This window comes from Trinickia violacea, assembly GCF_005280735.1.
Classification (GTDB): Bacteria; Pseudomonadota; Gammaproteobacteria; order Burkholderiales; family Burkholderiaceae; genus Trinickia_A; species Trinickia_A violacea.
Genome location: NZ_CP040077.1, coordinates 1657324 through 1772666 on the forward strand (window position 1 = coordinate 1657324; position 115343 = coordinate 1772666).

Sequence of the window (115343 nt, forward strand, 5' to 3'; positions counted from 1 at the left end):
ACCAGGCCTAGAATCGAAATCATGAACCATTCGTCTGGAAGAAGTTGGCCGATTTACCGAAACAGCAGTGGCTGGAACGCGATGCTGCCTCGCCGCGAACCCAAAACGTTACTGCCGGCGGTTCGCCGATACGATGTCGTCGTCATTGGCGCCGGCTATACGGGTGTTGCAGCTGCTCGACGTATCGCAGAAGAAAGGCCGGGCAGTTCCATCCTGCTTCTTGAATCCTCGGTCGTCGGAGAGGGTTCGGCCGGACGTAACTCCGGATTTGTCATCAACCTCCCACATAACACCGGTATGGCTGGGCATCGCAGCCCGTTGCAGTGGGCATTGACACAGATCCGCATCTACGCTTCCGGCTTAGATTGGCTGCGTCAACTAATGCATCGCTATCGAATAGACTGCTCGTGGAATGCCATCGGCAAATACCACGCTGCCGCTACTTCAGCCGGGGAAGCCAGACTGCGTGCGACCATCCAGCAGTATGCCGACTGGGGAATCCCCTACACCGAATTTGATCGAGGCGAACTAAAACAGCGTATTGGCACTGACTACTACCGCTACGGATTTCATTCCGAAAACAACGTTTTTGTTCAGCCTGCTGCGCTCATAAGAGGCCTGGTTGACAACCTGCCGAGCAATGTCACCGTTCTGGAGGGAACCCCTGTCACCGGTCTGTCGGAGCAATCGCCGTTCCACGTCACAACGACGCGCTGCGAGTTCACCAGCGACAAGGTGGTAGTCGCCAATAACGGTTTCGCAAAGTCACTCGGACTCTTGGGCGACAGGCTTGTCACGATTTTTACCTATGCAGCGATGACGGAGCAACTCTGTTCGAGTCAATTGGATCTGCTGGGAAATTCGTCCGAATGGGGTATTGTGCCGGCAAATCGGCTGGGCTCTACGCTTCGCCGAACCCAAGATGGTAGGTTGCTGGTCCGCTCCGCATTTTCGTATGAGCGCGAGGTCGCTGATGACTCCATCTTGCATTTGTTGACGGACAACTTTGCTCGCAGGTATCCACAACTTGAATCTCACAAATTTGAATACTTCTGGGGTGGGGTAACAGCCTTGACGCGCAATGGAGCCGCCTACTTTGGCGAGCTTCGGCCAAACATGTTCGTGTCCGTGGGCTGCAACGGGGCCGGAGTTCTCAAAGGCACAGTCTTTGGGAAGCTGCTGGGAGAACTTGTCGCCGGCAAAGAGTCGCAAGACCTCCTCGACGTGTTGACGATGGACAAACCTAGCTGGCTACCTCCCGAGCCATTTCGAAAGATAGCGGTCGCCTCGAGCATCATGTATCAGAAGGCGCTCGCGGGCTCAGAATGTTGAGCCGAACTGGAACATGTGAGCTCGTCGCCGCACAGTCCGCAAGCATTTTTGAGAATGTAAGCAATCTCAAGAGTCAAGGGCGGTCTCAATTGTCAAGTGCAGCGCTTTGCCAATCGGGTATTTTCCAATAACTTGCTTCGTCGCCTCATTCACCGTCAATTCGTAGGTGCAACGGCAGGCGGGTTACTTCGACGGGTACGGCACACTCCAACATGGTCGTAAGCGCTGGTCTAAACCGGCGATGCAGCCACCATCTTCATCTCGGAGCGACGAACTGCTGGCGCTGCGCGCTGAGCTCGCTGCAATGAAGAGCGGGCTGTGTGTGGTGGCAGTCGAGCGTGACTTGCTGCGCGAGACGCTCGAGACCTATCAGAGACGGTTGGATGCTGCCAAGAGCGAAATGCGTGGTGCCGAGCAGCGCGACTTATTTCTCAACGACGCAGAGGCATACGAAAGTAGGAGCTGACCGGCTCAGGCGAGCACCTCGAAACCTCGCGTTGGCCATAGCACTCCCGATCACACAAAGTTGTCCGTGACCGGGTCGATGCAGGTCTTACTGGGTGTTGTCGCCGGATTCGGCATCGGGACGGTCGCTGCGCTGACGGGGGGGGGCGGTGAGTTGCTGATCCGGCGATGGTGCGGCTCTTCGATGTCGACGTAAAGCTGGCCGGCAGTCTAAGTCTCGTTGTGAGCCTGCCGACCGTTCTGATCGGATTTGCGCGCTTTAGATAAAGCGTCAACAAATCACCGCTTATACATAACACGCTCTGCGGATCCAGTTGTAGAGTTGTCGCGCGCCGCTGCGGGTCGGTATCTGCGAACGATGCTCGTCGCAGAGGTCCCAGTTATCGCCATATTCAATCAAGGCTCACTGTGCCCTTAACGAGTTCCGCTTCCCTGTTACCTGAACGTTGGCGACCTGCTTCCAGCATCGCGATACTTCCGAGGATCAGGATCATGGCCAAAATTTCCAGTAGCCCGATGTGCTCACCGGCAGTCCAACCTATGAGAAGCGCAACAACAGGGGTGATATAGACTGCTCCCGCTGCAGCAACGGCGCCTAACTCCTGCAGGAGGAAGTAGTAAAGGAGAAATGATGCGCCTGTACCAAGCAATCCCAGTCCGATCACCATCCCTGCTGCGGCGCGCCAGTTCTGGAGTATCTGCCCGGTGCCTGCGACGTTGGTTAGGACAATGAGCAACAGCAATGCGAGGCCCATCTGCCACGTCACGATTGCAAGGGGAGCCAGGTTAATCGGAGAAACAAAGCGTCGGACATAGATATAGGACAGTCCAAAAACTATCGTTCCCGCTAGCATCCATGCGACGCCCACAAGGCTGATTGCGTTGTTGTCACTCATGCTAGTCCATGGGCGGGCGATCAGCGTGATGCCGGCCATTCCCAACGCGACACCGCATACCATCAACCGGTTCATCTTTTCATCGCGCAGAAACAGACCCGATGCCATCGAGGTGAAGATCGCCGAAGACCCTCCCAGCACGCCGGCGATGCCCGACGGGAGCAGCGAGGTACCCTTTGCCGTCGCGAAGTAGCAGAAAGCCGTTGTCAGGGCCGCCATCACTAAGAAATGATGCAGATAGCGCAACTGGCGAAGCCTCATGACATCTTTGCGCCACGCGAGCACAGCCAACGGCACGAAACCAAAGAGCACCCGCAAAAGCGATATCTGACCCGGGCTGATGAGTGCAGCCGCCCACTTCATGTAGATGAAATTTGATCCCCAGAATACTCCGAGAAGAACAAAGGCGATGTAGGTCCGTATCAAGTTGCGATCCAAGTAGATTTGTCTGTCGTCGCCGTCCCCGAGCCGGCGAGGGTGCAACATCTACGCGAAGCATAATCAGTGAAGATGCCGATAGGCGGCTTGTTGATCAGGCTTATAGATAGTACAAGCGACATTTGATTAATCGCGCCTTGGCATTCTGAATGTTAGTGTCCTCAGCTGCTTGCTCTATCAGGGTCTCGACGTTCTCGCGTTTCCGACCTAAGGAATATTTTGCAAATGGACAACCCAGGGTGCGAATTGCTGGTCCAGGGTGATTCTCCGATACTCGTCATTACACCGCATACGGGCACCTATATCCCATCCGAGCTGCTTCAGCATGCTGGATTGGTACCGGTGCAGGGCCGGGTTGCAGATCCCGCGGGCCTGGTCCTCCAGAGCGCCGCCCGGGACTCGGGCGCTTCGCTGATCGCTGCGCGTTACCACCCGTGCGAAATCGACTTCATGGTCGGCGTAGACAGCTTGCCGTTGTCGTCTGGCTTGATCCGTGGCCGGCTGTGTCGGACACATACTTCGCACGGTGAGGATTTATATGCACTCCGAACTGAATTAAGCGCCGAGGAGGTCGAAATGCGCGTCGAGAAGTATTGGCGCCCGTTTCATCGACGCATCGCGGAAGAACTTGAGCGTTTGCGCTCTAAGCATAGTCATGTGCTGCTGTTTGTATCGCATGCGAGCGGGTGGCTTTCGCTTTATCGAGGCCGGTCGACTGGACGCGATTGCAATATCGGTACAAATCAGGGTAAAGCCTGTAGCCGCCAACTCGTCGCGGCACTCACGGAGACGATTCAGGCACAAGGACGGTCCTGGGTTGTCAACGGCAATTCTGTCGAACTTTTCACGTCCCAGCACTACGGGAATCCCGTTGGCGGTGTCCATGTGATAGAAGCGGAAATTTCGGGTCGGTGGCGCAGTGATTGCGCTGCGCAGGTCGATGAAGCCTTGGTTGGTTCGAATAGGCAGGCTGCGGTTCTGGCCACCCTAAGCGACGACCAGGTCAATTGCGGGAGAGCGATGACGTTACTCTTGACTGCCCTTGAAGGCGGCTTGCGAAGCCTACCTGCGATTCCCCGTCCTCATGAGAGCTGGCGTGCGGATGCGTCGTCCCCATGAGAGGGCGCGCCGTGAAAGCTCCAAGGCATAACATGACGGAGCGGGAAGGTTAGTCCATGGCAGCGTCGATGGATCACTTCACAAGTACAGCAAATCCTGAATATAAGAGTGGGTGGATCAAACACCTGCCACGGTGGATGGGGCTACTCTTCAAATAGAAATCTACCGGCCGGAATTCCTCAGTTCAGGCTTTAGGTGCGCGAACAAGCGTCGGCCGGTTTATCCGTCCCACCGTTATCAAGGAGTAGGGGTGAATTCCAGTCCAAATTTTCCGTTGCCGGTCAACGAGCCCGAAGTCAGCTTCGACACAGGAACCAATGCCGCAGCGCAACTCGTGAAAGCGCTTGGCGATCGGGAGGTCGTCGAGATTCCTACCGTGATTGGCGGGAAGCGCTATTTCTCTAACGATACCGTCGAGGTGCGCGCGCCCCATGACCATCAGCGTCTGCTTGCGCGCATCCATCGTCCGACCGAAGCGCAGATCGGTGAAGCTATCGAGAACGCCCGATCCGTATCGCGCGACTGGGCGGCGCTGTCGCATGCGAGCCGCGCGACCATCCTGCATCGCGCAGCAGACATCATCGGCTCGCGCCTGCGCATGCGTATCAACGCCGCGACGATGCTCGGTCAGAGCAAGACCATCGACCAGGCCGAACCCGATTCGGCTTGCGAGTTGATCGACTTCCTGCGCTTCAACGCCTATAACGCACAACGCGTGTATGCCGAGCAGCCGACGTCGGTGGCAACCGCCGTTAATCGCACGGACTGGCGTCCTCTAGAAGGTTTCGTGTATGCCGTATCGCCGTTCAACTTCACGGCGATCGGCGGGAACCTGACTACTGCGCCGGCGATCATGGGCAACACCGTGCTGTGGAAGCCGTCGGAGAAGTCGGCGCTCGCGAACTGGATCTTCTACGAGGCGCTCGAAGAAGCGGGCTTACCCGCAGGCGTCATCAATTTCGTGCCGGGGGAAGCTGAACTAACGACGCGCGTGGTGCTCGGGTCGCCGGATCTCGCCGGTATCCACTTTACCGGTTCGTCGGCGGTGTTCCAGTCGCTGTGGAAGGGCGTCGCGTCGAAAGTCGACGCGTTCCGCACAATCCCGCGTCTTGTCGGTGAAACGGGTGGCAAGGACTTCGTGCTCGCGCATCCGTCCGCGCATCCTGACGAGCTCGCGATCGCACTGATCCGCGGCGCGTTCGAGTATCAGGGACAGAAGTGCAGCGCCGCGTCGCGCGCGTATATTCCGCAGAGCTTGTGGCCAGCAGTACGTGAACAGCTCGTCGAGCGTCTCGCGAAACTGAAGGTGGGCGATGTTGCCGACTTGAACAATACGTTCATGGGCGCGGTGATTTCTCAAGCATCGCACGCGAAGCTGAGCGCCGTGCTGAACGCCGCGAAGGACGACAGCAAGGTGACGGTCGTTTCCGGCGGCAAGACTTGGTCGGAGCCGGGCTGGTTCGTCGAGCCGACGGTGCTCGAAGTATCGGATCCGAAGCACGCGCTGATGACGACCGAGTTTTTCGGGCCGGTCCTATCGGTGTTTGTATATGCGGACAACGCGTGGTCGGAGACGCTGGCGCTGATCGATGCGACGAGCCCGTACGCGCTGACCGGCTCGATCTTCTGCACCGACCGGTTCGCGCTGCATGAAGCGGAAGACGCGCTCGTCAATGCAGCGGGCAATTTGTACCTGAACGACAAGCCAACCGGCGCGATGATCGGCCAGCAACCGTTTGGGGGCGGTCGTGCAAGCGGCACCAACGACAAGGCGGGCTCGTATCTGAACCTGCTGCGTTGGGTTTCGCCGCGGGTGGTCAAAGAGACCTACCTGCCTCCGCGCGAGTGGTCCTTCGGCGGTTAAGCCCAAGCTGACCCGACAGCCGCACGGTTTGCAGAATCGTGCGGCTTTTGTCCACATGCTTCCCCCGCAATCGGTTGAAGTGACGTGTCGCCGATTGCGAGCGCAGTAACGAGCTCGAAGCATTCGAGCCGCGAGCATTTTCGTCGCCTGCGACGCGCTTCCGCCGTCAGTTCAAGTCACCTTCCTTATCGCGGCGGATCGGCCATGCGCATTCGACACGATGACATGTCGCCGTGCGACTGACTCACTATCCCATCTCGCTGGAGTTCCCGTCGTGAACCACTTCCCGGTATTCGAATTCAAGGCCGGCGCATTGCCGTTGCTCGTGTCCATCCCGCATCTGGGGCGGATCATTCCGGATGAGCTGCTCGGCTCATACACCAGTGCGGCGAAAACGGTTGCTGACACGGACTGGCACCTCGATCAGCTATACGACTTTGCCGCACGGGCGGGCGCATCGGTGCTGAGCGCCCGTGTTTCGCGATATGTGATTGATCTCAACCGTCCGCCTTCGGGTGAAAGCCTCTATCCAGGACAAACGACGACGGGCCTTTGCCCGACCGAAACGTTTCGCGGCGAGCCGCTCTACCTTGACGGTAAGACACCGTCGGCCGAGGAGACGCAGGCGCGCGTGCGTGACTACCACGCTCCATATCATGCAAAGTTGCGCGAGACGCTCGACGCGATGCGCAAGGAACACGGCACGGTGCTGCTGTGGGAAGCGCACTCGATTGCAAGCGTGTTGCCGCGTCTCTTCGATGGCAAGCTGCCGGACCTGAACCTGGGGACGAATTCCGGCGATTCGTGTGACCCTCGCATCCTGGACGCGGTCACCGGAACGATCGATGCCCAACCGTATTCCTACGTCGCCAACGGCCGGTTCAAGGGCGGTTACATTACGCGCGAATATGGATGTCCGGAACTGGGCATTCATGCGATCCAGTTGGAGATGTGCCAGTCCACCTACATGAATGAGGAAGCGCCTTTCGACTACCGCCCAGATCTCGCGGCCAAGATCAAACCTGTCGTCGAACGTATGGTGCTGACTGCGCTGGAGGCGGTGCGCGCGCTGCCGCGCTGAGCGGTGTGCACACGAAAAGGCCGACACCGTGGGCCCCACGGTGCCGGCCAAAAACGGACATTGCGGACGCTGATACTGCCCGCTAAACGGAGATCAGAGCGCCTGCGTGATCTGCGGGACTGCTTCGAACAGATCGGCTACGAGACCGTAGTCAGCCACACTGAAGATCGGCGCTTCGGCATCCTTGTTGATCGCGACGATCACTTTCGAATCCTTCATGCCAGCCAAATGCTGGATCGCGCCAGAAATGCCGACCGCGATGTATAGCTGCGGCGCAACGATCTTGCCGGTCTGCCCGACCTGCCAGTCGTTTGGCGCGAAACCGGAGTCCACCGCCGCGCGCGATGCACCGACGGCGGCGCCGAGCTTCTGGGCGAGCGGATCGAGCAGCGCGAAGTTTTCCGCGCTGCCCATGCCGCGGCCGCCCGACACGACGATGCGCGCCGACGTCAGCTCGGGCCTCTCGCTGACGGCCACTTCACGTCGCACGAAGCGAACGCGAGTGTTTTCTGCGGCGGCGTCCTTCGTTTCGACCGGCGCGTTGCCGCCCGCCGCGGATGCCGCTTCGAAAGCGGTCGTGCGGATCGTTGCGACCTTCGCGGCATCAGCACATTGCACGGTCGCGATGGCGTTGCCTGCGTAAATCGGCCGATCGAAAGTGTCGGCCGAATGAATGGCAGTCACGTCCGAAATCTGTGATGCGTCGAGCTTTGCAGCAACGCGCGGCGCGACATTCTTGCCTGCTGCTGTCGCGGGGAAAAAGAGATGCGTGTAGCCGGATGCGAGCGCTAGGACCTGCGCCGCTACGTTTTCCGCGAGACCGTCGGCAAGGTGCGGTGCGTCGATCAGAATAACCTTGTCGACGCCTTCGATTGCACTGGCGGCCTGAGCAGCGGCCAGCGCGTCATGCCCGGCAACAAGCACGTGTACGTTGCCGTTCAACTGGCGCGCGGCCGTCACTGTATGCAGCGTGGCGGCCTTGAGCTGCGCATTGTCGTGTTCCGCAATGACAAGAGTGTTCATCAGATTACCTTCGCTTCGTTCCTGAGTTTTTCGATCAGCGTGGCGACGTCCGGCACTCGCGTGCCGGCCTTGCGCGCAGCAGGCTCAACTACCTTCAGCGTCTTCAGGCGCGGTGACGGATCGACGCCGAGCTCCGCGGGGCTGAGCGTATCGAGCGGCTTCTTCTTCGCTTTCATGATGTTCGGCAGGGTGACATAGCGCGGCTCGTTCAGCCGCAGATCGGTCGTGACGATTGCCGGCAACTGCAACTCGAGGACCTCGAGGCCACCGTCCACTTCGCGTGTCACGGTGGCGGTTTCGCCGTTGATTTCGATGCGGTTCGCAAAGGTCGCCTGCGGCCAGTCGAGCAGTGCCGCGAGCATCTGTCCGGTCTGGCCGGCGTCGTCGTCGATGGCCTGCTTGCCAAGGATGACGAGTTGCGGCTGTTCGCGTTCGACGGCAGCCTTGATCAGCTTGGCGACCGCAAGCGGCTGCAGTTCGGCATCGGTCTGGATGTGCAGCGCACGATCCGCGCCGATGGCCAGCGCCGTCCGCAAGGTTTCCACGCTTTGCGCCGTACCGCAAGTCACTGCGACGACTTCGCTTGCCTGGCCGGCTTCCTTAAGGCGCGTTGCCGCCTCGACGGCGATTTCATCGAACGGGTTCATCGACATCTTCACGTTGCCGATATCGACACCACTTTGGTCCGATTTGACGCGGACCTTCACGTTGTAGTCGACAACACGCTTGACTGCTGCAAACACTTTCATACGTTGTTTCCTCGCTTCTGTATGTCGGATGGGCCCACCGGTTCGATGGTGACCAGTGCCGCGGTGAATCCGGATATGCGTCGTCTGCCTGTCTGTACGACAAACGGCAACGGCGTGAGCACGAGGCTGCCGGCTTCCGGCCCGCACGTCATGACGGACGCTTCGTCAGGTGTCGTGGCAGAGTTGCCGTCTTCGGTATGCCACGCGCAACGGCCGTTCAGAGTAAGCACCAGCGTGAAAAATCCGGATGGCACCAGCGTCGCATGGCGCAGCGGCGTCATGCGTGCCCGAAAGCGACCATGAGCGGCCATTGCATTGAGCGCGATCACTGGACCTTCACACAGCGTTGCTTGCCACGCGCGTTCGCCGTCGTACCCGACCGGGATGCCGCGCTGCAGCCAGACTTCATCGGCTGCGTCGCGCAATGTGACGCCCGAGCCCTCCATGACGAGCGACAGACGGGTCATGCCGGCAAAACGCGAGTACGGGCCGTCGCGCTCGACGTCAGCCAGGCTCACGCGCCAGCCGCCGTCCGGTGCTTCGGCGAGCGCACGCGTTGTGCCGCCGCCGTTGCGCCAGCGCTGTGTCGGGAAGGACGCGAGCGGCTGAACTGCAACGCCAGCCGGCAACTGCGCGTCAGGAAACTGCGCCGAGGCCATATTTCCCTGTGAGAAGATCGCCCGTTGCGAAGCGTTCGATCGAATACGGCTTGAGCGAAACATCAGTCGGCAGGCCGAGCGCGCTTTGCGCGAGAACGCGGCCGACCGTCGGCGAGAGTTTGAAACCGTGCCCGGAGAAGCCGTAGCCAACTGTCAGTCCTTCAATTCCGGGGAGCGGGCCGAGCACGGGGTTCCAGTCGGGTGTTACGTCATACACTCCCGTCCACGACGACGCGATGCCTGCCGCCTCGTAGGCCGGGAAGCGCTCCGCGACCTGTGCACCAACGTCCACGATGTAGTCCATCGGGATATCGCCTTGTTCGGTGTCGGCCGCGTTGAGCTTTTCCCCCACCACGCCCTCGCTGACCAGCATCTGGTTGCCGCCATAGCAGCGGTAGTAGAGCATGCCTTCGGACGCGAGATCCTTGAACACCGGCATCTTGAAGGTGTAGGGCGCGCCTTCGCATTCGAGAGCGAGCACGGCGTGGCGCTCGGGCACGATCGGCAACGATCTGCCCGTCCAGCCGGCAAGCTCGGGTGTCCAGATGTTCTGCGTGCTAATCACGTTGGAGGTGGAGAAGTCACCGACGCTGGTCGAGACGCCAACGACCTTGTTATTCTCGAGCAGCAGGCGGTGCACCGTTACGTTCTCGCGGATAGTCACGCCGCCACGGCGTGCGGCGCGCGCAAAACTGGTAGCGGTCAGGTAGGCATCCGCAAAGCCGGCTTCCGGCTCGTAGCCGATCAACGCGGCGTCGTCGAATCGGGCTATTGGGAGCAGCTCCTTTGCCTGTCGTGCGTCGAGCAGCTCAAGCGGAATGCCTTGCTGTTTCTGCTGATCGAGCGATGCGCGCAAGGGTTCAAGCTTGTCGCCGTCGGCGGCCACAATCATGTAGCCGGATTTCACCAGGCCGCAGGAAGCTTCGTCGTCGCCGAGATAGGCCGCGAAATCGTTGAACACGGACCATGACTTGCGTGCCAGTTCGACGTTTTCCTTCACCGAATAGTGTGTACGAAGGATGCCTGACGACTGCGAGGTCGTGCCTGCACCAATCGTCGCGCGATCCAGTACCAGGACGTTCTTCGCTCCAAGCTTAGACAGCTGAAACGCGACGGAGCTTCCGATCACGCCAGCACCGATTACCACGACATCATATGTATTCACGATTCTGCTTCCTTGTTTGAGTCCGACCGTGGACAGCAGTGTGCGGTCCTTTTTGGGAAGCGCCGTCAATATAAATAGGCGCGATGTTTAGCAGAAGCCGTTCTCGTGCAGCGGTGGATACAAAACTCGTACGACGTCCGCTAGACGGTCGCGAGCCCGCTGTTTTGCGAGTGGCGGGGGGCAGTCAACGCGGGAAAATTCCTGGGGCGCAGCCTGTCCGCATGAGCGGGCGGAATTCAAGGGACGCTTGTATGCAGCATAACCGTCGCTAATAACGTTCTACGTCCCGCCGGGCGACCTCTAGGATGGTCGACAGGTCATCCTGGTAGATAGACATGCGAGACGTGCGGATATGAACACACACACCCTCACTGACGAGGCGGTCGAACGCGAATCGATGGAGTACGACGTGGTGATCGTCGGCGGCGGCCCTGCGGGGCTTTCTGCGGCGATACGGTTGAAGCAGTTGGCGGCGCAAAGAGGCGTCGAATTCGGCGTCTGCGTGCTCGAAAAAGGCTCGGAGATCGGCGCGCACATTCTGTCGGGCGCGGTCATGGACCCACGCGCGCTCAACGAACTGATTCCCGACTGGAAGGAAAAGGGCGCTCCACTCAATGTCGAGGTGACCGAAGACCGGTTCCTGTTCTTGACCGAGAAAGGCGCCGTCAAGACTCCTAATTGGGCGCTGCCGGACAACTTCAAGAATCACGGCAACTACGTGATCAGCCTCGCGAACGTCACGCGCTGGCTCGGCCAGCAGGCCGAAGCGCTGGGCGTCGATATCTTCCCGGGCTTCCCAGCTGCTGAAGTCTTGTATAACGACGATGGTTCGGTCAAAGGCGTCGTGACCGGCAACATGGGCGTCGGCAAGGATGGCGAGCCCACCGAGAACTTCCAACTCGGCATGGAGTTGCACGCGAAATACACGCTCTTCTGCGAAGGTGCGCGCGGCCACCTGGGCCGTCAGTTGAACGAGCGGTTCAAGCTCAACAAGGATTCGGACCCGCAGGTCTATGGCATCGGCATCAAGGAACTGTGGGAGATCGATCCGGCCAAGCACCAGCCGGGGCTAGTGATCCATACGGCCGGCTGGCCGCTCGATACCGACACCTACGGCGGCTCGTTCCTCTATCACATCGACAACAACCAGGTGATGGTGGGCTTCGTGGTCGGCCTGGGCTATACGAATCCGTATCTCTCGCCGTTCGAGGAGTTCCAGCGCTACAAGACGCATCCGTCGATCCGTGCCTTCCTCGAAGGCGGCAAGCGTGTCTCGTACGGCGCGCGTGCGATCACCGCGGGCGGCTTGATGTCGCTGCCGAAGCTGGTGTTTCCGGGCGGCGCGCTGGTCGGCGACGACGCGGGCTTCCTGAATGTATCGCGCATCAAGGGTTCGCACGCGGCAATCAAAACCGGGATGCTAGCCGCCGAGGCTGCGTTCAACGCGGTGCAATCACATCGCCATGGAGATGAGCTGACCTCCTACCCGCAGGCGTTCAGGCGATCGTGGCTGGCTGACGAGCTACACAGGGCGCGCAACTTCAAGCAATGGATGAGTAAGGGCCTGTATCTCGGCACGCTGATGGTCGGGCTCGAGCAAAAGCTGTTGGGTGGCAACGTGCCGTGGACGCTGCACCATAAGCACTGGGATCACGAGACGCTTAAGCCCGCCTCGCAGTGCAAGCCGATTGACTACCCGAAGCCGGACGGCAAGCTGACATTCGACCGGCTCTCGTCGGTGTTCATCTCGAACACGAATCACGAGGAAAACCAGCCGGCGCATTTGACGCTCAAGGATGCTTCGGTGCCGGTGAACGTGAACCTGCGCACGTATGCCGGTCCCGAGGGCCGTTTCTGCCCGGCGGCGGTCTATGAGTTCGTGAAGAACGACGATGGCAGCGACCGGCTCGTCATCAACGCGCAGAACTGTGTGCACTGCAAGACCTGCGACATCAAAGACCCGACGCAGAACATCGTGTGGGTTGCACCAGAGGGTGGGGGCGGTCCGAATTATTCAAACATGTAGATCCGGGACGGATGTGAAGGCAGTGAACGCTACTCAATGCGCCGAAGCCGATCGCCTCATGTTGGATTTCCAGACCCAATGCGTCGCGTTGTCGATCATCCCGTGGAAGATCCCAATGACTTCGTCCATCGAAATGCTGCCCGCGACCTTGTGCTCGATCCACAAACCATGCACGAGTGCCATGGCTTGGACTGCGTGTATGCGCGCCATGGCCGGGTCGCATCCAGCTTGCTTCAAATCAAACAGGAAGTTGGACCGCAGACGGCGCGAGAACGCCGCGCACAGCCTCTGGACCTCCGCATCGTGCGCAGATGAACTCCACATGTGCGGCCATACGTTTGCGGCGCCCGGGCTCATGACTTCTTGGTTGAAGCACATATCAGCCGTGAATTTCATGCGCTCGACAGGGTCGGCGATGCCCCGGCGGCCGCTGGTCAACTGGTCGCGCATCCGTCGGATGAGGTGCACGAAGGTCTTATACACAAGATTGCTCTTGTTTTCGAAGTGGTGGTGCGCGAGGCCGACTGACACGCCGGCATAGTCGCTTACCTTTCTAATTGTAAGTTTTTCGAGTCCGACATCGCCAACTACGGCCAACGTGGCATCCAACAGTCTCGTTCGCATCCCTTCATAGTGCGACCCGTCTTCCTTCCGAGAGTCGATGATCTCTGATGCCGTTTGCATTAAAGGATCCCAATTGTTGTTGACGAATGTTGCGGAGAACGACTCAGGCTGAAGCCATCCCCTGTCCTCCGGGACATCTTACCCGCAGCTTGGGAGCTGAACAACTGTTCATCGTGCGATGGAACGCATCCTTATCGAAGTTGAACAAGTGTTCACTTGTTGTGAGGATGATTTGGACCGATGAAGCGTTTTATTAACCAAAAACCGCAAAAACTGCGCGGTAAAATTATTTTTGACACGGCTTGAGCTTCGCTATAGTAGGGAAAACGCCAAATGAGTTGAACGGACGTTCAGTATACGATGCGTTAAATCGAACGGGAAATCCGCTTTGAACTGAGCAAGGGTTCAGTGTTGCGAATTCCGGGGGGGGCGAGCGAAAGCGTCGCGCGGCTCTCGGCGTCGTAAGCGCAACTCGTCGAGCGTGACAGAGGGAGGTAGCGACCCAGTGTCAGAGCGCTACGCATGGAGAAAATAAGGACAACCAATGGTCAAGGCAACAAGGGTAGTAAAAGCGGCAATCAACTGGTGGCGTAAGGAGACTTCAGAACCGGAACGCGTCGAACGTAACGCTCAGCTGGTTCTGGAGCTACTGCGCGTGGCACCGCAATGACGGGACGCGCGGAGCGCGCGCTTCAGGCGCGGAAGTCCTGACCCGGGCAATGGCAAGATTCTCTTGAGGAATAGTGATGTCAACAATTGTTTCTTTCAAAAACGTCCAGAAGACGTACGACGGCGAAACGTTGGTGGTGAAAAACCTGAACCTTGATATCAAGGAAGGCGAATTTCTCACCATGCTGGGGCCGTCCGGTTCGGGAAAGACCACTTGCCTGATGATGCTGGCGGGATTCGAGACGGCCACGCACGGAGAAATCCTGCTACAGGGCCGGCCGATCAACCGCATTCCGCCTGAGCGCCGCAACATCGGGATGGTGTTTCAGAGCTATGCGCTCTTTCCGCACAAGTCCGTCGCCGAGAACCTCGCCTTTCCTCTCAAGGTGAGGAAGGTCGGAAAGGCGGAGATCGAGAAGAAAGTTCAGGGTGCGTTGCGGATGGTGAACATGGAGAAGTTCGCCAACCGGATGCCAGCCCAACTGTCCGGTGGTCAGCAGCAACGTGTCGCGGTCGCAAGAGCGCTCGTGTTCGAGCCGGCGCTGGTGCTGATGGATGAACCGCTCGGCGCGCTCGACAAGCAGCTTCGCGAGCAGATGCAGTACGAAATCAAGCAGATCCATGCGCAAAGTGGGCTGACCGTCGTCTATGTCACGCATGACCAAAGTGAAGCAATGACGATGTCCGATCGCATTGCAGTCTTCAACAACGGAATCATTCAGCAACTGGCGACACCGTCGAGGCTATACGAGCAGCCTGAGAACGCGTTCGTCGCGCGCTTCATCGGCGAGAGTAACGAGCTTAAGGGAACCATTGCAGACGTAAGTAGCGAGCGTTGCACAGTCAAGCTTGATGGTGGGCACACCATCAAGGCCAGCACTGGGGCCGTGCTCAGGGCTTCGAGTAACGCCTGCGTATCGCTTCGACCGGAGCGCATTGCAATTGGAGAGCACGCGAAGACATGTGACAACGTGTTTAGCGGTGGTGTAAAGGACTTGATCTATTACGGGGACCATTTGCGGCTCGTGATGCAGATCTGCGGCAGGGACGACTTCATCGTCAAGCTGCCGAACGATGGCGCTGCGCGAACGCTGCGAGTGGGTGATTCCGTACACGTTGGCTGGATGGCGGAAGCGTGCCGCGCGCTGCAGTAGAGGCGTCGCCGATAGCTGTTCGCTCCCTCGGATAAGTTCGCAGGCTGGAAGTCCCCACGAATCTGGGTGATTGACAAGGCCGAACATAAAGCGGGCGAATCCGGCAGGCAGCAACGGGGCCCCGGTTGCGTGCACTCGATCCGAGGCGCGTCTTCCTGAAGCTTGGCTTAACACGGATGTGGCCGAAAGGCCGCCGCTAGGAAAATGATTCTTCCCACTGATATGACGGTTCCATCGAGTGACGTTCAGACCGTGAACGTAGAAAACTCACAGGGACTGAAAGCCCGACTCCGCAGGGCGGAGCGAAACCATCGCGTGAAGGCGATGTTGCTGGTTCTCCCGCTGCTTGCGTTCCTGCTCGTCACCTTCCTCGTTCCAATTGGCAGTCTGCTGCTAAAGAGCTTCCGGGACCCGACCATCTCGAACGAGTTGCCGCACGCCGCCGTCTTGCTGCGCAGCTGGGATCCGGCAGTGGGACATCTGCCGGACGAGAAGCTGTACGAGGCATTTGGGACCGACCTTCTGGCAGCGAAGGCAAACGATGGGGTGAGCCGCGTTGCCTCGCGACTGAACTTCGACGAGGTGGGATTGCGCAGTCTGATGATGAAGACAGCGCGGCATCTGGGCGAACCGCAGACCGGCTCTTGGCATACGCGTCTCTCGGCGATCGATTCACGCTGGGACGATATCTCGACGTGGTCGACGCTCAAGTATGCCGCTTATCCTTGGACCTTCGATTACTACCTGAAGGCCTTCGACTTCAAGCGCGATGCGGATGGCGCGATCGTTCGACAAAAGGAGAGCCAGCGCCTGTACGTAGATGTGTTCGTCCGTACCGCATGGGTCAGCGTGCTTGTGAGCTTTCTGTGCCTGCTGTTTGGCTATCCCGTCGCTTACTTCCTTGCCAACATTCCTGCACGCTACAGCAACCTGTTCATGATCATGGTACTGCTGCCGTTCTGGACTTCTATCCTCGTGCGAACGACGGCGTGGGTCGTCGTGCTTCAGACGCATGGTGTGGTGAACGACTTGCTCGTGCACCTTGGGTTCAGCCGGATGTCTCTGATATACAACCGCTTCGGTGTGCTGGTAGCCATGACGCACATTCTTTTGCCGTACGCGATTCTCTCGCTCTATAGCGTGATGAAGGGTGTCCCGTCCGTGTACGTGAAGGCTGCCCGCTCGCTTGGCGCGGGTCCGATTCGTTCGTTCTTCCAAGCCTACTTTCCGCAGACACTGCCTGGTGTAGGCGCGGCGGGAATGCTGACCTTCATTTTGGCGGTGGGGTACTACATCACCCCGGCTATCGTGGGTGGACCCGACGACCAGCTGGCGAGCTACTACATCGCCAACCACGTCAACACCACCCTGAACTGGGGCCTCGCGAGCGCACTGGCATCGGTGCTATTGGTCGGTGTCCTGCTCATTTACGGCATCTTCGTACGGATCACCGGCGGCGCTGGTGTGAAACTGGGGTAAAGGCATGTTCCAATTTCCTGCTTACGCGACTGTCTGGGGACGGGTAGGGCGCGTCTCCTATGTCGTGCTCTCACTGTCGGTACTGCTGTTTCTGGTGTCGCCCATCCTGGTCGTGATGCCACTGTCGTTCAACTCGCAACCGTACTTCACGTATCCGTTGCCCGGGGTGAGCCTGCGCTGGTACCACGAGTTCTTCGACAGCCCGGACTGGATGCTGGCGCTGAAAAACACCCTGATTACGGGCGTTTCAGCTACCGCAATCGCAACGGTTCTTGGCGTGACGGCGTCGTTGGGTTTAACGAGCAGCCGCATCCGCGGCAAAGCGATCATAACGGGCATCCTGATTTCGCCGATGATCGTGCCGCTGATCATTACGGCTGTTGGCGTCTATTTTGCTTTCAGCCCGCTCGGACTCACAAGCAGTCTGCTCGGCCTGATTCTGGCCCACGCTGCACTGGGTGCTCCGTTCGTCGTCGTGACGGTTACCGCGACGCTCGCCGGCTTTAACGAAACGCTTTCCAGAGCAGGACGCAGCTTGGGTGCATCTCCGTTGCGTGTGTTCCTGCAAATCAAGCTTCCGATCATTGCGCCTGGAGTCGTGTCGGGCGCGCTGTTCGCATTCGCAACGTCGTTTGACGAGATTGTCGTCGCGCTTTTCCTGACGGGTCCAGACCAACGCACGATCCCGCGGCAAATGTGGGCGGGAATCCGGGAGCAGTTGAGTCCGACGATTCTCGCGGTCGCAAGCCTGCTGGTTGTGATTTCAACGCTGCTGCTGCTTACGCTCGAGCTTTTGCGCCGTCGAACCGAACGGCTTCGCGGGATCAACCATGCTGCCTGAGATCGAAGCCACTCCATCGCCCACTACCGTTCACTCCATCATGCTGTCGAAAATTCAGGAAATGCAGGCGGAAACCACCGATCTCTCGGTTCTGCGGCAACGTATCAAGGACGCTTCGAATCTGCCGGAAGATGTCGTCGTCGGCGAGCTGATCAATGCGGCTCGCATGGATGCAGACACGCTGTCTCGTGTGCAGGCGCTGGCGTCGCGCCTTGCCCAAGGCGTTCGGGATACGCGGATCAACGCAGGCGGCGTCGACCTTCTAACCCAGGAGTTTTCTCTCGACAGCCGCGAGGGTATCGCGCTGATGTGCCTTGCCGAGGCGATGCTCCGCATTCCCGATACGCCGACCCGCAATCAGCTGATCCGCGACAAGATCGTCGATGCTGACTGGCGTGCGCATATCGGCAAATCGCCGTCGCTGTTCGTGAATGCGACGGCGTGGGGACTTCTGGTCACCGGCAAGCTGCTGAAGCAGCCGGATGAAAGTTCGCTTGCGGAAGCACTGACGAGCGTCATCCGCAAAGGCGGGGAGTCGGTTGTACGCTCCGGCGTCGCCTATGCGATGCGGCTCCTTGGCAAGCAGTTCGTGACGGGCCAGACCATTGAAGAGGCGATTCGCGTTGCGAAATCGCGAGAGGGACAGGGATACCGGTACTCGTACGACATGCTGGGCGAAGCGGCACTCACGGAGGAAGACGCACGGGCGTACTTCGAGTCGTATCGGCATGCGATCGAGGCGATCGGCAAGGATGCGGCCGCTCGCGGCCCGATCGAAGGTCCTGGCGTGTCCGTGAAGATATCTGGCCTTCACCCCCGATACGAACTCTCGCAGCGCGAGCGGGTCATCGAGGAGCTCTATCCCCGCCTACTCAGCCTCGCGGAGCTCGCGAAGAAGTACGGGATCGGGTTTCACCTTGATCAGGAGGAGTCCGCCCGCTTCGACCTGACACTCGAGATGCTAGAACGGCTTTGCCTTGAGCCGTCGCTGAGAGGCTGGAATGGAATCGGGATTTCCCTTCAGTCCTATCAGAAGCGCGGGCGGTTCGTGGCCGAGTGGCTGATTGCGCTGGCCCGGTCCACGGGGCGGCGCATCAATACGCGTCTCGTCAAGGGGGCGTACTGGGATACCGAAATCAAGCTCGCACAGGATTCGGGTAGCGAAGGCTACCCGGTATTCACCCGCAAGGTGCACTCGGACGTTAGCTATATCGCCTGCGCGAAGGCGCTGATTGCCGCCCCGGATGCGATTTTCCCGCAGTTCGCGACGCACAACGCATTCACGATCGCTGCAGTCCATACGTTGGCGGGTGACGGTGAATACGAGTTTCAGTGTCTTCACGGGATGGGCGAAAGCGTGTACGACCAGATCGTCGGCGCTTCGAAGCTGGGCCGGGCCTGCCGTGTCTACGCCCCCGTCGGTCCACACGCGACTTTGCTCGCGTATCTCGTTCGCCGACTGCTGGAGAACGGTGCTAACTCGTCATTCGTCAATCAGGTGGTTGATCCGTCGGTGAGCATCGCCGAGATCGTCGCGAACCCGATGGAGAAAGCCGCGCGTACGCAAGGTCGCATGCACGAAGGTATCCCCAGCCCGAGAAACGTGCTGCCTGGGCGCATCAACGCCGCATCGCTCGACTTCGCGAGTTCGCCACAGTTCAGGAAAGCGGTCGATGAGCTTCATGGTGGCCGGATCAACGTAGTGAAGTCGATCGTTGCCGGGGAGGTTGTGCCCGATTCGGAGACCACCAGCCTGATCTATAGCGCTGCGGATTCGACCCAGGTCATTGGTAGCATCGACACCTGCCTGCCCGGTGCGATTGATCTTGCGCTTCAGAGGGCGAACGAAGGCTGTACTTCGTGGGGCGGTACAAGCGCTGAGTCGCGTGCCTCCATCCTCGACGCCGTAGCCGCGAAATTCGAGGAGGGGGCGGCGGCGCTGGGGGCGCTGCTCGTAACGGAAACCGGCGCTACGTTGGCCGAAGCGGCGGACGAAGTACGAAGTGCAGTCAATTTGTGTCGCCTCTACGCGTACGAGCTGACAACCGAAAGGCGGCTGCAGACCACAAATCCGCTGGGTGTCGTTGCCTGCATTACATCGGCAGCCACGCCGCTGATGTCGCTTGTCGGACAGGTCGCTGCCGCCCTGGCTGTCGGCAATGCGGTGATTGCCAAACCGGCTAGGTGCGGATCGCTGATTGCCTATGAAGTCGTGTCGACATTCCTGCGTGCGGGTACGCCGCCGACGGCTATCCAGCTTCTGTTAGGCAGTGGGGAGACGGTTGGGCGCGCCCTGATCGTAGACCGGCGCATTCAGGCTGTGCTGTACGCGGGCTGCAATGCGACCGCTGTAAAGCTCTCGTCGCAGATCGCGGCGCTCGGACGCGCACCGAAGCTTCTGTTCGCGGTTCGAAGCGTCAATGCAATGATCGTGGACAGCTCCGCGTTGCCGGAACAGGTCATCTTCGATGCGACGGTTTCGGCTTTCAGATCGGCTGGGCAGGCCGCGTCGTCTCTGCGCATCCTTTGCCTGCAGGATTCCACCGCCGAGAAGACGCTAAAGATGCTCAAAGGCATTCTCAGTGAAAGGAGGACCGGGAATCCGCTCGATGTCGCGACCGACATTGGCCCCGTCGCAACTCAGGAGATGAAAGTAGTCGCCGAAGAGTATCTGGAGCGGATGCGACGCGCGGGCTTTGCGGTCACGCGAGGCAGGAGTACCGAGGAAAGCGAGAACGGCAACTATGTGGCGCCTGCCATCATCGACATGGGAGGGGTGGAAAATCTGGTCTCGGTCGCGCAGAACGCGACTGGCCCGATCCTGCATGTCGTGCGCTACCGTACGGGCGAGTTCGACAACCTGCTCGAGCGACTCAACGCGACCGGCTGCGGTGTCCTTGGTCTCCATACGCGGATAAACGAGGTCGCGGGCAAGCTCCTCTCAAAGTCGACCGCAAGCAGCGTGTGCGTGAACCGGGCGATGCACTCGGCTTTTGTCGGTATGCAGCCATCGGGAGGCGTGGGCGCGGCCGGTACCGGGCCCATGATGGCGGGGCCTCTCACGTTGCCTGCGCTGACGAAACAGGGGAGCGGTGAGCTTGCACCGAGCGAAGGACCGTTTGCAGTGGACCATGGGATTAGCAGTGCAAAGTACTTCGAGTTTGCTGTCGAGCGCGACGGCGGACGGTGGGAGGGGCGCCGCGAGGCATTGGCTAGTGAAAAAGGATTCCGCCGGAAGTGTGTCGACGAACTTTTTGCTTTGTTGGTGACGGCTCCCAACGGCCGCACGAACGGCGTGAAGATATCCGGAATGCGCGACGCGTTGATACAGCAGATCTCGACATTGGATCCGGTCAGCCTGCCAGCGCTCACCGGCGAGGAAAATACGATCGAGTTCCTGCCCCGCGGTCGGGTCCTGTGTGCGGCCAGGCAGTTCGATGCGGTGGTGTTTCAAGCCATGATCGCGAGTGCCTTTGGCAATCAGATCGTGCTGATGCCGTCAGAGGCAGCCGGAAAGATCAAGCGCGTCCTGGGCGATCGATGCCACATCGCGGATAGCACCAGCATCCAGGAATTGATCGAGCGCGAATCCGGTTCGGGGCCGGCAGTGATGCTTCTCGCAGCGGGCGAGGGCGCGCCGGCGGATCTGACGAGCGCCTGCCTCGAACGGCGGATTCCCGTGATCGAGTCGGGCTTCGAAGAAGGATGCGACTTTGCCGCTCTTGTTCGCGAGCGGATCACGACCGTCAACGCCAGCGCGGCCGGCGGAAACACTCAACTAATGGTGATGAGCGAAGGCGGTTTGTGATGGCACGGAACATCATTCCGTTCGGCGGCGATGCGGTGTGTTCACCCATAGTCCGGCGCGCCAGGTACTTCGGCACCGCAGGCGGTAGGCGCACAAGTCGGGTTCGGGCACCACCATGACCGCATGCGCTGTGTCAGTGTCGGAGTATGTGGGCGCAAGGCCAGATATTTCGACGATGCTGTTAGCAGTCGAGGTTTTCCCTTAACCAGAATGATGGGCGACATTGCGCCATCAGACGACGAGAAGGAATATAGAGCATGAAACTGCACATGAAACTGGCCGCGCACTTTGCAGCGCTGGCTGCAATTGGCATGGTGAGCGCTTCGGCTATGGCGGGAGACATCGTGTTTGCAACGTGGGGCGGCTCATACCAGGATTCGCAGGTATCCACGGCCGCCAAGCCGTTCTCTGTGAAGGACGGTACGAACGTCAAGACCGACACCTACAACGGCGGCATCGCACAGATCCGCAGCCAGGTCCAGACGAACAATGTCACCTGGGACGTCGTGGACATGCAACTGGCTGACGCCACAAGGGCCTGCGACGAAGGGCTCCTCGAGAAGATCGATCCCGCGTCGTTGCCCCCGGGCAAATCGGGTGCGCCGGCCAAGGCGGACTTCCTGCCGGGCGGGGTGACGGACTGCATGGTCGGCAACGTGGCGTGGTCGACCATGATTACCTACAACAAGGATGCCTTCAAGAACGGCGAACCCACCAAGATCGCAGACTTCTTCGACCTGAAGCGGTTTCCGGGCAAGCGCGGCCTGAAGAAATCACCGGAAGGTGCACTCGAATGGGCGTTGCTCGCGGACGGCGTAAAGTCGGCGGATGTGTACAAGGTGCTGTCGACGCCGGAAGGCGTCAACCGGGCGTTCAAGAAGCTGGACACGATCAAGTCGTCGATCGTGTGGTGGGAAGCCGGCGCGCAACCGCCTCAGCTCCTGGCGGACCGCGAGGTCACCATGACCAGCGCGTATCCTAACCGGATCTGGGTCGCGGTCAAGCAGGACAAGAAGCCGTTTGGCTTCCTGTGGGACGGCGAGGTGAAAAATATTGAAGGCCTCGCGATCGTCAAGGGAACCAAGAACCTGAAAGCCGCGGAGGACTTCGTCAAGTTCTCAACGCAAACCGAGCAGCTCGCGAAGCTCGCCACGGCGACGGCCTTGGGCCCGATGCGGAAATCTTCGATTGCACTAGTTGATCCTGCCGTTACCCCATATCTCCCCACAAACCCGGCGAATCAGAAGGATGCAGTCGACGTAGACGTGAATTTCTGGGCTGACCATTCCGACGATCTTAACCAGAAATTTGCGGTGTGGCTCGGACAAAACTGACAGGCTGGGTGCACTGTGTTGTCTGCCCGTGATTCACTTCACGGGCAGCAGAGAGACCAGGTGGACCCTCTTCCTGCCCGTGCGCTATAAGGACGCATCGTCTTTTGGCTCCGGGATAGGGGGAGGGTGTCGCCTGAGGCGTTGGAACATCTATGGGTATCAGGCTGGTCGTTCTCGAATTCAATTCACAGATCTTTCATCCGTGAGCGATGCTTTGAACTCCGGCGAGGTGAATGCCGGTGAGTGAAGTTACAACGAAATAAGATCGTGAACCAATCACGCTTTAAATCATTCGTTTTGCAAAATAAATAACAACGACGCGTGTCGTCTACGGGTTTGCCGCTTTCACACCTGCAAGGTACAGAATCTGGCAGGCGGTGGGTCTGATGGTCGACTCATTTCGGGAGTTGCGAAGATGTTACGGACCATCAAGACAAAAATGCTGTGCGCGATAGTGAGTATCGTGCTGGCCTCGGTTGCAGTGACCACATTGCTTTCGTATTTTCTGATGAAGAATTTCAACGACGAGGGTACGCAGCGCAATCTCGCGAGCTTGGTCGACGGGCAGACTATCAGCATTGGGGAGTGGGTCGAGACTCGAGAGCGAATGGTTACGTCATTGAAGACCGCGGCACTCGAGCCTGACCCGCTAGGTGCCTTTCGTCAGGTGGCGATTGCTGGCAAGCTGACAAACGTGTATGCCGGCTACGCTGACAAGACGTCGAAACTGCTCAATAGCGAGGGCTTGCCGGCAGGCTACGATCCCACTGCGTCTCCGTGGTACAAGACGGCCGAAGCTACTGGCAAGCCGACAGTGACGGCGCCATACCGGGATCCAGTCACAAAGCAACTTGTCGTGTCGTTTCCCGTGCCCATCTTTCAAAACGGGGACCTTCGGGCGGTGGTCTCAGGCGACATCCGCATGAACACGATCGTCGACACGATCCGAACGATGAAGCCCACGCCATCGAGTTTTGCCTTCATCGTCGATAGTGCCGGCGAGATTGTTGCCCATCCAGAAGCTGGTTTGATACTCAATCGGGCCGAGAACCTTTCCGACTGGCTGACGCCTGAAAATATCAAAGACCTCGTGGGCAAGGCGGAACTGAGGGAAGTGACGATTGGCGGCAAGCGTTTCCTGTTGCGCGGCGCGGCGGTGCCCAATACAAACTGGATGCTGATTGTCGCGCTCGACGTTGCCGAAGGGAATGCCGGGCTTCATGCGCTTGTTCTCTGGAGCACCGTCGTAGCCGCGCTCATCACGATATTGTCGCTAGTTGTCGCGGGAGCAGTGGTCAGCCGTAGCTTCGTGCGGCTTTCCCGGGTGCAGGACGCAATGCAGGCTATCGCCTCGGGCAGTGGGGATCTGACCCAGAGGTTAGCAGAAGACGGTACGGACGAGGTGGGGAAAATTGCAGCATCGTTCAACGTATTCGTCGAAAAAATCCATGCAATCCTTTCTCAGGTACGAGACGTCAGTCGCTCGGTAGACACGGCGGCGTCCGAGATTGCCTCCGGAAATCGGGATCTTTCGTCGCGAACCGAAATGGCCTCGGCAAATCTTCAGGAAACCGCGGCGGCGATGGAAGAGGTCGATGCGACGGGCAGGAATGCTGCGGCCTCGGTAGTACAGGCGACGGATGAGGCGAGCGGGGCCTCCCAGGCGGCCAGAACCGGTCACGACAAGGTCACGATTGCCACTGATACCATGGCCCGGGTCGAGCAATCATCGGAAAGGGTAGGCAATATCACGAGCATTATCGAGGGAATCGCCTTTCAGACCAATATCCTCGCGTTGAATGCTGCGGTTGAAGCGGCGCGCGCGGGTGAGCAGGGGCGAGGTTTTGCAGTGGTTGCGACGGAGGTACGCGGTCTTGCGCAGCGAAGCGCGAGCGCCGCGAAAGAAATCAAGGCTCTGATCGAAGCGACGGTGGAACAGGTCCGGGAGGGAAGCAGACTCGTGAGGCAGGCGGGCGAATCCATCAATCTCAGCGTGGAGCGCATCGACAGGGTGGCTGCGATCATGAGTGACGTGGCTCGGTCGGCGCGCGAGCAGTCACACGGTATCGAGGAGATTACCCGCTCCGTGAGCGACCTAGACGAAATGACCCAAAGGAATGCGGCGCTGGTTGAACAGGCCGCGGCTGCGTCGGCATCGCTGAAGGAACACGCAGCAATCCTGTCTCAGGAGTTGTCAGTCTTTGTGCTCTGAAGAGCACTGCGGTCGGAGATGTTCAATGGAGGGGGCGTTTGGTGTCCCGCATTGGCTCTATGTTATGAGCACGTGGGCAGAAGGCTGTGAGATGTCTGAATGGCGCACGGGCAGTCCCGGGGGACTGCCCGTCATGCTGGCCGGGGGCCTAGATACCTTGTTCTTTCAGGCGAGCCGAGTACCAACGGGTGAACTGATCGAGCGCGGCTTCCGTATATTGCGAGAACGGACCCGGGATATAGCCCGGATCTTGGGTCCCGCTATGCGTGTTCTGAACCAGTTCGGCGTCCTGCTGCGTCGTCGCGACCCAGACCTCCGTCAGGGTCTTGAGATCGTAGTCGACACCCTCGACGGCGTCCTCATGGACAAGCCACTTGGTGCGGACGAGAGTTTTGTCGGGCGCGATCGGAAGGATAAACGCGATCACGGCATGATCGCTCATGACGTGGGTCCATGCATTGTGCCCCCACATATGAACATCTCCGAGGTCACGTCGCGTGATCGTGCCCAGAAGTTTGGTGGAGGCGACTTTTGTGCTCATCGTCTGCGATTCGTTGGCGCCGGCGATCACGAGGCGCTGCGTACGGAAATTCGTGTACACGCTCTCGTCCAGCGACTCGAAAACCGAGCAGATATAGCCGTCCTTCTCCCAGTTATCCTTGTTCGCGGCATTGCGAGCAACATAGGTGTCATAGGCTGCGAGCGCCTCTTCCCCGAGCCCGTCCGGACAGAAGCCGAAATCTTCCGGCAGGAACGAGTTCGTCAGTTCGGGATGCGTGCCTTCGCAGTGATAGCACTCCCGGTTGTTTTCCATCACGAGCTTCCAGTTGCCGTTTTCGACGACCTCGAACTCATAGGCAATCTTGGTCCGCTGCAACTCGTACGGAGCGAAGCGGGGCGCCATGACTTCCTCGAGTTTCGCAATGTCGGCGGGGGGTTCGTCAGCCAGACACACGAAGATATGCGTGCCGACGACCTTTGTGTGGACAGGAATGAGGCTGCGGCAGGAAGGGTCGAAGTCCTTACCCATGTGCGATGCATGCAGAAGGCTGCCATCAAGGTCGTATGTCCATTGGTGGTACGGGCAAACCAGCCTGCCGACGGTTGCCTTCCCGGGCTGCTTCATGATCCGCGAGCCGCGGTGCCGGCACAGATTGCGGTACGCGCGGATGTTCTCGTCGTCGTCGCGCACAATCATGATGGAAGACTTGCCGATGTCCACCGTGGACACATCGCCCGGCTCGGGTACGTCCGCAGTCACGCCGACCAGAATCCACAGTTTGTTGAAGAAGACATCGAAGTCATTTTCGAAGACGTCTTGACGACCGAAAAGCTCGCCCGGCAGTCCGCAGCCGGGCTTCCGGCTATCGATCAGTTCGCGGTGGGTCTTGATGGGGATGACAGACACGGTATGTGCTCCAAATGGCGTTGTTTTCGACAGGCGGGCTTCTCATTCGAAGCCGTATTTACAGTATTGAAGTGCAATTTTGAAGCGTCAACGGCCTTTATTCTCCATGTCCTATTACTTGAAGTTATGCAAGCAATCGCGCACCGGGCGTCCGCGGAGCGGGGCGGCCGGCGATGAACCTGGCGACGGAACGGAAACACGGACAGTCAGGTCGCTGGAGTTGCGGCGACTCTGCCTCAATGCCAGCACGGAACAGCGGCGTACGTAGCGTCCGAGGGCCGGGCAGGCGAGATGCAAAACGGCCGGAACCGGGCGCACGCTTCCGGGACCTACCATTCAGGGTATATAGATGAAAATTACAAGAGGCACGAAGGGCTATCGGCGGATCATTCCCTCTATGACGGCACTTGTCGAGTTCGAAGCGGTGGCGCGGCTTGGCAGTTTCACGAACGCTGCAGGCGAGCTGGGCGTCAGCCAGGCGGCGGTGAGCCGACAGGTCAGGTTCCTCGAGGATACGCTCGGGATCAAGCTTTTCCACCGACTACATCGTTCAGTGGCGTTGACGAACGAAGGCGAGTCGCTGTATCTCGTGATCGCCGAGTCTATGCAGAAGATTGCGGGAATCTTTGACCGCCTATCAACGGGTATGGAGCAGCACGAACTCGTGTTGGCCTCCACTGCCGCGTTTTCGCAACTGCGGCTGCTTCCACGTCTCGCGAACTTGAAAAGGCTGCAACCCGGGTTGCAGTTGCGGTTGACGACGCAGATGTTCACGGCCGACCTGCGCCACAACGAGGTGGATGTCGCGATCAGGTTTGGTGACGGATCCTGGAGGGATGGCAGTTCAACCCTCCTGTTCGACGAAGAAGTTTTTCCCGTCTGTTCACCGCGCTGGCTGCGAGAGAACGCCGCACCCGAATCCCTGGAGGAGCTTGCGCGCTTCCCGCTGATTGAGTCCGATTCGACGTCTGAAGGCTGGATGGGCTGGGAGGAGTGGTTCAACTTGGTCGGCTATCGCCGGGCAAAAGTCAACTATGCGCTGCGATGCAGCATCTATACTGATGCCGTTCAGGCCGCGCGGTATGGTCAGGGCGTTGCAATGGGCTGGTCGCGGCTCGTGCACGATCTGCTCGCGTCCGGTGAGTTAGTGCGACTGGGGACGGCATCATGCAAGCCGTCCGACTCCTATTTCATAATTGTTCCTCATGGCAGGTCCATCTCGTTCTCGATAGCCGGACTCATCGACTGGTTACGCGACGATCCATCGCCGATCTAGAAGCAACTGGGCCACTGGGAGCAGAAGAAAGTGTCGGATAACTTAAGATTATGCGAGTGGAAAAATAATGAAGTTGACGACCGCATTGGACCTTCCAATACTGGCCGCTTCCGGGTTTCTCTGCGACCGATCCGCTGATCGCAGAACGCCCATGAGGACACCATGTTTGGGAGAAAGAATGTCGACCGTTAGAACTGTGCATGCGATGACCGAACCGATCGAGACAAGTTGCAATGGTGGAGATCAGGTTCTCGAGAATGTGCGAACGTACCGGCTAGGTCGCCTGCGCGGGGAACTGCTCAAGAATGACTGTCCTGCGATGATCCTTTATGACCCGGTGAATATCCGGTACGCGACGGACTCGTCTAATATGCAGGTCTGGACTGGCCGCAATCCGACTCGATACGTCATTGTGTTTGCCTCGGGGCCGGTCGTCGCGTTCGAATTCCACAACTGCGAGCATGTATGGCGTGGCATCGACTGCGTGTCAGAGATTCGCGGTGCGACCTGCTGGAACTATTTCAATGCCGGGCCAGAATCGGCGCAACGCGCGCAGCAATGGGCTGCGGAGATCGTGGAGCTCCTGCGTGACCAGTCCGCCGACATGTGCGTTGCAGCGGACCGCCTGGACCCGGAAGGGGTGTATGCCTTGCAGAAGCTTGGCGTGCGCGTAATTGACGGGCAGTCAATCGTCGAGCAGGCCAGGTGCGTGAAGTCGGGAGATGAGATTTCCGTCATGCGCAGAGCAATCTCTGTTTGCGAGCGTGGTATCGAGCGGATGCACGAAGCGCTCGTTCCTGGGATTAGCGAGCAGGAACTGTGGGCACATCTGCACTTTGAGAACGTCCGATACGGCGGTGAGTGGATCGAGACGCGGCTGCTGGCATCAGGTGAGCGGACGAATCCGTGGATGCAGGAGTGCAGCTCAAAGTTGTTGCGTGCAGGCGAGTTGTTGGCGTTCGACACGGACCTTGTCGGTCCGTACGGTTACTGCGCGGACATTTCCCGTACGTGGACAGTCGGTCATGTCCCCCCGACTGACGATCAGAGGCGGCTGTATGCGGCTGCTCACGAGCAACTCCATTTCAACATGGATTTGTTGCGCGTTGGCATGACCTTTCGCGAGTTTTCGCAGCGCAGCTGGAAGATACCGACGCAGTACGCGCGCAATCGTTACAGTTGTGTGGCGCACGGCATTGGCCTGGTCGACGAGTACCCGTCGATCGCTCACTATTCGGACTGGGAGAGTGGGGGATATGACGGGCACTTCCAGAGCGGAATGGCCCTGTGCATTGAAAGCTATATTGGTGCCGAGAATGGTGGTGAAGGGGTAAAACTGGAGCAGCAGGTGTTGCTGACCGAAGCTGGTTGTGAACCGCTGTCCAGTTTTCCTTTCGAAAGCACGTGGCTTTGACGAGACAGGGAGGTGCCGTGACCAGCATCCATGAAGCGTTTGCACTTTGCAAAAATGCAGCCCTGGCGAGTGGTGCATCGGACGACGTTGCGACTTCGCTCGCGACCGCGACGATTGCGGCAGAGTGTCGGGGTCAAACCTCCGTTGGCATCAGCCATTTTCTCGACTACCTCGACGCAATGAAGGATGGCCGGCTTGATGGACGTGCGATTCCATTAATCGAACGGCCAAAGGCAGCGATGTTCCGCTCGGACGCTCGAGGGGGCATCGCTCATCTTGGGTTCGACCACGTCTTCGACGAGTTTGTGGAGGCGGTTCGCAGTTGCGGAGTCGCCGTTTTCTCGCAGAAGAACGCCTATACATGCGGTGCCCTCGGCTACTATGTTGAACGACTGGCGGAAGCGGGCCTCGTCGCTCTGGCTGCGGCAAACGCGACGGCATTGATGGCTGCAGTTGGGGCGAAGCGTGCCATTTATGGCACGAATCCGCTGGCGTTCGCCGCGCCACAGGAAGGCGGCCCGGTGTTGCTGATCGACCAGGCCTCGAGCGCGACCGCGTACGTCAATATCAGGCAGGCCGCAGAGGAGGGCAAGACGTTGCCGGACGGCTGGGCTATCGACAGCGAAGGGATGCCGACGCGCGATCCTGTTGCCGCACTCGCCGGCGCCCTTCTGCCTTTTGGTGGGATCCGGGGCGGCAATATTGCACTGATGGTCGAAGTGCTGGCTGCGATGTCCGGGGGCAACTGGTCACTGGAAGCGCCATCGTTTTTGCACGGAAGTCAAAGCCCGGGCGTGGGCCTTAGTGTCATCGCACTTGATCCCGCGTTGCTAGATCCGGAATTCGCAGCGCGGCTAGCCAGGCAACTTGAGACGCTGCACGTAGTCCACGGGGTTTTTATTCCCGGATCGGAAAAGGCGGAGGCGCTGAAGGCGTCGGGTGCGGATGGTCTCTCGATCGACCCGATGATCCTGCAGAAGCTGCAGGTCATCGCGGCCTGACAACGCGGCGTCCGCGCGCGCCAATCGAAGGGTGGCCGCGCTTTCTATCGAGGACGGGCCGCCCTTTCTACAGAGCGGCCCATTCGACACTGGTACTCCCCGTTACTTTACTGCCCAGATATCCCCAATGGTGTAGCCGTTCACGAACGGGTCGGTGGGGTCGAGAACGTACGTGCTGTAGCCAGTGATCCAGGACTGGCCGCCGATTGTGGGCACAACCGCCGTGTAGTCGCCGATCCGGGTTTCTCCGACAAGCCGGCCGTTCCATGGAATCCCAAGCGGGCTTTCGTTGCGGAAGAGTTCGCCGACTTTAAGTTGGCCTTTCGCGTGAAGCGTTGCCATCTTCGCGCACATGCCGGTCCCGCAGGGGCACCGGTCCAACGTACCGGTCCATGTTGCGGGATTGTCGAAATCGACAGGACCACTCGCCACTGTCACGGCATTCTTCCAGTTGTACGGAGAATTGTCGATCTGTCCAGATAACTGCGAGATAGTGATGCCAATCCCGGGGTAATCGGGATGCGCTACCGGGAGCTGTTCCTGTGCCGCCTTCAGGATCAGCGACGAAACGCGGGTGATCTCGCGTCCCATCTCCGGAACCAGTCTGAGGGATTCGAACTGCCGAACGTCCGCGATAACGTAGAACATGCCGCCCCAACCCACGTCCACCGTGACCTTGCCGAGATGCGGCACGTCTATCACGGCGTCGAGATGCGCCGCGAAAGCCGGCACGTTCCGGAAGGTCACCTGGGTTACCTTGCCGTTGCTGCATTCGGCGCGAATGCCGATGAGCCCTGCAGGGGACTCCAACTGAAACTCGGTCACCGGCTCCTGCATCGGGATCATTCCGGTTTCCAGCAAAACAGTGGCGACGGAGATCGTATTTCCTCCGCTCATGAGCGGGTATTCCACCTGCTCCATGATGATGTAGCCGGCAGCCGCATCAGGATGCTTCGGCGGAACGATCAGGTTGCAGCACAGAGGGGGATAGCCGCGGGGCTCCCGGAGCATGAACAGACGAAGCTGATCATCGTTCTGTTCAAGCCATCTCATTTGCTCATAGACCGAATTTCCCGGGATATGAGGCACACCGCCTGTAATCACCCGCATGGGTTCGCCTGAATGCGTGTCCACTGCGTTAATGGTTCTCTTGAAAGCCATGCCAATTCCAGAAGTGAGTTGTTGACCGCGACACTGAGCTACTGGCACCACGACATCGAATGCCTACCCTGAAGTTTCAGGGAGTAATTGACCGTTAGAAAGTAGCATCAATGCGCTTTAACCTTTACTTGCAGGTGCGTGAAACTGTATGTGGCCAAGCGCAAGTGTATCGGCCTACACGAATGACATAGGGGACAACAGGCGGGCTACCTGAAAAAAACGCCGGCGCAAGGCCGGCGCAAATTCCACATTCCCCTTGGAGATCGGTTTGACCGAGCCACCCCAACGCTGCTCAGTCCAAACATTGGCTCGCCGGAACGAGATTGCGTCCAGAAGACGGCTCGAATCAGGCCGCCGCCTTCAGGCTACCGTGCGGATCAATGACGAATTTCTTGGGAACGCCGGAATCGAATTCAGCGTACCCCTCTGGCGCCTGGTCGAGTGAGATGACCGTCACGTTGACGACGTCTGCTACGTTGATCCGGTCCCAGAGGATCGCCTGCATCAGGTTTCGGTTGTACTTCATCACGGGCGTCTGTCCCGTGAAGAAGGAATGTGACTTCGCCCAACCGAGGCCGAGGCGAACCGAAAGGCTGCCTTTCTGGGCTGCCGGATCTGCCGCGCCCGGATCATCCGTGACATACAGGCCTGGAATACCGATCTTGCCTGCGACTCGGGTCACCTCCATCAAGGAGTTGAGCACTGTTGCCGGGGCCTCGATCTGTGAGCCGGAATGGCCGTGCCCACGGGCCTCGAAGCCGACGCAATCAATGGCACAGTCCACCTCGGGCTCACCGAGCAGACTCGCGATCTGTTCGGCAAGGGACGCGTCCTCTGAAAGGTCGACCGTTTCAAACCCGACGCGGCGGGCGTGCTCCAGCCGCTTCGGGTTCACATCGCCGATGATGGTGACCGCCGCGCCCAGGAGCCGTGCCGCTGCAGCAGCGGCGAGGCCAACTGGTCCCGCCCCCGCGACATACACGGTGGTTCCCGGCGCCACGCCGGCCGTCACAGCACCGTGGTACCCGGTGGGAAGAATGTCAGAGAGGCAGGTGAGGTCGCGGATCTTGGACATCGCCGCGTCGCGATCAGGGAATTTGAGCAGGTTAAAGTCCGCATAGGGAACCATGACGTATTCCGCCTGACCGCCGATCCATCCACCCATATCTACATAGCCATACGCCCCACCGGGGCGCGCCGGATTCACATTCAGGCAGACACCGGTATTCTGGGACTTACACATCGGGCAACGACCACAGGCGACGTTGAACGGGACCGAGACCAGATCGCCCTTCTTGAGGGTCAGCACGTCGGAGCCGACCTCGATCACCTCACCCGTTATCTCGTGGCCGAGGACCAGTCCTGCCTGAGCTGTCGTCCGGCCGCGAACCATGTGCTGGTCGGATCCGCAAATGTTGGTGGTCACGACGCGCAGAATGACGCCATGGTTAGCCTTCCGGCCTGCGGGATCAGACAGTTGCGGAAGCGCGATGCTCTGCACCTCCACTTTGCCGGGACCTATGTAAACGACTCCGCGATTTCCTGACATCATGTCTCCTGATTGCGTCTCGTTGACGTGAGGCAAAATTCAGAGGTGGTAGCCCAGGCCTGACGGCCGGGTCGGGTCTCGGTCCTGCCTCCTTTCTCCCTGCGGTATCAAAGATCCAGCAGCAGATCGGATGTTGGTCGACTACAGCACAGCAGACGGAATCCCTTCTGGACTTCCCTGTCGCGAATACCGCCCTGGTGATTCATGTCGACCGTGCCCTCAAGTACCCTGGTCTTGCATGTACCGCAGATTCCTTGACTGCAGGAGGAGGGAATTGGGACACCGGCCTTCTTTGCGGCAGCAAGAACCGTTTCTGACGCGCTCATCGTGAATGACCGCGACGAGCGCGAGAGTTTGACGGTATAGGTCGCCTGGGCGGCATCGCTAGCAGGCTCGACTGCCTGCGAGGCAACTTCTTCCGCGAAGTTGAAGCTTTCCTGGTGATAGCGGTCTGGGTTGTGACCGCCCTCGTGCAGCAGTTGCCGGACTGCGCTCATATAGCCGCCGGGGCCGCATGTGAAAATCTCACGCTCCGCAAAATCTGGGACGCATTCCTGTAGAAACTTAAGGCTTAGGCGACCGGTCGGGCCGGTCCAGTCTGGTTCGTCGCCTAGGCCTTCGCAGACGGACAAAACGCGCAGGCGAGGGGACAGCGTCGCGAGGTGTGCGAGTTCGTTGCGAAAAATGATGTCCGACGGAGTTCGCGCGCTGTGCACGAAGACAATGTCGCGGTCCAGTCCGAGGTCGATGCTGGCGCGCGTCATCGACATCAGCGGAGTAACGCCTGATCCAGCCGACAGAAACAGAAACTTCGGAGCAACCGCGTCGATCGGCGTGAACCGACCGGACGGCCCATAAGCTCGCAAACGGGTCCCCGGCTTCATGTTGTCGTGAAGCCAGTTCGACATCACGCCATCCGGTGCTCGCTTCACCGTGATCGATAGGAGGTAAGGGCGGGTTGGAGGGGACGAGATCGTGTAACAGCGCTCAACCGCCCGCTCGCCCACCCGCGCCGAGACGGTCATGAATTGACCCGGTTCGAAGCGCACCGGCAAACCATCCTCAGTGCAAAACTGGAAAGTCTTGACGTCGTGAGTCTCGTCGATGACACGACAGCACGTTAGCGTCAGCTGCTCATTGCTCGGCCAGAGCCGACCGCCATGTTCCCATGTGCTTGCGCTCACGAGTCTATCAGTCGTCCTGATAGGACGGTCAAGAAGTCTGTCTGGTGAATTCATGTCTCGATTTGGAGCGCCGCCTTGGAACCAATACTCAGACGACCGGTGCGAAAAGGCCGCCTTTGCCGCGAGGGGAGCGAACGACAGGCCGAAGCTTCGTTGGCGTTGCTGGCCAGGGTGTGATTCGCTTTACGCTGAGTATCGGATCGCAAGAAATTAGCGTCAACCCGCTTTATTTTCGCTTTGGCATTACTTCAAGTTATCCGAGCAGGCCGCACCTTTTGCCGCTGGCGAAAACCGGGTCGGGATCCTGGCGTTCACCAGTTTTCGGGGCCAACATGCCACAGCCGTCGTCTTTCGCTCGCGTGCCGCTCGTGCTACATTCAGCGGCCACGTATTCGTCAACCATGAAAGAAAGCACACCTGAACTGTATCCCGACTGGGACCTGCTTGCCAGCTGGGTGGCTGTCGTAGAGGCCGGCTCGATCTCCGACGCCGCGAACCGCTTGGCCATATCTCAAGCGGGCGTTTCGCATCGGATCAAGGTGCTGGAGACGATTCTCGATACCACGCTCCTTGATCGCACGACGCGCCCAGCGCGACCGACTGCAGCTGGGCAGCGACTGTTCGAGCATGCAACGGTATTGCTCCAGGGCGCAGACCAGATGATAGAGAGCGTGCGGAATGTGACGAGAGCCAAGAGGGTGGTCGTGCGGCTGGGCTGCGTGGATTCGTTCGCCGCGACCATTGGCCCAGTCATCTACCGGGCGCTCTCCGGCACGTCTCACCAGATCCGTCTTTGGTCGGGTATTACTCCCACGCTTGATACGCAACTCGAGGCTCGCCAACTCGATATGGCGGTCACGACCACGAGCTTTTCTCAAACCCCAGGAATTCGCAGGCAGAAGCTGTTTGCCGAGCCGTACGTTGTCGTGCTACCCAAAAACTTCGAAGTCGACCGGTTTACGACGCTTGCCGCGCTCAGCCGAAACCTGCAATTCATCCGCTACAGTGCGCGTTCGGTCATCGGGCAGCACATTGATGCCTATCTGGCGTCCAATGGGGAGCACATCGAGCGGTCATGTGAATTCGACGCGACGGATCCGGTACTCAGTCTCGTTGCCGCAGGGTTGGGATTCGCGGTGACGACGCCGCTGTGCGTTTGGCAATCCCGGCACTACGTGCCGGACATTCGAGTCATCCAGTTGTCGTCGTTCTCTCGAAATGGTAGACCGTATGACAATCCAAGCCGCTCGTTCTACCTGGGCTTCCGCGAAAACGAGCTTGGACATTTGCCCGCCGATATGTTCGAGCTGCTTCGCCGGACCTTCGAGCGGCAGGTTTCGCGTGACATCGCGCAGGCATTGTCATTAAGACACGAAGATGTATGTCTTTCAGCGAGCGAATAGTCTCGGGGTGAGTGGGCCGTCTCTCTGGTCATGCTCTGATTCGGTCACGATTCGGTACCGGGTTGTCAGCGATCGTTGCTACCGTTCTTTACCACGTCCGCCAGGGTGGTTTGACGCCTGCTGCTCCTGAAAGCCGACGCCGAAGGGGCGCCCCCAGTCTCGCTGTGGCTTGTACGCGGTCCGACAACTCGATTAAACCGGTCTCGCGTGGGTCCTGCACGCTCTCAATCTTTTAGGGAATAACAGGCAGTCGGCTTACAGCCTATGTCCACTGCGAGCGGCTAGGGGAGGCTCGCGGGACTGGTTTGGCTGCCCGCGGAGGTCCGCGATGATCTGTTCCGCGAGAAAGTCGCAAGGCGGGCGGCTGGATTTCGCGCTTCTCGCCAGCACAAGCTCGAGCGACGGCAACTCAGGTAGCCCATGCAAGCGTCCGAGCACGGCGAGCTGTGCCGGTATAGCGCAACGCGCGAGCGGGGCGACCGCCAGACCGGCTTCGACCATGCTGAGGAGTCCGAGCAGACTAGGACTCTCGTACGATGTTCGGTAGGGCACCTTGGCCTTCTGCAGGCTGCGGATCGCATTTTCGCGGGCCACGCTGCCGGGCAGGAACACAGCGATCGGCAGCGGTCGTTCCTCCCATACTCGCGGACCATTCACGTCGGCGGCCCAGGCCATCGGCTCAAGCCGCACGAACTCTCCCGACAGGCCTTTGACTTTCGTTCCACAGACAAGATCGACCGCGCCTTCCTTGATCAGCGGCGCGAGGGCGCTGCTCGGCAGGCCGATAACCTGGATCTCCACCTTCGGATACGTCGCTGAAAACTTCTTCAGCACCGACGGCAGCAGCGACGAAGCATAGTCGTCCGGCACGCCGATTACGACCTTGCCGGTCACGTCCGGCCTGACTACGGCAGCCCATGCCTCGTCGCGCAACGCCAGCATCCGTCTGGCGAAGCCGAGCAGCACCTCTCCCTCACGAGTCGGCAAGACACTGCGCGCGCGGCGCACGAACAGCTGCCGCCCCAGCGCTTCCTCGAGACTCTTGATCTGCATGCTCACCGCCGACTGCGAACGGTTCACTGTCTCGGCCGCGCGCGACATGTTGCCAGTCTCCACAATGGCGACGATCGTGGCCATCACGTCGTGATCGAGCATCTTCATATCTATCAAGAAAACTGAGAGCAACGATCAATATTATGCGATTTTGTTGTCAATGCATATCTGTCATAGTTCGACGTATTGAATTTAGATGCGGTCGCTGCCAGCTCTCATGTCCTTGTCGACTGTGTTGCACGATGACCGGCGAACCAGCCGGCGCGAACCCGAATGAACGGTGTATTGACCATGGATCATCCGCTACGCGCGACGCTCGCCGGAGAATTGCATGCGCGTCCGTTTCTGCGGCTCTCGGGCTCGGCGTCGATGACGCACTACGCGGTCTACAACGACGGCAACCCGGCCATTCATGAGACGCTGGTTCACGTGCTATGCCGCGAGACCGGCATCGAGCCGCCCGCTGAAGGGGCCACGCACTGCTCGGTGCAGTCGCCATGCGGTTGGCATCTGAAGTGGGAGCGTCACACCGAATTCTCGACGTTTACATTTGTTGCACCGCGAAACGATCAAGGCTGGTTCGACGACCTCGCCATTCGCGGCATTCCCGCAGGTTGGTTCCGCCAGCTCGATGGCATGCTGCTGGTCGCGGCGCGGCTTGAACTTGTGAGCGGGGACTCGGCGCGCGCGACCTGCGGCGCGCCGCGCGACTGGATAGGCGGCCCGATTCTCGCCGGCAGCAAGGTGCTGGGCGGCGGAAAGGTATTCTGCGACTGGAGCGTACCGCCAGATGGTCTGATGCGTTTTCTCGTGATCGACGAGGACTTTCGTGAAGAGCAGGGCGGCCGTCTACTGCAGCGCCTGTATGAAATCGAAACCTACCGGATGATGGCGCTGCTTGCGCTGCCGGTCGCGCGTAGGATGGCCCGCGATCTGGACGACATCCATGCGGCGCTGCAAACGCTGATGCGTCGCATGGATGCGGCGGATGCAAATCACAACGACGCGGAACTGCTCGTCAGTCTCACGCATCTCGCGGTACGCGTCGAGGCGTTGTCGGGTTCCGTCGGACGCTTTAGCGCATCGCGCGCCTACGAAAAACTGGTGCTCGCACGCATTCAGGAATTGCGCGAGGAACGTATCGAGGGCATGCCTACGATGGCTGAGTTCATGGAACGACGCTTCGCACCTGCTATGGAGACGTGCAGGACCGTATGGGCACGCCACGATCAGATTGCGGATCGCATCGCGCGTGCGGTCGATCTGCTGCGCACTCGCGTCAACCTCGCCCAGGAGAAGGACGTCACGCGTCTGCTCGCCGGCATGGAGCGTACCGCGCGCAACCAACTGCATCTGCAGCACGCGGTCGAAGGGTTGTCGGTGGCGGCAATTTCCTACTACGTGCTGTCGCTCACTGCGGCCGCATTCAAGGCGTTGCATGTGCTGTGGCTGCCGGTCGAGCCGGAATTGGCCGAAGGCCTGCTGATCCTGCCTGTGGTGGCCGCTGTGATCGGCATCACCAGGCGAACCAGAAGGCGCTTGCAGCGCGCGGACGAACCGGCCGACGTCACGCTGCGCCGAGCGGTCGAACTGAATTCATGAGCCTGATCAAGGAGCAAAGATGACCTTCTCGATGTCCGACAAATACACGGTTGCCGACGACGTAATGGCCGATGGTCCACGCACCGACCTGCGCGAACGGTTTGCTGCGTCCGTCACGCCCTACTCGACCGCAATGAAAGCGCCAACGTCTCGGCTGATCGGCTCCGTTAGCGATCGGCCCGATGTCGCAACCGTCGCGATCCTCGGCTACAACTGATGCAGCGTGAGCCGCAGTCCCATGAAGAATACCGAGACGGATTCGAGTACATGTCCGCCGATGACATTCAGGTTCGTTGCCGTGCGAAGACGCGCTTCAGTTCGATCGTGGATGGCTTGTTACGACGGCCTACTCCTCGTACGCCGCGCAACCCCTATAGCGCATACGAGCGTTTCGGGTCCAACACGACCTCGGTAACAACGAGGTGCCGAGATCAATCTTGCGTCTTGCGGGCAGGGCGGACCTGATGTGCTTTATGCCCATCGTGCGCATGGAGATACTCAGACAAAGAAATCGATAGTAAATGGACTTCGACATCAAGCCTTCCTCTTCTGACCAACATTGGGCTGCCGGCGTCGGGAGGCACTCTCTCGATTCTCCAGGGACGGAAGCGCGCATCACAATGTCGGTCGTGAATCAAATGGCGTGCTGGCGACAAGCATTATCTTCATTCGCCTTAAGGCTGAGGGATTCGCGTAAGGCATCTGCGAATCGCTGAAGCGCCTGCAGCGACCCAGACACGCTGTGATATTCCTCACGGCCGATTCGCCCGTCCAGCATCACGAGCATGCCGGAATTTCGCGCCATTTCAAGGATGTCCATCTCATCCACTCCTTTCAATTATTGGCGAAGGTGATTTATGCTGCCATCAAGCAGGCACGCATGGTCGGATGCGTGGGGCGAGGTGGAAATACTCGCCATTCACCATCAGGATGTCTAAAGAAAAAGATTACTTTCTGCTGCGTTGTTGAAATCAGCTCCGCCCGGACGCATTGAAGGTTCGGATTGTCGTGTCGAGTCAATTTCACCGGCGTGTTAATGGCTGGCGCAAACCATTTTTTGACCTGGCCTCGGAGCGATTGACTGATCCTCGGTAGGTCTTCGCCGTTGTGCAGCGAAAGGGGATTTGCCTGGGACTCGCTTTGGCGATCGAGCAACGCGTAGGACGGCAACATCTCAATGCCTCCGACTGCACAGACGAACTATCGACACAAAAGCGGTGCGACCTAATTGTCTGTGCAATGTGACCAAAAATATCCGGTTCTTTGACCTAAGATTAGTGTGACAGTGACCTAAAATCAAGGTTGAAAAGAGAGTGAAAACACCTACCTGTATGACATTACGCGATGGGTCGCGTCGCAGACCAGAAATGGCACAGGAGCCTAGCCGGCATGGCTTCGCGTGACTGAATAGGTAGCCGGAATTCCATGTTCGCGTTTGATATGGCGCTAAAAACGTGTCGGTGCGGCACAGAGCGTCGTTACGCGGAGCATGTCCCTCAATACCACCGAAGGATATTTCCGTTCCCTGGTGTCGTGACCTACAATGAATTCAAAGCATTTTCTTTGTTGGAGGGCCTAGCGTGTCGAGCAAGACGATGTTGCCAGTGGTGCCGACGCCAGCAGACGTCAATCCCGCCGCGCCCGATATCACGCGAGTGCAGCGAAGCAAAGGTGAGGTTCGTCTTGCCGAGATTGTGCAGGCCGCCCGAGAGGTCTTCGAAGAGGATGGGTACGCGACTTTTTCGGCACGTCGTGTGGCTGCGCGAGCTGGGATTACGCTAGGAAATCTGCAGTATTATTTTCGAACCAAGGAAGAGTTGCTGCGAGTGACTCTCGAATTGGGCATGCGCGAGACGCTGGAGCGCTACGCGGAACTGATCAATAGGCAAGGGGAAAATGCTTCGAGTCGCTACTCAGCATTAGCGGAGCGTATCTTCCTTGATATCTACGATACCAAACTGACGAATTTCCTCATTGAAGCGTGGGCGTTCGGGCATCGCGAACCTTACGCCGCCGAGTTGATGGGTGGCATTTATTCGCAGTATCTCGATGGTATCGCCGGCCTCATCAAGCAAATCAATCAGACATTCACAATGGATGAATGCGATGTCCGCGCGTTTGCACTTGCTGCTCTGGCGGGCGGCATGATGCTTTTCGAACGCGAAAGCGGGGAACTCGAGAAGGATAACGCGGCGTTCGCGCGCACCGCCAAGCGCTACATGCAGAAGATCGCCGGACTCTCGGGGAAGCAGCGTCTCGAAGGAAATCATGCTGAGCTTGACTCCCTCGACGCAGGCAAAAAAGTGCGATCCGACAGTGCGGGGACAGGACCGTCGCACACCGCAGTATTCGGCTCCGATATCTACGTGCTGCAAGGTCGCCTCGATTTGGCTGTGCAACGCAAGAGCAGAGATGTCCTTTATAGCAGACCAACGATGCAAGCGAAGCGCCGAGAGGCGAAGATCAATGAGATCGTGACGGCGGCTGCTAATGTATTCGCGGCAGAGGGTCATGCGAACTTTACTCAGGCGCGTATCGCCCGAGAGTTGGGGCTGTTGCCGTCAGCACTGCAGCACTATTTCCCGACACGTGAGGATCTTTTCAACTTCACGGTAGCCGCACTCATGAACACGTATCTCGATCGATACGCAGACATGGTGAGGCCAAGTGACAAGCCGGCATTACAACGGCTTTGTGTGTTGATCGAGGATGTATTCGAGGAAAATTGCGATCCACGCGTTTGCCGTTTTTGGCTTGAGATGTTATCGGTTACAGGACGTTCTGAAATTGCCCAGGAGCTGCTAAAGAGGGCGTATTTCGCGTATCGTGCGATCTACGTGGATTTGGTGCGCGAAATTGATCGAACGGCCACGGCTCGCGAATGTCTGTCGCGTGCGACGCTCATCGTGACGCAACTCGAAGGCTTGTTGATTTTCATCGGGCGTGGCACTCTCAGGTTGCCTGACCTTGATGACGTTCTCGAACTGATGAAGGTGACCGCGATCGAAATCGCGCAAGGCAGTCGTCGCTTGAAGGAGGCGAGCTAGCCTTGAGCGGCAACGCCAAAGTACGGGACGCCAAGGCTGAGAAAGTTCTCCTTTCTTGTGCCCGGTCGGCGATAGCGTAGCCGCCACGTTTTGCTACCGTCCGGCTAGCCCTGCAAGGCGAGCCCGCTGTTATCGGCGAGAGGTGGCGCTCGCTCGGTTTGACGACGCGAAACACCACTGCGAATTGGGTGCGCCGCGTTTGGGGGCGGCCAGGTACCGCGGGCTGCGAGATTCTGTGCGGCGAGGTCGCCCGTTTCTTTGTGAAACTAATCGTCCCGGCCGCGACACGATATGCTGCGCCACTTGCGCAGCATGCTGCCCATCCCATCGATCCGAGATCCGTCCGCTACTGAGAAAATATTCTTCAAGCGGACTACAGACCTCTTCAGCTTCCGCTGTCACCACTATGCTCTGCAGCCTATGCAGCAGATCTCTTCCTTCAGTCGGTGGCAGGCTGACCTTCGCCGGTTCAAGTTCGGGATTCGAGCGTTCAAACTGGCAACTTTCGAAGGTGTCCGTTGCCTCCCAATCAGTGGCGATCTCAACGCGAACTGTAACGTTCATTCTCGCCGCGAGGTTCTTCGATGCGGCTGAGTACAGCATTTTTAAAAAATGTATTGCACGCGACGCGGTTTAGTGGCATTTCGCCAACGAGGTGTTCCGTTCGCGGCCATGTTTGACCGCGCGCGGTTGGCGCTCGACGAGCTTGCCGCTTCGCGTGCCGCGCAGGACAGTGATCCGCTCATCGAATCAAGAGGGCTCTCATGCGGCGCCTAGAAAGCGTCGCGTACGACGCTCAGCGCCGCCGCGTCTTCGCCCCCTTTTTTGAACCGCGAATTTGGCGAGGCGATGGGACTGGTCAACGCGCGCCATCAGACCGTCGCGCAGGAGGACGTTTACCGATTCGAGTCCCTGGCAATGGATGGTTATGCGTGGATCGACGGGGAGAATGGTGAGTCTATGCCGAACACAAACGCCAGTTGAGTAAAGCATAACAGCGCGCGATTTTGAGCGTTGCCCGGAATTACCAGCTTAGGATGCGCGTAGCCGCGTGTTGCAGACCGGCCGACCCTTAGCAACGGGATTTCAATCTAACGCCAAAGAAAGGAGATGGCGATGCCAGTCGTTAGAGTGAGTTGGTTTGAAGGAAAAACTGAGACAGCGAAGGCGGAGATCGCAGCTGAGATTACGGAAAGCCTCTTCCGGAATGCTCGGGTTGACCCGAAGTATACGTACGTCATCTTCGAAGATTGCTCGCCGGCGAACTGGGCAATTGGCGGGGAGTTGTTCCAACGTGGCGACGCGGACGACTGAACCGGTGGCAAGAATGCGCCGAACTTGAGTTGACGCAGTTGACGCAGATCGCTTGTCGCCGGGAATCTCTGATTCTGAACCAGCTTACGTCGTGCACCTTTGAAGCTGACTGGACGGTAGGTCTGCAGAACACCGAGCGAGTAGATCGCGCGACTGCGACCTAAGGAACGGGAATTCCGGCACATCTCCCTCTATCGGGGATCAAACCCATGCGCCTTTGTGTCGACCGAACTGTTCAAATTTTGCATTCCCATGGCCGACTCCTTAACGAAGCGTCATGGCTACGGGGAAATACCGATCGGAGTTCTACTAGGTTGCGGCTGCGCCCCAGTTTGCCCAAGTTTTTTTAGGTCATTTGGCTTTTTTTTCCTCGTTTGCGAAGACCGTCGTCGGTGCATACATTCAGCATCAAAGCACATATCTCTGGAATGAATGTTTCTATTCCTATCTTTAGGAGCGTGTAATGAGCGAATGTTTTGCGCAACGAGACATTGAGATCGCCGGCCTCGGATTCAACAAGGAAGACGTCGCGGCGTCGTCGACACTCAATGCCAAGTGCTATACAGAGCAAAAATATTTCGATGCGGAAATAAAAGCCATATTTCATCGCACTTGGCAGTGGGTCTGTCACGCTGAAAAGGTACGGGAACCTGGTGCGTACTATGTAGCCGAAGTAGCCGGCCGCAGTATCGCGCTTGTGCGTGACCGGAGCGGCAATTTGCGTGCGTTCTATAACGTCTGCAAGCACCGCGCACATCACCTGCTCACCGGTGAGGGCAAAGCAAGGGTCATCACGTGTCCCTATCACGCGTGGAGTTACGACCTCGATGGAGGACTGAGGCAGGCGCCCATGACGGAGACGCTCATCGACTTCAGGAAGGACGAGATCTGTCTGTCCCAGGTGCAAGTTGAGGAGTTCTGCGGCTTCGTTTATGTGAATATGGATCCCAATGCTGCGTCGCTCGCAACGCAGAGCGGAGATTTGCAAAACGAAATCAACCGGTTCGCGCCAGATATCGGTGAGCTGACGTTTTCTCGCAGACTTCAGTTCGAGATCAACTCGAACTGGAAGAACGTCGTCGACAATTTTCTCGAGTGTTATCACTGCCCCACCGCGCACAAGGACTTCGTTAGTCTGCTGAAGTTCGAAACCTACAAGGTAACGACGCACGGAATTTATTCCAGCCACATGGCCAAGGGTGGCAATGCCGGAAATACCGCATACAGCGTTGAAGGCGCAACGTGCGATGACCATGCCGTCTGGTGGCTTTGGCCGAATACGTGTCTGCTGCGTTATCCGGGCCGCGCCAATTTTCTCGTGCTGAATATTATCCCGGTCGCGCCAGATCGAACGATTGAAACCTACGATTTTTACTTCGCATCCGCGGAACCGACGCAGCAAGAAATCGAGGCGATCAATTACATCCGCGATGTTCTCCAACAAGAGGACATCAATCTTGTCGAAAGTGTGCAACGCGGGATGGGGACCCCCGCCTTCGAATGCGGCCGGATTGTAAACGATCCGAAGCACTCGGGAATGAGCGAACACGCGCTTCACCATTTCCAAGGTCTACTGCTGCAGGCTTATCAGGACGCGCTGAAGTGATCGCCTCTTACAGATGTGATTGGCTTCCGACGAATCGCCCGGCCGCCTTTCTTCCGGCGTGGCGGCGTCCTAAACAGCAATACCGTCGTCAGGGTAGTGATGCACGGAGACTGCCACTCCGTGCGTCAGGATCTTAACGGCCGCCAATCGAAACGACGTTACCAACCAGCATCGTCAAGGTTTCTCACATGTCGAAATCCATCATCATCACCTGCGCGGTAACCGGTGGCATTCATACACCCACCATGTCGCCTCATCTTCCGATCACGCCCGCCCAGATCGCAGCGGAATCGATCGCGGCGGCCGAAGCAGGCGCCTCGATTATCCATCTGCATGCACGTGATCCGGAAACAGGGCGGCCGACGCCGGACCCGAAAGTATTCATGCAGTTTCTGCCGGTCATTAAGGCGAACTGCGACGCGATCATCAACGTCTCAACCGGCGGCGGCCTCGGTATGACGCTTGAGCAGCGTCTCGAAGCAGCACTCGTCGCGAAACCCGAGATGGCGTCGCTCAACTGTGGCTCGCTCAATTTCGGCATTTTCCCGATGCTTCAGAAACATGCCTCATGGAACCACGACTGGGAGCCCGCGTTCCTCGAGATGACGCGTGACTTTGTGTTCAAGAATACCTTCAAGGACATCGAATACACGCTGCGAGAGCTCGGCGACACACATGGGACGCGCTTCGAGTTCGAGTGCTATGACCTTGGCCACCTATATAACCTCGCCTACTTCGCCGACAAAGGTTTGCTGAAGCCGCCGTTCTTCATCCAGATGATTTTCGGAATTCTCGGCGGGATGGGGGCAGATACGGACAACCTGAGTCATCTCCACAGCATTGCGCAGCGGCTTTTCGGGGACAACTTCGAATGGTCCGTGCTGGCGGCTGGCCGCAATCAGATGAAGTTCGCAACCCAATCTGCCGTCATGGGCGGAAATGTTCGGGTGGGGCTCGAGGACAATCTATACATCGACCGCGGACAACTGGCTGTGTCGAATGCCGACCAAGTAAGAAAAATCCGACGCATCGTCGAGGAGCTCGGCTTCACTGTCGCGACGCCAGCGGAGGCGCGCAGGCGCTTGGGCCTGAAGGGCTCGGATCAGGTTGGGTTCTGACGCCGCAACGAAAACATTCACCGAAAACCCACGAGGTCGAGTCGTGCAAACTATGAACCTGATAAATGGCGAACTGGTAGTGGGTGACGGTGAGTCGCTCTCCGTCGTCAACCCGGCGACAGGTGAATCCATCGTCAACGTGTCGGAGGCGTCTACCGAGCAAGTGAACGCGGCCGCCGCGGCAGCCGCTGCGGCATTCCCGAGATGGTCCGCGACGCCCCCGAGCACCCGCGCCGGATACCTGTTGGCGCTGGCGGCGGCGATCGAAGAGCACTCAGAGGAACTGGCCGCACTCGAATCATTAAATTGCGGCAAACCTTTGCACTCGACGAGGTCCGATGAGCTTCCGCTGATCGTCGATGTAATCCGGTTCATGGCCGGCGCAGCGCGTTGCGTTTCCGGCTCGAACGCCGGCGAGTATGTTAGCGGATTCACGTCTATGATCCGACGCGACCCGGTGGGCGTAGTCGGGTCAATCGCGCCATGGAACTATCCGTTGATGATGGCGGCGTGGAAGTTGGCTCCAGCACTCGCGGCCGGTTGCCCGGTGGTCCTTAAGCCGTCCGAGCTTACGCCTCTGACAACACTGCGCGTCGCCGGACTGGCGGCAGGACTATTTCCAAAAGGCGTTGTCAATGTCGTCGTCGGACGTGGCGCCACAACCGGCAATGCGCTGATCAGCAATCGCCTGCTCGACATGGTTTCACTTACTGGGGGGCCGGCGACGGCGAGCCGGATTCTTCAGGCATCGTCGCAGCACCTGGTGCATACGCACATGGAGCTAGGCGGGAAAGCACCGGTCATCGTCTTCAGCGATGCAGATATGACCGCCGTCGTTGAAGGGATTCGCGGTGTGTCGTTTTTTAACGCCGGACAGGATTGTGCCCAACCGTGCCGGCTCTACGTTGAAGAAAAGGTCTACGACAACTTCGTCGCGGACTTGGCGAGTCGCGTCGCGTCGATCGCCCTGGGTAGTCCGAAGGATCCCCGTACGGAAATGGGCCCCTTGATTTCTGAGCGACATCGCCAACACGTTGCCGGCTTTGTCGACCGGGCGCGCGCGCTGGGTCATACGGAGATCCTGACGGGAGGGCGCGAAGTCTGGGGTGACGGCTACTTCTACGAACCAACCATCGTTGCGAATGCCCGACAGGGTGACGAAATCGTTCAGCGCGAGGTGTTCGGTCCGGTCATTTCCGTCACGCGATTCAGCGGCGCTGAGCAGGCAATCCAGTATGCGAACGATAGCGCCTACGGCTTGGCGTCCTCGATTTGGACGCGTGACGTAGGGAACGCGATGAAAATCGCATCTCGATTGCGTTGCGGTATGACTTGGGTGAACGCACATGGCATCGCCACGGCAGAAATGCCGCACGGAGGCATGAAAGCCTCTGGTTATGGAAGTGACATGTCGGTCTATGCCTTGGAAAACTACACGACCGTACGACACGTGCAGATTTCACATGCATAGGCGGAAGCCTTCGGGAGAACGGGTTTCGACATTCGAGCGCACCCGCTTACCTGGCACCCCCGATCCAGAGGTAATGACGATGCAACATCAGACCGGAACATTGGACAAACAAACGCTCATCGTGCGAGCTGTGACCGACGAGGCGAACGGAATTCGAAGCTACGAACTGACACGAGAGGACTATACCGATCTTCCCGCGTACGCTCCCGGTGCGCATGTCGCGGTCCATCTGGGTAATGGAATTACCCGTCAATATTCGCTTTATGACGAGCCCGGCGTTCGGAATGCCTACAGGATCGCCGTGCTGAAGGATCCGGCAAGCCGCGGAGGTTCCCGATTTCTACATGACGAAGTTGCGGTTGGAGAACAATTGCAAGTCAGTGGACCGTTCAACAATTTTCCGATGGCCGCGAGCGCGACTTCCGCATTGCTGATCGCAGGCGGAATCGGAATCACGCCGATCATGTCGATGGCGTACCGTCTACATCGGGACGGAAAGCCGTTTGCCTTGCACTACTGCGCGCGTTACGAAAAGGACGCCGCGTTCGTCGAATTCTTGCAGAGGGCCGCCCCATTCAAGGACTGTGTGCATATGCATTTCGATGGCGGCGATCCCCGAAAGGGTCTCGACGTGAAAGCGCTGCTAGTTGATGTCGTGCAAGGGCGCCACGTCTATTGTTGCGGACCTGGCGGGCTGATGCGCGCCGTTGAGACAGCAGCATCGCATTGGCCGAGCGGCTCGGTTCATTTCGAGCGGTTCTCTGCCGACAAGCGAGAGGTGACGAAGAGCATACCCTTTCGGATCTACCTGCGCAGATCCGGCGTGGAGCTCGAGGTGCCTGCCGACAAAAGCATTCTTGACGTGTTGAAGCAGGCTGGCTTCAACGTCAACACCGTGTGCGAGCAAGGTGTCTGTGGAGCATGCTTAACGGATGTGGTTGAGGGCGTGCCTGAGCATCGAGATCACGTGCTGACAGAGGAAGAGAAGCGCTTGAATGACGTGATGGCCGTTTGCTGTTCCCGATCGAAAACGGCTCGACTCGTTTTGGACGTATGACAGCCCCGGATTGGCGGGCATAACCCGCCTGTTCCCCGGTATTTAAATACAGGATGGTAGAAAGCAATGAGCGATATACGCAAACTTCCCCAAGGCATCGAAGTCGTGGGCGTTCTGGGAGCCGGCACGATCGGAGCAAGCTGGGCTGCACTGTTTCTTGCGGCGGGGCTAGAGGTCGACGTTTACGATTCCTCTCCAGAGGCGGAAGCGTTTGTTCGGAACTACATCCGCCATGCATGGCCGAGTCTTGAGCGTCTGGGGCTGACCGCATCGGGTAACCCTGAGCGCGTGCGCTTCATGCAGACGCCGGAGGAAGCCGTGGCCCGTGCCCAGTTCGTCCAGGAAAGCGTGCCGGAGAAGATTGAGATTAAGCACGAACTGTACAGGCGCATTGAGGATCGTCTCGATCCTCGTGCTGTGGTCTGTTCCAGCGCCTCGGGCCTTTTGGTGAGAGAAATGCAGTCAGGATGGAAGAATCCGGGTCGCTTCATCCTCGGCCACCCGTTCAATCCACCTCATCTGATTCCTCTGGTCGAACTGCTCGGAAACGAGAAAACCGAACCGGGCGTGCTGGAGTTGGCTGAACAGTTTTACGCGGCGTGCGGGAAAACTACGATTCGCGTCAACAAGGAAGTGCCCGGGCATGTCGCCAATCGGCTACAGGCCGCGCTCTGGCGCGAAGCAATCCATCTGGTGGTCGAAGGTGTGGCCACGGTTGAGGACGTCGACAAGGCGGTGTATGCGGGGCCTGGTCTCCGTTGGTCGGTCATGGGGCCGCACATGCTGTTCAATCTCGGCAGCGGCGGTCATGGTCTCGGCGTCTTCTGTGAGCGCTTTGCTCCTTCGTTCCATCGCTGGTGGGCGGATCTTGGCAATCCGCAGCTCGACGGGAAGACTATCCAGACACTAGTTGACGGCGTCAAGGCGGAAGAAGACGACAGGAGCTTCCACGAATTGGCAGCGGAGCGCGACCGCAAGATCGTCGAAGCGAGCCGTGCAATCAAGGAGTCGGAATCCCGGATGTCTGCGGTCGACATCGTAGGCGAACGGAAGATTGGAGCCCGGTGACCGCGAACGGAGATGTTGGAAAAGTCGATCGATATGCTGCTGCGCCGAGTATGCCACGGGCGCAATCCGATGGCGATCGGGGCGCAGCGGTCGACGCCCGGCATATACCGGTGCGACAAAGCGCGGGATAAGACGAGATGAACGACGAACCAGTTGTCTATGCAGGAAAAGTCCTCGAGAAATGGATCGACTACAACGAGCATATGAACGACGCTTGCTATGTCAGCGTGTTCAGCGAGTCGATCGACAACCTGATGGACTACATTGGAATCGATGAGAAGTTCAGGGCATTTGAGGGTGTATCGATCTATACGCTGCAGACGTCCGTGCACTATCTGAAGGAACTCGGCCTGGGCGGTTCGCTTGCAGTCTCGGCACGTTTGCTCGAATACGACAGTAAGAAATTGCGGGTGTTTCTGACCATGGGAGATCCATCATTCGCTGAGCACTTTGCAACGATGGAAGCCTTGCTCTTGCACGTGGACATGACCGTGCGGCGAAGTTCGCCGTTTCGGACGAAAACCCTGGAGAAGATCGGGGCGCTCTTTGCCGCTCAGCGGGAAAAGCCGTGGCCGGCGCGCGCGGGCGAGGGAATATCGTTGCAGAAAGGACGCTGATTCGTGTTCAATCGCGTCCCGGAAAAGGCACCGGTTGCGGGTAAGCTGAGAGCCCGCGACGGATGGACGATTGGTGAATATGGGCATTTCACCTGTACGACTGATTTCAGTCACAAGAGATACATCCGATATGATTAGTCGAACGAGACATCTTCCGCCGCTATCGTATCTAGCCGCATTTGAGGCGGCGGCTCGGCACGAGAGTTTCACGAGTGCTGCCGATGAGCTGTGCGTGACGCAAAGCGCGGTTAGCCGACAAATCCGCCTGCTCGAGGAGACGCTCGGCTGCGCGCTGTTTGTCCGTTTGCACAAGTCGGTAACGCTCACTGAAGCGGGACGAAAATTCCAGCGGACCGTTAATGCGGCGCTGGAACTGCTGGCCGCTGCCGCATACGCGCTGAGAGTCGAGGCGTCATCTTCGACGGTCACGGTGTCGACCGACTTGGCGTTTGCGTCGCACTGGCTGATTCCTCGCCTGCCGCAGTTTCGCTCCGAGCATCCCGAAATTGTCATTCACGTCGACGCCTCCGACGAGGACACGAAGCAAATCAGGAAAGGGGCAGATCTCGCGATTCAATTTGGCGATGGCTACTGGCCAGCGTGTAACGCGCGATTCTTGCTCGAGGAAGAAATATTTCCGGTGTGTGCCCCCGCGTATCTGTCTCGAGTCGCACCGATGGAGCGAACGCAAGATCTTTTGCGGGCGACGCTGATCCATCTGGAGACGCGCCATTGGGACTGGATGGATTGGACGACCTGGTTTGCGCACAACGACATTATTCTGACCGAACAACGGCAAGACCTCTACATCAACAACTATCCGGCTGTTTTGCAGGCCGCCATAAGCGGGCAAGGTATCGCAATGGGGTGGCGATACCTTGCCGATGACATGTTGTCAACCGGGGTGCTCGTCCGACCCATCGAGACTTCGGTTCGTACCGGACAGGGCTTTTATCTCTTGCACCCGAGCGACAGCTTATTGACCCCTGAGGCGAAAGTGTTTTGCGATTGGATAGTCCAACAATGCACGAAATAGCACCGACTACGGCCGACCGTTGAAGACGAATCAAAGCTGACCCCGGCACCATAACATTTCGATGCGTCCAGGATTGTTTGATGAATACGCTATTTGAGCATTACGGATTCCTCATCTTGCAAAAGTATTCGATGATTGCGCTGACCAGCGCGATCGAGGCACTTCGCATGGCAAATCAACTTCTCCAGTCGAATCACTACCGGTGGTCCATCTATTCGGTTGACGACCGGACGACGTACGCCAGCAATGGCCTCGCTGCGGGACCGGCTCGGCCGATGGATTTGGCGCGGCCATTGCCGGACATCGTATTCGTCTGTGGGGGTTGGGACGTGCGTGACGCGGTGGATGGTGGCGCAACTCAACTGCTTCGGTTGTTGGCCGAACGTGGCGTCGCGCTGGGTGGTCTGTGCACGGGCGCCTACGCACTGATGGCGTGCGGTCTCTTGAAAGAATACCGATGCGCGGTTCACTGGGAAGTGCTTTCGGAATTGCATGCTGAGTTTCCCGACGTTCGTTTCGTCGACGAACTCTTTGCCATTGATCGCGACCGGATTACATGTACTGGCGGTACGGCACCTTTGGACTTGATGCTTCATCTGATCACCGAAGACCTAGGGCAAGGCATCGCCCGAAATATCTCGGAGCAGTTCTCGATCGAGTGTCTCAGAACAGTCTCGGATCCGCAGCCGATACCCGTCGCCTCGCGCGTAGGTTTTTCCCGCGGCGAGTTAATCGAATCGGTCCGTTTGATGGAGGCAAATATCGATGAACCCCTTAGTGTTCCCGAGTTGGCCAGTCTGGCGGGCGTATCGGAGCGCAAACTGCAGCGAGTTTTTAAGGAGTCTTTAAGTGCGACTCCGCATGAATACTATGTCGGCATTCGATTGAGGCACGCGCGGAAATTGATCCGGTACTCGAATATGTCGATCGAAAGAGTCAGCCAGGAGTGCGGCTTTCGCAACGGGCCGAATTTCAGCCGTGCCTTTCGGTCTTTCTTTGGTTATGCGCCAAGCGACGAGCGGCGAGCCAAGGAATCCTGCTAGTTGACGGCGGCCGGATCTTTTTCAATTCAATGACACAAGATGAGGTAACACCATGAATCGAGTTGGTATGGCAGCCTTAGCGGCCACCCTATGGGTCTCGGCGATGACCATTCCTGCACGTGCCGCTGAACCCGCGACTTGCAAGAACGTCCACATGGCGGATGTCGGTTGGACCGACATCGCCGCGACTACCGGGCTCGCATCCACCATGCTGTCAGCACTGGGGTATACGCCATCGAAGACCATCGCATCGGTACCGATTACGTTTGCGGGGATAAAGAGTAAGCAGATCGATCTCTTTCTGGGTTACTGGTCACCTTCGATGGATCCGATCATCGAACCGTTCGTAAAGAGCGGGTCAGTCAAAGTTCTCCAGACACCCAACCTGACGGGTGCCAAGTTCACATTGGCGGTTCCTGACTATGTCTATCAAGGCGGGCTGAAGACCTTCGCTGACCTAGCCAAATATGCGGATAAATTGCAGTACCGAATTTACGGAATCGAGCCCGGAAACGATGGCAATCAGTTGATCGACAAGATGATCAAGACTAACAAGGACGGCATCGGGAAGTTCAAGCTGGTCGAGTCGAGTGAGGCGGGCATGCTTGTACAGGTAAACCGCGCTTTGCGGGACAAGCAGTGGATCGTTTTCCTGGCATGGGAACCTCATCCGATGAACGCACAGATGAAAATCAATTATCTCGCTGGCGGCGATGACGTTTTCGGTCCCAACTACGGCGAGGCCAAGGTTTATACGGTAGAGCCGCCTGACTACGCCGAACGCTGTCCGAACGTCGCGAAGTTTGCCTCAAACCTGCAGTTTACGACCACGATGGAGAACCATCTGATGATCCCGATCATGAACCGAGAGGATCCCAATACGGCTGCGGCTGAGTGGATCAAGGCCAATCCTCAGGTGTTGGATAAGTGGCTCGCAGGTGTGACAACCATTGATGGCAAGCCGGGCCTTCCTGCCGTGAAAGCGTATCTGTCATCGCACTAGCGAGGTGAAAAACAATGGATTCAACGTTGCCTGGGGGCTGGTCTTGAATCATGTAAGAGCGGCTCGTCTCAGGCTATCTCTTCCATCACGTCTTTTCGATTGTTTTCGATGGAACGGGTAACGCGGTAGCGAATTTAGCGAATCTCACATTCCGGCATTGTAGGAATCTGCCCGAGAGGCACGTGCGGCGTGACGTTCTTGCGGTAGCGCTTTTCAAATCGAGGAGTGCAGTATGAGTTCGAATCTGACAAACAAGGTTGCTTTGGTGACCGGTGGTCTCGGTGGTATTGGTCGAGCTATCTGTGCTCGGTTTGTGAAGGAAGGAGCGACCGTATTCGCGGCGGACCTCGCCGATGCCGAGAGCGCTCCGGGCACGACGTTCGTCAAGCTCGATGTGAGTGTCGAGGAAGATGTGCGAAAGGTGATGCGCGTCATTCACGAGCGCTGTGGGAAGCTCGACATTCTGGTCAATGCTGCGGGCATCGAGATTGAAAAGACCATTGAGGAGACCAGCCTGTCGGAGTGGAACCGAATCTTTTCGATCAATGTTACTGGCACTTTTCTTGTCTCTAAGTATGCCCTCGCGCTGATGCGCAAAGGTGGGGCAGCAAGCATCATCAACTTCGGTTCATACGATGGATTTATCGCAGACCCGGGTTTGGCGGCCTATTGCGCCACCAAGGGTGCGGTGCATGCGCTGACACGGGCAGTGGCTTGCGACCATGGTCCGGAAGGTATTCGTGTCAATGCGATCTGTCCTGGCTATATCGATACACCGATGTTGCGGGGCTTTTTTCGTGATTACGGTGATATCGAAAGCCTCGAAACCGCAGTACGTAACGTCCACCCGATACGCCGGTACGGTACGCCGGATGATGTCGCAAACCTCGTTAACTGGCTAACTTCCGACGAAGCGAAGTATGCATCGGGGCAGCTTTGGATACTCGATGGTGGACTGTCCGCACAGGTTCAGCAAATGAGGCTGTAGGTGACGCTAAGCGCGATGAAGGAGCGCTTGGCACTTTAACGATGGCTGGGGAGGCTGCGCAATTCGTCAATGTAAAGTCGCAAAACAGCAGTACCTGAGATTTTTTCGAGACGATTATCTGAGTACAGGTGCCCCACTTAGACGCGCCTTATCTTCCGAAATTTTCGATGTGATGGCCGCCGCGGACGGGCAGCTAGCACTTGTATTGTCTATAAAAACCGAGGCAGGTGACTGGAAGGAGCAATTCATGAAACTTCGTCAATTAGTTGTCGCCTTTGCGGCAATGGGTTTGATGTCGAATGCGGCGTGGCCAGTATCTCAGCAGGACGTTGCCCGATTGGGACAGGACCTGACGCCGACCGGTGCAGAAAAGACAGGCAGCAAGGACGGCTCGATCCCCGCATTCGAAGGCGAATCGAAGCCGCTGCCGGGATGGACATACGGAAAGGTGCGCGCAGACTACTGGAAATATAAGGACGAGAAACCGCTTTTCGTCATCGATGCGACGAACGTCGACAAATATGCGGACAAGCTCACTCCCGGGCAGATCCAGATGCTAAAGCAGGTCAAGGGATACACGATGCCCGTATATCCGACGCATCGCGAGTGCGGTTTGCCGACTTCAGTTGAGGACAACACGAAGGCAGGGGCAATCAAATCGGCTATCGCGAAGGATGGCTGGTCGCTTGAGAGTGCGACGCTCCCGGGTGTGCCATTCCCGATTCCGCAAAATGGTGTCGAGGTCATGTGGAACTGGTTGATGCGTTACCAAGGGGTGGCGGCGGAGTGGCCGGACGCCTATACCATCGTTTCGCCGCGTCCGGGTTCGAGTCAGTCGATCGTCACGCGATGGAATCAGCTGATCTACTACCCGTGGGCGAAAAGCGGGCAGCACTCTCCGCAGGACAACGGCGGACTGCAGAACGGGTTCTATTACCTATATACCGAGCCTGCCGCACTAGCCGGCCAGGGTACGATGCAGCGGTACTACTTCAGCAAGGACACCGATACCTACTACTACTTTACGGGTCAGCGCCGTGTCCGCCGCCTGCCGGCGTATTCGTACGACGCGCCACTGATCGGCTTCGAGAATCAATATCCGGCCGACATCTCGTTCGTGTTCTATGGCAACCCCGACCGGTTCGACTGGAAGCTTGTCGGCAAGAAGGAGATCTACGTCCCCTATGACGGGTTCGCAATGCAGCGCTTCAACACCAAGCTCGACGACGCGATGGGTCCAAACTTCCTCAACCCGAATATGCGTCGCTACGAATTGCATCGGGTCTGGGAAATTGAAGGTACGGTCAAGGCCGGCATGCGTCACTCGACGCCAAAGAAAACGCTCTTTGTCGACGAGGACAGCTGGCTCGTAGCGGTGGGTGACGACTACGACGCGCAAGGCAAGATCTGGAAGGCGAAAGAGAACTACATCACGCCGGAATGGGAGATCGGTGCCTGCGCGTCGGCCGCATCTGTCTACAACGATCTCGTCAGCGGTCGTTACGTGTTCGATGAAACGGTCGTCGGCACGGGGAAGGACATCAAGTTCTATCCGCCCGGCTCGAGCGACCCGCGCCTGACTGATCAGTATTTTACCGGGGAAAACCTGAGCGCGATCAGCGACCGCTGAACTCCGCTTAGGCACCGTCACTGCTGGCATCGCGCCATAGAGGAGGTGCGATGCCCGATCTCAATTCATAACGATAAGTATAACGAAGTAATTACTTAACAGCGGCAGGGATTGGCGAAATGAGTACAAAAGTAGGTCGTGTGTTATGGCCCACCGTGTGCGGCGCGATTATCTCGTCGCCTGCGGCGGCGTATACGTTCGATACGGGGATTGGAGACCTGCAGGGATCGTGGGTATCGAACATCACGGGTGGCATGGCGATACGGACGCAGAACCCGAGCTGTGCGCTGACCGGCGATCCAAATGCCTACGGCTGCGGGAGCGGCGCAAACGTCGCGCAGTGGTCGAACGGCGACAACGGCGACCTCAACTACCGCAAGGGCCAACCGTACAGCGGCTACTTGAGCGCGACGAGCGAGCTGCTGCTGACGATGCCGAGCGAAGGCTATAAGTTCCTCGTTCGCGCGACCGCGATGTACGACTTCGCGGCGTCGAACACGGACCGCACGGAGCTTTCGCCAGGCGCTTACGATCAGGTCGTGAAACAGGCGCAGCTGCTGGACCTGTGGGTCGAAAAGGATTTCAACATCGGCAATGAACGCGCTCACGTTCGCGTCGGCAATCAGGTGATCAACTGGGGGGAGAGCTACTTCGCGTCCGGCGGGATCAACGCGACGAACGCGCTCGACATCCAGAAGCTCTACATTCCCGGCACCCAGCTCAAGCAGGCGCTGCTGCCTGCGCCGATGGTCAGTGTCGCGAGCGGTTTGCCCTACGGCTTTTCCACTGAGGGCTATGTGCAGGTGCAGTGGAACGGCAACAAGTATCCGCCGGTGGGCAGCTATTGGTCGACGTCGAACGTGTTCGGCCGAGGCTCATTGCCGGGTTCGTTCAACTCGAACAACTTCAACGTCGGCGGCATCGACGCCGGTACGATTGCGGGTATGACGCCCGGCAACAACAGCAGCAATAACAATGGGCTCATCAACACGATCAGTTCGAATCTCGTGAACGGCCAGTACACCGGTCTGCAGACGAGCCCGATCGGCGTGCCGTACAGCACCGTGTTGCCGAGCAGCAGTCCGCAGTTCGGCGTGAAGCTCGGCTACAAGCCGCCGAATGCCGACATCAACTTCGGGTTCTATTACGAGAACTACATCGACAAAGCGCCGGTGCTGTCATACCTCGCGAACGGCTCGTCGCAATGGTCGTATCTGAAGAACCGGCAGCTGTTCGGCGTCAGCTCGAACTTTTCGCTCGGCGACTGGGCGATCGGCTCGGAGCTTTCATACCGGCCGCACGACGCGGTGGCGATGTCCGCATGTTTTGCGCCGGGTGGTCCGGCCGATGCGCAATCGAACGGCGTGTCCGGCGTCGATTGCGCGGCTTACAAGGATATGAAGAAGTTTCAGCTCGACGTGAACGCACAGCTGAACCTGACGAAGTCCTCCTATCCGATGCTGAAGCTGATCGGTGCCGACATGGCGGTATTCACGGCGGAAATCACGGCGATCGACTATCCCGGGCTCAGCACGAGCGCGCAGTACCAAAGCACCATCAATGGCAAGACTGTCTACCAGGTGGTGGACGCGGGCTACGGCACGTGGCTGAACTACAACTCGGGTCTCGGCTATCCGATCGCGGCGGCTCAGGGCACCGCACGCTCGGTCGGACTGACTATGGACTTCAACTGGACCTATGACGGCACGGTGATCCCAGGCTGGCAAATGACGCCGGGCATCACGTTCTACGACGCGGTCTCGGGCTACACGCCGACTTTCTCGGCCAACTACGAGCAAGGCGCGAAATCGATCAACTTCTATCTGCTGTTCAACCAAAACCCGCAGGTGTGGCAAGCGGGCCTCAATTTCACGATGTACTTCGGCGGCAATGCGGTATCGCAGCCTTTTGCCGACCGCAACTTCGTCGGCCTGTTTGTGACGCGCAATTTTTAACCATGGATGAGCAAGGAGGCGGCACGTGATACTCAACAGCATCCGTCATCTCGAGGAATGGCTTTTCTCGCGCCGCTTCCTCGTATTGGGCGCCTTCGTCGCCTTTACGGCGGTCATGGCATTTTTCGGCGTACAACTGCGCATGGACGCGGGCTTCGAGAAGCAGATTCCGATCGGTCACGAATATGTGAAGACGTTCAAGCAGTACCGGGCAGACTTGTTCGGCGCGAACAGGCTGACAGTCGTCGTCAAGTCGAAACACGGCACGATCTGGACGAAGGAGGGGCTGTCCCGGCTGGCGGCCGTCACACAGGCCGTCGCTTATCTGCCCAACGTCGACCGGTTGGGTGTCCAGTCGCTATGGACACCGAATAGTTTTGTTAACGAGATTACGGAGGACGGCTTTCGCTCGCAGCCGATCATTCCCGGCACCGTGACACCGGACGGATTGACGCCTCAGATCATCGCGCACATTCAGCGCTCTGCCGTGGAAGGCAACTTCATCGGCTCGCTTGTCTCACGCGACGAAACGGCTGCCATGATCACGGCGGACATCGGCGAGGTGGGCGCAAACGGCCAGAAGATCGATTATATCCAGTACAACCACCTGCTGGAACAGAAACTGCGCAAGCCCTATGAAGACGGGAACTACGATGTGGAAATTATCGGCTTCGCGAAGCAGATCGGGGATATCGCCGACGGCGCGAAGTCGGTGCTGCTCTTCTGCGCGATCGCGCTGCTGCTGACTGCGCTTGCCGTCTACTGGTATTGCCATTCGATCCGCTTCACTGTGCTGCCGATCGCATGTTCCTTGACTTCGCTCGTTTGGCAGTTCGGCACTTTACGGCTGCTCGGATTCGGCCTCGATCCGCTCGGCGTGCTTGTGCCGTTTCTCGTCTTTGCGATCGGCGTATCGCATGGCGTGCAACAGATCAACTTCATCACGCGGGAACTCGCTCACGGCAAGTCTTCGCTGGAGGCGGCACGTCACAGCTTCACGGGCCTCTTGATTCCCGGCACGCTCGCCCTCGTCACCGCACTCGTCTCGTTCGTGACGCTCTTGATGATCCCGATCCCGATGATTCGCGAGCTCGCGATCACGGCATCGCTTGGCGTCGGATACAAGATCCTGACGAATCTCGTCATGCTGCCGCTTGCCGCATCGTGCTTCCATTTCACAAAGGCGTACGCCGACAAGGCAATGAAAAAACGCGAGCAGCGCGCGGGGTGGCTGCGCAAGTTGGCTCGCGTGGCCGAACCGCGTAATGCCGGCGTTGTGCTTGTTGTTGTTGCCGCCGTGTTCGCGACAGCCGTTTGGCAAAGCCGCGATCGGGTGGTCGGCACCTTGCAACCCGGCGCGCCCGAGCTGCGACCCGACGCACGATTCAATCGCGACGCGATGGTGATCGCGAGCGGCTTCGACGTCGGGCTCGACTGGCTGTCGGTCGTGGTCGAGGCCCCGCCAAATTCTTGCGAAAACCCCGCCGTCGGCGCATTCGACGACAAGCTGACGTACGCGCTTAAGGACGTACCTGGCGTCGTATCGATCAGCTCTTATTCAGACATGCTGCGTGCCTACAATGAAGGCTACAACGAAGGCAATCCGAAGATGAGCGTGGTGCCGATCGATTCCGGCAACTATGCGGGTTTGAGCACGGAGATCGGGCGCGTACGTGGTTACCTGAACAAGGATTGCAGCATGACGGCGATTCATCTCTATTTGTCGGACCACAAAGCGACCACAATCAATGGTGCGATCGACGCCGTCAAGCGCTTTCGCGACACGCATCCGACACCGGGCATTCACGTCCGGCTTGCAGCCGGAAACGCGGGCGTGCTCGCGGCGATCAACGACGAGGTCGCGAGGAGCGAACTGCCGATGATGCTTTACGTCTATGCGGCGATCGTGCTGCTCGTCTTCATCGTTTACCGCGATTTGCGCGCCGTGCTTGCCTGCTGCTTGCCGCTCACGGTCGGCACCTTTATCGGCTACTGGTTCATGAAGGCGTTCGAAATTGGGCTCACGGTCGCCACGTTGCCCGTCATGGTGCTCGCGGTCGGCATCGGCGTTGATTATGCGTTTTACATCTACAACCGGCTGCAAATTCATCTCGCTGCAGGCGAGCCTATCGTGAAGGCGCTAGAGCATTCGATCCTCGAGGTAGGCATGGCGACGATCTTCACGGCGATCACGCTCGCCATCGGTGTCGCGACATGGAGTTTCTCTGCCCTGAAGTTCCAGGCCGACATGGGCAAGCTTCTCGCATTCATGTTCATCGTGAATCTCGTGATGGCGATGACGGCACTGCCGGCGCTCGCTGTGCTGCTCGAGCGCGTATTCCCTCGACGTAAGCCCGTTCGCGCGCCGGGCGTGCTGAGCCACTGACCGGAGGACTTACCATGAAAGCAATCGTTCGAGGCGAGCGTGGCATTCGGAAACGGCTCATGGTTGCGCTGACGGCTGCTTTGCCGTTCGCCTGCTTTGCGCAAACTCAGCCACAGCCGGATATCAAGCCGGTACTGCAGCTCCATACGGCAGAGAAGGCTAGTGCGGCGACTGAAGTGCAGCTCTTGGGCGCAACGCATGCGGGCAAACGCCTTGTCGTGGTCGGCGATCACGGCGTCGTGTTGTTGTCCGACGACGATGGCAAGCACTATCGTCAGGCGAGATCGGTGCCCGTCGACTCGACGCTGACCTCGGTGTCGTTTGCGGACGAGCACAACGGCTGGGCGGTTGGACACTGGGGCGTCATCATCCGCACGGCGGATGGTGGCGAGACGTGGACTCAGCAACGCAGCGACATCAGTGTCGACCAGCCGCTCTTCACCGTCTATTTTCGCAATGCGCGCGAAGGGTGGGCTGTCGGCTTATGGTCTCTGATGCTGCACACTGCCGACGGTGGTGTCACCTGGGATACCGTGAAGCTGCCGCCCCCGCCAGGCTCAAAAAGGGCGGATCGGAATCTTTATGCGATCTTCGCCGATGCGAGAGGGAACCTCTACGTAGCGTGCGAGCAAGGGCGCGTGATGCGCTCGACCGATAACGGCGCGAACTGGACCTACTCGGACACGGGTTACGCTGGCTCGTTCTGGACCGGCCTCGCGCTGGCGGATGGCACGCTGCTTGTGGGGGGGCTGCGAGGCACGATCTACCGCAGCGCTGACGGCGGAACGACGTGGCAGCCCGCGAAGACGCCGTATAGGAGCTCGGTGACCGATCTCGTGCAGTTGCCGGACGAGCGCGTCGTGGCGTCCTCGCTCGACGGCGTCGTGATTGCGAGCGCCGACGACGGGCGGAGCTTCACCGGCGAGCAGCGAGCAGATCGAGCGGCTTTGACCGCGGTGGCCGCGTCCTCGAGCGGCGCGCCGATCTTCTTCTCGACAAACGGTATGACCAAACCGTAGGTGGCACCGCAGCGACCTGCGACTTAAGTAATTCTGCGGTGAAAGGCGTATTTTTCTCACAACCATGTATAGCAATTCCGCAGGCTTCCCGCCTGCCGTGGAGACGGACGTGACGCATTCCCCCAAGGTTGTGGTCGATGGACTCTGCAAGGTATTTGGCAGCAATCCGACACAAGCCCTCGACATGCTCGCCCTCGGTGCGACGAAAGACGAGATTTTGGCGCGGACTGGACAGGTGGTCGGAGTACACAACGTGTCGTTTGACGTTCAGGAAGGCGAGATCTTCGTGCTGATGGGCCTTTCGGGTTCCGGTAAATCGACGCTGATCCGCCTCATCAACCGGCTCGTCGAGCCGAGCGCGGGCAAGGTGCTGATCGATGGCCGAGATGTCGCCGCCGCGCGGCGCGCGGAGCTGACTGCGCTGCGCCGCAAGGACATGAGCATGGTGTTTCAGTCTTTCGCGCTCATGCCCCAACGCACTGTGCTTTCGAACGCGGCATTCGGTCTCGAGGTGGCAGGGGTCGGCAAGAAGGAGCGGGAGACGCGCGCAATGGCTGTACTCGAGCAGGTCGGACTTGCTCCTTTCTGTCAGAAGCTGCCATCGGAGCTCTCTGGTGGCATGCAGCAGCGCGTGGGACTGGCGCGCGCGCTCGCGGTCAATCCGTCAATGATGATCATGGACGAAGCGTTCTCTGCGCTCGATCCGCTCAAGCGCAAGGAAATGCAGAACGTTCTGCTGCAACTGCAAAAGGAACATCGCCGGACGATCATCTTCGTCTCGCATGATCTCGAGGAAGCGCTGCGCATCGGCAGTCGCATCGCAATCATGGAGGGTGGACGCCTCGTTCAGGTGGGCGCGCCGCACGAAATCATCAGCAATCCCGCGGATAACTATGTGCGCGCATTCTTCGAGGGCGTGGACACAAGCCGCTATTTGACTGCCGCTGACCTGATGCGAGTCGACGCGGTCCCGCTCGTGCGGAATCTCGATACGGCGAACGTTGCGCAGGCCTTGAACGGCAGCGCCGATTACGCTTTCGTGCTCGACGCCGAGCACAAGATTCGAGGCTTTGTCGCGCGTGAGGCGCTCGGCAGTGCGACATCGAAGGTCGCGCAAATCGAATGCATTTCGCGCGCGGCGTTGCTCGACCACGTTGTGTCGCGGGTCATGGCGACTACGCGCGCGCTGCCTGTCGTCGACGAGGACGGCCGTTATTGCGGCGCCGTCGATCGCGCGGTGGTCCTTGAAGCTCTTACGCGTACACGAGGCTCTCATGTCTGTTGAACTCATTCCGCTCAGTCAATGGGTTGATCAATCGATCCGTTATGTGCTCGATCACGACGCCCGAGCGTTCGACGCGATCGGAAGGACGATCGAAGCGCTTGCCGCCTTCGTCGAACATGGCTTGCAGGCGATCCCAATGTGGGCGCTCATGGCGCTCTTTATCGGTGTCGGCTTGTGGCGCGTCGGCCTGCGCTTCGCGATATTCACAACCCTCTCCCTAATGCTGATCTATGCGACGGGCTTTTGGGACCAGACGGTCATTACCCTTGCATTGACGTTGTCCTCGACGATCATTAGTCTCGTGATCGGCATACCACTCGGTATCTGGACGGCGAAGAGTAAGTATGTCGCGCTCGTCGTGCGGCCGGTGCTCGACTTAATGCAGACGATGCCGGCCTTCGTCTACCTGATTCCGGCCGCGATGCTATTTGGGCTCGGGCGTGTACCGGGCATCCTGTCGACGGTCATTTTTGCGATGCCTCCCGCCGTGCGTCTGACAAGCCTCGGCATTCGTCACGTGAATCGCGAGATTGTCGAGGCGGGCCAAGCGTTCGGCTGCACGCCCTGGCAACTGCTCTACAAGGTGCAGTTCCCGAACGCGTTGCCTTCGATTATGCAAGGCGTCAACCAGACGATCATGATGGCGCTGTCGATGGTGATCATCGCCTCGATGGTCGGCGCGGGCGGTCTCGGTAATGACGTGCTCGAAAGTATCCAGCGTCTCGACATCGGACTCGGCTTCGAGAGCGGTTTGTCGGTCGTGCTGATTGCGATCATCCTCGATCGCATCACGGAGAGCTTCGGCCGCGTGCCCGGTACGACGTCTGCAGCGCGACTGAGCGGACTGGGCAGCGTGCTGCGTCTTCGCGGCGCCGCGCAGAAGCGGGCAGCGCAGAACTGATCGATACGATAGCTCGTCAAGGAGTGCGAGTGGAACTCCGCGCCGCATCAGTCGACATGACCCTGCATCTGATTGATTGTCGGATCGACGGCGATTGTGCAGCCTATGTGTCCGTGGAGTTCATCCTCGCGCGCATCCGATCGTCGACTGGTTCCCGTCCGTGCACTGATCGGCCTCTCGCGTGCAGAGTTGATTGAGGTCGTGTGCCCTATGAAAGCCATCCGGTTTTTGCTGGGCCGCGACGATCTCTGCGATGCCCAACTTTTTTAAAGCCATATGTCATTCGTTTTGTTTGCGCAACCGAGTCGATGCAGATGTCAACTATATGAATGAAGATATCGTAATTGTCACAGGTGGCAGCAGAGGGATCGGCCAAGCGGTGGTCGAAAGATTCCTTGCAGAGGGCGCCCGGGTGGTGGCGTGCGGGCGTGGGACTCGTCCAGATGACTTGGACGCTGCCGTGATATGGGTGCAAGGAGACGTATCGAGGGCTACGGATGCTCGGCGGATTGTGGAATGTACCCTTGACCGTCTTGGACCGCCCTCGGTACTTGTCAACAACGCGGGTATCCAAATCGAAAAAAGCTTGATCCAGACTTCAGACGAAGACTGGGACCTTCTTATGGGCGTCAATGCCAGAGGTACGTTCAATATGTGCCGCGCTATCCTGCCCTCCATGCTGGAGACAGGCGGAAGCATCGTCAACATAGGTTCGATATCTGGCATCAACGCCGATCCTTCGATGGCTGTGTACAACGCGTCCAAAGCATTCGTGCATGGCCTGACCCGGTCAATTGCTGTGGATCATGGGCCCAAGGTGCGCTGCAATGCCGTTTGTCCTGGATGGATCATGACGGCCATGGCTGATTCCGCTTTTGCGTTGGCGAGGGACCCGTTGCAATCCAAGGCAGATGCGTTGGCACGCCACGCCGTTGGACGATTCGGGAGGCCAGCGGATGTGTCCAACATCGTGGCGTGGCTCTCGTCTGAGCAGGCCAGCTTTGTCACGGGCCAGTGCTTCGTAGTTGACGGAGGCTTGACGTCTGCTTCGCCACTTCAGCCGCGACTCTTCTGAGCAGTTTCTGTTGTCTGGTCTGCTCGACCGTGGCATTCAGGCATTAAGGAGAACTTGATGGCGAGCGCAGGAAGATCACTTAGAACGATGGTTGAGGATTGGATGGCACCGGATACAGCAAAAGGCGTTAAAGTCAGAAAGTTCGGGCGATCGAAAAACGGACGCTACGTTTGCATCGAGGCAGTCAACGCGGCGGGTCCAATTGCAATCTTCTTTTTTCGCCACCGTGACGGCACATGGTGCATTTTCCCGCCAAGTGCTGAAAGACCGGCTATGCGCGTCGCGGAGGTTTCGTTGATCCAAACCTAACGATGTAAGGACTCGAGCGCATCGGCGATGTTTGCGGTGCTAACAGTCCCGATATATCGCGTTCTGTCGCGGTAAGGAAGGATTCTCCGCGGCCAGTCGCTCGATCACTTGCAGTGTGAGTTGCTGCCTCGTTGCCCACCGACCAATGCACGGCGGTGCAAGCGCTCTCGCGCTTCAACTGCACGCGGACAACCGGTATACGATGGCGGCGTCCATATCGAGCGGCTATTCCGCACGATTTACCTGATCGATCACTTCGTCAATGCTGCATTTCGCGCCGAATTGCAGCACGTGCTCAATGGTGGGGAGGCGGTCCATCCGGTGTAGCGGGCGATCCGCATCGACAAGATTCCACCGGAACTGACCAGGCACAATAACTCATTTGCGGCTGTATCCTAAGCAATGGCGCTGCTCTCCAATGCCGTGATGGTGTGGAACACGAGCCACATGCAGCGCGCGGTCGACCAGATAGAGGCGCTGAGCGGAGAGTCCGTTCGGGGGGGCTGCTCCACGAGCGGCTATACATGCGGAGATTTGGTCACGATAGGACCCGCGTGGGGCGCGCTGGGTACCGGAGGCGATAGCCGCGATAACCTCCGCCTTGTCGCGGCTAATGGAAGCGCGCTAGGCCTTCGTGCATAGGGGAAGTGACCGGAGAGGGCAAGTGTTCGGCGAGGCCGTATGAAAACGCAAAACTACCTGATTTTTGGGTGTCGTTTTACCCTTCCCGAACTGTAACCAAGCCAATACAGCGCGATCTGAAAGGAGAAGTTTTTCGACCGGAACGTCAGACGTGCGTTTTCACATAGCCTCCGGCCATTGCCATTATTGAACTATCGGCGATTGTCAGGCGGCTACGGGTCGGCTTAGCGATTCCGCTCTTTCCTATTCACGCGTTATTCGAGAAATCTTCCGGCTTCAGGATCGGCTGCGCCAACGCGGCCCGCATCCGATCGAGAATCTCCAGTGCGGCCTGATCCCCCTCTTCGACAGTCCACGAGAGAATCGCACCTGTCGATGAATAGGCGCAAGGGCGGTCATGGCTATAGTAGACCTCTCGGATTTCACGCCAAATCCCCCCGTGGTTACAGAACTCCATCACCCGATAATTCAGGTGCGGTCGCTTGCTCGGTTGGTGAGGAAGATGGGCCAACAAGATCTGGCGTAATTCGCGGTCATTCTCGGGCAACAGCAGCCACGATGCCATCACACGATCTGAATACGTTGCCCATGCGAGAACGACGTCTGCATCCGAGGCGTCGACTTGAACTTCCTTTAGACAGTTCTTCATTCTGGCCATCTGGTCCGGGTGTTCGGTGATAATGCCTCGGCGTTCGTTTTCGTCCAGCATATGAGACACCTCCTGTTCGAGAGAGCATGAATAGCCAGTCGACTTTCGTCATGCCATGCACTTTGCTGATGACATGAACCGACCGTTGTTGCCATTCCGACCACGACACGTCTGAAGTCGATGCCTCTGTGAGTTGAAGGTTCGGGGCAGTAACAGGATGTATGCGCTCCGGGAATCAGCATGTTCGACCTTGGTGCACGACCGCTCGACGGCGCGTCGCAGCGCGGACCGACTCGGCCAACTCTGCATCACGACTACCGTCACCATATCGAATCGCGATCGCCCGCGAACTCCTGTTGGGCTGCTTTGAACACGCGTTCTGGATCGCTGACGAAGAGCTCCGCTGGCGGCAGGCCACCTAGAAGCGCATGCGGCGAATACAACCAAAACGCTCGCCGCCATCCTGCGTCGTCACCATCTTTAGGCAACGCAGAAAGCAGTTGGGAGACCTCTGGACGTAGCCTTCCGAACCGGTCAAACTGAAACTCCGGGTAGACGAACCCGCGCTGCAACTCAGACCACACACCGAGGAGCAGACCTGCAGCGCGCGCATCTGCCAAGAATACCTCAGTGTCCGCTCCGAACGGCGCTTTGAGATATTTGGCTACTCGGCGATCGTCTGGCCAGTGATGTCTCAATAGTTCGTCGCGGAAATCGATTGCCGCGCGGTGCGGCGAAGTGAGCGCACTCATTGACCAACTCCTCGTTCCTTGCTGCCCGCACAGTGGCTGCGCCTGCTCCAATAGTGACGTCCGCGACCCGATATCAGTTGAGGGCCTGAGGAAAGCAGAGTTTCCCTTGGATCACATTTTAGGCCCCTCCACGGGACCGCGTGCGGTTATCCCTATCACAGGCACGCGTAATACTACGGACGCATATTTCGGAGGGCCCAATGTACGGACTAGAGAGGCAGGAACCACGGACGCCGTGTTTGCAGTCGCATATGATTGACGTCAGGACGACTGCTCGACAACCGCGCTATCCTTCGCAGACCTAGTCAAAAGTAGTTCAACGATATCCAGTCGAGCCTGTTGGCGAACATCGAATTGTGTTTGCGCTTTGACGAACGCATCGGGCTTAAGCGTACCGGCACGGCAAGTCAGGGCGCGTGAACCGACGGCACCAATTTCGAAGCGCCTGTCGCCCGGCCAAATTTGCCGACGTCGTGAGAGCATTCGGTGCGAATGGGAGACGGTCTAGACATCTTCGACATTTGCTTGCGGCATCTATTTTTTGGATGCACTACTCCGGCCTTTTCGCTACCACTTGTAGGTGGTGTCATGGCGTTCACTCGACCGCGCGCGTCAGGCAGAGCTGGGTAGCGTGCAATGTTCAGAGAATTTCCTAAAATATGAGGACGTCTTGCGCACAACTTCTCATGTCGATCGTTGAATTCCGCCCGACTGGTCGCTTTAATCCCCGCAACACTGAACTTTCGTTGCTTGGAGACCTACTTCAGACACCGATTCGGTCGAGCCTCAATCTCGCCGTATTAGCCCAGGAGCGTGTCGACGCGGACGTGGTGGACCGCTTCCGTGCGCACGGGCTAAAGGCTGAGGAGCTACTGTTCATTATTCATCGTCGGACGCTATCTCGGCGTCGGCGCAACGGGGAGCGCCTATCCAAGGACGAATCCGACAAGGCCATCCGTCTAGCGAGGGTGGTCGCCCAGGCAGAGGTCGTATTCGGCAGTCGCGAAAAGGCACTGACCTGGCTGCGCGGCCGAAAAACCAAGTTTGCCGGCAAGACCGCGCTCGAAATGGTCACCATGGAGCATGGCGCCCGACTTGTCGAGGAGGCTCTGACGCTAATCGACGAAGGATACTTCGCCTGATACAACTTCGGAAGATCCCCGGCTTTCCGATTGCATCGGATGTCGCTCACAGGCAGGATGGGCCGGTCCAACTGCCACAGGACTCCTTGTGGCGCGTCATGCCGATGCGTATCGCACCTGATTTCTCCGTGGTCGGACTCGGTGTTGTCGCTAAACGTGCCCGTATGACACTACAGGGCGTTTCTATCCGAAAGCATCCTTCGCACGCGATTCATAATCCAGTCTATTTCTGCGCTGGAGAGAGTCCACGTCCCTAACCGAACTTTCTTCCTTACACCAGCCTTGACACGGTCAAGAACTTCGTCCGCCGGCGACGAGGGATTGTCCGCAAGCTTCTGCGCAGCATACCGTGCGAGTTGCTGTACCAGATCTTCACACGCCACATATCTTTCCCGGAGCTCTTCGTCCGTCAGTCCGGTGATAAATTTGCCGTCGATCAACCGAGCAAGGAATTTAGTCTGGGCACCAGATACCGCTCCCGATCGCCCCGCTCTAGGGAAATCGTCTGGAACGCTGATTTCACTCATCGTGTCCCTCCTCGATGTGTTGACTGGGCGAAGTCGATGGTTCAGCTTGCAGGTGTGCGGACAAAGTACTAGCGTTCACCGTCAACTGCCCGTCCAGTTACCGGTTCGAAACCGTGACTAACTGCTCAGCCCGGTGCCTGGCGCCGCGCATTGCCTTGTCTCCGCGCCACGCGTGACAGGGGGTGATATCAACGCAAGCTGCGGTATTGGCCAACGGCGAAGCATCCAAGCTCCAAAGTGAACCGCATCTGATGGCGCTACGCAGCTATCGCACTCGGGCACGACAGTGTGCTATTCGATCCAATATTCCACGAGGCAAGCGACCACTTGCTCGCGACAAGGCCAGGTTATCGCCGCAACGCAAACGCTGCAATGTGAAGGCCAGCACGGGTTGCGCGTGTTGTGAACAGTAGCGCCGATACAAAACCGCCGGAAAGATTCTTCATTGCTTTTCTCGTCTTCGCTTTTTCCCGCATTTCCTCTCGATTTCCTATCCGAGAAGCACTTCGGTGGGAATCTTCAATTCGCGGTTGAGACGGCGAATCATCGAGAGGCTGAGCCTGCGCTTTCGATTGAGCACTTCGTAAACCCGATTCAGGTTACCGATATACGGCTGCATGTCGCTCGCCGAGAGTCCGGCCTTCTCCATGCGAAATTTGATGGCGTCATTGGGATCGGGAAGATCGAGCGGGAAGTGCTCGGCCTCGTAGCGCTCAACCAGGATGGCCAGAATTTCGAGGAGATCCCCATCCGGCGTGCCGGGTCTGCGTCAACCAGGCTGGAAGCACCCTGCAACGCCACCCTGTAATCGTGTTCATTGTGGAGTGGACGGATTCCCATCTTGGTTAATCCTGTTAAACGGTTGGCGAGCGTGAATTCTACTCGCGATCCAAAACTTTAAGACGCGCGTTCGCTACATTCGGGCATCACCATCTGGGCGCGGATCAAGCGATTGAAGAAAGTTGCCGATGAACTCAACTTGGGCGCGGTGCTCGGGCACCAAGCAACACAAAAGCCCGGTGCCAGACGACTTTTGCAAGGCGATGCCGGGTCGCTTCGAAGTCAAAACCCTGTTCACGCGTCTTAGCATCAATGCACCCGGCATCAGCCGCACAGGACATCCATGTCCCCGTTCTTGGCGTCGCAAATGCCGCAAGACGGACCTTATTCCTCAGTAGGATCGTCGAACCGCGGTCTCCGCGCGTCGTGACGGACTTTGCGCTTGAGCGCGGCCCAAAGCCGAGATTCTTTCGATTCAAAGATTCACGATCGGACCCTTAGACGGACTTTATTCTCCCGGATCAAAGCGCCCCATGATCTGATTATCGCCAAGATCTGAGTTTTTACAATACTTTTGCATTTTATTGAGCGCGCGGCGCAATGAAATTCTAATTTGAAGGCAATAATTTCCTGAATAACGGATAAATCCAGTTATCTGCTGAGCCTGGGCCTCGATTGCTTCGGATCGGCCGGCTTCAAACCGTTTGGTATCGGGAACGTCGGATCTGCGCAGACTGTGCATCGCGCTGCTTGGAACCGCCGGCGGACACACCGTACACAGCGTTGACCGAGCTGCAACAATGCGCTACGGGCTCCAATGAAATAACAAATCATTTCATCAGTAGGGGTGTCGGCGCCCACGTGGTTACCAATCCAATCGTTGCAAAAATTGTAAAAATCGAGCCAAAACTCCGTCGTGTGAGACGGATATTAATAACTTCCGCAGAATTAATTTTATACAAAATGAATGGCGAGAACAATTTCCTACTGTTTCGTGACTTGATGTCCCATGTAATTTGGAATGCGAAGTAAAATGTGTTGCATTTATAAGGACCTGTTATTTTGACATCATGCCAGGCGCCGATCGCGAGGTCATACCTCGATTAGCTGCCGGCGTCGAAACAGTTGCTGATGTCAACACGCCTTGCGATGGGATTTGCGATTTGACAGACGGACGATATTGCCTATTTTGTTCATACCTCGTCAGAGGTCTTTCAAGGTCGACGGTATTTCGCCCATGGGCGAGGATCGCCAGTGTTGGGGATCGACGGTCCCCGTCCCGAGCATCCGATGCTGGGCAGAGGTCATCATGTTTGCTTCCCTCGAGTTGGCTCGATACTTTGATCAGCGCCGCTTGCCGGATGGGGCGCTCCAATTGATCGATTCGATCCGCTCGGACATCCCGTGTGCGGCGGCATTGGAGTGCCGGGGTATCCGCTCAGTCGTCTCACGTAACTCCGCGAAGATGCAGCGCACCTTTTGGCTTACGGCCCGGACGTTGCGAGGCAGCGCAGCGATATGCTTAAAGACTGGGCGCTTCGTGGGAGACGAAGCGCACCATTGGCACGACAAAAGCTGCGAGGACAATCGGACGCAGTTTGGCATTGAGCATCGGGTACGAAACAACCGTGAATTGCCGCGGATCTTTCTCGAGAACTTGCGATATTTACAGGACTTCATTGCAGAGCAGATACCTGTGCTCGCCTCGAACACTGTCGAAGGGCTCAGACGTTGCTTGCATGACAGGCCACTCAGCTATAGTGACATGACGGTGCGCCACGGTGACGAGGCCGATATCCTGCTGACTGCGTTGGCTCAGGGCAATCTACGCGCCGATCTGTGCCGGGACCGCACCGGCGATATGGCGTCGTTCCTGCTCTACCGTGATGCGGTATCTGTCAAAGCCGGCCAGATGCTGCGGTCCCCTCCCTGGGAGCACAAGACTTTGCCGTTGCCGAGGTTTGGGGACTGTCCGCCGAGGACGACCCTGCACAACGAGGGAAAGGAGTGGAGGGTTATATTGGGTACCGGAGACGACCATCCTGAAAGATTGTTCGTGACGGAAGATGGCCGCAACATGTGCGTGCCTCTCTGCAACGTCATGGAGTTATTGGCCGAAAAGGTGGAGCTGTCCGTTCGCATCGCGTCGCTGGATCCCCCAAAAGTGCGCCGTTTCTCCGACCTCAGTCATGAGGCACGACAGGATGCACTTGACGAGTACGCCTCCGTGCAAGACGAGTACTCAATTCCATCCCTAAAAGGCGGTAGACCGAACTGCTAATGCAACCGATTTCTGGTCACGCCAGCATGCTTGTATTTCCGTAAGGTACAAGGGTCGGATGAAAACGAGGCACTAGTGAGATCTCCGGAGCGACTCGGTTTATGGTGACAGTGAGTCGGCCAGGTTGTGAATCCGTTTTCCGGGTGACTTTGATGCCGATTAGTAGATAAATTCAGAATGTTAATTTAGTAAATATAGGTATCCTATTTAAATCAATTCGTGCTTTATCGACGAGATCGATCGAATATGAGTTGACTGGAGGTTCATTGTGACTACGCGAACTGTAAGGATGCGAAAGAAAACGCTTGCGCGAAAGCTTGCAGAGCAAGAATCGGCGAAGAAGGCTGGTGAATATATTCGCTGGTATCACACAAGAGATATGCCAGGCTCGGGAATTAAGACCAGGCTGGCATGTGAGAAAGGCGCTGCAGACGAACTGCATTTTATGTCTGAGGCAGAGCATGCTGTATTTTTGGAAGCATGGTGGCGTTCCTGCGTCGTCACGATATTTGACCAGCACGCCCTCGACAGGGAAAAGACGCAACGAGCCGCGGCGTCGGTCAATCTTGACCATCCGACATACAGTGGAACTCGTGAGCCCGCAGTGCTCAGTACCGATCTGGTTCTTGTCATCCGAAATCGTAATTCGTACAGTCGCGAGGCATGGTCCGTCAAATCGGCATCGGGCAACGGAACGACTCCATTGACGCGTGCACAACAAATTGAGCGCAAAACCTGGCAAGACGAGGGGGCATCTTATCGGGCCGTGACGGCTCGTGGCATGCACGCTAATCGGTCAAAGAATTTGGCATGGATATTCCGCGCGGCCAATGAAACGGTGGGGAGAGACCTGACGGAGGAAGAAGTTGCGGCCCGGCGTGCGATCCAAATACTCATTCGAACGCGTCGATCGATGTCCGTGATAGAGGCGTGTCGCTATGTCGACCGATGGCTTGGTCTGTCAGTTGGTTCGGGGATACGGGCGTTTCGTCAACTGGCAGGAGAGAAGCGCATCCGATTCGACCTGGAAACTGTGGACCCGCTCCAGCTTCGCCTTGAGGAACTCTGGTGGTGCTCAGCGCATAAGGCACGGTGAGGCAACCTATCGACAGGGATATCGGAGTTTGTTATGCCAGTGAAAGCGAACTCGGTGACGGACCTTGCGGTCGGGGACGTGGTTAAAGAGCGCAACGGCACCCGCATATACATCGTCTTGAAAACCGGCGCTGGGCAGCGTTGGACTCACCTTATCGATATTGAGCATGAGGCGAAATCGGCCGCAAGCCGTCACGCTCAGCCTTTCAAGCTCAAAACCGATGAGGTGCTGCTCAGACTGTCATCAAACGTAGAGGCAGAACTTGCGCTCGAGAAACTCGAACAGTTGCCAGTAGTCGTTTCCCAACGAAGGAATCTCCCCCCCTTCGTCTACACAAGACGCGCCGAAAAATACCGGGGAATAGCTCAAGACCCCACCCAGTCGGATGGATGGAAACTTATCGCCGCGTTACTAACGTTTGACCAACCGGTCCGTGAAGACGGTTCACCTGCGTTGCCTTCCATTCATGGCGATGCCTTTGAGGAAATGCTTCACCGTGAAACACGGGCCAAGCGTATCGCACGCTTCCGCGAAGTCGTCAAAGTCTCAGCATCCAAGGTCTACCGGACCTTCCGACGTTTTTGCCAGCAGGGGATGACACCCGATGCGGCAGCGGACGACTATGACCGCTGCGGGGGGCGCGGTAAGCAACGCAAATGGAAGAACCATCCAGGAAGAAAGGCCACCAGAAGGACGTATAGTGCATCTGCGAGGAGCAAAGAGGTCAATCGACTGCTTCAGTTGGCCGCCGACTATTACCATTCGTTCGAGTATGCAAAAGGTAAGAGATCTCAGAAAACGATGGATATCGCATTGGAGTGGGTAAGAGCCAAATTCTTATGCGACAGGGTGGTCTACAACGAGAAGAAAGAAATGGTCGAGCTCGAGCTCGATAGACGCATTGTTCTTACACGTCGACAGCTCCAGTATTACATCTACCAAAACTATACCTATGAGGAGCGACGCATCCACCAGATCGGGCTAAAGAACTATCTTCTTCGCGAGCGTCCTCTGACTGGAAAGCTCAGAAATTCCCGCGGCCCCGGTGAACAGTACCACATCGACGCAACGATCCTCGATATCTATCTTGTCGGCCGAATTCTAAGAACCAGAGTTATCGGGAGGCCGGTACTCTATCTAGTCATCGATGACTGGTCGGCAATGGTTGTCGGGTTTTATGTAACTTTTGACCCACCCAGTTGGAATGGGGCGATGATGGCGCTTGTTAATGCGATATCGCCGAAAGTGGAGTTCTGTCGCTCACTGGGAGTTGAAATTACCGAGAACCAGTGGTCAGCACATCGGCTCTGTGAGGTTCTTTACGCAGACCAGGGCGAGGTGAGCAGCGTTCATCAAGCTCATCCGCTCATCGGAGTCTTTCGGGTTGAGGTCAAGAATGCACCTGCGTACCGGCCAGACCTGCGCAGTGTGATGGAACTGCGCTTTCGCATCATCCCCGCAATCTGGAATTCACTATTGCCGGGAATTGTCGAGAAAGAATCCTTCGCTCGTGGTTGCGAACACCCTGCCTATCATGCGGCGCTCAACATACAGGAGATCCGGCGTGTTGTTCTCTTTGCTGTATTGAGCTACAACCGACATGTAATCGCTGGCTACCCTACGCCCCCTGAGATGGTGGATGCGGGACATGCACCCACGCCACTGAATCTATGGTCGTACGGCATCGGTGTGAACGGCTACGGAAGGCATATAGGTGTCGCGGATTTTCGCTCAAAGGTAATACCATCCGCGACGGTGCCGATCGATGGATACGGCATTCTTCACAACGGCCTGCATTACGAGTGCCCGACTTTGTCGCTTGTTGAAAGGCAGGCCATGCATCGCAGCAAGAATAAGCGCGATTCATCCGTTGAAATCTGCTACGACTCTGCCGATAACAGCAGCATCGAACTACTCGGGCTAGGTACACCAATCTCGTGCCCTCTGATCGAGGGCGAGCGGGACGACTTCACTGGCTTGACGCACCAGGAGTTAGCAATATACAGGGATCTCAATGCAACGAACGTTGGGATGGCTCTTGAAGCGGGAGAGGCGCACCGAGCGATGACCACCTACAACATTGCAAAGATTGGTCGAGACGCCGTAGCAGAGACGAAATCAGCGTTGATTGCTTCCGGGATGACTCGGCCCGATATCGACTGCATGGATGAAACGCGTCAAATGGAGAGGTGTGTCGACGGTAACCCACGAAGCGTGTCCGGTTCGAGGGGAAAGAGATCTAAGAGGGAGTGCAACCCCTTGAAGAGCTTTTGTGGAAGGAGTTCGGACGTGTCGGCAACGTCTGTGGATGGACGCAGGGAGACTTACGACGAAGAAGGGGACGTGAACCAGAAGCCGGTCCGTGAAAGCGACGCGCCAATCGGCGGAGGCGCTCAGTTGTCCACGAAGGAGCTTCGGGAGCAGCGTGCACGTGAGTTGATTGATAGTTCAGATGATTAGGAGGTCAAAGTGACTAATGAGACTGCGAAGAAAAGGGAGGCGACGAGTGGGCGGCGAATTCAACAAGCCCCTGTCAGACAGTGCCGGCAGGCTGTGGAGGCGGAATACTACCAGGGTGATCTGCCGCAAGAGTACAAGGAAAATCCTCTCATTTCTGCATTAGGACCGTTGTGGGATAGCAAATCGATTTTGCGATCCCTATCCGTTCCCGTGGCCTATTCTGATGACGAGCGCTCTCGGCCAGAAGAATATCGGCTGAACACAATTGGCCGCCTGTCGCGTCTGTTTGTTCCTTTGCCAGCCCATCTGGAAATCGTCAACATCGTGCAGATGATCATACGCCAGCACTATGTTGACCAAACAGTGTCCGATGTCGGTTCCCGGGGAGCTTGCGAAAGATACACATGTGCGCAGGACAATAAGCTTATCCCAATATACCCCCATAAGCGGTCTCACGCGTATTGCGCCGGGATTTTTGGACTGTCTGGAGCGGGAAAAACGACGGCGCTAGAGGGTGCACTGCGATTTCTGCCGAAAGTCATCCACCACAGCAGGTATGGAATCAATCAGGTTGTGTGGATCAAAATCGACTGCCCTCGCAGCGCGAGCCTGAAGGACACTATCAAATTGCTGTTGCTCACGTTCGATGAATTGCTCGGCACGGAGTGCCTGGACGAGATCGGAACGCGGGCCACATTGGCGGATTACGCAAACAAGCTGCACCGTGTGGCGCGACGCCACTACACTGGACTCATCATCCTCGATGAGATGCAGAATGCGCTGCAAGCTGTGGTAAGGAACGATCCGCTCTTTGACTTTTTCGTCAATTTCACCAACGTAGTTGGAATACCAGTTATCGTAAGTGGGACGCCGAAGGCTGCTGGGCTCTTCCGTAAGACGCTGCGGTCGGCGCGACGCATCAGCAGCCAGGGTGTGATCACGTGGAATGGCATGAAAGATATGCGGGACTGGAATCGGTTCTGTGATCAGTTGGAGAAATACCAGTGGCTGGCGAATGCGGCACCACTCTCCCGGAGCATTCGGCAGTATCTGTATGCGCTGACGCAAGGCCTCCCTGGTATCGCGATTCCCCTTTACCAGCTTGCTCAATACAACGCAATCTATACCGGTGTTGAGACACTCTCTCGACAGATTCTTCGCGACACCTTTGATGAGAGGATGGATTGTTTGAGACCGCTTCTGGCCGCTATTCGGTCGGGAAATAAGGCCAGGATGGCTCAGTATGAAGACCTGCTGGGGGACACGTTGAAAGACATCGTGGCATCCACGGAATCGGAAGCGAGGCGCCACATGTACCAGCAGGCGGCTATGGAGCATGACAAGGCGGAGTCGGCCATCGATGCTACCTCCCGACTACTACTGTTGGGTGTCGCCGAGGACATCGCATCCTCACTCATCGATGAGGTACAGAAGGAGTTTCCTTCAGCATCTACGGAGGATTTGAGCGCTGAGGCAGCGAGACGGTACTTCCGGAAGCATTCGCAGCGAGAGTCGCTAAAGCGGTGCGAAAAGAAGCCGAAAGCAGTGCTCATATAGCACGTGTCGGTTGTGGCCGTCTGGTGGCTGAAAGTACCAATCCTGGTCCAGAACCGGAGGGAACGATGGCAATTGCATTGAGACGCCCATATATTGATGAATTATTAGGTAACCTAATTGTGGAGTATCTTTCCGAGGAAAAGGTTGCGAAACGGTACGAATTTCTGAGGTCATTGCTTGGGTGCCAGGCAACGTCGCTAGTGGCAATGCCGAGTGGTCTGGAAAGACTCTGCGAACAGACATCTGACTACTGGGGCATGGCAGCGACGGAAATTGCTGAGAAACTGACGCTGATGCCGTATTACGTCGCTAGCAGCTCGCCTCGCGTCTCGATGAATGTTCTTGCGGCCATGACACGGAGTTCTGGTCGGATTCGTAACCGGTGTGGCCTTGGGTTCGGGCGCTATACAAATTTGGAGACGCTTCGATATTGCCGACAATGCATTCGGGAAGATCGCGACAGCTGGCGACATCCGTATTTCAGACGGGTTCATCAACTGCCGGGTGTCGCGGTGTGCCCGAAGCACGAGAGCCTGCTGACCTGCTCGGAGCTTCGCGCTTCCACGCTCCACGTTGACGGTGCAAGCGCGTTTCCCACTGCTTTTGAGGGAGGGCGGCAGATTGAATTCGGGCATACAAGGCCGATTGAGATCGAAACCATTGTTCGGGTGGCGAAGAAGTCAGAAGAGATACTGACGCACGCTGCACCATCAAGCTATTTCGATCTGCGCCTTCATTACAAGCGCTGCCTGGAGGGTACGGGCTACACGTACCGGGGCGGAAATTGTCGATTAGACGAGCTGTCGACCGATATTGTCGAATACTTTGGTGAGCCTTTTCTTTATTGGGTAGGTCTGTTTCGAACTGGGCAGGAAGCGCGTGACTGGCTTGTGCCGTTACTCTGTCTGGGCCAAGCGGTCGCGCCGACCGTTTCGCACGTGCTGCTGCAGCAGTTTATCGCATCAGGGGTGCGAAACAGACGTCGTCCTATGGAGAACGTCGTAGTTCAGTGTCCGTGCGACGCACCCGAGCATGAGGCTGGCGTGTTTAAGGGGAACCTTGTGTGGCAAGGCGAGACAGGCGGGACCGCCAAATGCGTCTGCGGGTCCAGCTTTCGATTTCACCTGGACGGGCATGCGTCGGTCGTTGATCAGATTTGGCGGTATGCCCACTGTTACCACGGCATGGCCACAAATCTCACGGGGAAGGGGCTCTCGGTTCAGGAGATAGCCCTCGAGCTGCGCGTTAGCGTGATGACCGCACGAAGGCTCTGTCGCGGTAGTTCCCCGACGTGGTCTCAGCAGAAGCACGTGCGTACTTCTTTCGACGTTGAGCGAGGCCGTCAAGCGTGGCTCGAAGCGATCGAACGCTTCGGTTCGGTTGCGTCGGCTCGGCGTATGGCGAGGCCGACCTATCGAGCGCTTCTCAGGCATGACCGAGAATGGCTAGCTGAGCATCGCACGAACGCGACTCGGTCAATTGTGCAAAGGGTCGATTGGGCACGCCGTGACAGTGCATACGTGGGTGTACTGCGAGCGGCTGCCGACGCGATCAGTTGTGAAATACCACCCAGGTGGGTCAGCGCGATTAGTATTTTGATGGTATCTCGAGTGCCGAGAGGTACACGGAACCAACTAGTGAAGCTTCCCAAATGCAGGGAGCTGCTGAAGGAGGTCGTGGAGACTCGCCAGCAATTTCGTGAGCGAAAAGAGCTTGCGGAGATCCGGGTAGTAAATACCGACGATAAGGCCGCGCCAGATCTGAGCTTGGTCGACGAGGAGCGATGCGATGGCAATTGCGCTTTTTCCGCTTAGCGAAGGTGAGACTCTTGGAAGCAATTTTGGACGCTATGCGGAGTACATGGGTCTTGCATCTACTGTGACCTTGAGGCGACGGCTTTTTGGATATTTTTGTGACCCTGGTACACGACTGCCAAGCGGGGTTGCTCACCTTGCAGAGCAGGTGCGTGATTACTGGAACATGCAGGCGGAAACGATAATTGAAAGCCACACGGAGTTCCGTTACGCAACTATGATGGCCTCGCCCTCAATGAGAGAGAAATTACTCCGGAAGATGCTTAGTCTACCCACGAGTCAGGTCGCTAGGCTGAGAATTTCTGGGTTGAAAGGGGAGCTTGTCACGGCGTTACGATACTGTGAAGAATGTCTGGCGGAGTGGGGTGAGAAAAAGGTCGCGCCATATTGGAAGCTTGATCATCAGTTGGCCGGCGTGTACTGCTGCGTTACGCATTCGTGCATGTTGAAAGCAGTGCGGCATGCATTTGCTAAAAGCTATGTCGATCCGACGTTCGTACGATTGACGCATCCTTCTGATGAGGTGATCCTGCCTCGAATCTCATCGTCGGAAAAAGACGCTATTGAGGATGTTGCTAAGAGAAGTGCTCGACAGAGAGCGTCAGGTAATACATATCAGCCGATGCAGACATATCGTGATTTGTTTCGAGATGCAGGATTTGCACGTCGGGATTCTGCGTTGAAACGTGATGTTGTGATTTCGGAGTGGTTGAATTATTTTGGCCCCGAATATTGTCAGCTGACCAACATGAATGAGCGGAAAATTTCCACATGGTTGGACGGCCTATCAGAACGCGCAAGCGCTCGCGAAGCTCCTCACCCTTTCATGTTTATCGCGGCAGAGTCGTTTCTTGAACACCACGTCGCCTTGCCAGGATCGTTCGCGCCAGCGACGCGATGCAGATCATCAGCCTCCTCACGTGAATGGGGAATGGTCGTTCCGGTTTTCGAAGCGCCAGTATGCGGAGGTGCTTTGCATCGAGATACTGATGTTCTTAGATTTGCTGGGCCTTTGAGGAGGTCGGGTGGGTGGAAGCTGGTTTGTTCTTGTGGAATATCGTATCGGATGCTAGAAGTATCTCAATGTGGTGCTAGGCGAGTGATCCCGTTCTTGTACGGAGCTCGATACCATAAGCGGTTTGCTCTATTGATGGAAAAAGGGATTAGCATCAGACGCGCAGCACGAGAGTTGCGTCTGTGTCGTCAGACGGCTCTTAATTGGGCACGTAGGGAGGGATACACGAGTGTTGAGACGCTGTCTCCCGCGGAGATCCGGAAGTCACGCTCGAAGTGGCGCCACTCGGTCGAAAATGCTCCATCGGAAAGTCGCATTACCTCGGCCGCTAGAGCCGATCCAGCTGTATACAAGGCGCTGTCTAGGTGTGACCATGCGTGGTTGCTAACGTTTAATCGGAAGCACCGGTCATGGCGTCCAAGGAGTTCGTACAGGGTCATTGAACCGACACTTGACCAGATTCGCGAAGCTAGGCTTGAACTAATGCAGATCGAGCCTCCGGTTCGGGCGACACGAGTCGCTATGCTAGAAAAAGCAGGGGTTCAGAGGCGCTTGAATAATGCGAGCAAGTCTTTTTTGGTCGTGTTGGCGGAATTGGTGGAGACGCGAGAGACCTACCTCGAACGGGTTATTTCTTGGCTTGCCTCTCTGGCGGCGGAGCAACGTTTGGGCGATTACGCTGAAGCTATCCGGCAAGCTGGGTTGCAGCCACGTAGTTTTACAATGGAACAGCGGAATCGAATTAAGGAAATCCGGTTGACGAACGTTCGCGATAGCTAGTCCACGCTTGGAGGCTGACGACTATTCTCAATTGATCCGCTTGCGCCTGCAGCCTCTGTTCCAGCGGGCGGAACAGAATTGACCGATCGTTGCGGGAGTAGAGCTGGATGAGATACTCGTTGCCGGGGCGGGTGTGCGATGCACCAGTCGTTTGTTTGCGCACTTTTATTTTCTTCGGACGACGCTCTAGCGCGACGGGGACGCTGAGAGGATCAACGTAAGGTTTCTCGTAAATGATCTTTCGCAAAGCCTTATAGCACCGATGTCGAAACGGATTCGGAGGGGAGATTTACGTGGTGAGTCTCGCCTTATCAGGCGTCACGACACGGACTCATCACGGAAGACTCGATGAAATTGATGCGAAATGGAAAGACGCGACGCAACGTACTGTGAATTGGACAGCATACTAGCGTAACCAGTACTCGGACTCGATCGAACCTCTAAACCGTCTATTGGGATATCTTGCGATGGGGGCTTCGATGAGCGAGAAAGTGACACTCGAGCGAGTTAAGTTATAGGGAGGTATGGACCGAACCTATAGAGGAGGTTGCCCGGAAATACAAAATGTCAGGCGTTGGACTTAAAAAGATATGCATCAAGCTGGACGTCCCGACGGCGGGACGAGCGCACTGGGCAAGAGTGAGGGGTGGCAATACACATTGTCTCCGGTGCACATTTGCGAAGCATGGAGGAATCCATGTTCAGATTTCGCCGCTGTTCACGGCGCGTCAACAGCGTGGATTTTTGAACCGGGTCTCCGCGCGAGGGTCCCTTCGGCCGCGAGAAGCCGGGTGCTTGTGACCACATAATTGAGCGTGGAAATGATTGAGAGTTTGTTTTCGCCACCTAAGGCGTCACGTATTGAACTCGATTCGCGGAATTTGTCTATTTAAAGAGAGCTTTGCGTGAGTTTGAGCCAAATTCGGGGGCAACTTTCGGTGAATCCTCTCGCTGTGGAGCCAGTTTCACCATACGGGCCGCTGGTGCCTCGTTCTCGTGGTTCTGATCGGCCGCCGTCAGCACGGCACCGCTGCGTCCGCAGCCGCGTGCCGAGCGGCACGATTTACTAGAAGGAATTCGAGAGGTGCGACTAGTGCCGCACGTCGATGGCGACGGCGTGATTGCGCTCCACGACGCCGACCGGATCCTTCGGGCGCCGCGCGCCGAGCGCGCATGCCGGGCCGAGCGAAACCTGGCGGAGGATCTGACCGCGGGCACACTCGTACGCCTTGCTTAGGTTCCTGCAGATTTTGCTGCGTTTCCCGAGCATAAGCGCGCACCGTGATCGTCGTAGCACCGCGGCGCACTTCAACCTCGGTTCCGCCTGACGCCGGCGCACCGCGCGGTGCTTCTGGCTGCAACGGAGCAAACTTCTTCGTCCTCGAGGTCCGGACCGACCATTTCGTTGGCCGCGCGAAGAGCTCCGAGTAGAGTTACCAACAGGGAAGTTCGCCGTCCTTGTTCTGAGAGCTAATTTGATGGCTCGCTGCGCTTTGGTAGTCTGTTACTTGCTGCGACGCAGCATCACTGTGACTTGCCCCTTTTTTGGTGCGTTGCCGCCGGCCTTGCCGGCTATGGCTCCAGCAAACTTTGTGGACTTGAAATCAAGGTTTAGCTTACAACAGACGGGCATTGCCGCAGACTTTGTGGATTTCTTCAGAATATTGGCGCAACGGTCGCTCCGGCGTTTCGAATGCTTTTAGCCGCAGACTTTGATGTCCCTCGATATTTGCTTGTAATGGGACACAACAAGGTTGGTGCCAGTCCGTTTCCGACGCTGGAATAACGGTAAAGTTGGTGCAAACGGCAATAGTACGTATTGCGTCGCAGCATAATGGAACACTGTGCGTGGGTCTCGAGAATCCTCGGTTTGCGCGAAGTCAACCCCCTTCAGCTCCCCTCAAAGCGTCCTGAACAATTCACCAACATCCGGCCGGCACTTTGTTTCGCGCAATGCAACGAGCAACGCAACGAGCAACGCCCTAACAACACTCATTCTGTCTCGCCGCGGCGCAAGCGGAGGTATATGTCACAGCGACGACGCTCGGAGTTGAAATGGACGCTGAGAAAAATTCCGTTCTAAGGCGGCCTTGTCATCAGCATTGGTGCAGAGATTCGGACCTAGCACTCCGTCGAGTTGACACCCCCCACCCTTAGCCACATCGAAGACGAGGTGAGTCTTTCGTTCAGAATACGTCGCGGCTAAACCGCGACACCAAGTCGCGCAGGCGTCTCCATAGCGCGGTAACGACAGCCAGGACAGAATTGACGAGGGAGATTCCCCATCACGACGACTTGGCCTTGCTCGTGGTCCTCGTGCATCCCCGCGACTCGCGCAACATCGCGATCGACCTCGACCCGAAGCGCGACGTCTATCGAGTCACCATTGAGCCGATACCCGAGGGTAAGCCGGTGGGGACGTTGGTCCTACATCTATGAACCCGATATGTTTTAATCTGCAGCTGGCCGTGCGATTGTTTGGCTACAGTATGTTTAGAACCGACGGGAATGGTTCATCCGTAGGCGCGACGCCGATATCACCGTGTCGGACCGTCTTGGAAATGCCGGACCGCCAGTAAGTGGGGAGAACCGTTTAATCTTATCGTTTCGCTCGCGAACCCAGGGCGCTCTTTGTGCGCCAGGTTACGCCATGCTGTTCAAGGTATTCCCGAATCAGTTGCCGTACCACCTGAGAAGGCGTCAGGTCCTGGGCTGCACAGAGCTTCTCGAACGCTTCTTTCTTTACTGGGTCGATCAGGACGGTCAATCGGGCACTTTTCGTTTCCATAGCGGGAGAGAATCTATAGTATGTTAATCAAATTATAATAAATAGTCCGCTTCCGTTACATCAGAAAGCATTGTTGCGGCTGGGAGCCGCACGGCTAGCCAAACCGGCAAGCCGTCGACCGTGACGGGGGGATTCAGGATTGCGCCCGTTGAAGCAGATAATTGCGACCAGCCTGCGTGACTGACGTGACGCCCCGACTGTTTGCAGAGGTGGTAACAAAACCTGCGCGTCTCAGCTCCTGTGTAACGGACCAACTGAGAGCGGGTGTGTCCCGACCGTAACGCGGCTGCGAAAGACGCTCGAGTGCCCAGATTGCGGCATGACTCAATGCGCCAGGTTGATGGTCAGTCACGTCGCTCATAGATTCTCCTCGTAGAAGTTCGCCCCCCGAGCGGAGGCGCGGAAATGATGAGGGCTGGCGGACCGAAATCACCAGGCTTGTCCGCCATGAAATGGGCGTTCGGCCCAGTTAATCCGCTTGCCGTAGTCAATGCGTATTGCGGTTTCCTGCAGGGTCAAAGGGTGCACAGCCTCAAGTACGTGCGCCCGCAAAAGAAGCTCGTCCAGCGTAGGACAGGAGGCGTCGTCTTTCCATGCAAAGACTGTGACGTTGTCCGGGCTGCCGTCCGCTGGCGCCAGCGCGACGGCGTCGCCAAATACATCCCCGATCGAACGCGCGCAGCGGAAGAAATCCGAATCGTCACTGATCATCAGGACCCGTCACAAGAGTGTGGACGGGCGTGTCCCGCCTGGCCCGAAGTGACATGACCGACATGGCGTCCTTGCCATTGACATAGCGACCATTTGCAGCACAGACGACGTTGCTGGAAAACGTGGCTGCTGCCACAGCGAATTCCGCTGCCCCATCCGCATCTAGTCCCCATCGGGCCGCCACCCGAATCAGCGCATCTACCACCGCACATCTCCCTCCATGCGCATCGGTCATCAGAGGCGACCCGAATGAACCGGCCTAGTGCAGGCGCCGTCCGACAACATCAGCAAAAAACCGCGTAACTGTTCATCCCACGTTTCGCTGTCCAGTGTCACTTCAAGGATTCCTACCTGCCGCATATCGGCATCTAGATACACTGCGTGCAACGCTCGAGGCTTAACCGGATTGCGAAAGAGCCGGCCATCGCCGTCAAGAAACAGGCATGTCTTGCCCCGATATCGAACGCCACGTACCGACGTCGCGTCGAAAACATGGCGTGCCGATGCCTTTGGGTAAACAAAGATGACGTTGATGCCGTGCGCTTCGAGGCGGTCGCAGACCCCCGAGAACCGGTACAACATCTGGAATCCGCGCTCCCCGGCGGTGCCTACGCCGACCACGATCACTCCGTGTTCACCCTTCACATCCCGAACGAGTTGGCATGCGTGGTCGTAAGACAGCAGGGCAGCGCCAGGGTCAATCACAGTGTTTCCTTGCCGGTCCTTCGGGCGCGCTTCGCTCGTCTGAGCGCGGCGCTGCTTCGCGGCTTGCCGCGGGAAAGCACCTGTCAGCGAAGTGCAGTAGTTACGAATGAGACTGAAATGATAATGGCATTATCATAACATGTGTGTGCTTCGAGCACCCGGACGGTCAGGCTATCTCGTGTGTGCCGGCTGGCCAACGAGCATCAGGTGCGAACCCCTCCGTTTATCAATCAGGCTCAATCCGCCTTGCGAGCGGGCCAAGTGCGCTCGCGCAGATCGTCGAGCAATGGAATGATCGCCAGTACCGTCAGCACGCCTGCGAGCGGAATGGTCGACGCGTAGCCCACATGCTTGAAGCCCAGCGCGCCTGTCACACCGCCCGCGAAGAAGCTCGCGAGCATGCATGCGTGGACCTTCAGGCGCTCCCTGTTGGCGAGCACCGGTTTGAAGGCCAAATCGTCGTTCGATGCATTCCAGTAAAAGAGTTTCCCGAGTTCGATGCCGATGTCAGTCACGATTCCCGTCATGTGCGTCGTACGGATTTCCGCGCCAGACAGCTTGGTGATCATGGCGTTCTGCAGGCCCATGATGAAACAGAGCAGCATGACGGTCGCCGGCACGAACAGGGTGTCCCACATCGCCAGATGACTGCCGAGCAGCCCAAAGCACAGGAGCAGCGCGGCCTCCAGCAGAAGCGGTGAAGCATATTGGCTGTTCAGCCGCCGGCGGCGTCCCCAGTTGACGAGTACGGCCGAGCAGGCCGCTCCCAGCAGGAACGAAAGCAGCGAACCGCAGCCCGCAAGCACGAGCGCGAAATCGCCGAGTACCGCCTGGTCCGCAATCGCGGAGACCACACCGCTCATGTGTGATGTGTATTGCCTCACCGCGAGAAATCCGCCCGCGTTCGCCGCGCCAGCCACGAACGCGAGCGAAAACCCGAGGCGTCGGTTTGCCTCGGTACTCCGGTCTTTTCCGGTCAATGTTCGAAAGAAGTGTGCTGGCATGCGGGCCCGACTCCACGCTGGTCTCAGGTCTGAGCAGGGGCGGGACGACGCCGGCATGACGGGGCGGTGTGATCGCCGCTGTCTGGAATCCTGCGGACAAAGCTGATAGGATGATAACGACATTATCATAATCTGATAACTGTATGTTCCCGATGCGGGTCCGGTTTCCAGGTCCCGAACTCGAGAGGAGACATCCAATGCAGTGTGGATTTGCGGCACGCGGGCAGTCCTGTCGATCGAACGGACGGGTAGGGAAGCGCTCAAGCGCCATCTGTCCTGAAGGATGCGCAGTTCAAGTCGCAAATCGGTCCAGGTCCGGTGTCATGGTTGGCTGCTGACAGGCACACAGGAAAGAGCGATACGCGATGGCCCCGTTCACCATCCTTCAGACCGTCCTTTTCGTGATCGCAGGGTGGCTCATTGTTGCGGGGGTGGGGCTCACAAGTCTGCATCGCACGCGGTTGGTCGCTCATGGGCTGTTTCCGCTCGGCGCCCTGTTCGGGTTGCTGCTGTGCGCGCTGGGCCTCGCCGGCGCGTTTACCGCGCCTGACGAAACCGTCCTGCCGCTAGGTCTGCCCGGGCTGCCGTTCCATGTGAGGCTCGATGGCCTATCCGCGTATTTCCTTGCGGTGCTCGGCGCGGTAAGCACGGGCGTTAGCGCGTTTTCCGCGGGCTATTTCCGCAAAGGCGAGGGCACACCGCCTGGGCTGCTCTGTTTCGAGTACCACGTGTGTCTCGCGAGCATGGCACTCGTTCTCGTGGCCGACGACGCCTACTGCTTCATGGTCGCGTGGGAAACGATGACCCTGTCCGCCACGTTTCTCGTGATGAGCAACCATCGCATTTCCGAAATCCGGCACGCCGGCTATCTGTACTTCCTGATTTCACACGTCGGGGCGCTCGCCCTGCTGCTGTGCTTCGGGCTGCTGCAGGCGGGTACCGGCGACTACACGTTCGCCAGCATGCGCCAGCAGCATCTGGACGCGTTATGGGCATCCATGGCGTTCGCGCTGGCGCTGTTCGGCTTTGGCGCGAAGGCGGGGATTTTCCCGCTGCACGTGTGGCTGCCTGAGGCACACCCGGCGGCGCCGTCCCCTGTGTCGGCCTTGATGAGCGGCTTCGTGCTGAAGGCGGGGTTGTACGGCGTGCTGCGCACCGTGTTCGATCTGCTGCATGTGCAGATCGCGTGGTGGGGTGTTGTTTTGCTTGCGCTCGGTCTCTTTACCGCGCTCTTCGGTGTCGTGTTCAGCGCGATCCAGACCGACATGAAGCGCCTGCTCGCGTACTCCTCGATCGATAACATCGGCCTGATGTTCGTCAGCATGGGCCTCACGGTCCTGTTCCGGGCGTATGGCATGCCGTCGCTCGCCGCGCTGTCGCTGACCGCGCTGCTCTACCAGATCGCAGGCCACGCGGTGTTCAAGAGCCTCCTGTTCGTCACGACGGGGTCGGTCCTGCATGCCACGGGCGAGCGCAATCTCGGGCGGCTCGGCGGTCTGATCCGTTTCATGCCATGGGCGGCATGGGCTGCACTGGTGGGTGCGATTTCCAGCGCGGGTCTGCCGCCGTTGAGCGGCTTCGTATCCGAATGGCTGTTGCTGCAGAGTTTCCTGTTTACGCCGGGGTTGCCCAATCCGATCCTGAACATGGTGGTGCCAATCGTTGCGGCGCTGGTCGCGCTAGTTGCCGCACTCGCGGGATACACGATGGTCAAGTTCTTCGGCATCATCTTTCTCGGGCAACCCCGTGAGGCAAAGCTTGCCAGTGCACGCGACGCCACGCCGTGGGAGCGCGTCGGCTTCGGCTGGCTCGCGGCCCTTTGCGTACTGCTGGGACTCTTGCCGGTGCAATTTGTAGCCGTGCTCGATCGCGTGACGCAGGCGCTCATCGGCGCCGGAATCGGTCAAGCGGTCGCGAAAAGCGGGTGGCTCCTGCTCGCACCGACCGATACCGACCGCGCGAGTTACATGCCCGCGATCTTCTTGATGTTCTTCCTCGGCTGCTGTGTGCTCGCCTGGGTGTTGGTGCGCCGCTTCTATCACGGGCGGTTGCGTCGCGCTATTCCCTGGGCCTGCGGAAATCCGTTTGTGAACGCGCGGATGCAGGACACGGCCGAGGGCTTCGGTCAGCCGATCCGAGAAATCTTTTCGCCTCTCTTCAAGATTGAACGGCAACTTCCGTCGCCATTCGATACACACCCCGTGTATCGCGTCACCGTGACCGATCGTGCGTGGGCGATGATCTACGCGCCCATCGAACGCACGGTCAAGCGTGTGGCGGCGGTTGCCGCGCTGCTCCAGACCGGCCGCATTGCCGTCTATCTGATGTACAGCTTCATCGTGCTGATTGTCCTGCTGATGCTGGTGAGACAATGATCACGCTCTCCGGATTGCTCTCGCAGGCCCTCGAAATCCTGCTGGCTCTGGCGGCGGCGCCATTGTTGACCGGTTGGGTCAACATGTGCCGCGCCTGGCTTCAGAAGCGCCGCGCGCCGGCCATCTGGCAACCATACCGGATGCTTCACAAACTGTTCAACAAGGAATCGGTCGTTGCCCATCATGCGAGCCCGGTGTTCCGCGGCGCACCCTACGTCGTTTGGGCCAGCATGACGCTCGCGAGTGCCATCGTGCCGACCTTGTCGACCGATCTGCCGCTGTCGCCCGCTGCGGATGCCATTGCGCTGGTGGGGCTCTTCGCGCTGGCGCGCGTGGCGATCTCGCTGGCGGCGATGGATGTCGGCACGGCGTTCGGCACACTCGGCGCTCGCCGCGAGATGCTCGTGGGCTTTCTTGCCGAACCAGCGTTGTTGATGGTGCTGTTTTCCGCGTCGCTGATCACGCAGTCCACGCTGCTCACGCGCATCGTCGCCACGCTCAGCCATCGGGAACTCGCCATTTACCCGAGTCTCGCGTTCGCCGGGGTCGCCTTCACAATGGTATCGCTCGCCGAGAACGCCCGGCTGCCGGTCGACAACCCGGCCACGCATCTCGAGCTGACGATGATCCACGAGGCGCTGATCCTCGAGTATTCCGGGCGGCATCTCGCATTGATGGAATGGGCGGCAAGTCTCAAGCTGTTCGCGTACTCCTGTATCGGCCTGTCGCTGTTCGTGCCATGGGGCATTGCTGAAGCCGGCAATCCGCTCGCGCTGCTCCTGGCGATACCCGCACTGTTCACCAAATTGCTGGTGGGTGGAGCCGTGCTCGCCGTGGTGGAGACAACCAATGCGAAAATGCGCGTTTTCCGTGTACCCGAGTTTCTCGCGACAGCCTTTTTGCTTGCCGTGATCGGCATGCTCGTCCACTTCCTGCTGGGGGCGTAAATGCACGGCCTCGCCACGCAGATCATCAACCTTCTGGCCGCGGTCCTCCTGCTGCTGTCGTTTGCGATGCTTGCTCAGCGCCGGATCCTGTCGCTGATTCACCTCTACACCCTACAGGGTGTCGCGCTTGTGTCGGCCAATCTCATCCTAGGATTTGTGACGTCCGACGTGCACCTTGCCATCTCCGCGATGCTGACACTGGTGCTCAAGGTCGGCCTGATTCCCTGGATTCTTTACAGGCTGGTGCTACGCCTGAACGTGAAAACGGACGTCGAGCCGCTACTCAACATTCCGGCGACGCTGCTAGTGGGCATCGTGCTCGTGATCGTCGCGTTCAATGTCGCGACGCCGATCAGCCAGCTTGCGTCTTCCGTCGCGCGCGGCACGCTCGGCATTGCGCTCGCGTGCGTACTGCTGTCGTTCATGATGATGATCACGCGCGCCAAAGCGATCCCGCAGGTGATCGGCTTTCTTTCGATGGAAAACGGCCTTTTCTTCGCCGCAGCTGCCGCCACCAACGGTATGCCCATGATCGTCGAACTTGGTATCGGACTTGACGTGCTGGTCGGCATCCTGATTCTCGGCGTTTTCATGTTCCAGATTCGGGAGCAGTTCGACAGTCTCGATATCCATCACCTGGAAAAGCTCAAGGATGAATGAGGCCTGGGTTCTGCTACCTGTTTTCGGGATTCCGTTGTGCGCCGGAGTATGTCTCGCGCTCGTCGGGCAGCAGGCTGTGGCACCGGGCCTCAACGTCGGTTTCAGCTTTCTGACTTTCGTCGCTGCGATGCTGCTCGCCGCGCAAACCGTGGCTCATGGGCCCGCCTTTGCGCTCGGCAAGCTGTTCTTCGTCGATCCGCTTAACGTGTTCCTCGTTGCTCTGACCGCATTCGTCGGCTGGACCACGTCGATGTTTTCACGGCCATACATGCGCATCGAGCGCGACCGCGGCAAGATGACGACCGCGCGCATGCGGCTTTACCACAGCATGTATCAACTGTTCATTTTTGCAATGCTTCTCGCACTGCTCACCAACAACATGGGCATCCTGTGGGTCGCGATGGAAGCAGCCACGCTTGCGACCGTGCTGCTCGTGAGCGTCTATCGCACGGCGGCCAGCCTCGAAGCCGCGTGGAAATATTTCATCCTGGCCGGAGTCGGCATTGCGCAAGCCCTCTTTGGCACGATCCTGCTGTATCTCGCCGCAAGCAGGCAACTTGCGGGCGGCGAGGCGTTGCTCTGGAGTAGCCTGAGTGGGATCAAGAGCCATCTTGATCCCACCATCATGTCACTCGCGTTTGTGTTCCTACTGATCGGATACGGCACCAAGGTCGGCCTCGTGCCGATGCACAACTGGCTGCCGGACGCACACGCCGAGGGGCCCACGCCGATTTCGGCCGTACTCTCTGGGCTGCTGCTCAATGTGGCGCTGTATGCGGTACTGCGATGCAAGGTGCTCGCCGACGGCGCGCTGCAAAACGGCCTGCCGGGTCGCCTGCTGATTGGATTCGGGCTGGTTTCGGTACTGGTCGCAACCTTTTCGCTATTCCGGCAGAAGGATGTGAAGCGGCTCTTCTCGTATTCGTCGATCGAGCACATGGGCCTCATGACGTTCGCCTTTGGTCTCGGCGGGCCCGTCGCCACGTTCGCGGGTTTGCTGCACATGACCGTTCATTCGCTCGTTAAGTCGGCAATCTTCTTTGCTGTCGGACATGCTGCACAAAAAGCCCACACACAGGCGATTGACGATATTCGTGGGCTGCTGCGCGTCAGCCCGACGGTCGGCTGGGGCATGATGCTCGGGGCGCTGGCCATTCTCGGCATGCCACCGTTCGGTGTCTTCGCGAGTGAGTTCCTGATCCTGACGACGGCAATCAACGAACTGCCGTGGGCGACGCCCTTTCTGCTCCTCGCGCTTGCGGTGGCGTTCGCAACCATCTTCGCGCGTGTGCAGCACATGGTGTTCGGTGACACGACGGCGACAGCGCTCGAGCATCCGCCAGCACTGCTGCCGGTGTTCGTCCACCTAGGCTTCGGTCTGATGCTGGGGCTTTACATTCCGCCTTACCTGGCCACGTGGTACCGGCAGGCGGCAGCGATGATTGCGGGGTGACGCATGCGGATCGACGCGCTTGGACTTTCTGACCTCGCTCGGCTGTCGGCGTTTGCCGGCAAAGCGTCAGCCTTTTTTGCACGAATCGACGCGGCGACCTGGGTCCGCATCGCCAGCACGGTGCGGGAAGGTGGTGGGCGACTGATCTCGCTATGGGGTGCGGAAGCGGCCGCGGGCACGTTCGTCATGTCCGCGGCATATGCGTTGGAAGATGGCCTGCTTTGGGTGCAATTGCCTGTCGCCAGTGCAGACGATGAAGAGGGATATCCTGACCTGTCCACGATTTTCCCCTGTGCATCGCGCATGCAGCGCGCGGTCTACGACCTGCTCGGACTGCGTGCGGTGGGCGCCGGGGATACGCGGCCGTGGCTAAATCATGGCAACTGGCCCGCCGGCTACTATCCGCTACAAAAACTGTCTTCCGGAGCCGGGCGCTTTGAATCGCACGAAGCGGATTATCCGTTCGTACCGGTCGCTGGAGACGGGGTTCACGAGATAGCGGTCGGGCCGATCCATGCCGGCATCATCGAGCCGGGGCACTTTCGCTTCTCGGTCGTCGGCGAGAAAGTGCTGCGGCTCGAGGAACGACTCGGTTATGCGCACCGGGGCATCGAGCGGTTGTTTCAGGAAACGCCTTTGCTACAAGGGCACCGATTGGCAGGGCGAATCGCCGGGGACACTACGGTCGCTTTTTCGTGGGCGTATTGCATGGCCGTCGAGCGTGCGCTGAATGTGTTCATTCCACCCCGTGCGCAGTGGCTGCGGGCTCTGTTGCTTGAGCGTGAGCGCATCGCCAATCACCTGGGGGATCTGGGTGCGCTCGGCAACGATGCCGGGTTCGCGTTCGGCCTCGCGCAGTTTTCGCGGCTGAAGGAAGACTGGCTGCGTCTGAACGACAAGGCTTTCGGCCATCGACTTCTGATGGATCAGATTGTGCCGGGAGGCGTCGCGCGCGATATGAACACGGACCGCGTGGTCGCTGTCGCGCATCAGTGCGAGCGAATCGAAGCCGAAGTTCGCGTGCTGCAGCGCATCTACGAAGACCAGTCAGGCTTGCAGGACCGCTTTGCGGGCGCGGGCAGGCTCAGCGCGAACGTAGCCGAGCATTTCAGCGTCTGTGGCCCAGTCGCCCGCGCGAGCGGTCGGAAAATAGACGTGCGGGTCGACCACCCTCATGCGCCTTACCATGAAGTTCTGGTGAGGATCACGAGCGATGACCGGGGCGACGTGGCGGCACGCGTCGCGGTCCGCTTCAACGAAGTCTACGAGTCCTTCCGGCTGCTGCACGCGCTTGTGCATGGTCTGCCCGAAGGTGACGTCGCCGCGTCGGTCGAGCCCGGCGGGCCGCCTGCACGCGGCGTCGGCTGGGTCGAAGGCTGGCGGGGCGACGTATTTGTCGCGCTCGAAACCCGCGAGGACGCGACCATTGCGCGATGCCACTGCCACGATCCGTCATGGCAAAACTGGCCGGCGCTGGAGCACGCGATCATCGGCAATATCGTTCCCGATTTCCCGTTGATCAATAAGTCATTCAATCTGAACTACGCGGGACATGACTTGTAATGTGGCAACTTCTCAAGCAGATCGCACTGACCGACATTCCCGCCGAGCGCATCCCGGTCGCCAACGACGCATGGCGCGTCGAGCACGGACAGATACAGCAGGAAATCGTCGACGTGCTCGGCCGCGCGCTTTGTATTCGCCAGATCGATGGGGGCTCCTGCAACGGATGCGAACTCGAAATCCATGCACTTAATAACCCCTACTACAACATTGAAGGGCTCGGCATCAAATTCGTCGCGAGCCCCCGTCATGCTGACATGCTGCTAATCACCGGGCCCCTCGCACTGAACATGCGAGAGGCCGTGCGCCGGGCCTATGAGGCCACCCCCAATCCGAAACTGGTAGTCGCCGCGGGTGACTGCGCCTACACGGGTGGCATCTTCAAGGACAGCTACGCCGTGTGCGGGCCCCTGTCGAATCTGCTTCCGGTTGATGTCGCGATACCCGGCTGTCCGCCGCCGCCGATCGATCTGCTAAGAGGCATTCTCACGGCGTTGCGCGCGAGACGCGGCACACTCGCGCCGTGACTGTTGCGGGAGCATACATTGGATCAGCAGAAAATAGTCTGGGGAGCATGGGTGCGAGGGACGTGGCCACAACTTGTCACGTTGGCCGGATTTCTGGTCGCGATCAGTCTTCGCTTCCCGGGCTGGTTTGTCCTGATCTCGGCGGTGGTTATCGTCGCGGCCATTTCGCAAAGCGCCCGGCTCGCCGCATTGCAACGCTCGCATGGGCTTCACGACCCGCTATTGGGCGCAGTCCTGGTCGGCAGCGGACTGGCGTCGATCGCCCTCACGATGAAGTGGTGGTTCGTCGAAAAGCAGATGACACTCGCGGCAGACACTCTCCTGTATTTGGTCGGACATACCGAAGGGGCATCGGATCTCGCGCTGGCATGGTCTAGCGTGCTGACCCAGTGGGGGTCTTGCGTGATCTTTCTTGTGGTCGCTGCGGTATGGGGGCTTCATGACGGCTCAGCGGACTGAGCGTCGAGGCGCCGCGGGGGAGACGACCCAGCGCGTCGATGCACCGCGCGTTGAGGTTGCCATTCAGCTCGGGCTCATATCCGCACTGGACTCACTGTCGATTGCCGTCATAGGGGGGCGGCGCGGCGCCGCCGTTTTGCATTTGGCGGCGGCTTGCTTAGCCGCCTTCGCCACGGCCGCGAAAACGTGATACTTCGGCATCGCATGGACCGCGCTGGACGCGGGCATTGTTTTCGCTGGCGGACGTCATCGACATCTGGATGGCGGTTCCGGAGAGTGCAGATCCGTCGGTCGGCACCAGCAGGCGCTTGAACAGAGATTTTCTCCCGCTGGCAGGCCTGTGCCATCAGGTCGCCTACGGCCTGCCGCCAGAACCGGAACGATTTCTTTGTATCGTCAGCCTGATGAGGGCCGAGCGGGGCATCTGGTCTACTGTGTGCCAAACTGGCGCGGACCGGCTCGACAGAAGTCCGGTATAGTCGTGCGTCACGCACGGCGTCCGGCCCCGCATCGGCGGCAGGACTGTTGCGAACCGTCTCCGGTTGTTCGAGCGTTCTCATGCATGAGGCGGCGGACCTTGCCTGCAAGGCTTGTGTCCGAGCGTCTCATGCGGTAATAGATCATGTCGCCAGTCAAGTTTGTTCTCAGTTATACCGCCGTGCCCTTGATGGCGATTGTCACCGTCGTGACTTGGGCGTCGCTGCACGCTTCTGCCGAAATTGACGCGCGCCAGTATGCGTCGCTGTCAACCTCGTACGCGAGTTTTCCGGCCGGTCTCAGGCACGATATTGCAGACGCCCTGAAATCAGGAATGCTGAGCAAGTCGGACTATTCTTCGTTGGTACGCGAGTCGCTTGACGATGATGTGGTGCTCGACTGGCCTGCCGGGAACACCGTAGATGTGGCCCGTGAACGAGCGAAACTGCTGGCGCTCGTCAGGGCCGACCGGTTTAGATAAGATTGTCGGCGCGACGTCCGACGTAACCCACCCACTGAACTCCCAACTACTTCACGAGCGCCCGCAGACTGTCAACGATCTCGGGGTTGGCCAGCGTAGATACGTCTCCGGGATCCTGATGGTTCGAAAGTGACGCGAGCACACGCCGCATGATCTTGCCCGACCGGGTCTTGGGCATGTCCGGAACGATGAGCACTCGATGCGGCTTCGCGATTGATCCGATCCGCTCGACCACAGAGTCCGCAACCCGCTTTGCAATATCCTCCGAAGCTTCCACCCCGGGCTTTAGCGAAACATACAGCTCGGGCACTCTGCCCTTGATCTCGTCGGCGACCGGCACGACTGCCGCTTCGACGACATCGGGGACAAGCAGGGCGGCTGACTCGATTTCCTTGGTACCGAGCCGATGGCCGGCGACGTTTATCACGTCGTCGATGCGACCGAGAATCCGGAAGTAGCCGTCCGCAGCGTCGACGGCACCGTCTCCCGCCATGTAGGGCCAGTCGCGCCAGTCCTTGCTCTTGGGATCCCTGCAGTAGCGGCCATAGTACGTTTTCACGTAACGTTCCGGGGCCTTCCAGATGGTCTGGAACGCGCCGGGCCACGGATTGAGGATGCAGATGTTGCCGGCCTTGCCGGAACCGCGCGCAAGTTCATTACCGTCATCGTCGTAAATAACCGGATGAATGCCAGGAATCCCTGGGCCGGCACTGCCAGGCTTCATCTTGTGCAACGCCGGTACCGTGCTGCAAAGGAACCCGCCGGTTTCCGTTTGCCACCACGTGTCGACGATGACGGCCTCACCCTTGCCGACAGACCGGTGATACCACTTCCAGACTTCGGGCTCGATGGGTTCGCCCACGGTTGTCATGTGCTTGAAGTGATAGTTGTACTTCGCGGGTTCGTCCGGTCCGCTGCGCCGCAGCGCCCGGATTGCCGTCGGTGACGTGTGGAAGATGTTAACGCCGAGGTTTTCAGCAATTCGCCACGGGCGCCCGGCATCCGGGTAGACCGGCACGCCTTCGTACACGACCGACGAGGCTGCGAGCGCGAGCGGGCCGTAGACGATATAGGAGTGACCGGTAATCCAGCCGATGTCCGCCATGCACCAGTACACATCCTCGGGGTGTATGTCCTGGATGTATTTCGATGTCCAGGCGACGTAGGCGAGGTAGCCCCCAATGGAGTGCTGGCATCCCTTGGGGCGCCCGGTGGTGCCGCTCGAATACATGAGGAATAGCGGTGCCTCTGCCGGCATCTGCACGGGCTCGACACGTTTGCCGCGGAACGCCTTGACGGCCTCGTTGACAATGACATCGCGTCCTTCTACCAGCTTCGTCGGACTCGAATACTTGCCCGAATAGCGCTGCCAGATCAGAACCTTCTCGGCTTGGTGACCCTTCTCCGCGGCTTCGGCGAACGCGGTGTCGGCCTTTTCCTTATGATCGATCAGCTTGCCGCCACGCCAGTAGGCGTCCATCGTGATCAGCAGACGGCTCTCGGAATCCAGGATGCGGTCGGCGCAAGCCGCGCCGCTGAAGCCGCTGAATACCTGCGAGTGAATCACCCCGAGCCGGGCGCACGCGAGCATCGTGATGGGCAGCTCCGCCACCATAGGCATATGGAGGGTGACCCGGTCACCGGCTTTCAGGCCGCAGGAGTCGCGTAGCATGGCCGCGAACTCGTTCACGCGGACATAAAGCTCCTGGTAGGTGACGTGCTGGACCGTCTCGTCCTCGGGCTCGGGCACGAAATGGATCGCGGCCTTGTTCCGGTACGCGGTGAGATGGCGATCCACGCAGTTGTAGCACGCATTGATCGTGCCACCGACAAACCAGCGCCAGAACGGGGGATCGCTCGCATCGAACGTCGTCTCCCAGTACTTGTACCAGTCGAGAAGGTCCGCGAACTCCTTGAAGCACTCGGGAAATTTGTCGAGAGAGAAACGCGCGAACACGTCCTGATCGGTCAGATTGGCCTGGGCGATAAACGACGCGGGCGGCAGGAAATAATCCTCTTCAGGCCAATGCACGGCGATTTGCGCCTCGGAAACGTCCAGCGTTTGTTGTTCTGCGGAAGCGCGGCGCGATGACTTGTCTCGGGACATGACAGTTCCTCCTTGCTCCCAGGTGCCTGGGGCACGAAGTGTCCGTGCTACCCGCGGCAGCGCGTCTTTGGTCTTACTTTTACGGGTCGAGGCACCAGGTGCGAAGGTGCGTGCGCTGCATAACGAATTAAAGTCCAGGGCGAATGTAATGCCAAGCAGCGTATTTTCCGCCAAAGAGCCGCTCCTCGACGGCCAGTGGCATTGGCACGAAGCCGCTGTTTGGCTTGTCGGCTGGTCTGCCCTGAACTAGATTTTCACTGAGGTTCATCAACCGAGAGGGGGGGCCATGGATCTGCTCGTTGAACGTGTCGATGTGTGGGCGGCCACCATCGAGGACAGGCCCGGCGGTCTTGCCGAAGTGTTAAGTGCGCTGCGAGATGCCGGAGCGGATCTGCAATTCATCATCTCCCGTCGAACTCCGGAAGCACCGGGGAAGGCGGTCGTGTTTCTCTCGCCGCTTCAGAACGATCGCGAAATCCGTGCCGCCTCGCAGGTGGGATTCAACGTCACTGCGAGTCTTCACTCGCTGCGCGTGATGGGTACCGACCGGCCGGGCATCATTGCGGAGTTGACTCAGAAGTTGGCTGCAGGGGGAATTAACCTTCGCGGCGTTTCGGCTGCCGCCATTGGCACACAGTTCGTTTGCTACATGGCAATGGACTCGCTGGACGACACGGTTCGCGCGATCGAGATTTTGCAGCAGGCATAGGACGTTTCGTTGCGCCACACGCGCCGCGGCAGCAACGGGGTGCCCTGGCGCTGCAATGCCATGTGCCCGGCATGGCGCTCGGCTCAGACAAAATGAGGGCGACGCGCTGCCGAAGACCCCCGTTGGTTCACTGGCTGCGATACACCAGCACCGGAATGTTGCTGTGGGTCAGCACCTTTTGCGTTTCGCTGCCAATGAGGAGTCCTTGCACGCCGCGCCGGCCGTGCGACGCCATCACGATCAGGTCGCAATGCCGCTCCTGCGCGGCGTGAATGATTGCCTGATACGGATGGTCACTCACGACCCAGGTCGTCTCGCACAGCACGGCGGCGTCCGTCGCGATTTGTTCGACGAAAGCCAGGTATCTTTCGGCGTGTTTTCTCGCATGCCGGACGTATTCATTCGGCGTGTCGGCCAGCATTTCCGTGTCGTACGTCAGCAGATGGAACTCCGGAATGACGTGAATGCCCGTGATCTTTGCGTCGAAGGCTTTCGCCACGCCGACCGCCATGCGCGCAGCCTCACCCGAGAGTGCCGACCCGTCGGTAGGCACCAGCAGATGCTTGAACACTTTTCCTCTCCAGCGCGAAGTCGATGCCCAAGAGTTCGCGCAACATACCTCGATACCATCCCTGCGCCGAATGCGAATCCGGTGTCGGTCGTCATCGAGCTGGCCCCGGAAAAAGCGAAGGCGAAACGTCAAAGGATCGTCTAATTCAGTATAGATGGGCGCAGGCACGACACGGGCAGTCGTTGCGCCCAGAACCCACTGCGCAAGACGGATCCTCCATCGAACGGCGATGCATCGCCCAGTAACAGGCGCGATCGGCCCAAGCTTTCTCGGCCCAGGCATCTGGCGCCGGAAAGCCTCGATGCTCAGACGTGTCCTTGTCCACGGAGCACCGCAGGGCTGACCGGCGCGAAGCGGCTAGGCCGGACTCGGATGGGCTTGTGCCCAGTCGTGCGTCGGAAGCACGGTGTGTCCCATGCTTTCGTTGATCACCATGGCCGCCGCCGCATAGAACGCCAGTACCGCGGTAATCAAGCCTGTATAGCCGCCGGCCTGCGTGGCAAGGCTCGAACCTGTCCATGCGCCAATGGCCAACAGCAGAAAAGTGATCCACAGCGACAGGAACACCAGTTGCACAGACCTACTCGTGTGCAGCGAGCCGATCCACAGGTAGAACGTAACGACGCCCCACACAAACAGATACCAGCCGACGAAGGACTCAGGCACCTTGGTGCCCAGGAACGCGACAAACAGCGCAAAGGACCACCAGAAGGCGCCGTAACTGAGGAACGCCACCGTACCTAGCGTATTGCCACGCGGAAATTCGAGCACGCCCGCGATCATCTGCGCCGTGCCGCCGAAAGCGAACGCCAGCGCCAGCACGAGCCCCAAGGCACTCGCGTTGTACCAGCCGGCGTTCACCATGCTGAGCATCCATGTCGTGAATGCGAACCCAGCTAGCCCGAGCGGCGCCGGGTTGGCTAACTTACTGTTCATAAACCGCCTCCTTGGTGGTTGGCCCTGAGACATATTCGGAGGCGATACCCATTCCTCGGTCGCCGCCGAACAACCGTGCAATCCTCGCTCTCGATGGCTGCCAATTCGGAAATATGGGTGGACCCCACGCATGGCGCAGCCACGTGCAAACCTGCGCGGTTCAACTTAAGTGTAGGCTTCGTTATGCCGCTCGCCGAGTCGGATGGCACTGATTTAGCAGAGGGATGGCCTTGACGCGAACTGCCTTGCACGCCACGGCGGGAACTCGTGCACGAGGGATACGGGTTCCTCACGTCCGCATTGCTTGAGCGGTCCTTCGGAGATAGGTCCAGGCCTGTCCGTCGATCCAGGCGATCGCGACGGATCTTCGATGAAACAGCGGCCGTTCGCTAGTGAATTTGCGAGGACAATCGAGTTTCCGTTCCGCCGACAGAGTTGAAATAAGGGTTCCTTATGGTTTGTTACATATCATTTTTCGCGTCCTATGATGTGATTGTAAGGGCCAAGAGCCATTAGAAGACGCCAAGTGAACGGCCTCTTTGGCATCAGAGAGCAACGGTTTGGACGCAGGCCTGATATGCGGCGCTGCAGCAAGCAGGCGCATGTGGAGCTAATTAAAAAATCGCGCTTTGGGGCAGTAGGCGGGCTTGACGCTAACTTTGTGCGATTCCCGTGCGGCTTAGCGTTCCGACGATACGCTGTCGAGTCCAACAATCTGCGTCACGGTGGAGGCGGGGCGCACGAAGGTAAGGGACTCAGCCGGTGTTTTTGGTTCCGACTATGTTGTGTTCCATTATTTGCTATCGGCGCACAACAAAGTTCGCGGCAACTGGGAAGCTCAGGGTTTCAGAAACAACTCAGTCCGCGGCATTTCAAATAAGTCGTTGTGCGCCGCGCGAAATCCTCGACGAGGCCGCTGGGTGCGGGACCGTCGCGCGCCCGTGCGGTCAGCGGAGACCAAGGCTGTCAGACGAAGGGTAGTTACGTCGCGACTTCGGCAGAGGCGATTCTTCGCTTGGCACTGAGCAAGCCCTCGACCATCCGCGCTTCCGCCTTGGCGATACCCTCAAGAGACGCCACGGATAACTGGCGACCGAAGAGTTTGAACGCCACACATACCCAAGCGTAGTCAGCGTCGCCCATCACCCAGACGCCGGTTTCCTTCTCGGCAGCGTCGATATGCATCATCGCCGCGTGGGCTTCTTGTACGTCCGCAATGTCGTCTGGATGGTATCCGAGCCGACACAGCTCCTCGGCAATCAAAAGTTGTCGCTCCAACGTCGTGAAGAGTTCGCGCGAGCCACGACCTCGCCGAAAGGCGTCCAAGCCCGTGTAACACTGAAGGAGCATGGCTTGGGTGATGGGCTCATGTGCAGCCCGGCTAAAAGTCAGTGCACGCAGCAATGGTGACATCGCCGGCGGGGTGTGTTTGCGGGTTCGTGATTTACCAGGCATGTCGAATTCAATCTTGCTCAATGACACTCAGTCCTGCCACCGACGCGACGTCCGCCGGCAAAAGACGCCGCCGATACGCTGGCGGCGAAACAAGCGACCTTGGACGTGCATGCGACGATGATGGGAGGCAACAATTAAGACAGGCTTAAACACCGCGGCGAGCACCATTGTTCCCGAGCATTACTCCGCGCGTGCCGCCTGTTTCTGCGCGGCTTGTTCCTCGGCGTGCTTTTTCGCCAGGTGATGTCCGACGATACAGCCGCCAACCGCCCCTGCGACCGCGTGATGCCCCGCATAGTGCCCGGCAACACCGCCCACCACCGCGCCCTTGATGCAACCGGCTGCGTTTGCCGTTCCGATGCCTGCGAGTGCGGAGATTGCAATAGTGAGCGCGAACTTGCTAATAGATTTCATCTTGTCATACCGTCGGTTGTGTTGAGGGGATGCTGAGGCCGCTGTCGAGATTTCAATCGCGACGCAGGCGTCGCTCGCCACGCGTTGCATTCGGGAACGCCCACATCGAAGAAGTGAAATCTCCCTGCGCACGCTAACGCATATAACGCTCGCGCCGTCATCGCCGTGCACGTCTGAAACACGACCTTTGTAAGCAATTGTCAGCGGCGCGGCCAGTCGAGCCGAATGGTTCGGTTTTTATTAGTACTCGCGCCTCGGGGGCTGCGGATTGTTCGCCGGGTTCGTGTCGTATTTCGATATCCCCTTGATGCGCAGTTCGTCGACAAGAATTGAGAGGTCAGCCTCCAGCGCGTCTGCGACTTCTTTCGAGTACACCTCCTGGCCGCTCACATACACCGTGTAGGACTGAAGGTGCTTTGCCTTCTTCACGGGGTCCTCAATCGTCGTTTTCGTCCATTGATAAAGCGGATAAAGGTGGACGCCTTTTTCTTCCGCCTCAGTCACGTAGTCGACAAACGCGTCGAACTGACATATCAGTGTCGCCCTAAATTTGGCGAGAACATTGTTTAGGGGTTGCAGTGCCTCATTTGAGGGCTCTCGGCGGACCATCATTGCGAAGTCGTCGCTGAACCGGATTCGCACTTGCCATTGCCATAAAGCGTTCATGAGTCACCTTCACTGGCTCTTTCCGATTGCGTTGTAAGTCGCCCTCATCCCACCAAGTCCGACACATCAGGTTGGGCGGTTCCAGTGTGGCCTGCGGATCTCACGAGGCCTTGGTGCGCATCGTCATATTGTCCGCTGGTAGCATGCCCGGCAATGCCTCTACAAAGAAGTCTGCCTGTAGTGCGGCCCCGGGCTGCACGTCATACTGAGCAAAGTCCCTAACTCCAGCCGCGAGCAGGACTTCGTCGTCGAGAAAGAAGTTTCCCGAACACGCTTTGGATGGGCGCGTCAAGATATAGTGAGCCGCGTCGGCGACGATCTCCGGCTTGCGACACGCAGCAATCATATCCGCGCCACCAATTTCGTTTTTCACGGCGGCCGTCGCAATCGCGGTCCTTGGCCAAAGCGAATTCACAGCCACGCCCCGGTCTTTGAACTCGCCGGCGAGCGCCAACGTGAACAAGCTCATCGTGTATTTGGCGATGGTGTATGCCGGAAAATCCTTGAACCACTTCGGGTCGTTAACCAGCGGCGGCGACAGCGTGAGGATGTGTGGATTCGGCGAATTGAGAAGGTGAGGCAGGCAGGCCTGTGCGCAGACAAACGTGCCCCTGCCGTTGACCCCGTGCATGAGGTCGTATCGCTTGACGGGCGTATCCAGCGTTCCGGTCAATCGAATGGCGCTGGCATTGTTCACAAGGATGTCGATGCCGCCGAACACCTCCACGGCTTTGGCAACGGCGTCCTTTACGCGGTCCTCGTCGCGAATGTCGACGACAAGCGGAAGTGCCTTGCCGCCGGCAGCTTCCACGGCAGCGGCTGCTGTATGAATCGTACCTTCGAGCCGCGGGTCCGGGTCGGCGGTCTTCGCTGCAATCACGATATTCGCGCCGTCGCGTGCGGCTCTGAGTGCGATGGCAAGTCCGATACCGCGACTTCCACCTGACATGAATAAGGTCTTGCCGGCAAGGCTCATGGTCGTCTCCTAGTAACAGGCATCAGCATACGCGTTTGCGGAAAAGGAGGCGGCTCGGGTTGGCTATTTTGAATTATCAGCGCTCGTACGCGTTTCATTCGCTGGAATTCGGGCTTGGTAACCACCACCTGCGAATCTCGCGCACTGACTCGCGTGAATGTGGCTGCTGTGCGCCAGACCGCTGATTGAGAAGTTCAGTTATTAGATCGGATTCGCCAGATATCCGGCCAAGCGAGCGAGCATCGCATCGCAACCGGCCAGTTGCTCGATAGCAATGAACTCGTCCGGCTTATGGCCTTGATCCATGCTTCCCGGCCCGCAGACCACGGTGGGAATGCCCGCCTGCCCGAACAGTCCGCCTTCAGTACCGAACGCCACGGTTCCAAACTCGTTAGAACCGCTGAGCAGGGCCAACAGGCGTGCCGCTTCGCTGTCGGGTGAGGTCGCCAATCCCGGGTAGGCACTCAACGGCTGCAGGCGAATGTCCGTGTCTCGCTGCACCGAACGCATTTTCGGCAGCAATTCGGCCTCGGCATAGGTCCGCAGCTTATCCGACACTTCCTTGGCGTCGAAGTCCGGCAGGGCGCGCACCTCGAAATCGAATTCGCATTCGGCCGGCACGATATTCAGAGCGCGACCGCCTCGGATCACCCCCGTCTGCACGGTCGAGAATGGCGGGTCGAAGCGGCGATCGTGATGTTCGGGCTGCGCGAGCTCCGCGCCGATTTCTTCCAGCCTGCCGATCAGTCGCGCCGCATATTGGATCGCGTTGACGCCATGGGGGGAGTAAGCCGAGTGGCACGCCGCGCCCTTTACATGGCAGCGCATGGCCAGCTTGCCCTTGTGGCCAAGCACCGGTTTCAAGCTGGTCGGTTCGCCGATCATGCAAAGGCGCGGCTTGTGAGGACGCGCCCCGAGTTCCGCCAACATGGACCGCACGCCCAGGCATCCCACTTCCTCGTCATAGGAGAAGGCGAGGTGTACCGGCAGCTTCAACGGCCGCTCGAGAAAGGCGGGTACCGCCGCCAGCACCGAAGCGATAAAGCCCTTCATGTCGGCCGTGCCGCGACCGTATAGCCGCCCGTCTTTCTCAGTGAGGCGGAACGGCTCGACCGTCCAGGGCTGCCCGTCCACCGGCACCACGTCGCTATGGCCGGAAAGCACAATGCCGCCTCGGTCCCGCGGACCGATGGTGGCGAACAGGTTCGCCTTGGTGCGCTCCGGGTTGTAGAAGAGTTCGCTTTGCACCCCAAGCGCATCCAGATAGTCCTGAATGAAGGCGATCATCTCCAGGTTGGAGTCACGGCTGACGGTGGCGAAGCCGATCAAACTGCCGAGCAGCTCGCGGCTGGACAGCTCATTCATCGCCGGGCACCCCGTAGCTGGGCGCCGCGGTTGGATTCAGCGCCCGCGTCACGTAGTCCTGCATCTGTGGCCGATAGCTCTGCCAGAGGCCATCGAGCTTGTCGATGGGGTCTTCGTCCGCCCAATCGACGCGCAGATCGACGATCGGCCAGGTGAGGCCGTCTACGACTTTGAGCGCCGCCGAATGCACGGGCCCGGCTTCACCACCGGCCGCTGTCGCGGCATGCATGGCCGCCAGTAAGCGGTCGGCAAGCATTCCATGCGTGTTTTCGAACGCCTGAACCATCGCCTCGATGACTTGGACGCGAGCCAACATGTTGCCCGCGGCTACGCACTGCTCACCCGCGACGGCGTTGTGCATTCCCAGCGCTTCTTTGCCGGTGAAAAACGCCGTATGGCCCCGGCTATCGATCACCGTCACCTGCCGATACTGGCTCCACCCGTCGGCGTCGAGCGCTCGATCGAGCGCCGCCGCGGGCGCAAGCTGCCGGCTTTCGAGGAGGTCGAGGATCTGCGGTCCAAGCGCAGGCAGCGTGACATTCTGTGTCGCTACGGCCCCGACACCTGCGCGCACCCAGGGGCATCGGGCACCCACGGCGATGCTCGACGAGCTGATGGCAATCCCAAGCTGCCCGGTCTCTTGGCAGCGTCCGACAATCGAGAATGTCATGTCGTGTCCCTCAAGCCTGACGCGGCTTCCAGTTATCCGGAATCACCGCGATCACATCGATTTCCATGAGCCATTGCGGCTGACCCAGGGCGCTCACAACGAGGCCGGTGGAAATGGGAAACACGCCCTTTAGCCATTTGCCGACCTCCTGATACACCGGTTCGCGATAACGAGGGTCGATGAGGTAGGTGGTGGTTTTGACGATGTGGGACAGGTCGCTGCCTGCTTCCGCGAGCAATTGCTTGACGTTCTTCATGGCCTGCTCGGTCTGAGCCTGCGGATCGCCGAGCCCCACCAGATTGCCTTCGAAGTCGGTGCCCACCTGTCCGCGCACGTACACGGTGTTGCCGGCCCGCACCGCCTGGCAGAGGTCGTTGTTCAATGTCTGATTCGGGTAGGTGTCCTTGGTGTTGAACATGCGGATGCGGGTGTGCGTAGGTTGGCTCATCGATGCACCTCAATACTCAAAAGAAAAATCCGACTCCCCGGGATGAGGGACATGCCCAATGGGCCGCCGTAAAGCCGCACGGTAAAGCCGCGCTGCATAGCCGATTAGGCGCTCTCGATCGGGGAGGCGAGGGGAAAGGGTTTAGGCCGATACGCCCTGGCTGGCCGCGTGCGGAACAGGGGCCGCGTGAGCCGTGACGTTTCGAACCAGCGAATCAGCGCATGGGCCGCCGAGTCTTTCCTCGCGGCAGTCTTCGGCCTGCCGCTGCGAGGCATCGCGATAGGCGTGGTATTTGCGCTGCGTGACGATATGGTCGGCAATGTGCTTGGCATCGTGCCAGACGCCCCAGATAAAACTGGAGCCACGGCGCGACAGCCACGGCAGACCCAGGAAATAGATGCCGGGCTCGATCGAGATGCCGCGCTGATGCTTCGGCTTGCCGTTCGCGTCGAACGCTTCGACATTCAGCCAGCTGTAGTCGACTGCGTAGCCGGTTGCCCAGACGATCGAGGTCACACCCGCCTTGGCCAGATCGAGCTCGAGAATGGGATGGGTCACGCATTCCGGATCGGGTAGAACATGGCGGGCCGCTGGTTCTTCGGGAAGGTCGAGGCCATTTTTGGCGATATAGGCGTCAGCCGCATTCAGAAGCGACAGGTAGTTTTCGTCGCCTCGAGCAAGGTTGACTGCAAGATCGGATTCAAAGGCGACCACGTTATCGCCGAACGACTTCGTCAGACCGACGAGTGTGATGCCCTGGGCAGCGAGCGCGCGGAAGTCGATTGTGTGGCCGCCACGAGCGCCGCTTACCGCAATGGTGACGTGCTCCCTGCCCGGCGTGGCGACTTCCTTGTCCCATTCGCCGAGAACACCCAGCCACCAGCAGAAGTCCCGGTTGCGGTAGGAGCGTGGAGGACGATCGTGCGGTCCAACCGAGAGGTAAACCTTCTTGCCGGCACGCTGCAGCTCATCTGCGATCTGCACTCCTGACGACCCGGCGCCAACCACCAGAACAGCACCCTCGGGCAGTTGCTCCGGATTGCGATAGTCGGCGGAGTGAATCTGATCGATCCTCTCATTGTCAGGTGCGATCGGCGGGATAACGGGACGCTGGAACGGTCCCGTTGCGACCACCACGCGGCTGGCTTCGATCACGCCCTCGGATGTTTGAACGGTGAATCCAGGCCGCCCAGCATTGCGCACCACCTTCTTCACTTCCACACCGGTTCGGATAGGGGCGTTGAACTTGCTGGCATAGGCTTCGAAATAATCCGCAATCCGATCTTTCCCGGCGAAGGCGTCGGGGTCGAGATCGTCGAACTCGAGACTCGGAAAGCGATCGTGCCAGGCCGGACCGTTTGCAACCAGCGAATCCCACCGTCCCGTGCGCCAACGTTCGGCGATCCGATTGCGTTCCAGCACGAGGTGGGGCACGCCGAGTTTGCTCAAGTGTTCGCTCATGGCCACGCCGGCCTGACCGGCGCCGACAACGAGCGTATCGATTGACGTTCTTTCAACTGTCATGGCTATTTCCTTCTGGGAGGCTGTTTGCTTCGGGTCGGTCAAGGCTTCGCTGTCGATGTCAAGCTCGCGGCCAGCGGGAATGGAGTCGCGGTACGGCTTGCATGTCGTCCTCCATGGATTGGCGTTGATCTGCTACCGAAAGCAATCTACGCGGAAAGACCGCATCTGAAAAATATATTTAAAAGATGCAAGACATCTGTTTTTGCTATGTAAAGCGCGAGATAATCAACCTGGAGACGAGCGCCGCACCCGGCGCCTTTGGAATGATTTTTCTGATTGGGACAGTTCGATGGAAAGCCCGCTGCTTCGGTATTCGCTGCGTCAACTGCGATACTTTGTCGTGACCGCAGAAACGCTGTCGTTTACCGGCGCGTCAAAAGTCCTGCACATTTCGCAACCCTCGATCTCCACGGCGATTGCCGAGCTGGAAGAGTCTTTTGGGGTGCAGCTGTTCATTCGCCACCACGCCTCCGGGCTTTCCCTGACCCAGGCGGGGCGCGAGATGCTCGGCAAGACGCGTGACCTGCTGAAGAATGCGGAGGAACTGCAGGCTGCTGCGCGCGGGATGGACACCGGCATATCGGGCGGCATTGCGCTCGGCTGCCTGGTCTCGCTCGCCCCGCCATTGCTGCCGGGCCTCATCAGCCACTTCGTCGCTCAGCATGCCGGCGTCGTATTCCAGACGCGGGAAGCGCATCAGGAGGATTTGTTCACGGGCCTGCACGACGGATCGCTCGACCTCGCGCTGACCTACAGCATCGATCTGACCGACGAGATCGAATTCCTGCCGCTGCTGACGCTGCCGCCGTACGTAATCTTGCCGAAAACCCATCATCTGGCCCAGCATCGCTCGATCGCGCTCGCGAATCTCGTGGGGGAACCCTACGTGATGCTGGACCTGCCCCATAGCCGCGAATATTTCGCGGCGCTATTCGACGCAGTGGGCGAGCGTCCGGTCCCGGCGTTCAAGTCCGCGCAACCCGAGGTGGTACGCGGTATGGTGGCGAACGGTCTGGGATTCAGCATCCTGAATTTTCCGCTCAAATCGACGCATACCGTGGACGGTGAGGATTTCGTCGTCAAGCGGTTCAAGGACGACGTCACAGCCGCCACGTTGGGCATCGCGCAGTCGCGCAATATGAAGCCGAGACAGGTTGTCCGGCATTTCGCATCGTTCTGTGAAACGCTGATAAAAAAGCAGCACGCGAAGCGCTGAGCGTTTGCGTTGGAGGCCGCGATAAGGGTTGCTTCAGTGGGGCAGGCGCCCGGCGATGCCGTCGCCGGGCGCCTCATTTCGACGCGAGGCGTTAGAACGAGTAGATGAACTGCGTGGCGAGCAGATCGTTCGACTTCGCGTACGAACCATCGTTGCGCAGGAACACGGCGTTGTTCGCCCAGTCGTGACGGTATTCGACCTTCACGGTGATCTGCTGAGTCGGATAGAACAGCAGGTCGAGCGCGACGTCCTGGCGGTTTGCGCCCTTGCATTCGATGCCGCCGTCGGTCGAGTTCTGGATGCAATCGGTGCTGACGCCGAAGCCATTGTACGGATCGCGCCCTTGGCTGTTCAGCGCAATGCCGCCACCACCGCCGCCGTTTTTGCTGTCGACGAGGTAGTCGTAGCGCAGCGTCGCGCCCATCCGGCCGAGCACCGGCACATTGAACTTGCGGTGCGCGAGCAGCGACACGCCGTACCACTGCGCTTCTCCGCCGTTGAACGCCGCGTGCTGCTGCTGGCCGTAGTCGACTTCGGCGTTGTAGATCACGTCGGCAAGCGTGTACGTCATATCCGCTTCGCCGAAGAAGAACGTGCCGTAAGCGGTGCTCGACAAGCCGGCAGGACCGAAGCCGACCGTCTGGCCGCTCGAGTTGGTCGCGGTGGCCAGCGTCTGGCGTCCGATGTTGAACGAGCCGCCGATATCGAGCGCGCTCGACCACGTGTAGTCGGTACGAGCCGTGAACGTCGGGATTTTGTTGCTCGACGTGACCGGATCGCCGAACGCGTTGGTGCCGTTCTGCGTCACCGAGCCGTAAGTGCGGTACTGCTCGTTGCCGAGGAAGAACTTCCACGCCCAATTGCTGCCGTCGCCCGTGTAATTCAAGCCGATGCCGACATAGCTGCCCGGATCGGAGAAGTCGTAGAGCAGGTTGTGCGTGAGCGTCTGCATCTGGTTCGACTGCTGCACTTCGTAGCCGCCGAAGCTCGGAATCAAGCCGGCCACGAACGTCGTGGTGCCCGACAGCGGCACGTTGACCACAGCCGTATTGAGGATGTCGAGCCCCGTGCTGCCGTGCTCGTTCTGCAGCAGCGTGATGCCGTTGCCGCGGTTCGGCATCAGCGTGATTTCGGCGGACGGCGCCATCGGGCCCACGCCGAACGTCTTCTTGATGTCGAGATACAGATCGCCGAACGTGCTGTTGAAGTAGTTGTAGCTGCTTTCGTGGTTGGCGAACAAGAACGACGAGCTGCTTTGCGCGCGGTTATACACGTAGGTCGGGTCGATGTAGCCCGTGACCGAGAGGCCCGCGATCGGTCCGGTGTTGGCGGCGTCGGTGAGCGAATCGACCTTCAACTGCTGATTCGCGATCTGCTGCTTCATCGACGCGAGGTCGTCGTTGGTCAGCGTCGCTGTCGCCTTGCCGTAGTCCGGCGACGAGACGTCCACTGGCGCCGCTGCAGTGGCGGCCGGCGCCGGTGCTGCAGCGGGCGCTGCCGCCGCCGCTTTCGGTTGGGCCGCGATTTCCGAGCGCAAATGCTTCACTTCTTTTTGCAGCGCATTCAGCTGGGCCTGCAGCGCCTTGATCTCATCGCTTGTGGCGTCCGCCATGGCAATACCAGGCAGACTCCCCGCCACTAGCAGGCAGATGAGTTTCTTTCTCATGCAGATTCTCCTCGTTGGTCGTATTGCTTAGAACGGCTTAGGCTCGGACGGTATCGAGCGATTCGCGCACGGTAGCGGGTAGGGGCGTCGTGGGCGCCGGATCGGCAGCGCCGGCGGCCGCAAAGGCCAATTGCATGTCACGGGCGCGCTTGCGTTCGCTGCGCTGCATCCAGCGGTTCACCGCAATCACGCCGACTGACACCAGGCTGATGAAGATCGTGGCGAGCGCATTCATTTCCGGATTCAGGCCGAGGCGCACCCGCGAGAACACCACGAGCGGCAGCGTGGTGGAGCCAGGCCCGGAGAGAAACGCGGACAGAACCAGATCGTCGAACGACAGCGTGAACGACAGCAGCCAGCCGGACATCAGCGCCTGTGAGATCAGCGGCAGCGTGATCAGGAAGAACACTTTGAAGGGCGTGGCGCCGAGATCGAGGGCGGCTTCTTCGAGCGACTTGTTCAGTTCCTTGACGCGCGACTGCACGACGATCGCGACGTACGACACGCACAGCATCACGTGGCCGATCCAGATCGTCACGAGGCCACGGCCCTTCGGCCAGCCAAGCATCTGCTCCATCGCAACAAACAGCAGCAGCAGCGAGATGCCCTGGATCACTTCGGGAATCACGAGCGGCGCGTTGATCATCCCGGCGAACAGCGTGAAGCCGCGGAAACGGCCAAAGCGCGCGAGCACGAAACCCGCCCAGGTGCCGATCACCACGGAAGCACATGCCGTCAGCAAGCCGATCTTCAGCGACAGCCATGCCGCGCCGAGCAGTTCGTCGTCTTGCAGCAAGGCGCCGTACCACTTCAGCGAAAAGCCGGACCACACGGTGACGAGTTTCGACTCGTTGAACGAGTACACGACGAGGCTGATGATCGGGATATAGAGGAACAGAAACCCGAGCGTCAGGACGGTGTTGGACAGCTTTCGATTAGGCTTGGTCATTTCGCGCCCTCCAGTTCCTTGACCTGGTAGTACTGGAACACCGCCATCGGCACGAGCAGCAGCAGAACCATGGCGACCGTCACGGCGGATGCCATCGGCCAGTCCATATCGTTGAAGAACTCGGCCCACATGACGCGGCCGATCATCAGCGTGTCTGCGCCGCCGAGCAGTTCGGGGATCACGTACTCGCCCACCGCGGGGATGAACACGAGGAGACTCCCCGCGATGATTCCGTTCTTCGAGAGCGGCAGCGTGATGCGCGTGAAGGCGGTCCACGGCTTGGCGCCGAGGTCGTAGGCGGCTTCGAGCAGCGTGAGGTCCATCTTCACGAGGTGCGCGTAGAGCGGCATCACCATGAACGGCAGGTACGAATAGACCATGCCGATATAGACGCCGATGTCGGTGTGGTATAGCCGCAGCGGCGAATGAATCAGGCCGACGGCCATCAGCGCGTGATTGAGCAGGCCGTCGTCCTTGAGAATGCCGATCCATGCATAGACGCGAATCAGGAACGACGTCCAGAACGGCAGCATCACGCCCATCATCAGCAGGTTGCGTCTTGCCGGCTCCGAGCGCGCGATGTAGTACGCCACCGGATAGCCGATCAACAGGCAGAAGAAGGTCGAGATCGCCGCCATCTTCAGCGAGCTGATGTAGGTGGCGATGTACAGATCGTCCTGCAGCAGGAACGCGTAGTGTCCGAGCTGCAGGGCGAAGTGCACGACGCCATCCTTCACGCTGACGAGGTCGGAGTAGGGCGGAATGCTCAGGCGCAGATCGGCGAAGCTGATCTTGAAAACGAGCACGAAGGGCACGGCAAAGAACACCGTCAGGAACAGGAACGGCACGCCGATCACGGTCGTGCGGCCCGACGGCAGCAGCATCGCGAGGCGTTTTTTCAGCGCGCCGAGCAAACGGCTGCCGGACGGTGCGCCGAGCACCGCGGAGGAGGTGGGGGCAGGCGTTCTCATTGCGTCAGCACCACGCCGCTAGCGGGCGACCAGTAGATGAATACGTCATCGTTGTAGGCCGGCGCGCCTTCACCCATCAGATGGGAACTGGACAGGTTCGACACGACGGTTTTGCCGTTCGCGAGGCGTACGTGGTAGAGCGAATAGCTGCCCATGTAGGCAACATCCGATACGACGCCGCGGGCCCAGTTGTGCGGCGTGTCGGGCCGCTCGCGCGAGACTTTCACGCGTTCGGGCCGCACCGAGATGCCGACCGGCATGCCGAGCGGCCCGGTGATGCCGTGGCTCACGTACATGCGCGCTTCGAGGTCTTCGCTTTCGACGAAGATGTGGTCGGGCTCGTCTTCGACGACGTGGCCCTCGAACAGGTTGGTCGAGCCGATGAACTCGGCTGAGAAGCGGCTGTTCGGGAATTCGTAGACTTGCGACGGCGAGCCGATCTGCACGATCTTGCCTTCGCTCATGACGGCGATGCGGCCAGCCATCGTCATCGCCTCTTCCTGGTCGTGCGTGACCATCACGCAGGTCACGTCGACCTTCTCGATGATGTTGACGAGCTCGAGCTGGGTCTTCTGGCGGATCTTCTTGTCGAGCGCGGACATCGGCTCGTCGAGCAGCAGGAGCTTCGGGCGCTTGACGAGCGAGCGCGCGAGCGCGACGCGCTGCTGCTGACCGCCCGACAGCTGATGCGGCTTGCGGCCCGCGTACTTGCTCATCTGCACGAGCGCAAGCGCATCGGCCACGCGTTCCTTGATCTCGTTCTTCGGCGTGCCTTCCTGCTTGAGGCCGAAGGCGATGTTGGCCTCGACCGTCATGTGCGGAAAGAGCGCGTACGACTGGAACATCATGTTGACGGGGCGCTTGTACGGCGGCAGCGTCGCGAGGTCTTCACCATCCACGTAAATCTTGCCCGACGTGGCCGTCTCCAGGCCGGCGAGCATTCTGAGCAACGTCGACTTGCCGCAGCCGGAGCTGCCGAGCAGCGCGAACAACTCGTTCTTGGCGATCGACAAATTGACGTTGTCGACGGCGGTGCTGTCGCCGAATTTCTTGACGACGTTTTCGATGCGAACGAATTCGTCCGATTTCGATTTCGCGGTGGCCGCTTGGCGGGCCACCGGGGTAGCGCTATTTGAGGGCGTCGATTTCATGGCGTAACCATTCCTTGCGGATCGCAGGCGTGAGCGTTCCCGTGCCGGGCGCGGTAAGCGACTGGCAACGTAGGCTGCGATCGGGAAACATGGGACTGCGCGTGGACGGCGCAGGCTGACTACCGGGTTGCTGATTTCAGGCGGGCAGGGATCGAGCGACTCCTGCCGCCAATGTCATGATTCGCTTGTTTGCCGTGGGAAGAGCGGTTTAGTGGCCGGTTTTGAGCTGAGCCCAGAGGCGGTTTTCGAGCCGCAGAATGTCGGTGGGCAACGGCTTCAGCAGGGTCATCTTCTTCAAGACCTCTTCGGACGGGTAGACGCCCTGATCGTGCAAGACCGCCGGCGTGACGAACTGGCGTGCGGGGACATTGGCGGTCGGGTAGAACACCTCGTTGGTAATGGCTGCGTTGACCTTCGGATCTTCGATGTAGTTGATCCACTTCATCGCGGCCTCGGGGTGGGGGGCGTCTTTCGGGATCACCATCACGTCGAACCACACCAGGCCGCCTTCCTTGACGTTGTTGAACTTGATGTCGTATGAACGCTTGGCGTCCACGGCACGGCGGTGTGCGATTCCGACGTCGCCGGACCAGCCGAGCGTGACGCAAATGTCGTTGTTGGCGAGGTCGTTGATGTAGCCCGAAGAGTTGAACTGCGTGATGTACGGGCGCACTTGCTTGAGCACTTGGAAAGCGGCCTGATAGTCGGCGGGGTTCGTGCTGTTGGGGTCCTTTTTCATGTACTGCAGCACGGCAGCGAACACATCGACGGGTTGATCCAGGAACGAGACGCCGCAGCTCCTCAACTTGGAGACGTTCTCCGGATCGAGCACCAGCGCCCAACTGTCCACCGGGGCGTTGGCGCCCAGTGCCTTCTGCACGGCTTGCACGTTGTAGCCGATGCCGTCGGTGCCGTATGCGTAGGGCGCACCGTACTGGTTGCCCGGATCGGCCTCGCTGATGATTTTCATCAGCGTCGGATCGAGATTGGCCAGATTGGGGATCTTCGACTTGTCGAGTTTCTGATAGACGCCGGCCTGCACCTGCTTGGCCATATAGTTCGAGGTCGGCACGACGATGTCATAGCCGGAGCTGCCGGCCAACAGCTTGGCCTGCAAGGTGTCGTCGCTGTCGTAGTTGTCGTACTTCACATGGATGCTGGTCTGCTTCTCGAAGTCGGAGACCGTATCCTTGCCGATATAGTCGGACCAGTTATAGACATTCAGCTCGGCATCGGCCGCCTGCGCCGGCGTGGCAGGCAGTACAAGAAGGCTCGTGACGGCGAGCAGCGCGGCCCCCGCAACCGCATGACGAAGATGGCGTCCAGAATGACAAGCGCGCATGATGTTTTCCCTGTAGGTGAAGAAGCCGGTACGGGCATCGGTTGCTCGTGCCGGACGAAATGGCGGTCGCGATAAATTCGGTTGCTGATCGGTCGAGCCCGTCGATTGCCAGGCATCGACGGCAGTTTGAGAGCGCTGTGAAAGCGACGTGCGGGCGGGTTCTCCGTTTCGAATCCTCATGTTGTCTCCAGTTGTTTTCTCTTTGAGCGCGCTGCCTTAAACGTGCAGCAGCAGATGCCGGCGTTCCCACGAACTGATCACGCGGAAAAACGCTTCGTATTCGGTTTCCTTGAGCGCGAGGTAAGCCTTGACGAATGGCTCGCCGAGGACTTCGGCGATCGGCTCGCAAGCGCTCATCAGCGACAAACCCTCTTCGAGGTTGCGCGGCAACTGGTAGGGCAATGCATAGCCGTCGCTAAGCAGCGGCTTGCTGGCTTCGAGCCTTTGCGTCATGCCGAGATAGCCCGCAGCGAGGGTCGCCGCGATTGCCAGATACGGATTGCAGTCCACGCCCGGAATCCGGTTTTCGATCCGGCGCGCAGCCGGGCCCGAATGCGGAATCCGGAAACCCACCGTGCGGTTGTCGTAACCCCATGCCACGTTGATCGGCGCAGCCATGAAGCGCGACAGGCGGCGATACGAGTTGATGTACGGCGCGAAAATCGGCATCAGCGCCGGCGTGTAGGTCTGCAGCCCGGCGATATAGCCGGTGAAGAGCGACGTGGGCTCGCTGTCCGCGGCGGTGAACAGGTTCTTGCCGGTGGCTTCGTCGACGAGGCTCTGGTGCATGTGCATCGCCGAGCCCGGTTCGCCTTCCATCGGCTTGGCCATGAAGGTCGCGTACATCTTGTGACGAAGCGCGGCTTCACGCACTGTGCGCTTGAACAGGAACACGCTGTCGGCGAGCTTCAAGGGATCGCCGTGCATGAAGTTGATTTCCATCTGCGCGGCGCCGACTTCGTGAATCAGCGTGTCGACTTCCAGTTCCTGCACCTCGCAGTATTCGTAAATGTCTTCGAACAGCGGATCGAATTCGTTGACGGCTTCGATTGAATACGCCTGACGCCCCGTCTCCGGACGACCCGTCCGGCCGATAGGCGGTTGCAGAGGCAGATCGGGGTCCTTGTTCATGTCGACCAGATAGAACTCGAGCTCGGGCGCGATGACCGGTTTCCAACCTTTGGCCTTGTAGAGTTCGAGCACGCGGCGCAGCACACCGCGCGGCGAGATCGCGACGGGTGTGCCGTCGAAGTGGACGCAATCGTGAATCACCTGAGCGGTTGATTCGACGGCCCACGGAATCATGCGGATGGTGCCGGCGTCGGGGACGCACACCATGTCGGGGTCGGTGACGCCGGTGAGCGTGCCGTCTTCCGGATAGTCCCCGGTGACGGTCTGAATCATCACCGCTTGCGGCAAGCGCATGGACTCGCCGGACTCGAACTTGCTGCGCGGAATGATCTTGCCGCGTGCGATCCCGGCCATATCAGGAATGATCGCTTCGATTTCGGTGACGCGGTTCTTTTTCAGGAAGTCGTCGATCTCGTTCATGGTTCTCTATCCGTCCACCCGCCGACACTACGCACCCCATCCTCTGTGCGCGCGGCTTTTACGCCATGCCGTTCGTCGTAGCGCGGATCGTCCAGATGCAAGCGAACCGTGACGAACGACGAATGGGGCGTAGCATCGCGCAATTGTGTTTATTGAATAAAAATAGTTTTCCTACCTTGTGGATAGTTTTTTGAGATGCAGGTCGGCCTTGCTCCTCCTCCCTTGTTAATGGGCGTTCGGAATCTGCTCCGGCATCCGGGTAGGGGGCATTGAAAGAGATCGGCAAGGAATGCAACTCTGAAAATGAATAGGAGAAACCGATGCAATGAAGAGCAAATTTGTTCTTTTCGGTGGTTTTATGTTGATCGACAGTAGGGTGTTAGAGCGGTAGCTGTCTCGATCCTTGATGCCCGAGAGGGGCCGGTATGCGTGCCCATCTCCAGACCGGAGTCATTCCTTGAGTCATTCTTCAACTGAGATTCACAACCCCATGGACTGGCGGCGGCTGGCCGCGGAAGTTCGACCGCAAGCACAGGCACATATCGACGGCCGCTTCACGGACGCTCGAGACGGCAAGACCTTCCAGGCGATCAATCCGGCGACCGAAGCGGTGATTGCCGACGTTGCATCGTGCGGCACGGCAGAGGTCGACGACGCTGTCCGTGCCGCCCGTGCTTCGTTTGAAGCGGGGCACTGGTCGCGTTGTCCGCCGGCGGAACGCAAGCGCGTCTTGTGCCGGTTGGGGGCATTGATTGCGTCCCACGGCGCAGAGCTCGCTTTGCTCGACTCGCTCAACATGGGCAAACGCGTGGTCGACGCCTTCGAGATCGACGTTCCTGCCGCAAGCGGCCTGTTCTGCTGGTACGGCGAGGCGATAGATAAAGTGAACGGCGAGGTCGCATCGACCGACCCGGGCAATCTCGCCGTTGTCACGCGGGAGCCGCTCGGCGTGGTCGGCGCGGTTGTGCCGTGGAATTTCCCGCTCGATATGGTGGCCTGGAAAATTGCACCCGCGCTGGCGGCGGGAAATAGTGTGGTGCTCAAACCGGCGGAACAGTCTCCATTGTCCGCGCTGCGTCTTGCCGAACTGGCCC

At 58.7% G+C, this 115343-nt stretch carries 92 protein-coding genes and 6 pseudogenes (1 of these 98 running past the window's edge); 58 read left to right on the forward strand and 40 right to left on the reverse strand.

Annotated elements, in window-relative coordinates; translation table 11 throughout:
* The first annotated feature begins 21 nt into the window (after window positions 1–21).
* Together FAZ95_RS07530 and FAZ95_RS07535 are read left to right on the forward strand one after the other, a co-directional pair.
* Complete coding sequence (locus FAZ95_RS07530; RefSeq protein ID WP_137331879.1) at window positions 22–1332, forward strand: NAD(P)/FAD-dependent oxidoreductase; 1311 nt, start codon at window positions 22–24, stop codon at window positions 1330–1332.
* Between the two features lie 241 nt (window positions 1333–1573).
* A pseudogene (locus tag FAZ95_RS07535) lies at window positions 1574–1780 on the forward strand (IS66 family transposase); the annotation flags it as partial.
* A gap of 409 nt (window positions 1781–2189) precedes the next feature.
* Here the strand turns inward: FAZ95_RS07535 and FAZ95_RS07545 are convergent.
* Window positions 2190–3131, reverse strand: coding sequence for a DMT family transporter (locus FAZ95_RS07545; RefSeq protein ID WP_254699833.1), 942 nt, complete (start codon window positions 3129–3131; stop codon window positions 2190–2192).
* 225 nt (window positions 3132–3356) lie between these two features.
* Here FAZ95_RS07545 and FAZ95_RS07550 point away from each other — a divergent pair, with 225 nt between their 5' ends.
* The 3 genes from FAZ95_RS07550 (at window position 3357) to hutG (ending at window position 7195) form a co-directional block, all read left to right on the forward strand.
* On the forward strand, window positions 3357–4250 hold the full coding sequence (locus tag FAZ95_RS07550; RefSeq protein WP_137331881.1) for an N-formylglutamate amidohydrolase: 894 nt from the start codon (window positions 3357–3359) through the stop codon (window positions 4248–4250).
* A gap of 250 nt (window positions 4251–4500) precedes the next feature.
* Window positions 4501–6114, forward strand: a complete 1614-nt coding sequence (gene pruA, locus FAZ95_RS07555; RefSeq protein ID WP_137331882.1) for an L-glutamate gamma-semialdehyde dehydrogenase — start codon at window positions 4501–4503, stop codon at window positions 6112–6114.
* A gap of 274 nt (window positions 6115–6388) precedes the next feature.
* Window positions 6389–7195: an N-formylglutamate deformylase gene (hutG, locus tag FAZ95_RS07560; protein ID WP_254699834.1), complete on the forward strand. Its 807-nt coding sequence runs from the start codon at window positions 6389–6391 to the stop codon at window positions 7193–7195.
* A gap of 93 nt (window positions 7196–7288) precedes the next feature.
* On the opposite strand, the gene FAZ95_RS07565 is transcribed toward hutG, so the two are convergent.
* Genes FAZ95_RS07565 through FAZ95_RS07580 form a run of 4 tightly spaced genes read right to left on the reverse strand, consistent with a single transcriptional unit; the run spans window position 7289 to window position 10791 of the window.
* Window positions 7289–8218, reverse strand: a complete 930-nt coding sequence (locus FAZ95_RS07565) for an electron transfer flavoprotein subunit alpha/FixB family protein (RefSeq protein ID WP_137331884.1) — start codon at window positions 8216–8218, stop codon at window positions 7289–7291.
* Window positions 8218–8967 (reverse strand): electron transfer flavoprotein subunit beta/FixA family protein, encoded by a 750-nt coding sequence (locus FAZ95_RS07570; protein WP_137331885.1) that lies wholly within the window; start codon window positions 8965–8967, stop codon window positions 8218–8220. Before FAZ95_RS07570 ends, FAZ95_RS07565 begins: the two co-directional genes overlap by 1 nt.
* Window positions 8964–9626: a HutD/Ves family protein gene (locus FAZ95_RS07575; protein ID WP_137331886.1), complete on the reverse strand. Its 663-nt coding sequence runs from the start codon at window positions 9624–9626 to the stop codon at window positions 8964–8966. Before FAZ95_RS07575 ends, FAZ95_RS07570 begins: the two co-directional genes overlap by 4 nt.
* Window positions 9604–10791: an NAD(P)/FAD-dependent oxidoreductase gene (locus FAZ95_RS07580; RefSeq protein WP_137331887.1), complete on the reverse strand. Its 1188-nt coding sequence runs from the start codon at window positions 10789–10791 to the stop codon at window positions 9604–9606. The genes FAZ95_RS07575 and FAZ95_RS07580 overlap by 23 nt, the downstream gene beginning before the upstream one ends.
* A 352-nt stretch (window positions 10792–11143) precedes the next feature.
* Between FAZ95_RS07580 and FAZ95_RS07585 the strand changes: the two genes are divergently transcribed.
* Complete coding sequence (locus tag FAZ95_RS07585) at window positions 11144–12817, forward strand: electron transfer flavoprotein-ubiquinone oxidoreductase (protein ID WP_137331888.1); 1674 nt, start codon at window positions 11144–11146, stop codon at window positions 12815–12817.
* A 33-nt stretch (window positions 12818–12850) separates the two neighbouring features.
* Here the strand turns inward: FAZ95_RS07585 and FAZ95_RS07590 are convergent, their stop codons facing one another.
* Window positions 12851–13426: a TetR family transcriptional regulator C-terminal domain-containing protein gene (locus FAZ95_RS07590; RefSeq protein WP_254699835.1), complete on the reverse strand. Its 576-nt coding sequence runs from the start codon at window positions 13424–13426 to the stop codon at window positions 12851–12853.
* Window positions 13427–14187: 761 nt separating this feature from the next.
* Between FAZ95_RS07590 and FAZ95_RS07595 the strand changes: the two genes are divergently transcribed.
* The 6 genes from FAZ95_RS07595 to FAZ95_RS07620 all read left to right on the forward strand — a co-directional run bounded on the left by FAZ95_RS07595 (window position 14188) and on the right by FAZ95_RS07620 (window position 24938).
* Window positions 14188–15264: an ABC transporter ATP-binding protein gene (locus FAZ95_RS07595; RefSeq protein ID WP_137331890.1), complete on the forward strand. Its 1077-nt coding sequence runs from the start codon at window positions 14188–14190 to the stop codon at window positions 15262–15264.
* A 324-nt stretch (window positions 15265–15588) separates the two neighbouring features.
* Window positions 15589–16743: an ABC transporter permease gene (locus FAZ95_RS07600; RefSeq protein WP_254699893.1), complete on the forward strand. Its 1155-nt coding sequence runs from the start codon at window positions 15589–15591 to the stop codon at window positions 16741–16743.
* Window positions 16744–16747: 4 nt separating this feature from the next.
* Window positions 16748–17584 (forward strand): ABC transporter permease, encoded by an 837-nt coding sequence (locus FAZ95_RS07605; protein WP_137331891.1) that lies wholly within the window; start codon window positions 16748–16750, stop codon window positions 17582–17584.
* Window positions 17574–21392 (forward strand): bifunctional proline dehydrogenase/L-glutamate gamma-semialdehyde dehydrogenase PutA, encoded by a 3819-nt coding sequence (gene putA, locus FAZ95_RS07610; RefSeq protein ID WP_254699836.1) that lies wholly within the window; start codon window positions 17574–17576, stop codon window positions 21390–21392. Before FAZ95_RS07605 ends, putA begins: the two co-directional genes overlap by 11 nt.
* A 257-nt stretch (window positions 21393–21649) precedes the next feature.
* On the forward strand, window positions 21650–22726 hold the full coding sequence (locus FAZ95_RS07615; protein WP_137331892.1) for a polyamine ABC transporter substrate-binding protein: 1077 nt from the start codon (window positions 21650–21652) through the stop codon (window positions 22724–22726).
* Between the two features lie 415 nt (window positions 22727–23141).
* A complete protein-coding gene (locus FAZ95_RS07620; protein ID WP_137331893.1) occupies window positions 23142–24938 on the forward strand; it encodes a methyl-accepting chemotaxis protein in 1797 nt (598 codons plus the stop codon).
* Between the two features lie 148 nt (window positions 24939–25086).
* Here FAZ95_RS07620 and FAZ95_RS07625 read toward each other — a convergent pair whose 3' ends face one another.
* On the reverse strand, window positions 25087–26346 hold the full coding sequence (locus FAZ95_RS07625) for an aromatic ring-hydroxylating oxygenase subunit alpha (RefSeq protein ID WP_137331894.1): 1260 nt from the start codon (window positions 26344–26346) through the stop codon (window positions 25087–25089).
* Between the two features lie 349 nt (window positions 26347–26695).
* Here FAZ95_RS07625 and FAZ95_RS07630 point away from each other — a divergent pair, with 349 nt between their 5' ends.
* From FAZ95_RS07630 to FAZ95_RS07640, 3 genes are all read left to right on the forward strand, one after another.
* Window positions 26696–27622: a LysR substrate-binding domain-containing protein gene (locus tag FAZ95_RS07630; RefSeq protein ID WP_175425542.1), complete on the forward strand. Its 927-nt coding sequence runs from the start codon at window positions 26696–26698 to the stop codon at window positions 27620–27622.
* A gap of 178 nt (window positions 27623–27800) precedes the next feature.
* Complete coding sequence (locus FAZ95_RS07635; protein ID WP_137331895.1) at window positions 27801–29036, forward strand: M24 family metallopeptidase; 1236 nt, start codon at window positions 27801–27803, stop codon at window positions 29034–29036.
* Between the two features lie 17 nt (window positions 29037–29053).
* The gene (locus FAZ95_RS07640) at window positions 29054–30037 is read left to right on the forward strand and encodes an Ldh family oxidoreductase (protein WP_137331896.1); all 984 of its coding nucleotides are present in this window, start codon (window positions 29054–29056) and stop codon (window positions 30035–30037) included.
* Window positions 30038–30139: 102 nt separating this feature from the next.
* Here FAZ95_RS07640 and FAZ95_RS07645 read toward each other — a convergent pair whose 3' ends face one another.
* From FAZ95_RS07645 to FAZ95_RS07655, 3 genes are all read right to left on the reverse strand, one after another.
* The gene (locus FAZ95_RS07645; RefSeq protein WP_137331897.1) at window positions 30140–31198 is read right to left on the reverse strand and encodes a proline racemase family protein; all 1059 of its coding nucleotides are present in this window, start codon (window positions 31196–31198) and stop codon (window positions 30140–30142) included.
* A 346-nt stretch (window positions 31199–31544) separates the two neighbouring features.
* The gene (gene fdhA, locus FAZ95_RS07650; protein ID WP_137331898.1) at window positions 31545–32747 is read right to left on the reverse strand and encodes a formaldehyde dehydrogenase, glutathione-independent; all 1203 of its coding nucleotides are present in this window, start codon (window positions 32745–32747) and stop codon (window positions 31545–31547) included.
* A gap of 107 nt (window positions 32748–32854) precedes the next feature.
* On the reverse strand, window positions 32855–33985 hold the full coding sequence (locus FAZ95_RS07655; protein ID WP_137331899.1) for an FAD-binding oxidoreductase: 1131 nt from the start codon (window positions 33983–33985) through the stop codon (window positions 32855–32857).
* Window positions 33986–34332: 347 nt separating this feature from the next.
* On the opposite strand from FAZ95_RS07655, the gene FAZ95_RS07660 reads away from it, so the two are divergent.
* Window positions 34333–35334, forward strand: coding sequence for a LysR family transcriptional regulator (locus tag FAZ95_RS07660; RefSeq protein ID WP_137331900.1), 1002 nt, complete (start codon window positions 34333–34335; stop codon window positions 35332–35334).
* A 255-nt stretch (window positions 35335–35589) separates the two neighbouring features.
* On the opposite strand, the gene FAZ95_RS07665 is transcribed toward FAZ95_RS07660, so the two are convergent.
* Entirely contained in the window at window positions 35590–36495 is a 906-nt protein-coding gene (locus FAZ95_RS07665; RefSeq protein ID WP_137331901.1) for a LysR family transcriptional regulator, read from the reverse strand.
* Between the two features lie 183 nt (window positions 36496–36678).
* On the opposite strand from FAZ95_RS07665, the gene FAZ95_RS07670 reads away from it, so the two are divergent.
* Together FAZ95_RS07670 and FAZ95_RS07675 are read left to right on the forward strand one after the other, a co-directional pair.
* On the forward strand, window positions 36679–37989 hold the full coding sequence (locus tag FAZ95_RS07670) for a DUF3422 family protein (protein ID WP_137331902.1): 1311 nt from the start codon (window positions 36679–36681) through the stop codon (window positions 37987–37989).
* A gap of 19 nt (window positions 37990–38008) precedes the next feature.
* Window positions 38009–38206 (forward strand): hypothetical protein, encoded by a 198-nt coding sequence (locus FAZ95_RS07675; protein ID WP_137331903.1) that lies wholly within the window; start codon window positions 38009–38011, stop codon window positions 38204–38206.
* A gap of 417 nt (window positions 38207–38623) precedes the next feature.
* Here the strand turns inward: FAZ95_RS07675 and FAZ95_RS07680 are convergent, their stop codons facing one another.
* Together FAZ95_RS07680 and FAZ95_RS07685 are read right to left on the reverse strand one after the other, a co-directional pair.
* Window positions 38624–38809 (reverse strand): hypothetical protein, encoded by a 186-nt coding sequence (locus FAZ95_RS07680; protein WP_137331904.1) that lies wholly within the window; start codon window positions 38807–38809, stop codon window positions 38624–38626.
* A 35-nt stretch (window positions 38810–38844) separates the two neighbouring features.
* Window positions 38845–39162, reverse strand: a complete 318-nt coding sequence (locus FAZ95_RS07685; protein WP_254699838.1) for a hypothetical protein — start codon at window positions 39160–39162, stop codon at window positions 38845–38847.
* A gap of 407 nt (window positions 39163–39569) precedes the next feature.
* Between FAZ95_RS07685 and FAZ95_RS07690 the strand changes: the two genes are divergently transcribed.
* A complete protein-coding gene (locus FAZ95_RS07690; protein ID WP_137331905.1) occupies window positions 39570–41036 on the forward strand; it encodes a TetR/AcrR family transcriptional regulator in 1467 nt (488 codons plus the stop codon).
* 372 nt (window positions 41037–41408) lie between these two features.
* On the opposite strand, the pseudogene FAZ95_RS39965 reads toward FAZ95_RS07690, so the two are convergent.
* Window positions 41409–41600, reverse strand: a pseudogene (locus FAZ95_RS39965) (ISKra4-like element ISBte2 family transposase); the annotation flags it as partial.
* Between the two features lie 552 nt (window positions 41601–42152).
* Here FAZ95_RS39965 and FAZ95_RS07700 point away from each other — a divergent pair.
* From FAZ95_RS07700 to FAZ95_RS39970, 20 genes and pseudogenes are all read left to right on the forward strand, one after another.
* Window positions 42153–42350 (forward strand): tautomerase family protein, encoded by a 198-nt coding sequence (locus FAZ95_RS07700; protein ID WP_137331906.1) that lies wholly within the window; start codon window positions 42153–42155, stop codon window positions 42348–42350.
* A 463-nt stretch (window positions 42351–42813) separates the two neighbouring features.
* On the forward strand, window positions 42814–43956 hold the full coding sequence (locus tag FAZ95_RS07705) for an aromatic ring-hydroxylating oxygenase subunit alpha (protein WP_137331907.1): 1143 nt from the start codon (window positions 42814–42816) through the stop codon (window positions 43954–43956).
* 188 nt (window positions 43957–44144) lie between these two features.
* Window positions 44145–45074, forward strand: a complete 930-nt coding sequence (gene kce / locus FAZ95_RS07710; protein WP_137331908.1) for a 3,5-dioxohexanoate:acetyl-CoA acetone transferase — start codon at window positions 44145–44147, stop codon at window positions 45072–45074.
* 52 nt (window positions 45075–45126) lie between these two features.
* Window positions 45127–46545: a gamma-aminobutyraldehyde dehydrogenase gene (locus FAZ95_RS07715; RefSeq protein ID WP_175425682.1), complete on the forward strand. Its 1419-nt coding sequence runs from the start codon at window positions 45127–45129 to the stop codon at window positions 46543–46545.
* Between the two features lie 79 nt (window positions 46546–46624).
* Window positions 46625–47602 carry a PDR/VanB family oxidoreductase gene (locus tag FAZ95_RS07720; RefSeq protein ID WP_175425543.1) on the forward strand — a complete coding sequence of 326 codons (978 nt, stop codon included), beginning with the start codon at window positions 46625–46627 and terminating at the stop codon, window positions 47600–47602.
* A gap of 66 nt (window positions 47603–47668) precedes the next feature.
* Window positions 47669–48670 (forward strand): 3-hydroxyacyl-CoA dehydrogenase NAD-binding domain-containing protein, encoded by a 1002-nt coding sequence (locus tag FAZ95_RS07725; protein ID WP_137331911.1) that lies wholly within the window; start codon window positions 47669–47671, stop codon window positions 48668–48670.
* Between the two features lie 137 nt (window positions 48671–48807).
* Complete coding sequence (locus FAZ95_RS07730; RefSeq protein ID WP_137331912.1) at window positions 48808–49287, forward strand: thioesterase family protein; 480 nt, start codon at window positions 48808–48810, stop codon at window positions 49285–49287.
* A 130-nt stretch (window positions 49288–49417) separates the two neighbouring features.
* Window positions 49418–50323, forward strand: coding sequence for a transcriptional regulator GcvA (gene gcvA, locus FAZ95_RS07735; RefSeq protein WP_217497431.1), 906 nt, complete (start codon window positions 49418–49420; stop codon window positions 50321–50323).
* A gap of 80 nt (window positions 50324–50403) precedes the next feature.
* Window positions 50404–51366 carry a GlxA family transcriptional regulator gene (locus tag FAZ95_RS07740; RefSeq protein ID WP_137331914.1) on the forward strand — a complete coding sequence of 321 codons (963 nt, stop codon included), beginning with the start codon at window positions 50404–50406 and terminating at the stop codon, window positions 51364–51366.
* A 67-nt stretch (window positions 51367–51433) separates the two neighbouring features.
* Window positions 51434–52369, forward strand: a complete 936-nt coding sequence (locus tag FAZ95_RS07745; RefSeq protein ID WP_254699894.1) for a choline ABC transporter substrate-binding protein — start codon at window positions 51434–51436, stop codon at window positions 52367–52369.
* A 232-nt stretch (window positions 52370–52601) separates the two neighbouring features.
* The gene (locus FAZ95_RS07750; RefSeq protein ID WP_137331916.1) at window positions 52602–53357 is read left to right on the forward strand and encodes an SDR family NAD(P)-dependent oxidoreductase; all 756 of its coding nucleotides are present in this window, start codon (window positions 52602–52604) and stop codon (window positions 53355–53357) included.
* Between the two features lie 172 nt (window positions 53358–53529).
* Window positions 53530–54987: a DUF1329 domain-containing protein gene (locus tag FAZ95_RS07755; RefSeq protein ID WP_254699839.1), complete on the forward strand. Its 1458-nt coding sequence runs from the start codon at window positions 53530–53532 to the stop codon at window positions 54985–54987.
* Window positions 54988–55106: 119 nt separating this feature from the next.
* Window positions 55107–56942 (forward strand): DUF1302 domain-containing protein, encoded by a 1836-nt coding sequence (locus tag FAZ95_RS07760; protein WP_137331917.1) that lies wholly within the window; start codon window positions 55107–55109, stop codon window positions 56940–56942.
* Window positions 56943–56970: 28 nt separating this feature from the next.
* A complete protein-coding gene (locus FAZ95_RS07765) occupies window positions 56971–59328 on the forward strand; it encodes an efflux RND transporter permease subunit (RefSeq protein WP_137334465.1) in 2358 nt (785 codons plus the stop codon).
* Window positions 59329–59342: 14 nt separating this feature from the next.
* Entirely contained in the window at window positions 59343–60347 is a 1005-nt protein-coding gene (locus tag FAZ95_RS07770; protein ID WP_254699840.1) for a WD40/YVTN/BNR-like repeat-containing protein, read from the forward strand.
* A 32-nt stretch (window positions 60348–60379) separates the two neighbouring features.
* Window positions 60380–61632: pseudogene (locus FAZ95_RS07775) on the forward strand (quaternary amine ABC transporter ATP-binding protein); the annotation flags it as partial.
* Window positions 61622–62533 (forward strand): choline ABC transporter permease subunit, encoded by a 912-nt coding sequence (gene choW / locus FAZ95_RS07780; protein ID WP_137331919.1) that lies wholly within the window; start codon window positions 61622–61624, stop codon window positions 62531–62533. The pseudogene FAZ95_RS07775 and the gene choW, both read left to right, overlap by 11 nt.
* Before the next feature lie 253 nt (window positions 62534–62786).
* Complete coding sequence (locus FAZ95_RS07785) at window positions 62787–63608, forward strand: SDR family NAD(P)-dependent oxidoreductase (protein WP_217497432.1); 822 nt, start codon at window positions 62787–62789, stop codon at window positions 63606–63608.
* Between the two features lie 57 nt (window positions 63609–63665).
* A complete protein-coding gene (locus FAZ95_RS07790) occupies window positions 63666–63917 on the forward strand; it encodes a hypothetical protein (protein WP_137331920.1) in 252 nt (83 codons plus the stop codon).
* 119 nt (window positions 63918–64036) lie between these two features.
* Window positions 64037–64412: pseudogene (locus FAZ95_RS39970) on the forward strand (Tn3 family transposase); the annotation flags it as partial.
* 394 nt (window positions 64413–64806) lie between these two features.
* Here FAZ95_RS39970 and FAZ95_RS07800 read toward each other — a convergent pair.
* Both FAZ95_RS07800 and FAZ95_RS07805 read right to left on the reverse strand, forming a co-directional pair.
* Complete coding sequence (locus tag FAZ95_RS07800; protein WP_137331921.1) at window positions 64807–65268, reverse strand: hypothetical protein; 462 nt, start codon at window positions 65266–65268, stop codon at window positions 64807–64809.
* Between the two features lie 260 nt (window positions 65269–65528).
* Window positions 65529–65960, reverse strand: a complete 432-nt coding sequence (locus tag FAZ95_RS07805) for a hypothetical protein (RefSeq protein WP_137331922.1) — start codon at window positions 65958–65960, stop codon at window positions 65529–65531.
* Between the two features lie 686 nt (window positions 65961–66646).
* On the opposite strand from FAZ95_RS07805, the gene FAZ95_RS07810 reads away from it, so the two are divergent.
* On the forward strand, window positions 66647–67102 hold the full coding sequence (locus FAZ95_RS07810) for an MbcA/ParS/Xre antitoxin family protein (RefSeq protein ID WP_137331923.1): 456 nt from the start codon (window positions 66647–66649) through the stop codon (window positions 67100–67102).
* 170 nt (window positions 67103–67272) lie between these two features.
* Here FAZ95_RS07810 and FAZ95_RS07815 read toward each other — a convergent pair whose 3' ends face one another.
* Window positions 67273–67629, reverse strand: coding sequence for a hypothetical protein (locus tag FAZ95_RS07815; protein ID WP_137331924.1), 357 nt, complete (start codon window positions 67627–67629; stop codon window positions 67273–67275).
* A 490-nt stretch (window positions 67630–68119) separates the two neighbouring features.
* Window positions 68120–68469: pseudogene (locus FAZ95_RS07820) on the reverse strand (helix-turn-helix domain-containing protein).
* Between the two features lie 1249 nt (window positions 68470–69718).
* Between FAZ95_RS07820 and FAZ95_RS07830 the strand changes: the two are divergent.
* The 7 genes and pseudogenes from FAZ95_RS07830 (at window position 69719) to FAZ95_RS39975 (ending at window position 79412) form a co-directional block, all read left to right on the forward strand.
* On the forward strand, window positions 69719–70690 hold the full coding sequence (locus FAZ95_RS07830) for a hypothetical protein (RefSeq protein ID WP_137331925.1): 972 nt from the start codon (window positions 69719–69721) through the stop codon (window positions 70688–70690).
* 289 nt (window positions 70691–70979) lie between these two features.
* A complete protein-coding gene (locus FAZ95_RS07835; protein WP_254699842.1) occupies window positions 70980–71786 on the forward strand; it encodes a TnsA endonuclease C-terminal domain-containing protein in 807 nt (268 codons plus the stop codon).
* A gap of 33 nt (window positions 71787–71819) precedes the next feature.
* On the forward strand, window positions 71820–74246 hold the full coding sequence (locus tag FAZ95_RS07840; RefSeq protein WP_137331927.1) for a TnsB C-terminal domain-containing protein: 2427 nt from the start codon (window positions 71820–71822) through the stop codon (window positions 74244–74246).
* Between the two features lie 9 nt (window positions 74247–74255).
* Window positions 74256–75803, forward strand: a complete 1548-nt coding sequence (locus FAZ95_RS07845) for an ATP-binding protein (protein WP_137331928.1) — start codon at window positions 74256–74258, stop codon at window positions 75801–75803.
* 65 nt (window positions 75804–75868) lie between these two features.
* The gene (locus FAZ95_RS07850) at window positions 75869–77617 is read left to right on the forward strand and encodes a TnsD family Tn7-like transposition protein (protein ID WP_137331929.1); all 1749 of its coding nucleotides are present in this window, start codon (window positions 75869–75871) and stop codon (window positions 77615–77617) included.
* A gap of 46 nt (window positions 77618–77663) precedes the next feature.
* Window positions 77664–79133, forward strand: a pseudogene (locus FAZ95_RS40670) (TnsD family Tn7-like transposition protein); the annotation flags it as partial.
* Between the two features lie 21 nt (window positions 79134–79154).
* Complete coding sequence (locus FAZ95_RS39975) at window positions 79155–79412, forward strand: hypothetical protein (RefSeq protein WP_254699843.1); 258 nt, start codon at window positions 79155–79157, stop codon at window positions 79410–79412.
* A gap of 2599 nt (window positions 79413–82011) precedes the next feature.
* On the opposite strand, the gene FAZ95_RS07860 is transcribed toward FAZ95_RS39975, so the two are convergent.
* The 5 genes from FAZ95_RS07860 to FAZ95_RS07885 all read right to left on the reverse strand — a co-directional run bounded on the left by FAZ95_RS07860 (window position 82012) and on the right by FAZ95_RS07885 (window position 84620).
* Window positions 82012–82200: a ribbon-helix-helix protein gene (locus FAZ95_RS07860; protein ID WP_137331931.1), complete on the reverse strand. Its 189-nt coding sequence runs from the start codon at window positions 82198–82200 to the stop codon at window positions 82012–82014.
* A gap of 429 nt (window positions 82201–82629) precedes the next feature.
* A complete protein-coding gene (locus tag FAZ95_RS07870; RefSeq protein WP_137331933.1) occupies window positions 82630–82911 on the reverse strand; it encodes a hypothetical protein in 282 nt (93 codons plus the stop codon).
* Window positions 82901–83146, reverse strand: a complete 246-nt coding sequence (locus tag FAZ95_RS07875; RefSeq protein ID WP_254699844.1) for an HPr family phosphocarrier protein — start codon at window positions 83144–83146, stop codon at window positions 82901–82903. The genes FAZ95_RS07870 and FAZ95_RS07875 overlap by 11 nt, the downstream gene beginning before the upstream one ends.
* Entirely contained in the window at window positions 83146–83616 is a 471-nt protein-coding gene (locus FAZ95_RS07880) for a hypothetical protein (protein WP_137331935.1), read from the reverse strand. The genes FAZ95_RS07875 and FAZ95_RS07880 overlap by 1 nt, the downstream gene beginning before the upstream one ends.
* Before the next feature lie 236 nt (window positions 83617–83852).
* On the reverse strand, window positions 83853–84620 hold the full coding sequence (locus tag FAZ95_RS07885) for a YoaK family protein (protein WP_137331936.1): 768 nt from the start codon (window positions 84618–84620) through the stop codon (window positions 83853–83855).
* A gap of 365 nt (window positions 84621–84985) precedes the next feature.
* On the opposite strand from FAZ95_RS07885, the gene hyfB reads away from it, so the two are divergent.
* The 8 genes from hyfB (at window position 84986) to FAZ95_RS07925 (ending at window position 93562) form a co-directional block, all read left to right on the forward strand.
* Window positions 84986–86995, forward strand: coding sequence for a hydrogenase 4 subunit B (gene hyfB, locus FAZ95_RS07890; protein WP_137331937.1), 2010 nt, complete (start codon window positions 84986–84988; stop codon window positions 86993–86995).
* Window positions 86992–87942: a respiratory chain complex I subunit 1 family protein gene (locus FAZ95_RS07895; protein ID WP_137331938.1), complete on the forward strand. Its 951-nt coding sequence runs from the start codon at window positions 86992–86994 to the stop codon at window positions 87940–87942. Before hyfB ends, FAZ95_RS07895 begins: the two co-directional genes overlap by 4 nt.
* Complete coding sequence (locus FAZ95_RS07900) at window positions 87943–88602, forward strand: formate hydrogenlyase (protein WP_137331939.1); 660 nt, start codon at window positions 87943–87945, stop codon at window positions 88600–88602.
* Window positions 88595–90055 (forward strand): hydrogenase 4 subunit F, encoded by a 1461-nt coding sequence (locus FAZ95_RS07905; protein WP_137331940.1) that lies wholly within the window; start codon window positions 88595–88597, stop codon window positions 90053–90055. Before FAZ95_RS07900 ends, FAZ95_RS07905 begins: the two co-directional genes overlap by 8 nt.
* Before the next feature lie 3 nt (window positions 90056–90058).
* The gene (locus tag FAZ95_RS07910) at window positions 90059–91618 is read left to right on the forward strand and encodes a hydrogenase large subunit (protein WP_137331941.1); all 1560 of its coding nucleotides are present in this window, start codon (window positions 90059–90061) and stop codon (window positions 91616–91618) included.
* Window positions 91618–92145 carry an NADH-quinone oxidoreductase subunit B family protein gene (locus FAZ95_RS07915; protein ID WP_137331942.1) on the forward strand — a complete coding sequence of 176 codons (528 nt, stop codon included), beginning with the start codon at window positions 91618–91620 and terminating at the stop codon, window positions 92143–92145. Before FAZ95_RS07910 ends, FAZ95_RS07915 begins: the two co-directional genes overlap by 1 nt.
* A gap of 18 nt (window positions 92146–92163) precedes the next feature.
* Window positions 92164–92604, forward strand: coding sequence for a hypothetical protein (locus tag FAZ95_RS07920; protein ID WP_137331943.1), 441 nt, complete (start codon window positions 92164–92166; stop codon window positions 92602–92604).
* Between the two features lie 622 nt (window positions 92605–93226).
* Window positions 93227–93562 (forward strand): hypothetical protein, encoded by a 336-nt coding sequence (locus FAZ95_RS07925; RefSeq protein WP_137331944.1) that lies wholly within the window; start codon window positions 93227–93229, stop codon window positions 93560–93562.
* A 46-nt stretch (window positions 93563–93608) separates the two neighbouring features.
* On the opposite strand, the gene acs is transcribed toward FAZ95_RS07925, so the two are convergent.
* Entirely contained in the window at window positions 93609–95669 is a 2061-nt protein-coding gene (gene acs, locus FAZ95_RS07930) for an acetate--CoA ligase (RefSeq protein WP_137331945.1), read from the reverse strand.
* 286 nt (window positions 95670–95955) lie between these two features.
* Between acs and FAZ95_RS07935 the strand changes: the two genes are divergently transcribed.
* Window positions 95956–96378, forward strand: a complete 423-nt coding sequence (locus tag FAZ95_RS07935) for an ACT domain-containing protein (RefSeq protein WP_137331946.1) — start codon at window positions 95956–95958, stop codon at window positions 96376–96378.
* Window positions 96379–96505: 127 nt separating this feature from the next.
* Here the strand turns inward: FAZ95_RS07935 and FAZ95_RS07940 are convergent, their stop codons facing one another.
* The 10 genes from FAZ95_RS07940 to FAZ95_RS07985 all read right to left on the reverse strand — a co-directional run bounded on the left by FAZ95_RS07940 (window position 96506) and on the right by FAZ95_RS07985 (window position 105403).
* Entirely contained in the window at window positions 96506–96949 is a 444-nt protein-coding gene (locus FAZ95_RS07940; protein ID WP_137331947.1) for a universal stress protein, read from the reverse strand.
* Window positions 96950–97306: 357 nt separating this feature from the next.
* Window positions 97307–97885: an acetate uptake transporter gene (locus tag FAZ95_RS07945; protein WP_254699845.1), complete on the reverse strand. Its 579-nt coding sequence runs from the start codon at window positions 97883–97885 to the stop codon at window positions 97307–97309.
* A gap of 981 nt (window positions 97886–98866) precedes the next feature.
* Window positions 98867–99340 carry a hypothetical protein gene (locus FAZ95_RS07950; protein WP_137334469.1) on the reverse strand — a complete coding sequence of 158 codons (474 nt, stop codon included), beginning with the start codon at window positions 99338–99340 and terminating at the stop codon, window positions 98867–98869.
* A 180-nt stretch (window positions 99341–99520) separates the two neighbouring features.
* Entirely contained in the window at window positions 99521–99754 is a 234-nt protein-coding gene (locus FAZ95_RS07955) for a hypothetical protein (RefSeq protein ID WP_137334470.1), read from the reverse strand.
* Between the two features lie 240 nt (window positions 99755–99994).
* Window positions 99995–100420 carry a hypothetical protein gene (locus FAZ95_RS07960; RefSeq protein ID WP_137331949.1) on the reverse strand — a complete coding sequence of 142 codons (426 nt, stop codon included), beginning with the start codon at window positions 100418–100420 and terminating at the stop codon, window positions 99995–99997.
* Window positions 100421–100520: 100 nt separating this feature from the next.
* Complete coding sequence (locus FAZ95_RS07965) at window positions 100521–101396, reverse strand: SDR family oxidoreductase (protein ID WP_137331950.1); 876 nt, start codon at window positions 101394–101396, stop codon at window positions 100521–100523.
* A gap of 201 nt (window positions 101397–101597) precedes the next feature.
* Window positions 101598–102761 carry an acetylornithine deacetylase gene (argE, locus tag FAZ95_RS07970; protein WP_137331951.1) on the reverse strand — a complete coding sequence of 388 codons (1164 nt, stop codon included), beginning with the start codon at window positions 102759–102761 and terminating at the stop codon, window positions 101598–101600.
* Window positions 102754–103431: a DUF1028 domain-containing protein gene (locus FAZ95_RS07975; protein WP_137331952.1), complete on the reverse strand. Its 678-nt coding sequence runs from the start codon at window positions 103429–103431 to the stop codon at window positions 102754–102756. The genes argE and FAZ95_RS07975 overlap by 8 nt, the downstream gene beginning before the upstream one ends.
* A gap of 10 nt (window positions 103432–103441) precedes the next feature.
* Complete coding sequence (locus tag FAZ95_RS07980; protein ID WP_137331953.1) at window positions 103442–103879, reverse strand: RidA family protein; 438 nt, start codon at window positions 103877–103879, stop codon at window positions 103442–103444.
* 141 nt (window positions 103880–104020) lie between these two features.
* A complete protein-coding gene (locus tag FAZ95_RS07985) occupies window positions 104021–105403 on the reverse strand; it encodes a flavin-containing monooxygenase (protein WP_137331954.1) in 1383 nt (460 codons plus the stop codon).
* A 289-nt stretch (window positions 105404–105692) separates the two neighbouring features.
* On the opposite strand from FAZ95_RS07985, the gene FAZ95_RS07990 reads away from it, so the two are divergent.
* Window positions 105693–106619, forward strand: a complete 927-nt coding sequence (locus FAZ95_RS07990) for a LysR family transcriptional regulator (RefSeq protein ID WP_137331955.1) — start codon at window positions 105693–105695, stop codon at window positions 106617–106619.
* A gap of 91 nt (window positions 106620–106710) precedes the next feature.
* Here FAZ95_RS07990 and FAZ95_RS07995 read toward each other — a convergent pair whose 3' ends face one another.
* The 6 genes from FAZ95_RS07995 to FAZ95_RS08020 form a co-directional block, all read right to left on the reverse strand.
* Window positions 106711–108285 (reverse strand): DUF3138 family protein, encoded by a 1575-nt coding sequence (locus FAZ95_RS07995; protein WP_137331956.1) that lies wholly within the window; start codon window positions 108283–108285, stop codon window positions 106711–106713.
* A gap of 37 nt (window positions 108286–108322) precedes the next feature.
* The gene (locus FAZ95_RS08000) at window positions 108323–109234 is read right to left on the reverse strand and encodes an ABC transporter permease subunit (protein ID WP_137331957.1); all 912 of its coding nucleotides are present in this window, start codon (window positions 109232–109234) and stop codon (window positions 108323–108325) included.
* Window positions 109231–110205 (reverse strand): ABC transporter permease subunit, encoded by a 975-nt coding sequence (locus FAZ95_RS08005; protein WP_137331958.1) that lies wholly within the window; start codon window positions 110203–110205, stop codon window positions 109231–109233. Before FAZ95_RS08005 ends, FAZ95_RS08000 begins: the two co-directional genes overlap by 4 nt.
* Window positions 110202–111356: an ABC transporter ATP-binding protein gene (locus FAZ95_RS08010; protein ID WP_137331959.1), complete on the reverse strand. Its 1155-nt coding sequence runs from the start codon at window positions 111354–111356 to the stop codon at window positions 110202–110204. Before FAZ95_RS08010 ends, FAZ95_RS08005 begins: the two co-directional genes overlap by 4 nt.
* A gap of 208 nt (window positions 111357–111564) precedes the next feature.
* Window positions 111565–112698 carry a polyamine ABC transporter substrate-binding protein gene (locus tag FAZ95_RS08015; protein WP_137331960.1) on the reverse strand — a complete coding sequence of 378 codons (1134 nt, stop codon included), beginning with the start codon at window positions 112696–112698 and terminating at the stop codon, window positions 111565–111567.
* Window positions 112699–112914: 216 nt separating this feature from the next.
* The gene (locus FAZ95_RS08020; RefSeq protein ID WP_137331961.1) at window positions 112915–114249 is read right to left on the reverse strand and encodes a glutamine synthetase family protein; all 1335 of its coding nucleotides are present in this window, start codon (window positions 114247–114249) and stop codon (window positions 112915–112917) included.
* 490 nt (window positions 114250–114739) lie between these two features.
* On the opposite strand from FAZ95_RS08020, the gene FAZ95_RS08025 reads away from it, so the two are divergent.
* Window positions 114740–115343: the start of an aldehyde dehydrogenase gene (locus FAZ95_RS08025; protein WP_137334471.1), read on the forward strand. The gene runs 869 nt beyond the window's last position; 604 of the gene's 1473 nt are visible here — the first part of the coding sequence; it begins with the start codon at window positions 114740–114742; its stop codon lies off the right edge, out of view.

Coding starts and splice junctions, on each gene's coding strand:
- FAZ95_RS07530 (WP_137331879.1), top strand. CDS start 22: ATGAACCATTCGTCTGGAAGAAGTTGGCCGATTTACCGAAACAGCAGT.
- FAZ95_RS07550 (WP_137331881.1), top strand. CDS start 3,357: ATGGACAACCCAGGGTGCGAATTGCTGGTCCAGGGTGATTCTCCGATA.
- FAZ95_RS07565 (WP_137331884.1), bottom strand. CDS start 8,218: ATGAACACTCTTGTCATTGCGGAACACGACAATGCGCAGCTCAAGGCC.
- FAZ95_RS07570 (WP_137331885.1), bottom strand. CDS start 8,967: ATGAAAGTGTTTGCAGCAGTCAAGCGTGTTGTCGACTACAACGTGAAG.
- FAZ95_RS07575 (WP_137331886.1), bottom strand. CDS start 9,626: ATGGCCTCGGCGCAGTTTCCTGACGCGCAGTTGCCGGCTGGCGTTGCA.
- FAZ95_RS07585 (WP_137331888.1), top strand. CDS start 11,144: ATGAACACACACACCCTCACTGACGAGGCGGTCGAACGCGAATCGATG.
- FAZ95_RS07595 (WP_137331890.1), top strand. CDS start 14,188: ATGTCAACAATTGTTTCTTTCAAAAACGTCCAGAAGACGTACGACGGC.
- FAZ95_RS07600 (WP_254699893.1), top strand. CDS start 15,589: ATGTTGCTGGTTCTCCCGCTGCTTGCGTTCCTGCTCGTCACCTTCCTC.
- FAZ95_RS07605 (WP_137331891.1), top strand. CDS start 16,748: ATGTTCCAATTTCCTGCTTACGCGACTGTCTGGGGACGGGTAGGGCGC.
- putA (WP_254699836.1), top strand. CDS start 17,574: ATGCTGCCTGAGATCGAAGCCACTCCATCGCCCACTACCGTTCACTCC.
- FAZ95_RS07615 (WP_137331892.1), top strand. CDS start 21,650: ATGAAACTGCACATGAAACTGGCCGCGCACTTTGCAGCGCTGGCTGCA.
- FAZ95_RS07620 (WP_137331893.1), top strand. CDS start 23,142: ATGTTACGGACCATCAAGACAAAAATGCTGTGCGCGATAGTGAGTATC.
- FAZ95_RS07630 (WP_175425542.1), top strand. CDS start 26,696: ATGAAAATTACAAGAGGCACGAAGGGCTATCGGCGGATCATTCCCTCT.
- FAZ95_RS07635 (WP_137331895.1), top strand. CDS start 27,801: ATGTCGACCGTTAGAACTGTGCATGCGATGACCGAACCGATCGAGACA.
- FAZ95_RS07645 (WP_137331897.1), bottom strand. CDS start 31,198: ATGGCTTTCAAGAGAACCATTAACGCAGTGGACACGCATTCAGGCGAA.
- fdhA (WP_137331898.1), bottom strand. CDS start 32,747: ATGTCAGGAAATCGCGGAGTCGTTTACATAGGTCCCGGCAAAGTGGAG.
- FAZ95_RS07655 (WP_137331899.1), bottom strand. CDS start 33,985: ATGAATTCACCAGACAGACTTCTTGACCGTCCTATCAGGACGACTGAT.
- FAZ95_RS07660 (WP_137331900.1), top strand. CDS start 34,333: ATGAAAGAAAGCACACCTGAACTGTATCCCGACTGGGACCTGCTTGCC.
- FAZ95_RS07665 (WP_137331901.1), bottom strand. CDS start 36,495: ATGAAGATGCTCGATCACGACGTGATGGCCACGATCGTCGCCATTGTG.
- FAZ95_RS07670 (WP_137331902.1), top strand. CDS start 36,679: ATGGATCATCCGCTACGCGCGACGCTCGCCGGAGAATTGCATGCGCGT.
- FAZ95_RS07675 (WP_137331903.1), top strand. CDS start 38,009: ATGACCTTCTCGATGTCCGACAAATACACGGTTGCCGACGACGTAATG.
- FAZ95_RS07680 (WP_137331904.1), bottom strand. CDS start 38,809: ATGGACATCCTTGAAATGGCGCGAAATTCCGGCATGCTCGTGATGCTG.
- FAZ95_RS07685 (WP_254699838.1), bottom strand. CDS start 39,162: ATGTTGCCGTCCTACGCGTTGCTCGATCGCCAAAGCGAGTCCCAGGCA.
- FAZ95_RS07700 (WP_137331906.1), top strand. CDS start 42,153: ATGCCAGTCGTTAGAGTGAGTTGGTTTGAAGGAAAAACTGAGACAGCG.
- FAZ95_RS07705 (WP_137331907.1), top strand. CDS start 42,814: ATGAGCGAATGTTTTGCGCAACGAGACATTGAGATCGCCGGCCTCGGA.
- kce (WP_137331908.1), top strand. CDS start 44,145: ATGTCGAAATCCATCATCATCACCTGCGCGGTAACCGGTGGCATTCAT.
- FAZ95_RS07715 (WP_175425682.1), top strand. CDS start 45,127: ATGAACCTGATAAATGGCGAACTGGTAGTGGGTGACGGTGAGTCGCTC.
- FAZ95_RS07720 (WP_175425543.1), top strand. CDS start 46,625: ATGCAACATCAGACCGGAACATTGGACAAACAAACGCTCATCGTGCGA.
- FAZ95_RS07725 (WP_137331911.1), top strand. CDS start 47,669: ATGAGCGATATACGCAAACTTCCCCAAGGCATCGAAGTCGTGGGCGTT.
- FAZ95_RS07730 (WP_137331912.1), top strand. CDS start 48,808: ATGAACGACGAACCAGTTGTCTATGCAGGAAAAGTCCTCGAGAAATGG.
- gcvA (WP_217497431.1), top strand. CDS start 49,418: ATGATTAGTCGAACGAGACATCTTCCGCCGCTATCGTATCTAGCCGCA.
- FAZ95_RS07740 (WP_137331914.1), top strand. CDS start 50,404: ATGAATACGCTATTTGAGCATTACGGATTCCTCATCTTGCAAAAGTAT.
- FAZ95_RS07745 (WP_254699894.1), top strand. CDS start 51,434: ATGGCAGCCTTAGCGGCCACCCTATGGGTCTCGGCGATGACCATTCCT.
- FAZ95_RS07750 (WP_137331916.1), top strand. CDS start 52,602: ATGAGTTCGAATCTGACAAACAAGGTTGCTTTGGTGACCGGTGGTCTC.
- FAZ95_RS07755 (WP_254699839.1), top strand. CDS start 53,530: ATGGCCGCCGCGGACGGGCAGCTAGCACTTGTATTGTCTATAAAAACC.
- FAZ95_RS07760 (WP_137331917.1), top strand. CDS start 55,107: ATGAGTACAAAAGTAGGTCGTGTGTTATGGCCCACCGTGTGCGGCGCG.
- FAZ95_RS07770 (WP_254699840.1), top strand. CDS start 59,343: ATGAAAGCAATCGTTCGAGGCGAGCGTGGCATTCGGAAACGGCTCATG.
- choW (WP_137331919.1), top strand. CDS start 61,622: ATGTCTGTTGAACTCATTCCGCTCAGTCAATGGGTTGATCAATCGATC.
- FAZ95_RS07785 (WP_217497432.1), top strand. CDS start 62,787: ATGCCCAACTTTTTTAAAGCCATATGTCATTCGTTTTGTTTGCGCAAC.
- FAZ95_RS07790 (WP_137331920.1), top strand. CDS start 63,666: ATGGCGAGCGCAGGAAGATCACTTAGAACGATGGTTGAGGATTGGATG.
- FAZ95_RS07800 (WP_137331921.1), bottom strand. CDS start 65,268: ATGCTGGACGAAAACGAACGCCGAGGCATTATCACCGAACACCCGGAC.
- FAZ95_RS07805 (WP_137331922.1), bottom strand. CDS start 65,960: ATGAGTGCGCTCACTTCGCCGCACCGCGCGGCAATCGATTTCCGCGAC.
- FAZ95_RS07810 (WP_137331923.1), top strand. CDS start 66,647: ATGTCGATCGTTGAATTCCGCCCGACTGGTCGCTTTAATCCCCGCAAC.
- FAZ95_RS07815 (WP_137331924.1), bottom strand. CDS start 67,629: ATGAGTGAAATCAGCGTTCCAGACGATTTCCCTAGAGCGGGGCGATCG.
- FAZ95_RS07830 (WP_137331925.1), top strand. CDS start 69,719: ATGTTTGCTTCCCTCGAGTTGGCTCGATACTTTGATCAGCGCCGCTTG.
- FAZ95_RS07835 (WP_254699842.1), top strand. CDS start 70,980: ATGCGAAAGAAAACGCTTGCGCGAAAGCTTGCAGAGCAAGAATCGGCG.
- FAZ95_RS07840 (WP_137331927.1), top strand. CDS start 71,820: ATGCCAGTGAAAGCGAACTCGGTGACGGACCTTGCGGTCGGGGACGTG.
- FAZ95_RS07850 (WP_137331929.1), top strand. CDS start 75,869: ATGGCAATTGCATTGAGACGCCCATATATTGATGAATTATTAGGTAAC.
- FAZ95_RS39975 (WP_254699843.1), top strand. CDS start 79,155: ATGCTAGAAAAAGCAGGGGTTCAGAGGCGCTTGAATAATGCGAGCAAG.
- FAZ95_RS07860 (WP_137331931.1), bottom strand. CDS start 82,200: ATGGAAACGAAAAGTGCCCGATTGACCGTCCTGATCGACCCAGTAAAG.
- FAZ95_RS07870 (WP_137331933.1), bottom strand. CDS start 82,911: ATGATCAGTGACGATTCGGATTTCTTCCGCTGCGCGCGTTCGATCGGG.
- FAZ95_RS07875 (WP_254699844.1), bottom strand. CDS start 83,146: ATGACCGATGCGCATGGAGGGAGATGTGCGGTGGTAGATGCGCTGATT.
- FAZ95_RS07885 (WP_137331936.1), bottom strand. CDS start 84,620: ATGCCAGCACACTTCTTTCGAACATTGACCGGAAAAGACCGGAGTACC.
- hyfB (WP_137331937.1), top strand. CDS start 84,986: ATGGCCCCGTTCACCATCCTTCAGACCGTCCTTTTCGTGATCGCAGGG.
- FAZ95_RS07895 (WP_137331938.1), top strand. CDS start 86,992: ATGATCACGCTCTCCGGATTGCTCTCGCAGGCCCTCGAAATCCTGCTG.
- FAZ95_RS07900 (WP_137331939.1), top strand. CDS start 87,943: ATGCACGGCCTCGCCACGCAGATCATCAACCTTCTGGCCGCGGTCCTC.
- FAZ95_RS07905 (WP_137331940.1), top strand. CDS start 88,595: ATGAATGAGGCCTGGGTTCTGCTACCTGTTTTCGGGATTCCGTTGTGC.
- FAZ95_RS07910 (WP_137331941.1), top strand. CDS start 90,059: ATGCGGATCGACGCGCTTGGACTTTCTGACCTCGCTCGGCTGTCGGCG.
- FAZ95_RS07915 (WP_137331942.1), top strand. CDS start 91,618: ATGTGGCAACTTCTCAAGCAGATCGCACTGACCGACATTCCCGCCGAG.
- FAZ95_RS07925 (WP_137331944.1), top strand. CDS start 93,227: ATGTCGCCAGTCAAGTTTGTTCTCAGTTATACCGCCGTGCCCTTGATG.
- acs (WP_137331945.1), bottom strand. CDS start 95,669: ATGTCCCGAGACAAGTCATCGCGCCGCGCTTCCGCAGAACAACAAACG.
- FAZ95_RS07935 (WP_137331946.1), top strand. CDS start 95,956: ATGGATCTGCTCGTTGAACGTGTCGATGTGTGGGCGGCCACCATCGAG.
- FAZ95_RS07945 (WP_254699845.1), bottom strand. CDS start 97,885: ATGAACAGTAAGTTAGCCAACCCGGCGCCGCTCGGGCTAGCTGGGTTC.
- FAZ95_RS07950 (WP_137334469.1), bottom strand. CDS start 99,340: ATGCCTGGTAAATCACGAACCCGCAAACACACCCCGCCGGCGATGTCA.
- FAZ95_RS07955 (WP_137334470.1), bottom strand. CDS start 99,754: ATGAAATCTATTAGCAAGTTCGCGCTCACTATTGCAATCTCCGCACTC.
- FAZ95_RS07960 (WP_137331949.1), bottom strand. CDS start 100,420: ATGAACGCTTTATGGCAATGGCAAGTGCGAATCCGGTTCAGCGACGAC.
- FAZ95_RS07965 (WP_137331950.1), bottom strand. CDS start 101,396: ATGAGCCTTGCCGGCAAGACCTTATTCATGTCAGGTGGAAGTCGCGGT.
- argE (WP_137331951.1), bottom strand. CDS start 102,761: ATGAATGAGCTGTCCAGCCGCGAGCTGCTCGGCAGTTTGATCGGCTTC.
- FAZ95_RS07975 (WP_137331952.1), bottom strand. CDS start 103,431: ATGACATTCTCGATTGTCGGACGCTGCCAAGAGACCGGGCAGCTTGGG.
- FAZ95_RS07980 (WP_137331953.1), bottom strand. CDS start 103,879: ATGAGCCAACCTACGCACACCCGCATCCGCATGTTCAACACCAAGGAC.
- FAZ95_RS07985 (WP_137331954.1), bottom strand. CDS start 105,403: ATGACAGTTGAAAGAACGTCAATCGATACGCTCGTTGTCGGCGCCGGT.
- FAZ95_RS07990 (WP_137331955.1), top strand. CDS start 105,693: ATGGAAAGCCCGCTGCTTCGGTATTCGCTGCGTCAACTGCGATACTTT.
- FAZ95_RS07995 (WP_137331956.1), bottom strand. CDS start 108,285: ATGAGAAAGAAACTCATCTGCCTGCTAGTGGCGGGGAGTCTGCCTGGT.
- FAZ95_RS08000 (WP_137331957.1), bottom strand. CDS start 109,234: ATGACCAAGCCTAATCGAAAGCTGTCCAACACCGTCCTGACGCTCGGG.
- FAZ95_RS08005 (WP_137331958.1), bottom strand. CDS start 110,205: ATGAGAACGCCTGCCCCCACCTCCTCCGCGGTGCTCGGCGCACCGTCC.
- FAZ95_RS08010 (WP_137331959.1), bottom strand. CDS start 111,356: ATGAAATCGACGCCCTCAAATAGCGCTACCCCGGTGGCCCGCCAAGCG.
- FAZ95_RS08015 (WP_137331960.1), bottom strand. CDS start 112,698: ATGCGCGCTTGTCATTCTGGACGCCATCTTCGTCATGCGGTTGCGGGG.
- FAZ95_RS08020 (WP_137331961.1), bottom strand. CDS start 114,249: ATGAACGAGATCGACGACTTCCTGAAAAAGAACCGCGTCACCGAAATC.